Origin of the sequence: Hyphomicrobium sp., from assembly GCF_019744875.1 — a bacterium.
Classification (GTDB): Bacteria; Pseudomonadota; Alphaproteobacteria; order Rhizobiales; family Hyphomicrobiaceae; genus Hyphomicrobium_C.
Genome location: NZ_JAIETU010000013.1, coordinates 1 through 114,275 on the forward strand (window position 1 = coordinate 1; position 114,275 = coordinate 114,275).

Sequence of the window (114,275 nt, forward strand, 5' to 3'; positions counted from 1 at the left end):
GACGTGTGCCCTTGCCGCTGGCTGCGGGCAGCCGCCAGCGCGCGCCGGGCTGCATCTTGACGGTCCAGATGGCGACATCAGAATCGGGTTGGGATGCCCACGAATCTGGCGGCGGGGGCAGGCCCTTGGCATCGCCCAGGGCGCCCGCTACGCAGGCTACGTCGGTCGTCTTGCCATGGGCATCCACCGCATGAAGACGGGCGCGCTCTTCCGCGTCGCGCTGGGCGCGGGCGCGGGCCTCGATCTCGGCGGCGCGGCGTTCTTCCTCTTCGCGCCCCTTGGCGTCGAGGAGGGCGCGGGCGCGGGCGTCGCGCTCCTCGGGCCGCAGAAGATCGTTCTTGGCCGCATCGTTGCGCACCGGCGGGCGCGGAGGCGCCTTGGCCTCGGCGCGGGGCGCGGAGGGCGCGGGCGCAGCAGGCGTTGCCGGCTGCGCGGGCTCGGCGCCACCGGGCGCCGCGAGCTTGCGGGTCTTGCGCTTTTCGACAACCACCGACTTCGAGCGTCCATGGCTGAAGCTCTGCCGGACGTGGCCCGATTCAACGGTCCGTTGAAGCGACAGCGGTTTTCGTCCGCCCGCGAGCGTCTTGTCGGCAGTGTCCTTGGTTTCGCTCATTCGATATCCGTTTGAACCTCTAAATCTACCGTGTTTTCCGTGCCTTCGGATGCGCCGAAGCCCGACCGGTAGCGGCGGAGCCGCTCGGCCTCATCACGGAAACGATTGGCGGCACCGCCATGTATTACGGCAGCATGTACCACATTTGACCGCCCCATGGCCAAGCTCAATTGTTCGCCTGAGAGACTGGTTACCACAGCCTCGTGACGGCCTTTGGCGCGTTGGACTGCGGCAAACTTCCGGGCCAGCTTTTCACGCCCCCCGGGGGCGGCGTCTCCGGCCTGGATCAAAAGGACCGCGCCGCCGTTGCCCACCAGCTCGTCGACCTGCTGGAAGCCAGTCGTCACCAGCCCGGCCTTGTTGGCCAGCGCCAGCGCCTCGAGCACGCGCTTTTCGATGAGCTGCTCGACGCGGTCGGGCAGCGCCGGGTCCGCCACAACGGCCCGTTTAAGGCTGCGCGCGAAGGCATTGCCCTTTACGGCGGCTGCGATGGCCGCCTTCTCCGCCTTGATCCACACCCCTCGCCCGGGCAGGCGGCGAGCGAGATCCGGCACGATAGTGCCCGCCGGATCGGCGGCGAACCGGATCAGATCGTCGACGTCACAGGCCTCGCGCGTCGCCGCGCACAGCCGAAGGCGCGAGCTGGCGTCAGAACTGACGGCAGGCTCCGCGTCGTCGTGCTTATGGCGGCGATCAGCCAAAGCCCTCGATCCTCCAAACCTATGGCGCGCGTTGCCACGGCCTCAAGCTTCCGGCGTGGATTCGGTCGTATCCGAATCCTCGTCGGCAGCGGTTTCACTCTCGTCGTCTTCGTCAGGCGCCACTTCGTCGGCCGTGATCCAGCCGGCGAGCACGCGGGCCCCGAGGATCAGCGCCTCGGCGTCCTTGCGGTCGACCTCGAAGCCGTCCAGCACGCCCTTGTGGCGAACGGGCTCCACGTCCTTCTCCTTCGAGCGCTCGGTCCAGCCAACGAGATCGTCGGTGGCGCAATCGGCAAGATCCTCGAGCGTCTTGATGCCGTTCTCGCCGAAGGCGACGAGCATGGCCGTCGTGACACCCTCGACGCGGCCGAGATCGTCGGACACGCCCAGCTCGCGGCGGCGCGCATCGCGCTCGGCTTCCTGCTTTTCGAGATACTCACGCGCGCGCGTCTGGATCTCGCTCGCCGTGTTCTCGTCGAAGCCTTCGATGTGCGCGATTTCAGAGATCTCGACGTAGGCCACTTCTTCGACCGACGCGAAACCTTCCGTGACGAGCAACTGCGCGATGACCTCGTCGACGTCCAGCGCATCCATGAACGCCTGCGAGCGTTCAGAGAATTCCTTGAGGCGGCGATCGCTCTCTTCCTGTTCGGTCAGGATGTCGATATCCCAGCCCGTGAGCTGCGAGGCGAGCCGCACGTTCTGGCCGCGACGGCCGATGGCGAGCGAAAGCTGGCTCTCCGGCACCACGACTTCGATGCGGTTGCTGTCTTCGTCGAGCACGACCTTGGAGACTTCGGCGGGCGCCAGCGCATTAACAATGAAGCTCGCCGCATCCGGGTTCCACTGGATGATGTCGACCTTCTCGCCCTGCAGCTCGTTGACGACGGCCTGCACGCGCGCGCCGCGCATGCCGACGCACGCGCCGACCGGATCGATCGAGCTGTCGCGGCTGATGACGGCGATCTTCGCGCGCGAACCCGGATCGCGGGCGACCGACTTGATCTCGACGGTGCCGTCGTAGATTTCCGGCACTTCCTGCGCGAACAGCTTGCTCATGAATTCCGGCCGCGCGCGCGACAGGAAGATCTGCGGGCCGCGCTGCTCGCGGCGCACGTCGTAGATGTAGGCGCGGATGCGGTCGCCGTAGCGCACGTTCTCGCGCGGGATCATTTCGTCGCGGCGGATGATGCCCTCGGCGCGGCCGAGATCGACGATCACGTTGCCGTACTCGGCGCGCTTCACGGTGCCGTTGACGATCTCGCCGATGCGATCCTTGTATTCTCCGAACTGCCGGTCGCGCTCCGCCTCGCGCACCTTCTGCACGATGACCTGCTTGGCGTTCTGCGCGGCCACGCGGCCGAAATCGAGCGGCGGCAGGCCCTCGGCGATCAGATCGCCAACCTTGGCTTCCGGATTGCGGCGCTTGGCGTCGGCGAGGTTGATCTGCGTCGCCTCGTTCTCGACGTCGTCCACCACCGCCAGCACGCGCGAAAGCCGCGTCTCGCCCGTCTTCGGGTCGATCTCGCAGCGGATATCGTTCTCGGCGCCGTAGCGCGATTTCGCCGCTTTCTGGATCGCGTCTTCCATGGCCTGGATCACGATCTTGCGGTCGATCGTCTTTTCGCGAGCGACAGCGTCCGCAATCTGCAGAAGCTCGAGCCTGTTGGCGCTAATACCAGCCACGCCTGCCATCTTCAGAGATCCTCCAAATCGTCAGTCTTCAGTTCGTCCGGATCGGCTTCGACGCCGTCTCCGAGCTGTTCCTTGCCTTTGGCCTTCGCCCGTCTCAACGCTTCCCGGATAAGGTCGTCGGTGAGCACCAGCCGGGCCGTCGAGATGAGCCCGATTGCGAGCCCGATCGTCTTGACACCGTCTTCGCCCAGATCGGCTTCGATCAGGACTTCTCCGTCTTCGAACCCCTCGAGCGCGCCCCGGAAGCGCTTGCGCCCTTCGATGGGAGACTTGAGCTCGATCTTGGCTTCCGACCCAGCCCAATCCACGAAATCGGACGGCCGCACCAGAGGACGATCGATGCCGGGTGACGAAACTTCGAGCCGATAGGCTTCGCTGACGATATCCTGCACATCCAGGATCGGCGACACGGCCTTGGAGACCATCTCGCAATCGTCGATCGTCATCGAGCCATCCGGCCTCTCGGCCATGATCTGCACGGTCTTGCCTTCGCGTCCCGACACTTCGATACGCACGAGACGAAACCCAAGGCTGTCAAGCACGGGCTCGACGAGCTGGGCGAGGTCCGACGCGAGACCTGTCTCTTGGATGAAGCGGTCGCTTGTGACGACCTGATCAGAATTTTGCATACCGAGAATTTTGCATACCGAGTGTATTCCGGCGGCCGTCGTAGGCGCTACCAAAACAAAAAGAGCGGACCCTTAAGGGCCCACTCTCAAAGTTGAGATGATCATGAGCAAGCGAACAATACGTGACTGTGGCAGCCGTGGCAAGCATTTCACTTGCGGGCCACTACCGCCGCTCCACCAAAACCTGTCGATTTTGACGCATCTCGGCTCTCAGTTGCGGGTAAATCTGAAGAAATAGCACCGGCGGCCCTCGCGTCCGGCCTTGGCTTCATAGCGCGTCGGCGGCCAGTCGTCCGGCCGGACCCGCCAATCCTGAGGACCCTCCGCCGTCCACCGGAAGTCGGCCGATTGGGCCACGGCGGCGAGCGCCGTGCGGGCGTAATCGCCAATGTCCGTGCCCAGCCGAAGCTCGGACTGGGGCCGCATGGCGCGCGCCAGAAGGCGCAGCAGCTCAGGCGAAAACAGCCGCCGTTTCTGGTGCCGCTTCTTGGGCCACGGGTCCGGAAACAGCATGAACACGCGCGACAGCGAAGCCTCAGGTAGCCATCTGAGCAGCGGGCGGACGTCGTCGGGATGAACAAGGATATTGCGCAGCGACTTATCGTCGATAGCAATAAGAACCTTGACCACTCCTTCCTCGAACGGCTCAGAACCGATGAACCCGACATCGGGATTGTGCTGCGCCTGCCATACGAGATGCTCGCCACCCCCGAATCCGATCTCGAGCCACACCTCGCGAACCGGATGGGTCCACTGCTTGCCCAGCGCTCCGTAGACTGTTGTCAGGGACGCGGCATCCGGCTCATGCGACGTCGCCGCGATACGTGCGTCGCTAAAAAGGGCGGTTGCACTAACGGGCGAAGCAACTGCCAAGTCAATCTCCACGGCTCGCAACAAGCCGGAAAAAAGGCGCTGCTGCCGCGGGCTGAGCTTGCGCCCGCGCCGGCGGCCGAACGAGCGGATCTCGAACGAATGGCCCTCCGGGGATTTGCCCTCTGCCGGCACGGTGTCGTCTCCGAAAAACGAACGGCCGCAGAACCTGCGGCCGCCCGATGTGAAATTGAAAAAAGCGACCTAGACCGCCTTCTTGATCGCGTCCGCGAGATCGGTCTTTTCCCACGAGAAGCCGCCGTCGGCGTCGGGCTTGCGACCGAAATGGCCGTAAGCCGAGGTGCGCGCGTAGATCGGCTTGTTGAGGTCGAGCGTCTTGCGGATGCCGCGCGGCGTGAGATCCATCACGTTGCCGAGCACAGCCTCGATCACCGCCTCGTCCACCTTGCCGGTGCCGTGCGTGTCGACATAGATCGACAGCGGTTTGGCGACGCCGATCGCGTAGGAAAGCTGGATCGTGCAGCGATCCGCCAGCCCCGAGGCAACGACGTTCTTGGCCAGATAACGGGCCGCGTACGCAGCCGAGCGATCCACCTTCGTCGGATCCTTGCCCGAGAATGCGCCGCCGCCGTGAGGCGCCGCGCCGCCGTAGGTGTCGACGATGATCTTACGGCCCGTGAGGCCGCAGTCGCCGTCCGGACCGCCGACGAAGAACTTGCCGGTCGGGTTGATGTGCCAGACGGTGTCCTTGCTGATCCAGCCGTCCGGGAGAGCCGAACGCACGTAGGGCTCGACGATATCGCGCACCTGCTTGGAGGAGAGATCCTCGACGATGTGCTGATGCGAAACCACGATCTGCGTCACGCCGACGGGCTTGCCGCCTTCGTAACGAACCGTCACCTGGCTCTTCGAGTCGGGACCGAGCTTGGCCGCGTCGCCATTCTTGGCCTTGCGGGCGTGTGCGAGATCTTCGAGAATCTTGTGGCTGTAGTAGATCGGCGCCGGCATCAGCTCAGGCGTTTCGCGGCAGGCATAACCGAACATGATGCCCTGGTCGCCCGCGCCCTCTTCCTGATTGGTCGGCTGCTTGGCATCGACGCCGGCCGCGATATCGGCCGACTGGCCGTGCAGCAGAACCTCGATGTTGGCATTCGCCCAGTGGAAGCCGTCCTGCTCGTAGCCGATGTCGCGGATTGCCTTGCGGGCGACATCCTGAATCATCGCAACCGTCACGCTCTTCGGCGTGTTCGAATACTCACCCGCAATGATGACGCGCTGCGTCGTCGCCATGGTTTCGCAAGCGGCGCGGATCGCCCAGGGGTCGAGACCGGCAGACAGGCTCTCGCGATAGAACGCGTCGACCACCTCGTCCGAGATCCGGTCGCAGACCTTGTCCGGGTGTCCCTCGGACACGGATTCGCTCGTGAACAAAAATGACTGGCGTGCCACCCTGATCCCCTTGATCTCTTACCGCGGCTGAAGATGTCTTGAGCCCCGCGCTCCAGCGGATCGAACGGGGGGTGTCTGGCCGGCAACGTCCCGGCCGGCGCGAGGCAAACCGGCGGCGTCCATCCGTCCCCGGAAAAGGCGCATCCGATGCAATTCGGCCGTGTCTTGCAGGTTTTGCGGAGCCCGGTCAAGTACGCCGGGGCGGCGGCGCACCGCGGTGAAAGGGCACGCTGCTGCTTTCATGCAACGCCGGTCCGCGTTAGCGGAAACCGGTTATTCGCTCGGGATTTCACCGCTCAGCGAGCGCACGAGGTCGACGACCGACCGACGGACCTTCGGGTCCGCAATCTTCACGAAAGCCTTGTTGAGCTCGAGGCCTTCCCGCGTCGAAAGGAATTCGACCACATAGCTTTCCGCCGGCCGCTCGGCAAAGCCGGGCGCGGAATAGGTTTCGGTCTGCTCCGCCGGTGCCTCGTCGTAGAAGAACTGGATCGGCACGGCCAGCACACGGGCGAGATCGAACAGGCGGCTTGCGCCAATGCGGTTCACGCCCTTTTCGTACTTCTGCACCTGCTGGAATGTCAGCCCGAGATGTTCGCCGAGCTTTTCCTGGCTCATTCCGAGCAGCATGCGACGCAGCCGCACGCGCGTGCCGACGTGGGCATCGATCGGATTCGGTTTGCGCGATCCGCGCTCCACATCCGTTTCGTCGTCAACGGGGTCTTGCTTAGACATGAATCTGTTCGGCTCCGTGCCGTCGGCCTTTGCGGCCTTGCCTTGCTAGAATAAATCGGGCTGCGGAATTATTCTTGGACAATCCAGAAATTGCCTGCACTCCGCATCCAAAATTGAAGTAAATACTATAGAGCAATCCTAGGTGAAATGGGAATGTATTGGGCATTGAAATTAATAGACTAAGCTTGCTGAACACACGCGACTAACTCGGCCGCCTCATCGCCGAAAACCCGAGCGCCGCCGCCATCACCGCCCCTATGACCAGAACAATAGCGTCTCCGAAGAGCGCGTAAAGCGGCGCTTCGCCCGCAACCGGGAGTGGCGCATCCAGCGACGCCCTCACGTTCATGCCCACCCATCCGATCACCCTGCCCTGCGAATCGACGACGGCCGATATTCCATTGTTTGCGGCGCGAATTAATGGCAGCCCCTCCTCGACCGCACGTACCCGCGCCTGATGGAAGTGCTGCCGCGGCCCCGTCGTGTTGCCAAACCAGCCGTCGTTGGTCACGTTCACGAGCACGCCGGGCCGCCCGGCGCTCGCAGCCCCCACGCCCGGAAAGATGGCTTCGTAACAGATCAGCCCGCCGACCGTCGGCAGGCCGGGCACCGCCAGCACCGGCCGCGGCGTCACGCCTTCGGAAAATCCTCCGCGCAATCGCGTCAACTGCTGCAGGCCGATGGCTTCCAGCGTCGCCTGCCAGGGCAAGTACTCCCCGAACGGCACCAGGTGCGTCTTGTCGTAAGAGGCGCTCAAAACGCCGTCTGCGTTGAACACCATCAGGCTGTTGTAGGCGCGTTGCGCAGGCGCGCCTTCGGGCTGGCCGGCCGGCGCCGCCTCGCGCCTCAAGGCGCCCGTCAGAAGTGAAACGTTGTCCGGCAGCAGCGCACCGATGGCCGCCAACGCTTCCGGATGCTCGAGCGGCAGAAACGGCATCGCGGCTTCCGGCCATACGACATGGGTAATGCCCGCAAGATCGTCCACTCGCCCCGACGCATCGGTGCGCGACAGATCGAGATGATCCTGGAAGATCCTGGCCTGCTGATCGGCCCGCCACTTGTCGCGCTGAGCGATGCTCGGCTGCACGACCCGCAGCCTCACGCCCTCCACCGAGCCCGTAGGCCCGGTCGCAAGCTTCCAGCCGCCATAGGAGGCCAGCACGGCCAGCGGCACGCCCGTCATGAGCACGACGACCAGGATGGCGCGCCGCGCTCCCGACCCATGCGGCAGACCCACGCCATGCGGTGCGCTCGCCGCCATCACCAGCGGGGCTGCAAAGAGCGGCACGGCCAGCAGCGTCAGGCCGTAGATCCCAACGAGCCCCGCGCCCTGCATCAGCGGCAGCGGCCACGTCAGCGCATAGCCGATCACGTTCCACGGAAAGCCGGTGAGCACATGCCCCCTGAGCCACTCGGCAGCCGTGAGCGCCAGCGCGAGAACCAAGAGCCGCTCCCAGCCCGGACGCCAGGCGAGCACCGCCACCGCCGCGGCCGCGGCCCAGAAGAGCGCGAGCCCTGCGGGCATCAGCGTCACCGCAAACGGAAGCAGCCAGCCGAACGTCTCCGCCTCGACGAGAAACGCTTCCCCGATCCAGAACAGGCCGAACATGAAGTAGCCGAAGCCGAACCACCAGCCGGCCCACGCCGCGGCCCGCGCGCACTCGCCCCGATGCTGCGATCGCCGGGCCGCATCGTCGAGCAGCCAGACCAGCACCGGCAGCGTCAAAAACAGAACCGGAGAGAAAAAGAACGGCGCAAGCGCCAGATTGGACAGCGCACCAGCCGCGAACGCGATGCCCCAGCGCCGCCATCCCCGAGCCGACGAGATCCTGTGATGCAAGCTCCCGATCAGGTCGCGCACGGCCATGGCGGTTAGCTGGACTTGTCGGCGTCTGCGGACGGGCTGGCCGGGACGTGGATCTTGAGGCGCTTCACCCGGCGCGGGTCGGCATCGAGCACTTCGAACTCCACGCCAGACGCATGACGAATAAGCTCGCCGCGCGCCGGCACACGGCCCACGATGGCAAACACGAGCCCGCCGAGCGTATCGATGTCGGCCTCTTCCTCAGGCTTGAGGAGCTTGATCCCGAGCCGCGCTTCCAGCTCCTGCACGGGCGCGCGCCCCGAGGCGACAAGCCCGAGCTTCGGATCCTCCGCGATCAGGTCGGCTTCCTCTTCGTCGTGCTCGTCCTCGATATCGCCGACGATCTGCTCGACGAGATCTTCGATCGTCACCAGGCCGTCCGTCCCGCCGTACTCGTCGACGATGAGCGCCATGTGGACGTGGATCGCCTGCATGCGCACGAGAAGGTTCATCGCCGGCATCGACGGCGGCACATAGAGCACCGGCTTGCGGAACTTGAAGACAGAGATCGGCCGCGTGAGATCGATGCGGCTGAGATCCGGCTTCGCTCCGGCTCCGCCGGTCTCTGATGGCCCCACACGCTGCTTCACGGGCTCCCGCAGAGCGCGCCCGGCCACTTCGGCCGAGATCCATCGGAACAGATCCTTGATGTGGATCATGCCGCGCGGATCGTCGAGCGTCTCGTGATAGATCGGAATGCGAGACACGCCGCTTTCTTCGAACAGCCGCACCAGCTCTCCCAGCGGCTCCGTTTCCTCGAGCGCGATGATGTCGGCTCGCGGCACCATGATCTCATCGACGCGCGACGCACCGAACCGCAGCAGACCCGAGAGCATCTTCCGCTCTTCCGGCGAGAAGCCGCCGGACGCCTTGGCCTCTTCCTTGAGCAGCACCTCGAGCTTGTCGCGCAGCGTCGGCTGCTCGGCTAGCCCAAGCCGCGTCCACACGTGCTGCAGCCAATCGCTGGCGCTTTCGCGCATGGTTCGCCGGTCGCCTTCGGCGCCGATCGCGTCAGTCTGGTCTTCGTCACTGGTCATGAGCTGAGGGAACTACTGCTTCGGTATAGGGGTTCGAAATGCCGAGCGAGGCGAGAATTTCCACCTCCAGGCTTTCCATGATGTGAGCCTCCTCGTCGGTCTCGTGATCGAAATCGAGGAGATGGAGCAATCCATGCACGACGAGGTGCTGAAGGTGATGCGCCGGATCGATACCTTGCTCGACGGCTTCGCGCTCTACCGTCTCTTGCGCGAGCACGATATCGCCGAGCGCATGCGACGGCGCGTCTCCGCCGAACCCCTCGAGCGCCGGAAACGACAGCACGTTTGTCGGCTTGTCCTTGCCACGGAAGCGCGCGTTGAGCTCTTGCACGGTGGCGTCGTCGCTCAGCGCCACGCACACTTCAGCCGGAAGCGACTGTGAAAACCGCGCGTCGGACGCCACCGCGCGCGCTGCGCGCTCGATCAGGGCGTCGCGGTCCGCGATCCGCGACCAGTCGCCCGCTTCGTGGAGAACGTCGACGCTGAGCCAGAGGGGCGGGTGTTCCCCGCTCGAACTTCGCCCTCCGCCAGAACTTCGACTGTCCGCGTCTTCCGGCATATCAGGGCTTCCTCGGCGCAGCCCGGTCGTAGGCCTCGACGATCTTGGCCACGAGATCGCGCCGCACGACGTCGACGCTCGTGAAGCGCACGGCCGTGATGTCGGGAACGTCGGTCAGCAGCCGCACGGCCTCTTCGAGACCGGACGTCATGCCCGGCGGCAGGTCGATCTGCGAGGGATCGCCCGTCACCACCATCTTCGAGTTCTCGCCGAGACGGGTGAGAAACATCTTCATCTGCATGCTCGTCGTGTTCTGCGCTTCGTCCAGAATGACGAACGCATTGGCGAGCGTACGCCCGCGCATGAACGCGAGCGGGGCGATTTCGATCACGCCGTCCTCGAGGTGCTGCTCGACCTTTTCCGGTGGCAGCACATCGTAGAGCGCATCGTAAAGCGGACGGAGATAGGGATCGACTTTCTCGCGCATGTCGCCGGGCAGGAAGCCGAGCCTCTCGCCTGCCTCAACAGCCGGGCGCGAAAGAATGATGCGCTCGACGTCGCCGCGTTCCAGGCACTGGGCCGCGAACGCAACCGCGAGATACGTTTTGCCGGTACCCGCAGGGCCGATGCCGAACACGAGGTCGGTCTGTTCGAGGGCGCGAATGTAGGTGCTCTGCGAGAGCGTGCGCGCCTTGACGGTCTTGCGGCGCGTCGAGATTTGCGCCTGCCCGTCCGACGGCTTGTCCTGAGGCTGTCCGGCGGGGCCCGCGCTGTGGCGGATCACGCCGTCGAAGTCACCCGGCCCCAGATGCTCGCCGCGCGAAACGCGCTCATAGAGACGCTCCAGCACGTCGCGTGCGGCTGCACACGCCTGCTCCGGCCCCGTCAGCACGACGACGTTGCCGTGCGCGTGCGCCTCGATGCCGAGCCGGTCCTCGAGCAGGGCCAGATTGGCGTCGAACTCGCCGAGAAGCAGGGTGAGGAGACGGTTGTCCTCGAACGGGACGACCACTCGCTTGCTGGGAAGCTGGGACTTAGGCACTCGCTTTCGACCTGAGGCCGTCTGACCGCGCGCTATTGTCAATCGTCTCGTCTCCTGAGACCTGGGAAGCCGAATCGCAGCTCCCCTCCCGGTCAGCCTAGCATAGAGCGTGGGGGCACCGGATCAACGCCAGACCCCAACGCGCGAACGGTTAACATGTTCATATCGGCATAGCTGTGACACCGGAAAGGCTGTTCGCTTTTGCGGAATCGATCGCGACGTCGACAATTTGGCCGATCATGGAGGCCGGCGCATCCGCGTGCACGAGCTGCCAATAGGGCGAGCGCCCGACGAGCTGCCCGTCGCGGCGCCCCGTTTTTTCGAACAGCACCGGGATCGTCCGCCCGACCAGCGCGCCGTTGAAACGCGCATAGCCCGCCTCGACCACCTGCTGCAGCCGCTCCAGCCGCTCCCGCTTCACGTCCTCGGGCACCTGCGCGTCCATCGTTGCGGCAGGCGTGCCCGGTCGCGGGCTGTACTTGAACGAAAATGCGTGCGCGAACCCGATCTCGGACACGAGCGCGAGTGTCGCCTCGAAGTCCGCGTCCGTCTCGCCCGGAAACCCGACGATGATGTCCGTCGACAACGCGATGTCCGGCCGCGCCGCGCGGATCCGCGCGATCAGCGCGCGATAGTCGTCGGCGGTGTGCTTTCTGTTCATGGCCGCGAGCACCCGGTCCGCGCCAGCCTGGAACGGCAGATGCAGGAACGGCATCAGCTTCTCCTCGTCGCGATGCGCCGCGATGAGATCCTCGGTCATGTCCCTCGGATGGCTCGTCATGTAGCGAATGCGTGCGAGTCCATCGATGGCGGCCAACTCGCGGATCAAGCCCGCCAGCGATGCCGCGCCGCCCTCGGCGCTGTCGCCGTGATAGCCGTTGACGTTCTGGCCGAGCAGCGTCAGCTCCTTCACGCCGCGATCGACGAGCCGGCGCGCTTCCTCGACCAGCGCCGAGACGGGACGCGAATATTCCATGCCGCGCGTGTACGGCACGACGCAGAACGTGCAGAATTTATCGCAACCTTCCTGCACCGTGAGAAACGCGGTCGGCGACTTGGCCGGCAGACGCTCGGGCAGCGCCGCGAATTTGTCCTCGTCGGGAAACGCGGTTTCGACGAGCGCGTTTTCCCCGCCACGCAGCCGCGCCAGGAGTTCCGGCAAGCGGTGGTAGCTTTGCGGCCCGACGACGAGATCGACCGCGGGCGCGCGGCGTACGATTTCGCCGCCCTCGGCCTGCGCAACGCAGCCCGCCACGGCAATGAACGTCTCCTTGCCGCTCTTCTCGCGCGCGATCTTGATGTCGCGCAGCCGGCCGAGATCCGAATAGACCTTCTCCGCCGCCTTTTCGCGGATATGGCAGGTGTTGAGGATCGCGAGATCGGCTTCCGCCGCATTGCTCGTCTCGACATAGCCCTCGGCCGCCAGCGCCTCGGTCATGCGCTCCGAGTCGTAGACGTTCATCTGGCAGCCGAACGTCCGCATGAACACGCGCTTCGGCTCAGCCCGAAGACCGCCGGAGGCATCCACACCCGCGACGCTCTGCGGCTCAGGGTCGTTCAAGGTGGTGAGGTCCAGATCGTCCAACGTGTCGATGTCCCAAAACGTATCGAAGGTCCAAGTCGTGCCGAAGTTTCTAGAGAGCGGCCAAAAAAACGGAGCGCGGAAGCTGCCCGCGCGAGGCGGTCCATTGCGGCGGTAGCACACTTCCCGGCTCCCCGCATCCGATGCCGCCGCATTGCAGCATTGCGCCCGGTCTTTGTCCAGCGGGGCCAAGAGCTTGCCCGGTCGGGCGCGCACTGGCTGGGCTCACGGGCGACGCCGTTAACGATGGCGAGATCGAACGAGACTCACTCTGCCAGCGGAAGGTTAGCTCGACCAGCGGTTCGCCGTCAGCGGAACGCGGAGCCGCCGTTCGCCGGCCGCGTCGCTGTTGCCGTGCGATGCTCGCCTGCCGGCGCGGTCACGACAATCTCAGCGTCACTGGGGACGTTGCGCAACAGCTTGACCACGTGCTCGCGCACGTCGTCCTCGGTCCGGCGGGCAAGATCCTTGCGGTCGGCGAAGCTGTCGAGCGGGATGGGCTCGCCGATGCGGATGCGCACATCGAGCGGACCGGACTTGAGCAGCGCCCAGGCGTGGCTCTGCATTTCCATGTCCCCGTACCAGCCGACCGAGGGCCGCCCCGACCGTCCGATCGGAATGCCGTGCAGCCGCGTGTAGACCAGCGACAGCGTCTGCACGACGACGTCCGGCGGCACGCCCCCGGAGCTGCCGGCCTTGGCTGGCGGCTTCGCGGCCGCAAACAGCGAGGTCTTGAACGGAAGCACGCGGTTGCCGTCGCTCGACGTACCTTCGGCAAACAGCACGACCGTATCGCGGAGCGCTAAACGCGCCATGATCTCGTTCGTCGTCTCGCCCACGGCACTCCGCCGTTCGCGGTCGACGAACACCGTGCGCTGCAGCCGCGCCAGCGACGACACGAACGGCCACCGCGAAACATCCTTCTTGGCCACGAACGACAGCGGCGCCACCGCCGACAGCACCGGAATATCGAGCCACGACGTGTGATTGGAGATCAGCAGCACGGGGCTCCCGGCCGCAACCTCACCCTCGATCGAGAGCCGAATGCCGAGCAGGCGGCAGACGCGCTTGTGATACCAGTGCGGAAAACGCCGCGCGGCCGGCGTCGAAATCCGCAGCAGCAGCGCCTGAACCGGCATGAGCGGCACGGTGAGGGCAAAGAACCCCGTCAGAATGGCCGCGCCTCTGAACGTTCCCATCTCGATCCATAACGTCCGAAAATCCGCCGCCCGCCGTCGCCGGGCGCGGCACACACAAGCCGCGATCACGCGTTGCGCGACGGCTTCTTCTTGGCTATCGGCGACCCGTAAAGCTCGAGCCGATGGCCGACCAGCTTGAAGCCGAGCTCGCGCGCGATCTTCTCTTGCAACTGTTCGATGTCGGCACTGTGAAACTCGATCACGCGCCCGGTTTCGATGTCGATCAGGTGGTCGTGGTGGTCGCGTGTCGCCTCTTCGTAGCGCCCACGTCCGCGCCCGAACGCATGGCGTTCGAGAATACCCTTCTTTTCGAGCAGGTTGACGGTCCGGTAGACCGTCGACAGGGAAATGTGGGCGTCGATCTCGTGCACCCGCCGGTGCAGCTCTTCCACATCGGGATGGTCGCGGGCATCCGAGAGCACCCGCGCGATGACCCGGCGCTGCCCCGTCATGCGCAGCCCATGCTCGGCGCACAGCACTTCGAGCCGCGAGAGGCCAACGTCTTTCGAGAGCGCCATTGCGTCTATCCCGATATCGTGAGTGGCGGAAAACTGCCGCCTAAAGTCAGTGCATTTCTGGCTCAGAACAGGGGATTCTACAAGGCCGTTAGAGCCTTAGGGCAAGCGTCACGGCATCGACTGGTGCGCTTCCGGGCCGCTCGTAGTAGCCACGTCTGAGGCCCGTGCCGAGGAATCCGGCGCGGCTGTAAAGGCTCAGCGCCGCGTCGTTATCGGCGGCCACCTCGAGATAGAGGCTCTTTGCCTCCGCTCGCTGCACGGCCCGCGCAACGCCGTCCACGAGCCGGCGGCCGATGCCTTGGCGCTGCCAGTCCGGCAGCACGCCGATGGAGAGGATTTCGGCTTCGTCGGCTGCGAGTTGCGCCAGCACGAACCCGATGCTCGTCCGGGGCGGACCGCTGTAGACGGCCAGGAACGCCGTCGAGGCCGGGTGATCGAGCATCGCAAAGACGCTCTCCTCACTCCAGGCCGGGGAGAAGAGCTGCCCGTGCAGGCGCGCGATCTCGGCTGCCTGATCGGGCCCGGCCCACAGCAGCGAAATGTATTTTGGATCGACAGGAGGAACCGTCATTGCTCCCTCATAGCCTGGACGCCGCCCGGTTTCAAATGAGCCCCGCCCTGCGGTTTCGCATCCGGCGGACGAAGGTAGAGCGGGCGCGGCCGAACGGCGTCGGCCAGCACAGCATCCTGAGGAACGAAGCGAACGTCGGGTTGCAGAGTTTCCAGCTCCGCAAAGAGGCGCTGGCCTTGCGTCCCCGCGTCCGCGACAAGCCGTGCGCCGCTGCCCACAACGACCGTCTCGCCGTAGCCGAGCTTTGCGATCGCATCGCCCGGCGTGAGCAGGGCCGGAGCCTCGATCGGCCGCAGGCGCGGCGTGTCACCGTCGACCGCAAACGCCTGGAAATAGACCTCGCCGCGTCGCGCATCGACCGCAACCGCGAGCGTTCGCCCGCGCACGCCGTCACCGAGCAGCGCCGCCGCCCCATGCGCCATGACCTCGAGACTGGAAAGCGTCGCCACCGGCGCGCCCGTCGCGAGCGCCAATGCACGCGCCGTCGCGATCCCCACGCGCTGCCCGGTGAAGGTGCCGGGGCCCGTGGTCACGAGGATGCGCTGCAGCTGCGAAAAGCCGAATGGCGCCTCACCCATGGCGTCTTCGATCATGGGCATCAGGCGTTCGGCATGTCCGCGCTCGATCAGCTCGAAGCGGAAAACGCCGGGCGCGCCCGCACCGGCATCGGGTGCGCGCCATGTGACGGCGACCGAACAAGCCCCGAAGCAGGTGTCGAATGCGAGCGTATTCATGACTTGAGCATATAGCCCAGGCCCAGCCCGCAGTGGAAGCTTTTCGACCGCCACGAGCCTCACTTATGCGATGCGGGCGATATCGTCGAAGACCAGCCTCGGTCCGCGCGGCTTCAGCGCTGCAGGATCGCCATATCCGAGATTGCAGAGAAAATTGGCTTTGACCTCGGTGCCGCTGAAAAACTCGGCCGTCACACCGTCGGCATCGAACCCGGACATCGGCCCGCAGTCGAGCCCCAGCGCGCGCGCCGCAATGATGAGATAGGCGCCCTGCAGGCAGCCGTTGCGGAACGCCGTCTCGCGGATGTGCTCCGGCTTGCCCACAAACCAGGCACGCGCATTCGTATGCGGAAACAGCATCGGCAGGCGCTCGTAGAACGCGAGATCGTATCCGATGATCGCCGTCACCGGCGCACGCATCGTCTTGTCGCGATTGCCCTCCGAGAGAAGCGGCTTGAGCCGCGCCTTCGCCTCCGGGCTGCGTACGAACACGATCCGCGCGGGAGAGCTGTTCGCGGCCGTTGGTGCCAGCTTCATCGTGTTGACGAGCTGAACCAGAAGGTCGTCAGCCACGGGCTTCTCTTGCCAGCCGTTATGCGTGCGGGCTGCGAGAAAGAGCTGCGACAGCGCCGTGTGATCGAGAGCATGAGCCATTCGGAGATCCTGACAGGGTGGGGGTAGAAAAGAAAAAACCCCGCCAGCGGGCGGGGTTTCGAAGGGCGCGTCAAACGGCCTGCACTTCCTCGACTTCCGGACAGAAATGCCGGAGCAGGTTTTCGATGCCGTGCCGCAGCGTCGCCGTCGAGCTTGGGCAGCCCGAGCAGGCCCCGCGCATGTGCAGGTAAACGATGCCGTCGCGGAAGCCCGCGAAGGTGATGTCGCCGCCGTCCTGCGCCACGGCCGGGCGAACGCGCGTTTCGAGCAGCTCCTTGATGGTCGCCACCACGTCCGCGTCCTTGGGATCGAAGCTGCCTTCGGCCTCGTCGTTGGCGCCGTCAGCGTCCACCACCGAAGCGCCCGACATGTAGTGCTCCATGATCGCGCCGAGGATCATGGGCTTCAGATGCTGCCATTCAGAATCGGTTTTCGTCACCGAGATGAAATCCGATCCCAGAAACACGCCCGACACGCCTTCGATATCGAACAGGCGGCGCGCCAGCGGCGAGGCGTCGGCGTCGCTCTTGCCACGGAAATCGGCGGTGCCGTCCTCGAGCACGGGCTTGCCGGGAATGAACTTCAGCGTCTGCGGGTTAGGCGTCGCCTCGGTCTGGATGAACATTTCAAATCTCCTCGGGTGCCGGCCCAAACATTCGACGCATGGCACTAGGGCCCATCTTTAGAAACGTTCTAGTAAATAGGATCGGGCACGGCAATAGTCTAGCGCCGCGCTCGGAACTTTCTGAGCCAAAAAACGGCCTGCGTCGACGAGGTCAGGGCAAGACGGGTTCAGGGCAAAAAGCCGCGCTACGCCAAGGCGATGATGTCGTCGAACGCGAGGTTGCCCGGCACCATGGTGATCGGGATGGGGAACGATCCCGCCACCGAGCCGGTGGCAAGCGTGGAGACCAGCGGGCCCGGCCCTTTGGGATCGGTGGAGGCGCCCAGCACGAGGATTGAGACGTCCTCGTCTTCCGCGATGGTCTTCATCATCTCCTCGGACCGCAGTCCTTCCCGGATCAGCTCCTCGCAGGGAATGTTCTCGAACCCGACCAGATTGAGCTTCCGCTTGGCGAGCCGGAACAGCGCGCGCGCCTTGAGCGTCTCCTCCTCGATCTGCACCTGCCGCACGCCGGCCCAGTGCTGGAAGTCCTGCGGCTCGATGACGTACAGCATGAGGATCGTGCCGGACGACCGCACGACGCGTGCGGCCGCATAATAAAGCGCGCTCTCGAACTCGGTGCTCTCGTCGAGCATGAGCAGGAACTTGCGGGCGTGGCCGGCTTCGAACGAGCGGCGTTTTCGGTATGTCAGCGTCATCGCGACGATGCTGCCACGGGTCGGGCAACTCCACAACAGACGCCGTGCGCTCTCCCCCTGAGAGCGAGAGAGGCGCCCGGAAAGTCCGCTCGCACTCTCACCCCGGAGCGTCGTCGCACGCCTTACCCGCGGATGAAGCCGACGATGTCCTTGACCTCGTCCATGACCGGCGTCGCGATCGCGCGCGCGCGCCGGGCGCCGTCCGCCAGCACGCGGTCGATCTCCGCCGGATCGGCCATGAGGCGCACGATCTCGCTCCGGATCGGCCCGAGCTTTTCGACCGCAACCTCCGTCAGCGCCCGCTTGAACCCGGTAAAGATGCTCGGCCCCTCACCGGCCGTCGAAGCCAGCAGGGAGAGCCCGTCTTCCTTCGTCACGCCCGCAAGCGCCGCATAGATCCCGACCAGATTGTCGATCTCGGGCCGTGCGCGAAGGTCATCCAGGGTAGCCGGCGGCGCAGGCTCCATGTCCGTCTTTGCGCGCTTGATCTTGTCGGCAATCGTGTCCGTATCGTCCATGAGGTTGATGCGGCTCATGTCGGAGGGTTCCGACTTCGACATCTTCTTGGTGCCGTCGCGCAGGCTCATCACGCGCGTCGCCGGGCCGGTGATCACCGGCTCGGGCTGCGGGAAGAATACGCCGTCCGCGTAGCCCTTCTGTTCGATCGAGCTCCGGAAGTCGCTGTTGAACTTCTGCGCGATGTCACGCGCGAGCTCGAGATGCTGCTTCTGGTCGTCGCCGACGGGAACATGCGTCGCGCGATAGGCGAGAATGTCGGCGGCCATCAGGTTCGGATAGGCGTAGAGACCCACCGAAGCGGCTTCGCGATCCTTGCCGGCCTTCTCCTTGAACTGCGTCATGCGGTTCAGCCAGCCGAGCCGCGCCACGCAGTTGAAGATCCACGCCAGCTCCGCGTGCTCCGGCACCTGGCTCTGGTTGAACACGATGCTGCGCTTGGGATCGAGCCCGGACGCGATGTAGGCCGCCGTCACCTGGCGGATGGACGTCTTGAGCTCGGCGGGATCCTGCCAGACCGTGATGGCATGCAGATCGACGACGCAATAGATGCACTCGTGGGACTTCTGCATCTCGATCCACTGCACCATGGCGCCGAGATAGTTGCCGAGATGGAGGGTGCCGGTCGGCTGCATGCCGGAAAAAACGCGGTCTTGAAAGGTCATCGTCGCGGGGTCCATGCTCGAATTTGGCTCGCGCGCGTTATGGCGCGGCCAAGCGCGCGGCGCAAGGCTCGCGAACCCCGGCTAGCTCCGCCGCGTGAGATTGCGCAGTTGACGAAGCGTCATCGTCCCGGTGGCGAGCACGGCAACCGCGTAAACGGCAAGCCCGCCCCCGATCAGCGCCGAAAGAGCCAAGATGTGCGTGGCAAAGCCGGCGTTTGACGCGAAATACGGCCCGAGCACATGCGCCAGCGCCAGCAGCGCCGCGCCCATCACCACGCTCGAGATAAGGATCGTACCGAACGCCCGCACCATCCGCTTGTCGATGGTGAAATGCCCGCGCCGGACAAGCGTGCTCCACAGCAGCCCAGCGTTGAGCCACCCGCCGAGCGTGGTCGCAACCGCGATGCCGAGGTGCGGAAGCAGCCCAAGCTTGCGGAACCAGAAGAACAGCGCAATTGACCCGAGCGTGTTCGCAAACAGGCTGATCGTCGCGTAGCGCATCGGCGTCCTGGTGTCCTCGCGGGCAAAGTAGGCCGGCGAAAACACCTTGATCATCACGAACGACGGCAGCCCCAGCGCGAACACGGCCAGCACGGCCGCCGTCTGCGCCGTATCGGTGGCTGTGAACGCGCCGCGCTCGAACAGCACCTTCACGATCGGAATAGGCACCAGCGCCAGCGCCACGGCGGCCGGCACGGTCAGCAGCATCGCGAATTCGAGCGAGCGGTTCTGGCTGTCGAGCACGGCGGCGTGATCGCCCGCCCTGAGTTGTCGCGACACGTTGGGTAGCAGCACCACGCCGATGGCGATGCCCACGATGGCGAGCGGCAGCTCATAAAGACGGTCGGCATAGTAGAGCTGAGACACGGCGCCGGGCTGCTGCGAGGCGATCACGGTGCCGATCATGATGTTGATCTGAGTCACGCCGCCCGCGATCACGCCAGGAATTCCAAGAGTGATCAGCCGGCGCACGCCGTCCGTCATGCGCGGACGCCTGAGGCGGAGCGTGAAGTTGTTGCGTCTGAGGCCGTCCCACAGCAGCAGAAGTTGCAGAAAGCCTGCCGCGAGCACGCCCAGCGCCTGCACGACGCCGCCGTTCGGCTCGTTGTGGAGGCCGAGCGCGAAGCCGATGAAGATCGCCGCCGTCAGCGTGAGGTTGAGCACAATCGAGACCGACGAGCTCTCGACGAATTTTCCGAACGTGTTGAGCACGCCCGAGAACAGCGCCACGAGCGACATGCAGAAAAGGTAGGGGAAGGTGATCTGCGTCAGCAGCACCGCGAGATTGAACTTCTCGGCGTTCGCGCTGAAGCCCGGCGCCAGCAGATACATGAGCCACGGCATCGTGATCATGGCCACGATGGTCAGCACGGCCAGCACCAGCACCAGCCCGCTCATCGCCTCCTCGGCGAACGCGCGCGCCTGGTCGCGGCCGCGCTCTTCGAGCTCTTTTGCGAACAACGGAATGAAGGCCGAGTTGAACGCCCCCTCGCCGAACAGGCGCCGGAAAAGATTCGGAAACCGGAACGCGACGTTGAAAGCGTCCGCCACCCAGCCCGCGCCGAACGCCCACGCAAACAGGATATCGCGCACGAACCCGAGCACGCGCGACACGAGTGTCAGACCGCCGACAGTGGCAAAGGCGCGATAGAGCTTCATGGGGACCCCAAAAATCGGGAAACGAGAGATCCGTTCTCGGCCCGGTTCTTAGAGCCTGATCGTTCGAGATGCGAGCACTTCCGCTCGCATGAGCGCTCTGGAAGGGGATCGTCCCCGAAAAGGCTAGTAAAGCGGAAGAGCCTACTAAAGCGGCCCGGTCATGCCGCCGCTGAGAGAGGCCACGAAAAAGCTCGCGCCCATCAGGAACACGAGCGCCGAGCCGACGAGGCCCGCGCCCGTCGCCACAGCGCCCGCGAGCCGGCTTTCGCCGCCCGCAAGCCGCGTCGCCAGCTCCCGCGAGCCGACCGCCAGCGCGGCAAGCGTCGAGACCGTGATGGCCGTGCCGAGCGCCATCGCGAAGGTCGCGAAGATGCCCGCAATGAGCAGCCCCTGGCTGAGCGCGAAGATCATGATGAGGATCGCACCCGTGCACGGCCGGATGCCGACCGAGAGCGCAATCGCCAGCGCCTTGCGCCACGAAAGCGTGCCCTGGAGCTGCGAGGGATCAGGCATGTGAACGTGCCCGCAGCAGCTTCCGTCGGCGGCATGCACGTGACCGTCATGGGCATGCGCCTGAACGTTCGCCGGAGCGTGGTCGTGGGTATGGACATGCGCGTGGGTGTGATCGTGGGAATGATCATGATGGGAATGCGCATGCCCGCACCCGCAACTGCCGTGCCCATGATCGTGGGAATGATTGTGTGAGTGCGCGTGACCGTGGCCCGGTGCATGAGCATGATTGTGCGCATGAGACTGACTGGCGGGCACAGGCGATCCGGCAGCAGCCGACGGCGCGCTCCGCAACAGCTTCGAGAGCTGCCCGTAAAGCAACCAGATGCCGATCAGCGCCACCAGCCCCCAGCTTACGGTTTCGATCCACGCCTCGGCGGATTTGATTTCGAGGCTCGTCGCCCGCATTGCGATGGCGAGCACGCCCACGATGGCGATGGCCGACAGCGCCTGGATGAACGCCGCGAGAAACGACAGCATGATGCCGCGCCGAACCGTCTTCTCGTTCGCCAGCACGTAGGATGAAATCACCGCCTTGCCGTGTCCCGGTCCCGCCGCGTGCAGCACGCCGTACAGAAATCCGAGAAAGCCGAGCATCAGCGTCGCGCTCATCACGTCGCCGCTCTTGAGCTGGCGCACGGCGCCCGCAAGCTCGCGATTGATGCGCTGCTGCTGCGCCAGCACGAACGACCACGCGTCCCCCACCAGGCTGCGCTCGCCCTTGTGAGGCGCCGATGTCGTTTGCCCCGGCGCCAGCGGCGTCCCGAAGGGCGACCGCTGCGGCTCTGTCTGCGCCAGCGCGCCGAACGAAACCGCGAGCCCGAGAACCAGCGCCGCAAGCGCGGAAAACAATCGCATCATGATTTTTTGCAACCGAGGGTCACCGTTTGCGCGTAGCCCATGCCCGTGCCCGCATTGGCATCGCCCGCCGAGAGCTGACCGCCGAAGGACTCGTTGAGCGCCTTGAACTGTTCGAGTTCGTTCTCCGGAACGCCGACACTCGCCGTGCAGCCCGCCGGCGCACCGGCGCTGAGCTTAACCGGGTTGTCCTTGACGAAATCGAACGCGATGAAGAACGTCTCGTCGAACACCGCAAAATTGAAGTTCGGCGCATCCGCCAGCACCGGCTGCTCGAACGGCAGCGTGAAAAAGAGCGACAGCACGCTGTCCTTGTATTCGAGGTGATACTCGGTCGGATCCTTCGTCTTCACGACTTTTTCGCCCAGCTTGGCCACCGTGAAGTATCCGAACTCCTTGAGGCCATCGATGTTGACCTTCGCCAGCTCCGCAAGCTCTTCGCGCGAGTAGGTCCCATCTCCGTTGGCGTCCAGGCCCTGAATGGCCATCGCCGTGTACATGTCGTCGAAGGACCACTTGTGCTGCAGCCCTGTCACGGCGCCGTTCTCGTAGACGACCGTCGTTTCGACCGTCACCCACACGTGCGGATGCGCGCGGGCCGGGGGCGCGCTACCCGTCGCAGCAAGCGCCAGCACCAACAAGCCCACCAAGGCCGACCAAGTCTTTCGCAAAATGTCCTCCTGAGCGTCCGGATGGGCTCACTCTACCATACTGGGTAAGGCCGAGCCGGACGGGCATTCGACGTCAGGGACGCAGCGCTCCGCGACCTAAATCCGCCGCGCGATACCGGTCCGATCCGCGCTTAACCAGCCTGAAAATAAAGCAGGATCAAGGCGCGGCTCGCCCCAGTTGCGCCAATTTGGATGTTATAGTATCCGTAAATATCAGTCCACAGTCACCTTCGGAGCCGTCGTGCATCCAGCACCTGCATCGTCGTTTTACATCCCGCACCGCGCGGCCGTCCTCGGCGCCGCCGGATTGAGCGTGCTTGCGGCATTGCCCGCGGCCGCGGAAGTCAAAGTGACGGCGACCATCAAGCCGATCCACGCCCTCGTCTCCCAGGTCATGGAAGGCGTCGGCACTCCGGCTCTCCTCGTCAAAGGCGCCGCCTCGCCGCACACCTACGCCTTGAAGCCATCCGACGCGCGCGAGCTCAACAACGCCAATGTCGTGTTCCGCGTCTCAGAGGCGGTCGAGCCCTTTACGCGCAAGATCACGGCGTCGCTGCCGGACACCGTCCGCGTCGTCACGCTCGCCGACGCGCCCGGTATCGACTGGCTGACCATAAGAACCGGCGATTCGTTCGAAGCCCACGATCACGGAGCCGACGAAGCACACGATCACAGCCATGATCACGACCACGATCATGACAAGCACGACCACGGCGACCACAGCCACGATGACCACAGCCACGACGCCCACGACCACGCAGGACACGCCGACGAGCCTGCCGGAGACAAGACCTCCGCCGACCACAAAAACCGCGACGGCCACGTCTGGCTGGATCCGGAGAACGCCCGCAAGATGGTCGCCGAGATCGCCCGCACCCTGGCCGAGGCCGACCCCGCCAACGCCGAAACGTACAAGGCCAACGCAGCCAAGAGCGATGCGGCCATCGTAGCCCTCTCGGCCGACATCGCCCGCGAGCTCGAACCCGTGAAGGGCAAGCCCTTCGTCGTCTTCCACGACGCCTACCAGTATTTCGAGCGCCGCTTCGGGCTCGCAGCCCTCGGCTCGATCACGCTCAATCCCGAGGCCAAGCCCTCCGCCAAGCGGCTGACGGAAATCCGCAAGAAGCTCGGCGCGCTGTCTGCAAGCTGCGTCTTCAGCGAACCGCAGTTCCAGCCGAAGCTGGTCGCCGTCGTGACCGAAGGGACGAGCGCGCGCGCAGGCACCCTCGATCCCGAAGGCGCCCTCGTCGAGCCCGGCCCGCAGGCCTACGACACCCTTCTGCGCAACCTCGCCACCGGCCTCAAGACCTGCCTCGTGCAGGGCAGCTAGCCACGACGAGGGATGACGCAAATAGAAAAAGGGCGGCTGAACCAGCCGCCCTTTTTCTTTGATCGGATCCGTCGAGCGTTACTCGACAGTGGTCTGCGCCGCGCGAGAGATCGAGCCCGCACCAACCTTGCGATTGTAGCGCGTCACCTTCTTCTCTTCCGAAGCGGCCGGAGCCTTCGCTTCCTCGTCCGACACGCTCTCGGCCGGGCCTTCCTTGGAATACGTCCCGTCGGTGTTGCGCGTGTAGGTGGTCACTTCGTCGTCGCTGCCGGCCGTTGCGGGCACCGCGGCGGTCTCATCGGATTCGATGAAGAAACCGGTCTTCGGCGGGCTTGCGACGGAGCGCGACTTGGCCTTCGGCGTCTCTTCTTCGGCAACCGGAGCGGTAGAAGCCGATGCCGTCGTGGCAGCGGTCTTGCGTGCAACAGCCGCGTCAGCATCAGCGAAATCGCCCGGGCTCGTCTTGAACCGTTCCCACGTCACGACGACCTTGGTGCCGGTCGGAACGCGCGGATAGAGATCGATTACGTCCTCGTTGAACATGCGGATGCAGCCCTTCGAGACGTTCTGCCCGATGGTCCACGGAGCGTCCGTGCCATGGATGCGATAGGTGCTCGAACCGAGATAGAGCGCGCGCACGCCGAGCGGGTTCATGGGATGCCCGCCGGGCACCCAGCTCGGAAGCTTGGGATTTTCGCGCAGCATCTCAGGCGTCGGACGCCAATCGGGATTCTCGCGCTTGTTCGAAACCGTGGTCGTACCCTGCCAGCGGCTCTGCTCGCGCGGGATCGCGATCGGATAGCTGGTGGCCTGGCCGGCCTTGGTGATGTGATACAGGCGACGATCGCCGAAGCTCACGATGATCTGACCGGCGCTGTACTTGGGATCGAAGCTGACGGTCTGCTTCTTGCCGCCGCCGTATTCCGGCTCGCCGCCCCACAGGAATTCGATCAGCGTCTGGGCACTTGCGGGACCCGGAACGCCAATAATGCTCACAGCCACGATTGCCGCGGCCACGGCACTGCCGATCTTTGCCTTGAACTCAAACATCAACGAGACTCCCGCTGTCATAATTGCCAAGCCTGGGGCGAGTTCCCTCGACCGCCTCAAGCCTCTTGCCGGCATGTTGCGCCCGTTAAGTGAAGAGCCGGTATAGACCAGTCCGTCATATACCGGCAGAGCATGAGAGTCACACTGAGGTCTGTTCGCACCATGTGGCCCAACTTGAAAGGGCAACCGGTGCAATGCGGCAACGGTTGCCAAATCACAAGGCAAATCGGTCAGTTGATGCCCCTTCGCAGTGCATCGGAAACCCGCGAATGCGCTTGACCCGAACCGCCAAATCATCGAGAACAAAATAAGAACACAGTCGTGTTTCAAAGTGTGTTCTGTGAGCGCGTTGGCCGTGCGGGCCGCTCAAAGTGAGTGTTGAGTAACCGGGCGTAGTTTCCGGTCGGGTTGTATGCGTCAGTAATTTGTAGCGTCGCGTTGCGTTTGTCGAGTTGCGTGTACGGACGCCCGGTCGGAGTCCGGTGTTGCGTCTCCTGCGTTGGTTCGTTGCGTCAGTTGCGTCGTGTTGCGTCATGCGTATCGGCAAGAGCCGCGGATTTCCCTCATCCGGCGTGCTCCGCCAGAGAGTTTCAGAACTGTCACTTCGGCGCCGTCCGCGTTCGTGTGCGTATCAGATTTGGTCTGGCCCAACGGCCGGAACGGTGCCCCCGCCGTTCCGGCCGTTTTTTTATGGCTTGGCGGGGGCTGCGGCCGGCGCGCTCGTGGCCATGCCCTCCGCACCGATGAACACCGCCAGGATTCGCATCGGCCCCGCGCCCGCGTTGCGGCCGTTGTGCGCAAACCCGATGGCTTCCAGCATCGCGTCCCCCGCCCGGTAGGTGCGCACGCCCTTGTCGCCGTAGTCGACGTTGAGCGTTCCCTCGAGCACATAGCCGACGACGGGGCTGCCGTGCGTATGCCAGCCGGTCTCCTGCCCGGGCGCGAGCGTCACGACCGCCGCCGTCACTTTCGCCCGGCCCGCGCTCGGATAGATGAGCGGCTCGCCGATTACCGTCTCGCTCGCGGCAAGCAGCGGCGCAGCCGGCGAGGGCGGCATCGCATTGGGCGACCGCTTTTCGAACTCGCCCGAGAAAATCAGAAGTCCGGCCGCGCCGGCCGCAACCCCAGTTACGAACGGCAGAATTGAACGACGGAGGTGTTCAATCATGGGCTGGCCTCTATAACCGTAAGGATGTGCACCTCGTCCCGGCTGGACGGACGGGGCCAAGGAGAGCGGAATGAGCATGCCCGAGATTCGCGTGCCTGCGTGCAGCTTGAGGACTTGGGCATGAAGGCGATGGGCATGAAGGCGACGCTGCGGGGCGCTCTTCTCTCGATTGTGGTCTTCGGCATCGCCCTCCCCCTGCACGGCGTGCGCGCCGAGCAGCCGTCCGCGCGCCAGATCGAGCCCGAAGCAGACACCGGCCACACGAACAAAGACCTCGCGACCGGCAAGACATTCATGGTCTCGAGCGCCAACGCGGCAGCCTCTGAGGCCGGGCGCGAAATTCTGCGCGCCGGCGGATCCGCCGTCGACGCCGCCATCGCTATCCAGCTCGTGCTTGGCCTCGTGGAGCCGCAATCGTCCGGCCTCGGCGGCGGCGCGTTCCTGCTGCATTGGGACAGCACGTCCAAGACCCTCAAAACCTACGACGGGCGCGAGACCGCACCGGCCGCGGCACGGCCCGATCGTTTCCTGAAAGACGGCCGGCCCATGAACTTCAACACGGCGGTGCAGTCCGGCCTCAGCATCGGCACGCCGGGCCTCGTCCGCCTGCTGGAGCACGCCCACAAGGCGCACGGCAAGCTTCCCTGGGCCGATCTGTTCGCGCCCGCCATCCGCATCGCCCGCAACGGCTTCGAGATCTCGAACCGCCTCTATTTCCTGCTGCGCTGGTTCGGTCCCACCGGCTTGTCTCCGGAGGCGAAGGCTTACTTTTTCGACGGCAACGGCAACCCCTTCCCGATCGGCCACGCGCTCAAGAGCCCGGCCTATGCCGCAACGCTCGAAGCCATCGCGAAAGGCGGCGCGGATGCTTTTTATGCGGGGCCGATCGCCGAGGCCGTCGTCGCCGCATCCACTCACGCCACGAACGTCGCGGGCGATCTGACGCTCGCCGATCTCGCCGCCTACAAGGTCGTCGAGCGCCCTCCGGTCTGCGTGCCCTATCGGACGTACCGCATCTGCGGCATGGGCCCGCCATCGTCGGGCGGCATTGCCGTCGCGCAGGTCCTGAAGCTCATCGAACGCTTCGATCCCGGCCGCGGTCCGGGCGACGCCATGAACACCACGGCCCTTCATCTCGTGACGGAAGCCGAGCGCCTGGCCTACGCTGACCGCAACCGCTACCTCGCCGACCCCGACTTCGTTGCCGTGCCCGAGGGGCTCCTCGACGAAGGCTATCTCGCCGCGCGCAGCGCCCTCATCGATGCCGCCAAGGCCATGCCGAGCGCCGAGCCGGGCACCCCGCCGGGCCTCGACAAGCGCGCCTTCGGCGTCGACGCGACGCTCGAACGCGCGGGCACGAGCCACATCTCCGTGGTCGACGCCGCGGGCAACACCGTCGCCATGACGACGACGATCGAGGGCGCTTTCGGATCGGGCATGTTTGCGGCCGGCTTCCTGCTCAACAACCAGCTGACGGATTTCTCGTTCGCCCACACCGACTCGTCTGGCGCGCCCATCGCCAACCGCGTCGAAGGCGGCAAGCGGCCCCGCAGCACCATGGCGCCGATCATCGTCTTCGACGACAAGGGCGAGGTCTTTGCCGCGCTCGGCTCGCCGGGCGGCGGGCGCATCATCCTCTACGTCGTCAAAACGCTCGTCGCCCTGATCGACTGGAAGCTCGACGCCCAAGCCGCAATCGATCTCCCAAACTTCGGCAGCACCGGCGACACGTTGGAACTGGAAATCGGCTGGTCCACCATCTGGAAGGCGCTGGCGCTCAAGAGCTACGGCCACAGCATTTCGCCGGGCCTCATGAATTCCGGCGTCCACACCGTCGTGCGCCGCAATGGAAGCCTCGAAGGCGGGGCCGATCCGCGGCGCGAAGGGGCGGCCCTTGGCGACTGATCCCGAGCATCGGCAAATCACCGTCGTCGGCGCGGGCATCCTGGGGCTGTGGCAGGCGCTCGTACTGGCCCGCGCCGGACATCGCGTGCGCCTGATTGACGCCAGCGCGGAGCCTTTCGCCGCGAGCGCCAGCCGCCTCGCCGGCGCCATGCTCGCCCCCGGATGCGAGAGCGACGGCGCGCCCGAAATCCGGGACTTCGGCGAACAAGGTCTCGCCTACTGGCGCGCGCTCTATCCGCGCCTCGTCAACGCCGGCAGCCTCGTCGTCGCCGCCCCGCGCGATCAGGCCGAAGCCGCACGTTTCGCCCGCGCCACCGCACCACCGCAGACACTCGACGCGGCCGGCCTTGCAGCGCTCGAACCCGCACTCGACGGCCGCTTTGCCGCGGCCTTCTACTTTCCCGACGAAGCCCACATGGCTACGCCCGACGCGATGGCGTTCCTGCTCGATGCGGCGCGCGCAGCCGGCGCGGACATCGCGCTCGGTGAACGATGGGCGGGCTCCGCATCCACGCCCGGCATCGTTGTCGATTGCCGCGGGTTCGCCGCGCAAGACATGCTGCCGGATTTGCGCGGCGTCCGCGGCGAGCGGATCCTGATCCGCACCCGCGAGCTGCAGCTCACGCGGCCCGTGCGCCTGCTTCATCCGCGCCATCCGCTCTACGTCGTGCCCTGGAGCGGCGATCGCTTCCTGGTCGGCGCGACGGTGCTCGAAAGCGAGGATGCGGGGCCGATCAGCGTCCGCTCGGCGCTCGAACTGCTCGGCGCGGCCTATGCGCTGCACCCCGCGTTCGGAGAGGCCGAGATCCTGGAAACCGGGGCCGGCATCCGCCCCTCCTTCCCCGACAATCTCCCGCGCGTCGAGATCCGGGACGGAGGCCGGCACATCTTGGTGAACGGCGCCTACCGTCACGGCTTCCTGCTCGCGCCCGTCCTGGCGCACGCGGTGGCGGCCCATCTCGCGGCCGGAACGCCCCATCCCCTCGTCCGACTGACCTGAAGCCCCGGCGCGCCTCACGTTGCGACAAGCCAGCTCATGGCGTGTTGAGCGTCTTTTGGGAATTCCGGTTTCCACCCTTCCGGAAGCGCACTAAGGTCCCCGGCGATGACAAACTCCACTCCCCCATCTCCCGATCCCAGCACCGAAACGAGCTTCGGTTTCCGCACCGTGGCCGAAAACGAGCGCCAAGGCCTCGTCAACCAGGTCTTCTCGTCCGTCGCCTCGCGATACGACCTGATGAACGACCTGATGTCCGGCGGCCTGCACCGGCTCTGGAAGGCCGAATTCGTCACGATGATCGGCGCGCCGCGCAACGAGCAGCCGTTCAAGCTGCTCGACGTCGCGGGCGGCACCGGCGACATCGCCATCCGCTACGCGAAAGGCTCCGGCCCGAACGCGACGGCCGTGCTCGCCGACATCTCGCCCGAGATGCTGCAGGAGGGCCGCACCAAGGTGGCCGCGCAGGGGCTTAGCCCGCGCATCACGATCACGCAGGGCAACGCGGAGGCGCTGCCGTTTCCGGATCGCACGTTCGACGCCTATACGATCGCCTTCGGCATCCGCAACGTCACGCACATCGATCAGGCGCTGCGCGAAGCGTTCCGCGTGCTCAAGATCGGCGGACGCTTCCTCTGCCTCGAATTTTCCGAATGCCAGGTGCCGCTGCTCGACCGGCTCTACGACTTCCACTCGTTCGAGGTCATCCCGCGCCTCGGAGAGCTGACCGCCGGATCGGCCGAGCCCTACCGCTACCTCGTCGAGAGCATCCGCCGCTTCCCCAAGCAGGAAGCGTTCGCGACCATGGTGCGCGAGGCAGGCTTCGAGCGCGTGTCCGTGCGCAACCTCACGGGCGGCGTCGCGGCCATCCACTCCGGCTGGAAGATCTAGCGCGGCCGGACGTGGAGAAGCCTGTCATGGCTTCTCCCCAGCGCCGCGAACCTGAAGCCGCTTACGCCTCGCCCCTGTCCACGCGCCGCGAGAATTCCGTCTGCCCGCCGGACGCCAGGATGCGCGCCTGCTCGATCCAGTTCTCGCGCTCGATGCGGCCCTTGAAATCGAGGAGCTGGCTGATCCGGTCGATGTCCGCCCCGGTCCAGTTCGCCACCTGCTCGTAGCCGGTGATGCCGAGCGAATTGAGCTTCTTTTCGATCAGGACGCCGATCCCGCGAATGCGCTTGAGGTCGTTCACCTCGCCCGTGCCGGTGGCGGCGGGCGACGCGCGGAACGCTTCGGATTTGACAGACCGCAGGCCCGTCAGGCCATCGCGTGGGGCCGCTGCCTCTTCAGCGGAAGACTTGGGCTCGATGGAGATGATCGAGGTCTTGGTTGCACTCCCCGCGTGCTCGTCTGCGAGAGCGGCAGGCGCTTCTTCCTCCGGCGGCAGCTCGCCAAGCGAGGCGCCGTCGTCGGCCAGCGTATCCTCGGCGCGCGTCAGGAAGCGGGCCTGCGCGATCCAGCCTTCGCGCACAATCCGGCCCGCATCGATCCCGAGTAGCTCCTCGTAGAACGCGCCGTCCTCCTCGCTCCACGCCGCGATGTGAGACAGGCGCGTCACGCCGTTATCGAACAACAGTTGCTCCGATTTCGGATCGATGCCGATGATGCGATGCAGCCGCTCGCCATCGACCGGAACGGCCACGGCCGTCTCGACACGCGGCCACGACGAGTTCGCCGTCCAGCCCGTGGCCAGCACGTTCGCCTGCTCGATCCAGTTTTCCTGCTCGATACGGCCCTGAAGACCGAGGCTCTGGCTGACGACACGCACGTCGTCCGGCGTCCAAGCGGACATCGCGGCGAACGTGCGCACGCCATAACCGTACAGGCGGTCTTTCAGCGCGGCATCGATGGAGCGGATGCGCGTAAGATCGTCGCCCGGTTCGTCGCTCGGGATCGCGGACGCGACCGGCTCGGCCGCAGGCTCAAACGCGGCAAGATCTGCGTCGTCCTCTTCGCTCGCATCGGCCTCTTCGGGTTCCGCCTGCGCGAGCCGCTCGGCTTCCTCGGCGTCGGCCTCGGCTTTCGCCGCCGCAGCGGCGGCCGCTGCGGCAGCAACCGCGACGGCAATTTCGGTGTAGCTGCGCCCGGCCACCGGCTTGAACGCATTGTCGTGCGAGACCTCTTCGGCGGGCAGCGGAGGCTCGGGCTGAGGAGCCGCCTGGACCGGAGCAACCGGTGCCGGTGCGGGCTCGACGGCAACAACGGGAGCGGGAGGAGCGGGCGGCGGAGGAGGAGCAGGCTGAGGAGCAACCTGCACGGGCGCGGGTGCGGGCTCGACAGCAGCGGGAGCCGGAGGAGCAGGCCGCGCAGCAACAACTGCTGCCGGAGGCGGCGCAGCAACAACAGCCGGAGGCGGCGCAGCAACAACAGCCGGAGGCGGCGCAGCAACAACAGCCGGAGGCGGCTCGACGGCGGCGGGGCGCGGCGGCAGCGGCTGCACCTCGACGACGGGCCCCGTGTTCGGCGCCTGGAAAACCGGCGGCACGTTCGGACCCTGCCCGCCCGCAAGCGCGCGGCCAAAGCGATCCGTGGCGAGCGGCGCGGCGGCAACGGCGGCAGGCACCGCAACCTGCGTCAGCCCCGGCGACGCAGCCGGAACGGACACCTCCTCGTCTTCGCTACGACCCGAGAAAGCTCGGCGAAGAAGGCAGGCGAGCGATGCGCCGAGCAAAAACGCGCCCAGCAGCAACAAGAACGTCTGCACCAACAAAAACGTCATACGCCCAACTCCCCTCCCAAGGCCGCACCGGCGAGCATGTCCGGCAAAGCAGAAGTGCCCCGACTACCGGCTCAGTCCTTGACTCGTCCGCAACTGATCCACCCGACGACGACGCCGATGCCAAAGGCGGCAGCCAGGTACCAGAACAACTTCACGAACAGGTATTCCATCGCGCCGTTCCCAATCTCGATTTCCGCGTCAGTCCGTAAAAACTCTGAATTCGATGCGCCTGTTGCGCGCCATGCCTTCCGGCGTGCTGTTGTCGGCCACGGGACGCTCGGCCCCGAACCCAACCGCAGACAGTCGGTCTACGGGCACGCCCGCATAGACGAGGCTCTTCACGACGGCGCGCGCGCGCCGGTCTGAAAGGCGCTGATTGCGATCCGGTTCGCCTTCGTTGTCGGTGTGACCGGAAACCTCGACGCGCGCTCCCGGGCACGACTTGATGATCTCGGCGAGCCGGGCGATCGTGAGCGAGCTACCCGGATCGATGTCGGCCTTGGCGCGCTTGAACAGGATCACGCCGTCCTGCGCGGCGGCGGTCAGCCGTTCCTCGCAGGCGCGCGTGTGATCGGTCGTCTTGCGGTTCTTGCGCGCCTCTTCGGCTGCCGCGACGGCCTTGCTCACCTCAGCGGCGGCTTTCGCCTTCGCGTCGGCGTCCGCTTTCGCCTTGGCGTCGGCGGCGGCCTTCGCCTTCGCGTCCGCATCGGCTTTCGCTTTGGCTTCGGCGGCTCTCTCGGCCTCTTGCTTGGCCTGCTCCGCAGCCGCCGCCTCTTGTGCCTGCTTGGCGCGGCGGGCGGCTTCTTCCTGCTCCGCCTTGAGCGCCGCGTCCTGCTTCTTCTTCAACGCGGCAGCCTCGGCCTCTCGCTGAGCAGCCGCCGCTTCCTCGGCTTGAGCCTTGCGAGCCGCCTCCGCTTCCTGCTCGGCCCGGCGCTTCGCTGCATCGGCATCGGCTTGCGCTTCGGCCGCCATGTCCGCTTCCTGCTTCGCCTTCTGGGCGGCAGCCGCTTCGGCGTCCTGCTGGGACTGACGCGCGGCCTCCTGCTGCTCGGCCTCGAGCGTCTCTTTGTATTTGCGTTGAGCGGCGGCAACCTCGTCCATGTAGGCTTTGCGCGACGCCTCCGCTTCCCGCTCGGCAGCAGCGCGGGCTTCCGCAGCGCGCACCGTCTCTGCCTGAGCTTCAGCGGCGCGGGCGGCCTCCGCGTCGGCGGCGGCGCGGGTCTCTGCGGCCTTGTCCGCCTCCTGCTTGGCCGCATGCGCGGCAGCGGTTTCGGCATTCTGCGCCGCCTGCGCCTTGGCAGCGCTTTCCGCCGCGAGCGCCGCAGCTTTCGCCTCAGCCTCGCGCTTGGCCCTCTGCGCCCGTTCGATTTCAGCTTGCTCGGCCTGACGGCGCGCAGCCTCAGCCTCGGCTTGCGCTTGCGCCTTTCGCGCGGCCTCCGCTTTGGCTTCCTCGTCCTGCTTGGCCTTCAACACCGCATCCGCTTCCGCCTGGCGCGCCTTGAGCGCAGCCGCGGCTTCGGCTTCATCCTGCTTTTTCCGCTTTTCGGCCTGACGTGCAAAATCGGGATCCGCAGCCGGACCGACAGCCGCCGGCATCGGCTTGCTGCCCGCCAGATCCGTCTTGAGCTGCACGGTGCGCACGCCCCAAACGCCGCGCACAGCGTCCAGCGCAGCCTTCGGCTCGCCATCTTTCTTGGCGCGTCCCGTGATTACGGCCTCGCGCCCGATAACGCTGACTTTCGCCCACGACTGTCCCGCCGCGACGAGCGCTTCCTGGGCCCGTTCCGTGAGGTCGGCTTCAACATTCGGCCGCTCGCGTTGGAAGGTCGCCCAGCTCAGCATCGCGATAGGAATGAGACCCCAAACCCACCGCGAAGGATTGCACTTCATTCCCGCCCTAAGCTCCCTGACCCACGCATACTTTTAGGCGCGCCGTAAGACAGAACGGCGACCCGAGCGGACGGCCCCCACCTGCCGTACCTTCCGCGCGGGCACTATAGACAAGGCCTCCCGCGTTTCCAAGTTTGACCGGCAAGAGAACATCGGGGCTTAACCCTCTCAAACTGCTGTCGCCTCTTTCGGCGCTTTCAAGCACGCGATTAAGCATTTTGCCTGTATTACCGGCGTCTCTTTGGTCCATAGTCCAAGAATGGTCTTTTCTCTTGCCAAAGCCCCGTCGCACGGGACATTTAATTGCCTAGTCAGTCATCATATGGACATGGCGTTGCTTGGTTTTGAAGCCTTTGCGGCTGGACGTGTCGCCAATCCCAACGGAGGATACCAGCCATGACGGTCAGATTTTTGATCGTCGACGATCATCCGTTGTTTCGCGAGGCCCTTCAGCTCGCCATTCAGCAGGGCTATCAGGAAGCCGAAATCGTCGAGGCGTCCTCCATTGCCGCGGCCCAGGAGGCACTGGCCAGCGATCAAGTCTTCGACCTCGTTTTGCTTGACCTTTCAATGCCGGGCACCCGCGGTTTCGATGGATTGATCGAGCTGCGCGCCGCCCGTCCCAAGCAACCGATCCTTGTCGTCTCAGCCCACGAGGATCCGCGCATCGTCCATGAGGCGATGAGCTGCGGCGCCGCCGGCTACATCTCCAAATCGGTCAAGAAGCGCGACCTCGCCGAAGCCATCCAGGACGTCATGGCCGGGCTTGTCGTGCTGCCCAAGGGCTACGAGCCGCCGGCCACCGACGGCGCCCCCTCGCGCGAGCCCGATCTCGTGGCGCGCGTTTCCTCGCTCACGCGCCAGCAGCTACGCGTGCTGAACATGGTCCGCCAGGGCATGCTGAACAAGCAGATCGCCCACGAGCTTGGCGTCGGCGAAACGACCATCAAGGCGCACGTGTCCGAGATCATGCGCAAGTTGAACGTGGTTTCGCGCACTCAGGCCGTCATCGAGGTGACGAAGCTGGACTACGGCTCCATCCTGGCCAAGGCCGCCTCTCGGGAAAACGAGAAAGACGCCCCGCCCCGGTCCTAAGCATAGGCCTCAGCCCGAGCTTCATCGAACGAGACTGCCGCGCGAATGCGCACGCGTGCGGTTTCGTTGCCCGACGTCCATGTCCCTGAAGTCACGAACGCGCGTGTCTACCGCACGAGATGCGTGACCAGCGCCCGCAGTTCCGCCGGCTTGACCGGCTTGCGCAGGATTTCGCATCCCGCCGCATCCACCCTGCCCGCAACTTCGGACGAGTGATCGGCAGTAATCACGACCGCCGGGATCGCCGCCGTCCGCCCCGCGCGCAGCGCCGCGACCGCCGAGAGCCCGCAATCGCCGTTATCGAGATGGAAGTCCGCCAGGATGATGTCGGGATGGAACGACGGCTCATCCGCGATCAGCCGGTCCACGGCCGCCAGCCCGCCCAACAGCCGGATGTTGCAACCCCACCGGTCGAGCAACGCGCGCATGGCATCGCGAACCGCCGCATCGTTGTCGATGACAACCACGTTGAGCGCGGCGAGCCCGTAGGCGAGCGCGGCAGGCTTGCGCAGCGTGCGCGTGAACGCCGGATGCGACACCACTCCGTCGGACACCGGCACATAGACCGAGAACCGGGTTCCCTTGCCCACCTCCGAGCAAAGCTCGATCCGATGCCCCAACGTTTCGCCCATGCGCGCGATGATGGCCAGCCCAATGCCGAAGCCGCCGCCAAGCGAGCGCTGGCCCGCAGCGCCGCGATGGAACTCCTCGAAGATCTTTGTCTGCTCGGCGGGCGCAATGCCCGGTCCCGTATCCCAGACGTCGATGCGCAGGTGATCGCCCCGCCGCCGGCCGGCCAGCAGCACACGCCCGCGCTCGGTGTACTGCACCGCGTTGGCAAGCAGGTTCTGCAGGATCCGCCGCAGCATCAGCGGGTCCGAGAACACCAGGGTGTCCCGCGCGGTCATCGACAGCTCGAGGCCCTTGGCGCGCGCGATCGGCGTCAGGTCGACGAGCACGGACCGGAACAGGTCGAGCGTATCGATGGTCTGGAACGACGGCTTCAGCGCCCCGGACTCGAGCTTCGACAGGTCGAGAATGGTTCGCAGCAGCTCCTCAATGGTTGAGAGCGCATGGTCCACCTGGCCGATCAGGCGCTGATGCGCTTGGTTGTCGTGGATCTCCGAAAGGGCCGACAACGACAGTCGGGCGGCGTGCAACGGTTGCAGCAGATCGTGACCGACGGCCGTGAAGAAGCCCGTCTTGAAGCGGTTGGCCCGCTCCGCCCCATCGCGCGCCGACATCAGCTGCTCGTTAGTGCGTTCGAGCCGGTTGAGCGCGGTCTTCAATTCTTCGGTGCGCGCACGCACCTGTGTCTCGAGCCCGATGGCCGTCTGGAACATCGAATAGGCGTTCGCCTGATAGTCCATCGACCGCTCGACGCGCTGCATCAGCGCGGCGTTGATCTTGGCAAGCTTCGAGTTGCGACGCTCGAGATCTTCGATCGCATCCGCACGCGAGAAGCTTTTTGTATCGTCGATGCTCAACGCACGCCTCGCCGAGGCCCGAACGCAACGCCGGTCAGCGTCTGATTGAGATGCATGGCGTTGTGCTGCTCACCGTAGGTGTGGAAGCCGACCACGCCATAACTTTTGTACAGATCTTCCATCTGTCGACGGACCTGCCGGTTCTCCGCGTCGAGACGTCTCAACACGCAATCAAAGCCGAGCACGAGATCGATGCCGCCGAGCGCGCTGTCGAGATCGGCCAGCACACGCTCGGTGGAACTCAGCATATCCTTAGGCCGCGCAACCGTGAAGACGAGACCTTCGTCGATAGCACAAAAGAACGACAGGCTTCCGTCCGGGTTCATGTTGCGGATCGAGCGGCAGTAGTAGTCGCCGCCCACTTTCACCACCAGCGGATACGAAGCAAAGCTGAACGGTCCGAGATCGTCGGGCATCAGACCGATGGCGTTGGCGTACTCTCGCGCCGCCGGCTCCGCATTGAGTTCGTGCACGGTGCGATCGGACGTGTTCGCCGCCGTGACCACGAGCTTGATCTCCGTCGGCTCGAAGTTCGACGTCTTGAAAATGCGGAACGGAAATTCGCTCTCGATCAAGATGAGCACGGCGGCACGGCCGAGCGCGCGCCCCTCATGAATGATGGAGGTCTGCGAGAAGGCCATGCCGTCGCCGGCCGACCCGCCGATCAGCGGCATATCGCCGAACGCCCAATGGACGGCCGCCACCAGCGCTTCCTCGGCGTTGCAGAGGCCGTCGACCAGCAGCACGCCGAACACGCTGTCGGATGGCTTTCCGGCGGCGCCATATCCCATCTGCGCTTTGAGGCGCGCCACGATCTCACTCGACCGTTCGACGCCGAACTCCGCCACGTCCTCGATCACACCGGTATGAATGCGAAACCCTTCGCGCGGAAAGGCGAGCAGCACCACGCCTTTCTCGAACAGCCCATCGGGGGAGATCCCCCCCGACGTGGAGCAGCCGGTGATGGCAACCCCGGGAAACGCTTCCGTGAGCCCGGCGGCAACATCCTCGGCAGCATAGTCAGTCGAAAAAAAGGCCACGATGTGCTGGAAGTCGCCGTTGAGGGCGCCCTTCAAATCGCGAATGGCTTCCCCAACCGCTGGAGCACAGGTGCTCGCGATGCCGATCCCACACGAGCCTGCGGCGGCCGAAACTCGCCCCATGCATCTCTCTCCCCTTCGCGCTTCTCGTTACGTACCTTGAGGCACGCTCGGGCGCATATTTTCAACGTTGCCTGCAACGCTGCCACACCTGTCCAGCCGTCGCAAACAAACTCGTACAGCCCGGTAAAATCTGACCAATCCGATTGGACCGGAACGAAGTGTGACACCCGGCGATACCACCGTCAGCGTCCTGTCACCAATCATTTATGGGACTGTCGCGCAGCACTGTTAGCGGAAAACTCCCACCGCGGCTCAGGCCGCACGTCGAGGGATGTTGGATGCAGGATCTCGCGCTCTCCGCCAAAGGAGAAAACGTCGTAAACGCGCAGTCCCGGCCGCTGCCGGAACCGGGCGTCGACGCGCGAACCGGCTGGCTGGCCCTCGCTGCGGCCCTGACCGCTCTCGCAGCGTTCCGCCTGGTGGCTTTGGCGCTGAACGGCACGGACCTGCACATGGACGAAGCCCAGTACTGGGACTGGGCCCAGCAGCCGGCATTCGGCTACTTCTCCAAACCACCCCTGTTGGCCTGGATCATTGCGGCGACGACCGCCGTCTGCGGCGATGGCGAGTTCTGCGTGCGGCTGCCCGCGGTGGTGCTTCACCTCGTGACCGCCGCCCTCGTCTACGCTGTCGCCCGCAGGCTCTATACGCCCCTGGTCGCGATGCTGTCGGCGCTTGCCTATGCGCTGCTGCCCGCCGTGTCCCTCTCGAGCGGCATCATCACGACGGACATTCCCCTGCTCGCGGCGTGGGCCCTGGCGCTGCTCGCGTTCACAGGTCTCCTGGAGCGGCCGAACGCACCCGACGCCATCCTGCTGGCGATTGCGCTCGGCCTGGGCCTGAACGCCAAATACGCGATGGCCTATTTCATCCTGTGCGCGGCCATCTATTTCGCGATTGCGCCTGCTGCCCGAAAGCTTCTCCGCACGCCCCATCTCTGGCTCGCACTCGTGGCCGGCCTCGCGATGATCGCCCCGAACGTTCTCTGGAACATCGACAACGGCTTCGTCACGTTTTCGCATACGGCCGACAACGCCAAATGGGGCGGCATCCCCTTTCACCCCGGCAAGGCCGCTGAGTTCTTCGTCGCGCAGTTCGGCGTCTTCGGACCGATCGTGTTCGGAAGCCTGCTCGTCGTGACGTGGCAGATGATGCGGCGTCCGGAAAGCAGAACCTCATCCGACGTATTGCTCGCCAGTTTCTCGATCCCCATCATCGCGCTCGTCACCACGCAGGGCCTGATCTCGCGTGCGCATGCCAACTGGGCAGCCCCGGCCTACGTCGCCGCAATCGTGCTCGTCACGGCGGTGATGGTGCGGAACAAAGCCTGGGGCTGGCTCCGCGCGTCTTTCGCGATCCACGCCGCCGTTGCCATCCTCATCGCGGCCGCAACCTGGCAGGCTGGCCGGTACACGATCCCCGTCGTCGGAGATCCGTTCGCACGCACGTTGGGCAATCGCGCATTGGCCGACACCGTACGTGAGGAAATCCAAAAGGCGGCAGACGGGCCGGCACCTATCCGCGCCATCGTGACCGACGAGCGCGAGGCAGCCGCCGCTCTCGCCTACTACGGGCGTGACATTCCACTGCCCCAGCTTGCGATGCGCCCGCGCGCCACTCCGCAAAACCACTTCGAAATGACGCGACCGCTGACGCCGGGCGGACCGGAGCCCGTTCTCTACGTGACCCGCCGCGCAACGTCGGTTCCGGAAGGCCGCTTCCGCGCGGCGTCCGCACCGTCAGAACGCAGCGTCCGCGCGGGCCAACAAACCGAAACCTACCGATTTTTCACACTGCTCGCGACCGGGAACAAGTGAAGCATGATCGCCTACGACCACAAAGCGACTGAAAGCAAACTGCGCCGGGAATTTCTGATCGGCACCGTGCTCATGGCCTTCCCGCTTGCAGCACTCCTGATCTCCGCGCCCCAAATCGATCTTGGGGTATCGGCGGCCGTTCGCCAGTTGTGCGAACCGGCGCCTGCCGGCTTCCCGTGGTGCAGAAGCGTGACGGCGGTCACCCTGGCCCGGAATGTCTTCATCGGCCTGTTCGCCGCCGTCGCGATCGCCACGGTCGCCACAACCGTCTACGTCATGGTGACGGAACGGCGCCTCCTGGGCTTCAGGCAAGTTCGATGCCTGTTCGTGATTGCCGTCCTCATTGTCGGGCCCGGCGTCGTCGCAAATCTCATTCTCAAGGACAACCTTGGCCGGGCGAGACCTCGCGAAGTCATCGAATTCGGCGGAACGAAAGCCTATTCGCCGCCGCTGCTTCCCTCCCGCGAATGCGACCGGAACTGCTCGTTCGTCAGCGGCGAAGCCTCATCCCAATTTGCGGCGTTCTTCGCATTGGCATTCGTGTTGCCCCAGTTCCGGAAAGCGCTGATCGGCGTCGCCCTGGCCGCCGGCACCGTCGCAGGTGCGGTCCGGATCACGCAAGGCGGGCACTTTGTGAGCGACGTCGTGTTCGCCGGCATCGCCATGGCGCTGACCGTGAGCGTGCTCCACATCGCGATCATCGGCATCTGGCAGGGCCCGCAACTCCGCCCGCGCACGACGCTGGCGCGCTTCTTCCCTTGGCTCACCCTGCCGTTTGCAAGGTCGCGCGGATGATCGAACCCATGGCAAGCAGAGAAGGCAGTCTCTCCGTCGTCATCCCGGCCTTCAACGAGGCGGGAAACATCGGCGACCTGGTGATCGAAACAATCGACGCCGTACCCGCATCCCTCTTGCGCGAAATCGTCGTCGTCGACGATTGCAGCGACGACGGTACCGAAGACGTGCTGAAACGCCTGAGCGTAACGATCCCCGCGCTTCGATACGTGCGCCACGGCGCCCGTGCCGGCCAAAGCGCGGCATTGCGAACGGGCGTGCGCACCGCAACGGCGCCCCTCATCGCCACGATGGACGGCGACGGGCAGAACGACCCGCGAGACATCCTGAAACTGCTCGCAGCACTCGAAGCCCCGAGCGGCGAGACCGTTGTCCTGGCCGGAGGCGTCCGCACGCAACGGCGGGCGGAAGCCTCTAAGCGCATCGCATCCAAGGCCGCCAACTGGATCCGCGACGCCGTGCTCGCCGATCACTGCCCCGACACGGGATGCGGCATCAAAGTCATCCGCCGCGACGTGTTCATGGACCTCCCGTACTTCTCGGGCATGCACCGCTATCTCCCGGCCCTCGTGAGGGCTTACGGCTGCGCAGCCGTCTACGTGCCGGTCAACGATCGCCCACGCCGCACCGGCGTCTCCAAATATTCGAACCTGGGCCGCGCCCTGATCGGCATCTACGACCTCGTCGGCGTCCGCTGGTTGATCCGACGGACGGTCCTTCCGAACCGCAGCACCGCTCTCGCCCTACGCGAGCAGGAAGGCGCACACAGGTCCCTCGCCCAGCAAAAGGAGCCTGCATGTTTGCAAAGCTGACCACGTGGTGGGCCGCACTGACGCCGGAAGAACTGCTCTGGCTCTCCATCGGGTTGCTTGGCCAGGCGCTGTTTTCGGCACGCTGGATCCTGCAGTGGCTCGTGACCGAGCGGTCGCGCCGCTCCACGGTCCCGGTCACGTTCTGGTACCTGAGCCTCCTTGGCGGCCTTTTGGTACTGGCCTACGGCCTCCATCGAATGGATCCCGTGATCCTGATCGGCCAGTTCGGCGTGATCATCTATGCGCGCAACGTCTTCTTCATCCGGCGCGAACAGGGCGAGACGGCGACTGTCATCAACCCGTCACAGCCAGGAATGAAACATGCACGCCAGTGAGCCGGCGGCAACGCCGGTAAGAATGCCAACGACGGAGCAGTCGGCCCGATGACGAACAATGATGAGCTGTCAAAGAAGATAACGGAAGACTTCCTCGACAGCTTCGACGAGGAGCTCGAACTGGAGCTGGAGGACGAGCACCTTTCCAGCGAGCAGGACGCCGGCTCCACGGGCCTCGACCGCAAGCTCTACTTCAAAGAGCTGTTCCGCATGCAGCGCGAGCTGGTCAAGCTGCAGGACTGGGTGGTGAACCAGAAGCTCAAGGTCGTCGTCATTTTCGAAGGCCGTGACGCGGCCGGCAAGGGCGGTGTCATCAAGCGCATCACCCAGCGGCTCAACCCGCGCGTCTGCCGGGTGGCGGCGCTGCCCGCGCCGAGCGAGCGCGAACGCACGCAATGGTACTTCCAGCGCTACACAGCCCATCTTCCCGCCGCGGGTGAGATCGTGCTCTTCGACCGCAGCTGGTACAATCGCGCCGGCGTCGAGCGCGTCATGGGCTTCTGCTCCGAAACCGAGGTCGAGGAGTTTTTCCGCTCCGCGCCAGAGTTCGAGCGCATGCTGGTCCGCTCGGGCATCCTGCTCGTGAAGTACTGGTTCTCGATCACCGACGAAGAGCAGAACTTCCGCTTCTCGATGCGCATCCGCGATCCGCTGAAGCAGTGGAAGCTCTCGCCGATGGATCTGGAATCGCGCCGCCGCTGGGAGGCCTACACCAAGGCCAAGGAAGCAATGCTCGAGCGCACGCACATTCCCGAGGCGCCGTGGTGGGTCATCGAGGCCGTCGACAAGAAGCGCGCGCGACTGAACTGCATCGGCCACCTCTTGACGCAGATCCCCTACCGCGAAGTCGAACGCGCGCCCATCGTGCTGCCCGAGCGCGTCAAGAACCCGGACTACATCCGCGGCCCCGTGCCGGACGAGCTCTACGTTCCCGATCTCTACGGCGAAGACTGAAGCGACCCGCCGCTAGCCGAAAAAAAGCGCGCCGGACACTGTGTCCGGCGCGCTCGCGTTTCGACAATCGGAAACGGCTCAGCTCACCTTCTCGCCGATGGGCAGGTTGCGCACGCGCTTGCCCGTCGCGGCGAAGATTGCATTCGCCAGCGCCGGCGCGAACGGCGGAACGCCGGGCTCACCGACGCCGCCCGTATGCCAGGACGGATCCTGCGGCTCGACGATGACCGTCGTCACCTTCTTCGGATAGTTTCTCATCGTCGCGATCGGATAGTCGGAGAAGTTCGACTGTTCGACCGCGCCGTCCTTGAAGGTGATGCCGCTGTAGAGCGCGTTCGACATGCCCATCACAGCTGCACCCTCGATCTGGGAGCGGATGCGTTCCGGGTTGACGTAGAACCCGCAATCGACCGCCGTCACGACCTCCGGCACGCGCACGGTGCCGTCGGCGTCGACGGCCACGTGCACCACGCTGGCCACGTAGCTCGCGAACGCGCGATGCGCCGCAATGCCAAGACCCTGGCGCTCCGGCAGCGTCTTGCCCCAGCCGGCCTTCTCGGCCGCGAGCCGGACGACGTTCTTCAACCGCACGGTGTCGATCGGGAACTGCTCGTACGGCTCGCCGTAGTTCCAGAAGTCTTCCGGGAAGCCGCCGGCCTTGAGATCGATCTTCCGGTCCGGCCCGATCATCTCAAGCAGGAAGTCCTTGGGATCGCGGCCGAGCTTGTGCGCCATCTCGCACACTGCCGATTGCACGGCGAACGCGCGCGGAATGTTCGACACCGAGCGATACCAGCCGATGCGCGTGTGCGTCTTCGCCTCACCGTTCTCGCACCGCAGGTTTGGCACATCGAACGGCACGTCGACGAAGCCCATCCCGTACTCGATCGGGAACTGATAGCCGCTGTCGGGCGCAAACGTCGACACGATGGAGGGCGCAACGGTCCGATGCCGCCAGCCGATCACCTTGCCGGCGTCGTCGGCAGCCATCTCGATCCGCTCCACAGACGTCGTGTGGTAGAACGAATGGCGCGTGTCGTCCTCGCGCGACCACTGCAGCATCACCGGCTCGCCGCCGAGCTTCTGCGACAAGAGTGCCGCTTCGATCATGAAGTCCCACTTGGACTTCCGCCCGAAACCGCCGCCGAGCAGCGTGACGTGCACGACCACGTCCTCGACCTTCATCTTGAGCGCTTCGGCCACGTCCTTGCGCGCGCCGTACGGGCTCTGCACCGGCGCCCAGATCTCGGCCTTGCCGTCCTTGATGCGCGCCGATGCCACCAAGGGCTCCATCGCCGCCTGCACGAGGTGCGTCGCGTGATATTCCTCGCTGAACACCTGCTTAGCCTTGGAGAACGCCGCATCGACGTCGCCCTGGTTGCGGATGACCTTGCCCGGCTTGGCCGCCGTAGCCGACATCTCCTTGGCGTACTCCGCCGAGTTGTAGGAGGCGTTGGGGCCGAGATCCCAGTCGACGCTGATCGCGTCGCGTCCGAGCATCGCCGCCCACGTCGTGTTGGCCACGACCGCAAGGCCACCGAGCTGCGCGAACTTGCGCGGCACAGCGTAGACGCCCTCAATTTCGACCACCTTCTCCACGCCCGGAATCTTGAGTGCTTCCGAGGCGTCGTACGACTTGATCTTCGCGCCGAGAACATCCGGCCGGACCATGGCCGCGAACTTCATGCCGGGCAATCGCACGTCGGCGCCATAGATCGCCTTGCCGACGGTGATGTCGCGCAAGTCCGCGATCTTGGTATCGCCCTTGCGCATCAGCGTGAACTCAGCGGGCGTCTTGAACGTCAGCGTTTCGATGGCAGGCGTCGGCAGCGCCATGGCTGCTTCCGCGAGATCACCGAACCCGATGCTGTCGCCCGTCTCCTTGCCCGCGCCGTCGAGCTTGACGACGGTGTGCGCCTTGGCACGGCAGAGCTTTGCGTCGACACCCCACTTGGCGGCCGCGGCCGCTTCGAGCATCTGGCGCATCGCCGCGCCGCACTGGCGCATCGGCTGGATGAAATGGCGCATGGAGCGCGAGCCGTCGGTGTCCTGGTTGCCGTACTTCGGCTCGTCGCCTTCGGCCTGCACCAGACGCACGCGCGCCCAATCGGCTTCCATTTCGTCGGCCACGACCATCGGCAGGCTGGTGCGGATGCCGGTGCCCATCTCCGAACGGTGCGTCACGATCGTGACGTCGCCGCTCTTGTCGATGGCAATGAAGATATGCGGATCGTTGACGGTCTTGTCGGACATGCCCTCCGCGCCGGTCGGATAGGGCTTCAACGGCTCACGCGCGATTGCGGGCGCAATTTTGACCGCGAGCACAAGTCCGGAGGCGAGCAGCGCGCCGCCCAGAATGTGCCTGCGGCTGACGTTTTCGATGATGGCCTGCGTCGAGGATTTCTCCGCCCGGGCCTTCGCTTCGTTCTCGATGTAATGCAACATGATCAGACGCCTCCCGCCGCGAGCTTCACCGCTTCATGGATGCGCTGGTAACAGCCGCACCGGCAGAGGTTTCCGCTCATGCTCTCGACAATGTCTTCGTCCGAGGGCGCACTGTTCTGCGCCAGCAGAGACGCCGCCTGCATGATCTGGCCGGCCTGACAGAACCCGCATTGCGGTACGCTGACCTGCCGCCAAGCCTTCTGCACCGCGTGCTCGCCATCCGCGCTCAGGCCCTCGATCGTCGTGACCGATTTTCCGTCCGCCATTTCGACGGTCGTCATGCAGGAGCGGACGGCCACGCCGTCGAGATGGATCGTGCAAGCGCCGCACACACCCGCGCCGCACCCGAACTTCGTGCCCGTCAATCCCGCCACGTCGCGCAGATACCAAAGCAGAGGCGTCCCGGGATCCCCCTCTATCGTGCGCTTTTCCCCGTTCACGGTGATGCTAGCCATGGCCACGTTTTCTCCCGATTTCACGGCAGCGCATGTGCGCCGCCAACTGCTCTCCGGAACTTGGAGGAAGAGGCAAATCCTTCTCCTCACAGCGGTCGCGCTGGAACCGCGAGGCACAAAATGCGTGCCTAAAAGTTGCGAACGGAAAACCCGCATCGCAGCGCCGATATGCCGTGCACGTGCTTCCGATCACGTGCACGGCTCATGCAAATTAGTACCTCACATCATGCGTTTCGAAAATATGTTCCTCGGAAATCAAGATTTAAAGATCGCTATTCCCGAATGGACATAACGAAAGAAATAGAAGCACTTTTTCGAGCACAATTTTCTAACGTGGACTGAGCGATGAAGCAGCGATCGAGCTGCGCACGCAGCGCGCTTCGCGCGTGCACAAGAAGCCACGCGGCCTGCAGCCGAACGGCCGTGCAGCTGAACAGAGATGTCGATCGAATGACGCCGTCATCGCGCGCCAACAGCGGAGCGAAAGCGCGAGCAGCCGCAATTGCGGAGCAGCGAATGAAAATTCCGAAAGCAGGAAACGATGTAGCCGAGTGCAAAACGGCACTCGGCTTTTCTCGTCATGGACGCGGGAAATCCGTCCACGCCAAATCGAACAACGCGAAACGCGCTTCGTTTGTCAGAAAATCAGGAGATCAATAAATGAGTTTCAGCAAATCCTGACCGGCGCCCGACTCAAGCTCTTTCTTGTCGATCGTGCCATCGTTGTCGGGGTTGGCCGTCTTGAACTTCTGCTCGATCACCGCTGCATACTCCTTGGTGTCGAGCGTGCCGTCGTTGTCGGGATCAGCAGCCTTGATCGCTGCCGCATCGAGAACGCCCGCCAGTTCCTTTTCGTCCAAGGTGCCGTCGTTATCGGGATTGAGCTTGGCGAACTTCTTGGTGCCGCCCGCCTGCGCTTCCGCAAGATCGATCGTGCCGTCGTTATCGGGATCGAGAGCCTTGAGCGCGGCCGAACTGTCTCCGGACTGGCCACACGCGGAGAGCGCCAGGGCGCTGGCTAAAAACGTCATAAGGGCAATTTTCTTCATAGTCAGCCTCCTCGCCGTTTTACGAAAAACCCCGCCGCAGCCGGAAAGCTTTGGTGGGGTTTCGACATCCTGAGCTAGGACCGTCGGCAGGAGAAATAACCCGCCACCCAAAGAAAAGTTCCCCGATGCCCCGGCACAGCCCGGCAGCGAAAAATGACGGCCAGAGGAAAAGCGCTTCAACACGGCCGAAGGCTCGGGAGCGTCTTGGCGGAGCCAAGCTTCAGCGGCCATACGGAGCATGAGCGCAAAATAAGCCCGAGTGAGCAGAAAGGAACAGCTTGAGAAAAAGGGCTTCGGCGCAGCCCGAAGGGCTCGGGAGAAAAGCGACCCGGGCCCGATGGCCCGCCCATGCGGAGCGCCTACAGGCGCGTGAGCCAAAAATGGCGGAGACGAGGGGATTCGAACCCCTGATACCCCTTTAGAGGGTATAACGATTTAGCAAACCGCCGCCTTCAGCCTCTCGGCCACGTCTCCGGATAGCGAAGCAACCGTATAGAGGGGGGGGTGCCGGTTGGCAAGCGCTCCTCCTCGCCATCCACGCCATGTCTACCGGGTGTCTTCCCGGTCGATTTTTGCCTCAAAAGGCGTGCCCCTTACCCACCCATGAGAGAGCCGCGCCAAGCCCCGAATCCAGGCCAGTTGCCGACGCACCGGAGCCTGCTCCGTTTGGTGGCTCACTGGTCCTGTGGTAAGCAGGAGGACGCCGCGCATTCGCGCCACCGAAGAGCGACAAAAAGCGTGCACGGGATGCGGAGTGAGTGGATGTCGAGATGCGGACGTTTTGCCCTCGGGGCCGGCCTCGCGCTCGCGTTTTCGCAGCCGGCTGCCGCGCTGGAATATTGCGTCACCTGCGAGGGCCCGCCGGCCATGTATCGCTGCGTGATTGCCGGCACGCCAGACGGTCCCGGTAAAAACGACAGCTCCTCTCTGTTTTGCATCTCCGAGATGGCCGCACGCGGTGGCCATGAAAAATGCGCCGTATCGCGGGGCGCCCCGTTTCCCTGCCCCGGCCTCGCCGCAACCGTAAACCAGCCCGCGAACGCGCCGACGGCCCCATCGGCGGCCACAGCGCCGGGCAACCAGCAGCCCCACGCCAATGCGCCCACGAGCCCGGCTCCCGTCGGCCCCGAGGCCGCGCCCGAGGCAGCTCAGCCTGCCCCGGCGAAGGTGCCGCGCACGGTGGAAGAGCTGGCGAAAGAGACCGTCAAATCCTCGAAGGCCGGCATCGACAAGGCGGGCGAGGCGATCGGCGGCACGGCGATGAAGGCAGGCGAGCACATCGGCAACGCCGGCAACGCCATCGGCAGCGCGGCCACCAACACGTGGGCTTGTATCTCGTCGTTTTTCACCAAGTGCGGCGGCGACCCCGCCCCGGCTGCCGCTCCGACGCCGGACCCCGACCGGAACGAACAGCCGCCCCCCGAGTGAGCCCGGAAGTCAGGCACGGCATTGCAAGCGATCCGCCCGTGACTGAGGCACTGAGTCAACCGAGCCACGGCCGCGGAATTTTGTGGCGCCGCAAGCTTGCCGTCATCCGAATCGCTTAGCTTTCTCGTGTGGGGGAAAGATTTACCTCGCCGAACGATCGTGGCCTAGGCCGCCCGGTCGCTCGATTTTGGTGCATGCGTCAGAGCCTTGAGACTGGAGTCCTTGAGCACTCTGAGCCAATACGACCGATCAGCTGGTCGTCGAACCCGACCGGACGCATGGCAGCCCAGGACGGAGCTGTCAGAGGGAGCGTTCTTCGGGTGCGCGATGCACCGCACTACAAGTCCGTCCAGGACCGCCGTGTCCTCTCCGACCCCGTCAACACCGTCGTCGTCTCGTTTCGCCAACCCTGGCGAAGGGAGAGGTGTGTCGCGGCTGCGAGGGCCCCGTTTGCTCGGAGCAGGACAACGGCACTTACTGCTAGAAGATGGAGTGCACTATGCTGAAGCACCTTCGTCAGTGGTCCCCCGACGCATTGCGACCAAGGAGCGCCGCTCATGCCCATGAGCTTCGGCACGATATCGAATGGAATTTCGTACTCCTCTGGCGCCTCAAACCTTCTCATCCTCCATGTAGATCCTGATTGACCTTTAGCCAGCAGGGCGTGCGACCCGGAAGCTGGCCACAACAAACAAAGGCCGGTCCCGAAAGGGCCGGCCTTCTGTTTTTCTAGGGTCTGCGCGGGCAGAGACGACGACTTGCGGACTACATCGGCAGGCGCGCGATCTGGGCCCCGAAGTAGTTGTCGACGGCCGTCATGATCGAGTCCGTCACCTTGTTGCGCCACGTATCCGAACGCAGCAGCTCCGCATCTTCCTTGTTCGTGACGTAGGCGAGCTCGATCAGCACCGAGGGGAACTTCGCCGTCTTGAGCACGCGGAAAGCCGCCTGCTGATCGGGCTTGGCACGCATTTCCGTGCTCGCCCCCATGTATTCGATGACCGAGCGCGTGAACATGCTGGTCCGTTCCTGCGTCGCATCGACTTCGCGCCCGGCAAGATCGGCGAGAATTCCACGCACGGCGGAAAGATCGTTGTCGACGCTGGCGGTCTTGATGGTCTCGACCTCGTCCTTGGAAAGAACGGCGCTCTTCACCTCGCCCTTAGCCGACCGGGACAACGCGTTGGCAACGGACTCACGCAGCGAATAGATCGTGGCGCCGCGCGCCTTGGAGTTGCCGCCCGCGTAGTCGGCGTGCACGGCGATAAACAGGTTGGCGTTGTGGCCTTCCGCATAGCTGACGCGCTTCGAAAGCTCGACGAACTCGTCCTTGTCGCGCGTCATGAGCACCTTGTAGCGCCCCGTCTTCTCCAGCTTGTCGCGAAGCTTGAGGCTGAACGCCAGCACGACGTCTTTTTCGACCGTGCCGTGCTTCATGGCGCCCGAGTCATGCCCGCCGTGACCGGGATCGATCACGATGATCGGCTTGAACGAACGTTCGGCGGCCTTGTCCGGACGCATGGCCGGGGTCGGCAGCGGCGGCTGCACGTCGCCGGCGCCAAGCGCGGACGGAGACGCAAGCTTCACCTGCTTCTTTGCCTTGGATCCGACCGGCACGATGTCGAGCGCGAGGCGGTGGCCCTTCTCGCCCTTTTCGCTGGCGGCCTGGATCGCGGCGCTATCGACCACGACGGGCCGCGTCACTTCGATGACGACGCGGGATTTTCCGGGAGCCGACTGGCCGGCATAGAACGAGCGCACCAGTCCGACGGCGATGTTCTCTTCCGGCTGCGGCGGCAGGCGGAGCGCGGTTTCCGCGATGTCGACGATGACGCGATTGGGATTAGAGAGCGAAAAGACCTGGAATTCGACCTGTTTCGGGAGGCCGATCAGGAAGCGTGTGTGCGAAACGTCGCCGCCGAGCGTCGCCGAAGGCGCGTTGGCGGAGGGCGGTTTGAGCGCTCCTGCGGCAGCGCCCAGCGCGCCGGTCTCGACCGATCCCTTGTCCTTCCCGTCCGCCTTCGGCGACTTGGAAGCCGCGCCAGCGGGTCCCGCCGCCACGATCGCCAGGATCGCAAGCAGGGGCGCACAGCGCGCAAGAGATGGTTGCAGCGCAAAGCGCCGCGATTTGGCATTCATCATCGTTGTGTGACCCCCGTCTACGCAACACGGTCCATTGGCGGGACAGTCATTCAGTACTGGTAGATGATGGCGTTTTACGGGACGCCATCAGGCTTTGTTATGGAATGAGAAAGGTTAACGAAACGCTAACGGCCAAGGCGTCTCAACCGCGCAAATCAGCAATTGATATGCGATTTCAGACGGATATGGATCGTGGTTGATAAGGAGCTTACGGTTAACGATCCGTTACCGGCTCTGCCATCGTTCCAGGGCGGCACTGTCGCAATCGCGGGCATCGACCCAGCGCTCGCTTCCATCCCGGAATGATTCCTTTTTCCAGAACGGCGCCCGGGACTTGAGGTAGTCCATCAGGAACTCGGCCGCCTCGAATGCGGCGCGCCGGTGGGCCGCCGCCGTCACGACGAGCACGATGGGCTCGCCAGGGCTGAGCGCCCCGATGCGATGGATCACGGTCGAGCCCAGCAGGTCGAAGCGCGCACGCGCCTCGTCGTCGATGCGTTCAAGCTCGCGTTCCGTCATGCCGGGGTAGTGCTCGAGCGTCAGCACGGCGAGGTCGCGGCCATCGGCCTGCCCTCGCACGAACCCGGTGAACGTCACGACGCCCCCGGCATCCTCGCGGCCCGCCGTGAGCGCGGCGACTTCCGCTCCCACGTCGAACGGCTCGCTCTGAACCCGCACGGTCATGGCTCAGCCGCCGGTGACAGGAGGGAAGAACGCGACCTCTTTCGCACCCGCCAGACTTTGCGCGGGCTTGACGTGCGTCTGGTCGAGAGCCGCCCGCACGACGCCGGCCGTGCCGAACGCAGCCGCGTACTCGGGCCCGCGCGATGTCAGCCAGGCCACCAGGTCGCCCACGGTGGCGACGCTCGCCGGAACCTCGATGCGCTCGTCCGCGCGGCCGACCTTCTCCCGCACCCACGCGAAATAGCGCACCGTCAGCACCTGGGCTGCGGTCGGTGAAACGCCTGCGGTCGCGGATGTGGAGGCCGTAGCCACGGCTGTTATCCTTCTATGGCGTGGTGCACGCCAGCCTTCAGATAGTCATAGCCGGTCCAAAGCGTAAGCACCGCCGCGAGCCACAGGAGCGCAATCCCGGCCGTAGTCGTGCCCGGCACGATCGTATCGCCCGCGGGCCCCGCGATCAGGAACGCCAGCGCCACCATCTGCGCAGCCGTCTTCCACTTGGCGAGCGCCGTCACGTGCACCTTCACATTGAGCTCGGCCAGGAACTCGCGCAGCCCCGAGACGAGGATTTCGCGGCACAGGATGACGATGGCGGCCCAGATCGACCAGCCGTCGATCGTCTTGTCGTGCACCAGCATGATCAGGGCCGCGCCGACGATCAGTTTGTCCGCGATCGGATCAAGCATCCGCCCGAGCGTGGACTGCTGCTCGAGACGGCGCGCAAGGTACCCGTCGAGCCAATCCGTGATCGCGGCCGCCACGAACAGCCAGAATGCCGCCCAGCGGCCGGCTTCGCCTTCCACGAACAGAAGGCACGCCACGAGCGCAGGAACGGCTGCGATCCGCGCATAGGTGAGCACGTTCGGCAGGCTGATCGCATTCGGGCGGCTGGGGATCGAAGGGTCCATGAACCTAAGCTAACACCATCGGTACACACGCCAGTCAATGGGGTACCGCGTCCCGGCTCCACCAGACTGGAAGGTTGCGCTCGAACCTCTAAGGGCTTATTCGGAAATTTGACTTGTCCACAGGCAAACGAACCTCGGCGGGATTAAACCGCCCGATGGCACGTTGTGTTTGCAGGACTGTCAAGTAGCCGGGTTAGTACAGCGTGTCGGCTGCAGATCGTCAGTGCCTCGAGCGTTTGCCGCGTACACTGGCAACGAGGCACCAAAGAGACGGAGTGGGAGCGAAAGCTCCTGCTCCGTTTCGCTTTCTAGAGGCCTGAGCCGGGATTGAGACCGGCGGCAGAGGCCGATCCCTTGAGGTTGCGCGCGATTAGCCCGCCACGATCTCGCGCGCCAGCAGGAAGGCGTCGCGGAAATCCAGCTCCAGCGCATCCTTCGAATGGATCATGCGCTGAAACAGTCCCGCCTGCGTCTTGTACTTCACGTCGCCGATCGCCAGAGCGCCGACGCCGAGCGTACCGCAGCCCGGCAGCGGCGCACCGTTCATGAAAAGATCCATGCCCTCGACGCCGAACGGCGTCACGGCATTCACGTCCGCCGCAACCAGCAGACCCGGCGCGCGCGCGAGCTGGCGGCGCGTGAGAATGTTCACGCCGGCCGGTCCGGCCGTGAAAATCACGTCCGACGAGCGCAGAATTTTCGCCTTGAGCGCGTCTGTATGCCCGGCCACGGGCTTCAGCGACACGTTGAAGGTATCGGCTGCAAACTCAGCCGATGCGATCAGAGGCTCAAGCGTGTCATGCGCCACGACGCTCACGTTCGCGCCTTCGTTCGCCGCAATGACAGCCGATGCAAAACCGACGACGCCCGTCGCCCCGAACACGGCGACGCGCAGACCGCTGAACCCGCGCGAGAAGTTGCGCTTCAGCACCCGCTCGACGCAGGCAACCATCGCCGCCGCGGTCGTGAACGAGCCACCGGGATCGGCGAAAACGGACACTTCGAAAGACGGCACCATGGCGTGCCGCGCCGCGTTCATCATTTCGAGTGCGAGCGTAATATCCTTGCCGCCGATGAAAATACCGGTTCTCGCATTCGGCGGCCGCGAAAAGATCGCGTCCTGCACGAGCGCACCGACATCCGCCACCCCGACGTTGTCGTAGGGAAGCACGACCGTGTAACCGGAATCGACCGCCATATTGCAATCGAACGGGCTCATGAATTTCTGCGGCGAAAGCATATAGAGAATAGGCAGCGTGCCGGGGGCAGCGGCTTTCTCCTGCGCTTTTGGGCGCGCGCGGCCTTTTGCTTTTTTGGGAGCTTCTGATTTGGCGGCGTCCGCACGCTTTTTCGGACGCTTCTTTACTGCGGGAGCCGGGTCGCTATGAAGCGCACGCACAGGCTCGCCACTCGACATCTCAACACTCAAACGCATGTTCGTGTTCCTTAAGGCCCCGCAGGACACGCTTACTGAAGTCCGCAAGTTCGGCTGCCCAAGGCACTCGGGAGTCTCCGCATCACGCACAGAGCAGAATGACAGTCGGTGGTTTACAAAACCCGTACAAATCGTTCTATCGGCGTTATTTTTATGCAATGGACATACGGCAAAGCGGCAAAAATTGACGATGCCCCAGCGCTAAATTGTTGAGAGAAACTTAAAGCGGCCGAGCCGGGCTCAAGTCCGCTTTTCGTGAAAGAAATCGTAAATCTTTCGCGCCATCTCGCCGGAAATCCCGTCGACCGCCGCGAGATCGTCCACGCCCGCCCGCGACACGGCTTTCGCCGAGCCGAAATGCTTGAGCAATGCCCGCTTCCGCGTCGGCCCGATCCCCGCGATGTCGTCCAGCGGATTGACGCCCAGAGACTTGGCCCGCTTGGCCCGATGCGTCCCGATTGCGAACCGATGCGCCTCGTCGCGCAGCCGCTGCACGAAATAGAGCACCGGATCGCGCGGCTCGAGCATGAACGGCGCCCGCCCCGGCAGATGGAAGTGCTCCCGGCCCGCATCCCGGTCCGGTCCCTTCGCGACGCCGGCCAGATGAATGCCCTTGAGCCGCAGCTCCGCCATCACTTCGGCGGCGACCGCGAGCTGCCCCGCGCCACCGTCGACGAGCACCAGATCCGGCCGGTCCGGAACGCCGTCCCCGATCGGCCCCTCATCTCCATTCGCCTCATCGGAAGATAATTCGAGCACGTCCTCGCCGTCCGGGCCGTCGCTCTCCTCCCCTGCGATCTGCGAAAGCTCTGCCTCTGCCGGAGATAACGGCGCCTCAGCCTCGTTTTCCGCCAGCCTGCGAAACCGCCGCTCCAGCACCTCGCGCATCATGGCGTAGTCGTCGCCCGGCGTGATCTCGGTGCGAATGTTGAACTTCCGATACTGCCCCTTCGCAAACCCGTCGGGCCCCGCCACGATCATGGCGCCCACGGCGTTCGTGCCCATGATGTGGCTGTTGTCGAAAACCTCGACGCGCCGCGGCGGCCGCGGCAAACCGAACCGCTCGCCCAGCGCCGCCAGCAACGTCTGCTGCGACGAGCTTTCGGCCAGCCGCCGCCCCAGAGCCTCGCGCGCATTCGTCAGCGCATGCTCGACGAGACCGGATTTCACGCCGCGCTGTGGCGTGCGGATCTCGATCTTGCGATCCGCCTTGATCGACAGCGCCTCCTGCAGCACCGCATGGCTCGGAATCTCGTGCGACAGCAGCACGAGACGAGGCACGGGCTTGTCGTCGTAGAATTGCGCGATGAAGCTATCGAGCACGTCCTCTTCGGAAAGAGAGCGATCCGCTTTGGGGTAGTAGGCGCGGTTGCCCCAGTTCTGTCCGACCCGGAAAAAGAACACCTGGATGCAAGTCTGTCCGCCCTCCTGGTAGGCCGCGAACACGTCCGCTTCTTCCACACCTTCCGGATTGATGGCCTGCTCGCTCGTCACATGCGCAAGCGCCCACAGCCGGTTGCGATACCGCGCCGCGCGCTCGAACTCGAGCTGATCAGAGGCCTCCTCCATCAGCCGCTGGTACATTTCACGCACCGACTGGCTTTCGCCCTTGAGGAAGCGCAGCGCCTCCTCCACGAGCGCGCCGTAGTCCTCGAGGCTAATTTCCCCCGTGCAGGGCGCCGAGCAGCGCTTGATCTGATGCAGCAGGCACGGCCGCGTCCGGCTCTCGTACACACTGTCCGAGCAGGAGCGCAAAAGGAACGCCCGCTCCAGCATGTTGATCGTGCGGTTGACCGCACCCGCCGAGGCGAACGGCCCGAAGTACTCGCCCTTCACCGTGCGCGCACCGCGGTGCTTGAGGATCTGCGGCGCGCCCTGGTCGCGGCGGATGAGAATGTAGGGAAACGACTTGTCGTCGCGCAGCGTCACGTTGAACCGCGGCCGGAAGCGCTTGATGAGGTTCGCCTCCAGCAGCAGCGCTTCCGCTTCCGTCCGCACCGACACGAACTCCATCGACGCCGTCGACTGGATCATGCGGATGGTGCGGTTGGGCAGGCCTGCAAGCCGCGTGTAGTTCGAAACGCGCGCCTTCAGGTTGCGGGCCTTGCCCACATAGATCACGTCGCCGCCCGTATCGAGCATGCGATAGACGCCCGGCCCCGACGACAGGGTCTTGAGGTACGCCTGGATGACCTCTGGCCCGGTCTTGGTCGGCCGCGCGCTCTCGCCGGGCGCAGGCTCCCCGGAAGGGGGCTCCCCAGATGTGGGAGGCGCAGAAGGCGCGAGCGGCGCGGGGCCATCGCTGGGTTTATCGTCGGTATGAGGCATGCCGGGAACATTGGCGGCCCGGCCTCGCCAGTCAAGCAGAGCCCGCGCGTCGCCCAGGACGAATTGGCGGATTAGGCCTGTTTCGCCACAAATCCGCCCGGACGCTGCTGCCCTTGGGGTCTAGAAGACTATTCTGTGTGCCTCCGGAAATCTGGGGCCGGTCATGGCGGGGCCATGCGGCGCCGGGCGTCCGGAGAGCACGACCAACCAAGGCGCGAGTGAAACAGATCCAACACCCGAGACCCGGTGCCCCGGAGGCGTGGCCATGCGAGCCCTGACCACTGTTGTTGCCGCCGCTGTGTTGCTGCTGTCGCCGGCCATGGCCGCGCAGAAGGACAAGCGCGCGCCCGCGCCGGCCCCCGCGCTGGAATTCAAGCGCTCCGAGCAGGTCCTCAAATGGATCAACGAGTATCGCCGCGCCCCGGCCCCTTCGAAGCTGCCCGAAGTCGTGCACGCGATGGGCGACCTGGGCCTCTTCCGCGAGCTGGATCAGGCGGGCGTCTACATCGGCTTCACGGCCGGCGTCATCGGCTCGAACCCGGACCAGGCCGAGAAGCTCGTCGCCGGGATGTTTCCGATGCCGCCCGAGGATCAGGTCGTGCTGATCCGCGCCATTGCCTACTCGGGCCTGCCGAACTGGAAGGAGCTGCTGCAGAAGTTCGTCGAGCGCATGCCCGCGCGCATGGTGCTGCTGCGCAAGTATCTCTACGGCGACGGCAAGACCCTCGCCGAGCTTCCCGTCGACGCCTACGTGCTCGACACGCTCTGGGGCTACTACTTCGCCACCGGCGCAACGGAACCCGTCAAGCGCATCGTCGGCACGCTCGCCTGGTCGCTCGATCAGAACGACGTCGAAAAGCTCACCATCGGCTCGATGGCGAAATGGACGCTCGCCACCAATGCATCGCGTGAGAAGGAGCTGCTCGACATCCTGGCCGACGAGATGAACACCCAGCCCATCGAAGTGCGAAAGCCCCTGCGCGAGGTCATCGAGGCGGCCGAAACGTTCGAAACCGGCAAGATCCGCAAGGACGCGCTGGCGGCGGTGGAAGAGCTGAAGACCAAGGGCTCGCTCAACTCGCGCAACTACGCCTGGTGGGGCCAGGCCGGGCAGACTGCGCTGGCGCTCGGCTGCGTCGGCGCGGCGGCGGGTGGTCTCGTGGTCGCGGGCATCCCCTGCGTCGTCGGCGGCGCCCTCTCGTCAGCCGCCCTGAAGTATTTCGCCCCAGGGCCGTGACGCAGCCTTGACCGACTTACCCCCCAATTAAATAGCGACGTCGACTGCCCCCTTGCGGCCATTCAGATTGTGCACGTACCTGGCGAACATCGCCTTGCGACAACCTGGAGCCAGCATGATCACCGGGCACGTCTTCATTGCCACCAGTCTGGATGGATTTATTGCCAGGAAGGATGGGAAAATCGACTGGCTGCTCAGCCGCGACGATCCCAACGAAGATCACGGATATCGAGATTTCATCAGGGACATCGACGGTCTCGTGATGGGACGCGGCAGCTTCGAAACGGCAGTGGCTTCCGAACCGTGGCCCTATGACAAGCCGGTTGTCGTCCTGTCGAAGACCTTGGCGTCATCGCCGGTGCCAAACCACCTGACCGGCCGCGTCCGTTTCGTGGACATGACACCCGCGGCGACGATGAAAATGCTGGCGATGGAAGGCTGGCGACGCGCCTACGTCGACGGCGGCCAGATCGTGCAATCCTTCCTTCGCGAAGGCTTGATTGCCGATATGGTCATAACGCAGGTTCCGGTCTTGATAGGCGAAGGCCGCCCGCTGTTCGGCCCCGTCGCGCGTGACATCCCGCTCATCCACGTGGCGACAAAAGCGTTCCCGTCCGGATTGGTGCAATCGCTCTACCGAAGAGAAGCCTGATCCGGGCAAAGCGTCCGATGCCGGCACATCGAGACGTTTGCGAAAAGAAAATCGCGCGCGTATCAACGCATCCAGAACCCACCGGGATTTGCGAATGACGATTTCAAGCGAGGACGAGTTCGACAGGCTCAAGGAGATCGGCCGCATCGTCGCCAACACATTGGCGGCAATGGGAGCGGCGATCGAACCCGGAATGACGACGCGCGAGCTGGATGAGCTTGGCCGCGCTCTTCTGGAACGGGCAGGCGCAACGCCTGCTCCCGAGTTTTGCTATGGCTTTCCGGGTGCAACCTGCATCAGCGTCAACGAAGAGATCGCGCACGGAATTCCCGGAAGCCGTCCGATCGCGGCCGGCGACTTGGTCAACATCGACGTGTCTGCGCAGAAGAACGGTGTTTTTGCCGACACGGGGGCGTCGTTCGCAGTGCCGCCGGTCTCAAAAGCCATCGAACGCCTTTGCCGCGATGGACGACGCGCGATGTGGACCGGCATCAGACAGGTCGGCGCAAACAAGCCGCTCGGCGGTATCGGAAACGCGATCGGCACGTTTGCGCGCCGAAACCGCTACTCGCTGGTTCAAAATCTTGCCAGCCACGGCGTCGGCCACGCGTTGCATGAGGAGCCGACCGAAATCGCGACCTGGCCCGTCCGTTCCGAGCGTCGGATCATGAATGAAGGCCTCGTCTTCACCGTAGAGCCGTTTCTCTCGCTCGGCGCAGAGTGGGCGGAAGACGGTGGCGAAGGCGGAGATGGGTGGACGCTTTTCAGCAGCCCGAGAGCGCCGACCGTGCAGTACGAGCACACCGTCGTCGCAACGCGTCACGGACCTTACGTCGTGACCTTACCCGCATAGCAATTGCGAAAAACCGGTGTGAGATTTCCCGCCCCGCTCACTCCGGGCAGAGCGTGCGCGCCTTCGACAAGGCCGCTTCCTTGGACGGGAACACCCCGAGCGCTTCGCCTCCCTGCGGCCGCGCATCTATGAAGGTGCGCGCCATGCTCTCCTCGAAACCGTCGAGCACCGACAGCGCGATGTAGTGCACGTCCGCACCCACCGGGCTCTTGACCAGCACGGTCGTTTCTCCGGCGAACGTCGCGCTTTCGACAACGCAGCGTCCCGGCTTCACGCCGAGACCGGACGGCGGAAGAAAGGTCGATTTCGAAGCCTGCACGGTGGCCGTCGGAGTGGCGCTTTCGGTCGAGGGCATCGCCGCGGCCATTTGCATCTCGGCGGCGCTCGGAGCCGGCGGCCCCATAACGCCATGCGCCGCGGTGGGTGCCGCGGGCGCTGAAACATCCGAATTTGTAGCGATCTTCGCAGCCGGCGGCGGAGGCGGCCCAGCGCGCTCGCGAGCTTCCGCGACTTTCGCAGTCGCGACTGGCGGCGCGGCGTCTGCGGTCGCGGGTGCCTTCGGCAGGCTCGCCTCGGCGAGCGCGGCAGGTGGTGTGAACAATGCGAAGTGCGCCCCGTCATCCGCTGCGTCGTCAGACACGTCGGCCCCGGTAGCACCAACAGCAGGGCTCGCAGCCGCGTCCGCGACGGTCTCCGAAACGTTTGGCGACGCGCCAGGCGCAGCCGCAGCGGCAGCCGGGGATTGGCTCGCCACGACGGCAGGCGACTGATGCGGCTTAGCGACAGGCTTGGCCGGCGCAGCGTTCGCTTGAACCGTGGGTTTCAGCGTGGGGATTGCATCGGCGGACGCACGCGCCTGATCGTTCCGCCACACGGTGCGAACCGGCGAGCCGGCGTCCTGCGGCGAAGCGGGCTGCGCGTCAGACGTGCGCTGCCACGGCAGCACCTCGACCTCCTGCCGCTTTCCTCCGCCCGACGGACAGAACTCGTTGCGGAACCTCTGCGCCACCCATTCAATGGAGTTGCCGTACTTCGGATCGACGGCCCAGCGCTTGGCGAGATCCGAGAAGCGGACCGGGCGGTTCAACGCGCGCGACTTCTCGAGGATGTGCACCTGCTTGAGCTGCGTGCGCTGCGCGACCGGATTCGGCACTTCCTCACCCGAATAGGCAACGAGGTGCTGGATCTGCCCAAGCACGCCCGTGCTCACATCCGGAAAGCTGTCGCCGGGCACGCCGCCGCCGGTCGTGCCGATGCCGGCGAAATTGTTCTGCCTCGGATCGACGTCGCCCATCCGGCCGTTCGGCGCGCGATAGGTGAGAAAGTTCGTCTCGATCGCCATCTGGAAGAACGCATAGTCCCACCGCACGCCCCAGCGCTCGCCGTGCTGCTTGTAGTAGGACGCGATGTTGGCGAAGCGCGGATTGAGCGTTGCGTTGCGCCGCTTGAGAAACGACATCAAGCGGTCGGGGCTTGCGCACGCGGGCACGGCATTCGCCCGCGACATCCGGATTTCCGGCAAATCGTTTGCAGCCTGTGCCGATCCCGATAGGGCGACTGCTCCGAGCAGGGCTGCCGCGAGCGGCAAACGGCGCGATGGCCGGACACGGGACGCGCCCGAGAACAATGCGATCATGAGACGCCTGACTTTACGCGAGAAACTGAAAGATCGAATGGGGCGACGCGATTGAGCTTCAGCCCTCGGGGCAGAGTTCGAACGCTTTTTCGAGCGCTTGCGATTGGGTCGAGAATTCGCCGATCGACTGCCCGCCCTTTGCATAGGCGTTGATGTAGGCGTCGGCCTCGCGCTTTTCAGCGCCGTCGTTCACGTCGAGCACCGTGTAGTTCACGGTCGCATCCACGACGGCCTTGATGATGATGGCCTTGGCCCCGCCGTAGCTCGCCGTCCACACGCGGCATTTGCCGGAAGCGGCAGCCGGCTTCTCGACCTTGCCCGCCTTCTTCACGCCACCAGGCAGCGCCGCCACTTCGATCGACTTGCCGGTTTCGGATGCGGCCTTCTTGTCAGCCTTCTTCTCGGTCTTATCGGCCGGCGCCTTGGCAGTGACAGTCGCCTTTGCAGTGGCGGCGTCGGCGTCGGCCGGCGCGTCAGCAGATGCTTCGGCCTTCGGCGGCTCGCCGTTGAGCAGCGTGATCGGCGGAGTGGTCGCCGCGTTCTGCGTCGCGGGCTGCGCTGTTGCGCTGGCCTCGGCCGTCACTGCGGGCTTGTCTGCTTTGGCCGCCTTCTCGTCAGCCGGAGGCGCTGCGCCCAGCGCCGTGCGGATCGATCCGCCGCCTTCGGCCTTGGCAGCTTCAAGCGCGCGCTTCTGCGCCTCGAGCCCACGCGTCATAGGGGCCGTTTCCGCTGCCGCAACGACAGTCTCGGCCTGTGCAGGAGCGATTGTCTCGGCCTGTGCCGGAGCATCCGCCTCACCTGCCGACGCAACGACATCGGCCTGCGGATCGGGCTGCTTGCACAGCCCGTCGAAAAAGCGGTTCGCGATCGTGTCGATGTCGCTGACGTACCGGCGGCTGCCGGGCGCCCACTTCTTCGCCATCTCGCTGAACGTGATCGGCCCCGAGCGGCCCTGCTGCCAGGACGTCAGAACGCCCCAGTCCTGAATATTGCGCGTACGCTCCGCGACGGGGTTTTCCACGCGCTCGCCCGAATACATGACGAGGTGTTCGATGTGAGCCTGAACGCCCGTTGAAACGTCCTTGAAGCTTTCGCCCCGCGCGCCGCGCCCGGTGGCGCCAAGGCCCGCGAAATTATTCTGCTCCGGCTTCACGTCGCCCTTGTAGGTGAGGTAGCCGGTTTCGAGCAGCATCTGGAAGAACGCGTAGTCCCAGCGAACGTGCAGGGCCTCGCCGTGGCGCCTGTAGTCGGCGGCGATCCCGTCGTAGCGCGGGTCGAGCTTCGGATTGCGCTCGCGAATGTAGGAAATCAGCCGGCCCGGCGTCGCACATTGAGGGACGCGGTTGCTCTCGCTGGATTTGATCGGGGGAAGCTCGGCCGCAACGGCCGGAAGCGTAATGAGTGAAGCGACGATTGCGACGCCGGAACGAAAAGACCTTGATCGGCAGGTCATGGGACACCCCAGTTTTCTACGCGGCGCCTTGGCCGGCTATCCCTCGCTCTTACAAAAGCAGGTTTGCCGCCCGATGGCGCCCAACAATCCGAGCATTGGTTCCTAAGCCCTTAAGCTTAAGAGCTGGTTTACGCGCGAATCGAAGGGCGACAGATGAGATCTACCCCTGACGTAGCTTTGGGGCGCGAGTGGGGGCGGGAGAGGGAGGAATTGTGGCGCAATGTGGAACGCCCACAGGTCCCTGAGCCCGACAGTCCCTAAGCCCGGCCAACGGGCGTCATGCCGCACGGCGAAGCTCTACACCGTCCCGTCCGACCAAGTCAGGTGCTGCCCGCCGTCGAGCGCGATCATCTGCCCCGTCAATGACGGCGAGCCGAGAATGAACTGAACGGCGGCTGCGATCTCCTCTGGCGAAGGCCCGCGCTTCAGCAACGTCGCGTGCGCCTCCCGGGCGAAATCCAGCTCCGTCTGATGGACGCTTTTGAGCACCGGCCCGGGCCCGACGGCGTTGACGCGCACACGCGGCGCAAGCGCCTGGGCCAGCGTGCGCGTGGCCGTCCAGAGCCCCGCCTTCGAGATCGTGTAGGAGAAGAAGTCGGGCGTCAGCTTCCACACCCGCTGATCGATGATGTTGATGACATTTCCCGGCGCCCCATCCGGCAAATTGAGGAATAGAGATTTCGCGAGGAATACCGGAGCCTTGAGATTGATGTCGAGATGCGTGTCCCACGTCCCGGGCGTCGCCGTCGCGACGGAGTCGACGAGGAACTCCGACGCGTTGTTGATGAGGCAAAGCGGTGCGCCGAGCGCGGCCCGGCAGCGCGGAATGAGATCGTCGACATCCGCCTGCGAGGCGAGGTCCGCACCGAGCGCGACCGCCGTCCCGCCGATGGCCCGGATCTCGCTGACGACCGCCTCGGCCTCGGCCTCCGACCGGCGGTAGTGGACGCACACCTGCCAGCCGCTTCGCGCCAGCTCGAGCGCGATCGCGCGCCCGATGCGCCGGGCGCTGCCGGTGATCAGAACAGTCGGCGCCGGTCCACTGGAAGCAAGTCCACTGGAAGCAAGTCCACCGGAAGCAGCCATGTCGAAAAGTCCTGTCGAAGTGCGGACGGGCGACCGGGGAGGCCGACCCTGACCGTGCCGGTATGGCCTATTTCGCACCCGCAATCGAGAGCGGAACACGGCGTGAGGGACTCGCGAAACGCCGATGTGAACCGAACGGTTTGCGAGGGGTGCGACAAGCTGGATCAGGCCCCGTCTGCCGGCCGCACAAACTCTGGGCACACGTTACCCAATTTTAAGTCACGCGTGGTCATCGGCTGCCCGCGATTTGAGCGGCGCATGATGAGTTTATCATCATTATTCTCTCAACGTTGCCAGAGGGAAACACCCTGAAAGTGAGCATCGCCCACGAGTGTCATAATCCTTGTCCGGGCGGCCTCGATCGGGCCTCTATGGTCCCAATACACGCCGAAAAGCGTGGGGCGATTGAGACTTCGAGTGTGGGAATTTTGGGGGTTACAGGTAGATGTCGATGAAATCACAAATGACGAAAACGGTCGGCGCTGCAGCCGTCGCGCTTTTGGCGCTGTCGGGCGCCGCCTCCGCAGAGGATCGCCAGTTCGGTTGGTCGGTCAACGTCGGCGGCACGAGCGACTACATCTTCCGCGGCGTTTCGCAGACGGACGGCGATCCCGCCTTCCAGGCCGGCGTCGACTTCACGTACGGCATTCTCTATGCCGGCATCTGGGGCTCGAACACCGACGACGCGTTCACGAACTCGTCTGCGGAAATCGACTTCTACGCTGGCGTGAAGCCGGTTCTCGGCCCCGTCACCTTCGACTTCGGCATCCTCTACTACTACTACCCCGGTGACGACTTCGACGTCGCCGACTACGTGGAAGGCAAGGCAGGCGCGAGCATCTCGCCGGTCAAGAACCTCTCGCTGGCCGCCAACCTCTATTACACCGACGAAGGCACGTTCAACACGGGCAAGATCTTCACCTACGAAGGCAACGCCGCTTACACGCTGCCGTCGGTCGGCATCTTCACCCCGACCGTCAGCGGCCTCCTCGGTCACTCCGAGTATGACGATTTCAGCGCGCTGTCCTACACTTACTGGAACGCCGGCATCTCGCTGGCGGTCGAGAAGTTCACCTTCGACTTCCGCTACTGGGACACTGACATCGACATCATCAGTGCCTCTGGCGAGAACCTTTCGGACGAGCGTTTCGTGTTCACCGCCAAGCTGGCCCTGCCGTAGTCGGCCGCCGGCTTCGCATACGACCTACAACGGGGCCGCGATTGGCCCCGTTTCTTTCTAGACGGAAACTCGCGGCTCTCGGTAATCGTCACACGCCTGACAGTGCGTGGCCATCTCGCCACAAGCCCCGCAAAAGCTGGGGTTCGGAAGGCAAAACCGCTTGTTTCCTCACCGTGAACGCGTTCTCCTAAAACTACAGCATTCTGCTTGGCCATGATTCTTTCGTGGCGTCTTGATTGGGGGATTATCCATGCTTGGCCTGCAACGCACGGCACGTGCTATCGCAGCAGGCGCCGCGGCGCTCTTCTGTCTCACTGCCCCAGTACTTGCCGAGGATCGCGAGTTCTCGTGGTCGGTCACCGGCACCGGCACCAGCGACTACATCTTCCGCGGCATCTCGCTGTCGGATGAACGGCCTGTGTTCCAGGCCTCGGTCGATGGCTCGTACGGCATCCTGTACTTCGGTGCATGGGGCTCGATCCTGAACGAACAGGCAGGCGACCCTGTCGAAATCGACTTCTACACGGGCATCAAGCCTGTGCTCGGCCCGGTCACCTTTGACTTCGGCGTCGTGTACTACACCTACTTCTGGGCCGATGAGCCCAGCGACCTGGACTACTACGAGTTGAAGGCTGGGTTCACCTACGAACCGGTCAAGAACCTGACCGTCAAGCCCTTCTTCTGGTGGGTTCCCGACCAGGCGAACGCTCCTCAGCAGTGGGCCATCGAAGGCACGGTGGCTTATGCGCTCCCGCAGGTTGGCATCTTCACCCCGACCGTCAGCGGCCTCGTCGGTTATCAGGATGCTGATACCAACAACGGCTTCTACTTCGGCGACGACTCGTACACCTACTGGAATGCCGGCCTGGCACTCGGTGTCGAGAAGTTCACCTTCGACTTCCGTTACTGGGATACGACGCTCGACACCGGCCTTGCCGACGAGCGCTTCGTGTTCACGGCATCGATCACGCTGCCCTAATCTCGCAGCAGTCGAACGTTTCAGAACGGGGCCCTTCGCGGGCCCCGTTCGCGTTTCAGAGCACGGACAACGGTTTGGTCGCCCGCCAGCTCCGCGGATCACGCCTCGCAATTTGCGGGTTTTCCGAAGTTCGAATCGCCGCATCCGGCGAGTTCCGCCTTCACGATCCTGTCACGCGCACTCGCTAGCTTGCGCGCATTGAATCGACTGATCCTCTCGCTGAATTTCCCCGCGCCGGGCGACCCCCGTGATCGCGCGAGTGAGAGGGACAGGAAGCGGATGCGCATCGCCCTCGTAGCTCATCCGTTTTGCGGCCGTCACGCAGACCGGTCGGTCACGCGGCGGAAAAGGACAGGCCAGCCTCGCTCGTCGTTCGGCTCCCCGCTGCCGGAGCGAGAGCAGGCTGGCCTCGTTTGCTTCAGGCTCCGGCGGCAACCCCGCCGTGAGCGCGCCGGATTTCCCCAGATCTTATGGGGCGGCGCTTGATCACCACCCGGCGCGCGCCCTAAAAAATGACTGGGCGCAAACTGGGCGGATGCCGTGATTCTCTTCATTGCAGTCATGGTGGCTCTGACGATCGCGTTTGCCGCGAGCGTGCTCGCGCCGCGGCTTTCGGAGCGGCGCATCGCCTTCGAACGCAGCCCCGATCACCCGGCAGCGTTCGGCTACAAGATGGCCTGGCTCGCCGTCCGCAGCCGCGACACGGCCGCCGTCATCGAAGAGCTCGGCCTCCTGTCCGCGCAGCCGTGCAACTGGCGCTCAGGCATCGGCTCCGTCTATGACAACCGCCTGGGCAACGACCACATCTTCGTATCGCCGCCCGTCAACGGCTGGACATTCGTCGTCGGTCTCGCACTGCCCTATCCGGTCGGCCGTACCTTCGTGGACAAATGCACGCCGCTGCTTGAAAGGCTGGGCCGGCGCTTCGTCGAGGTGCAGTACTTCTTCGCCTACCCGCCGATCGACCTGTTCGCCTGGGCGCGTTTGCTGGAAGGCCGCGTGGTGCGCGCCTTCGCCATTACGGACACCGGGATCGTCTGGAACAAGGGCCGCACGACGAAGGAAGAGCGCGCGCTCGGCCTCAAGCTGTTTGATTTCCGCGGCATCAAGGGACGCAAAGGCGACGCGGGCGGCGAGATCATTCTTTACCCGACCGAGGAGCACGTACTCCATCTCGCGCAACGCTGGAGCCTCGACCCGACCGAGCTCGAGGACATCGATATGGCGGGCCATGGCTTGGGCTACATCGCGCTTGCCCCGCCCACCTGGCGCGCCGAGCGCATGCGCAAAGCCGGCTGATTGGCGCCAATCCGGAAAACTAGGCCGCTTGCCGTTCCCGGCCGTCCGTCGCCGCTGCGCGCCCGGCAAGGTCGAGCGTGAAAACCTGCGCCGAGTGCGTGGCCCAGCCTCCGCCGCAACGCCGCGCGGGCGCAACGGGCAAACGTCCGGGCGAATAGCGCTTGAGAACGCGCGGCACAGGCTTCGGGATCGGCTTGCCAGCCGCCGCAGCCCGGCGGCTCCGCCGGCCTTTGAGCGAGCAACGCACGTTCTGCGTCGCAACCGAGCGCAGGCGCGCAGCGAGCGCGAACGTCTTCAGTGTGGCTGCGAAATCCAAGACCGGAGCAAGCGAGGCCGCAGCAAGCGACACCGGCGCCGGCACGGCCGCCACCCGCGGCATGAACAACGAAGGCAGATCGCCCACCGCTTTCGGCATCGGCGCATGGGTCTGCGCGGCCTGAAAGGCCGTCCTAACCCATTGAAAAAGCCGCGCCAGCAAACCCGGCCGCTGCACCCCGAAAGGCATCTCGATCTCCAAGACGTCCACAGACTATCTCAGATCGAGCATTACATCGGGAGGGTTAATCAATGCATAATTGATGGTTTAAGTTGAGCAGGTTACGTAAGTCGCATGACGTTTCATAAGAGGAAACCACCTCAAGCCGCGGACTGTCCCGCGATCTCCGCCATCTGCTGGGCGATCATGTGGTCCAGGAAGCCATCGAACGGCACCGTGAAGGCGGTAAGGCCTTTGGGGTCGGTGCTCCACGCTTCGAGCTTCTCGCCAAAGCTGGCCGGAAGATCGGCCGTCCCTTCGAGCGCCACGACGCTGGCATGGAAGGCCGCGTCGGTCATGGGCAAGAAGGGAATGGTCATGGGCTCGAAATGCCCGTCCGCGTGACGCCGTGGCGCATTCGTAACAGCGGCGCAGACGATGTTTCGATCGCCGTCGAACGACGCGATCGCGCCAATCAACAGCCTGGACGCCTCGAAGCCCTCAGGCGCGCGATAGGTCCAGCACTGTCCGGCAGCGAATTGCATGGCACAACCTCACTCAAGAAAACGAGAACCGGCTCAGGTGCTTGAGCCCGCATATGAGCCAAAGATCGCGGGCTCTACCCCCCCATCGCGTCATCATTCGGGCAACCGTGCGCCCAAAGTTATCGCGCTGTCTGAACGCGACGCGCGAGCCCGTTGTATCTCAACGCGCACTGCCTCAACGTCACACCAGCGGCAAAAATACAGCAGCCCAACCCGGCACTAACGGCCGTGTCCGCCGAGGCGATCCTCACGCCCGTCGGTCGCATCCATGGGCAATGCAGCGCCGGTTTCTCCGCACGCAATTGCGGAAGTCGTCCCCGTCCGCCGGTCGAGCACGAGCGACGTGCAGGCAGCCGCAATCGGGCTCACGCTCTCCTGTGCGTCCGCCATGCGCACGAGCTGTGGCTGAGCGCGCCCGGCGTGATGATCGACGCTGGCCGCCGTACCGCCCGCCAGCACGACGTCGGCAACGAAGCCCCAGAAACCGATGAAGTGCCAGAAGACCGCGCCGACGACGAACCCGGCGACGCTCCAGCCGAGGCCCCCGATGCCATCCATCATCTCAACCAGCGAGCCCTTGGAGCGGCGTTCGGGCCGGCCATAGGCCGCCACGAGCTTTTTGATCCCGCGCGCACGTGGGCTATCCGCGGCGGAAGCCGCAGGCGGTGTCATGAGAGGCGTGAGGGCGCGTTCGTTCTGCATGGATCCAGCCAGCACAGCGATGACAAACGCAGAACGACTCGAAGTCTGCGGGCAGGACGCGTTTGCGGCAAGCGGCATTGCGGCAACGCCTGGACGCCCCAAAAGTTATCCACAGTGCCCCAGCACGCAATGAAATGGCCATCGGGAGCAACGCGACCCGGCGCGAGTGCGCCGCCCCCGCGGAGCGCCAGCGCGCCCCAGCGCGCGAACAGGCGCGTGAGCGAACTAACCAGGAGCAACGCGACCCGGCGCAAGTGCGCCGCCCCCGCGGAGCGCCAGCGCGCCCCAGCGCGCGAACAGGTGCGTGAGCGAAAAAGTGCTACCTCACGGGCGGAACGTGCATGCGCGAGCTGCGGCAGAGCTGGCGCTGGTCTTCGTTCGGCCCGCACGAGCGCGGCGAACCCGTTTTCGAAAAACAGATGCGCACTTCACGAAACCGCGTGCCGGGGCCGCGGCAGGCGACACCGAACATGTCCGGGCGAAGGTTCGGATTGGCCTCCACGAACGCGCGCACGACGTCCGCCGGGCTCATATATTGCTCCGCAGGCGGGTCGCGGAACCGCTGCGGGATCGTCACGCTGTCGAAGATCCGCCGCGCTGTTTGGTAGTAGACCTCAGGCGTGAGCCCCGAGCAGGTGCCATGCTTGCGGTACTCGTGGATGATGAGCCGCTTGCTCGGCATGACGTCGAACATGTCGTCGATGACGTTTTGCGACACGTATGGCCGGGTGCGCGTCGGGCACTCCTCAGGATAGCCGCGCTCGTACTGCGGCCACAGGCCGTGCAGGATGAAAGCGTAGCGGCGTCCGCCGCGCGGCGCGCACTGGCTCTCGTCGTCCTGGCCCTCGGGCGAGTCGCAATGCGTGGGGCTCCACGACAGCACGAGCGAATAGTAGTCGAAGTTTCCGGCCTCGTTGTCGCGCGCGTGCGACGAGGCGCTCGCGGGCCGGGCGTCGTTGCCCTGCCGCTCGGACGAGGCGGGAGACGACGGCTCCCTCGACGACGGCGCATCGCGGCCACCGCCACCCTGATCGAAATAGATCAGCGCCAGCGCGACGACGGCGAGCACCGCAATGGCGGGCCACGAGAGGTTGGGCGGCGTGCGCATCGTTACGCCGCCCGCCGTGCCAGCGCGTCGAGAATGCGCACCCAGCTCCGCGCGCCCTTCTTGAAGCTCTTGAGGTTGTACTTCTCATTCGGCGAATGAATCTTGTCGTCCTCCACGCCGAAACCGATCAGCAGGCTATCCATGCCCAGCGCCGACTTGAACGAGGTCACGATGGGGATCGACGCGCCGCATCCCATCAGCACCGGGGCCACCCCCCACTCGGCGCCAAGCGCGGCGGCCGCCGCCTGCATGGAGGGCGACGTGGTGTCGAATCCGATCGCCGCGCTGCCATGCCCGCCGATGAACTCCGCGTCACAGTCGGCCGGCAGATTGTCCGTCACGAACGCGCGCACCGACGCCAGCACATGCTCCGGGTCTTGCCCCGGCACGAGCCGGCAGGTGATCTTCACGGACGCCTGCGCCGGAATGACCGTCTTCGATCCCGCGCCCTGATAGCCGCCCGTGATGCCGTTGAATTCGAGCGTCGGCCGCGACCAGAGCTGCTCGATCAGCGACCGGGACGCCTCACCCGCGGGCTGCGAAAGCCCGACCGGCTGGAGCAGGTGCTTGGCTTCGAGCCCCAGCGCCTGCCACTGCTTGAGCTGCGCCTTGGTCGGCACGATCACGCCGTCGTAGAAGCCCGGAATCGCAACCCGCCCCTTGGCGTCGTGCATGCGGCCGATGACTGAGGCGAGCGCCCGGATCGGGTTCATCGCCGGCCCGCCGTAAAGCCCCGAATGCAGATCGCGCGAGGGCCCCTTGACGATCACCTCGATGCCCGCGAGCCCGCGCAGCATGGTGGTGATGGCGGGCGTATCCTTGTCCCATTGCCCGGTGTCGCACACGAGCACGAGATCGGCGGTGACTTCCTTGCCACTTTTCTTGAGGAACGCCGGGAGCGAGGCCGAGCCGCACTCCTCCTCGCCTTCGATCATCACCGAAACCGCGATCGGCAGCTCTCCGGCAACCTCCTTCCAGGCGCGCACCGCCTCGAAGAACGTCATCAACTGGCCTTTGTTGTCCTCGGCGCCACGCGCGACGATGATCTTGCCGTTGGTCTTGTCGGTCGCGATGCGCGGCTCGAAAGGCGGCTTCGTCCACAGATCGAGCGGATCCGGCGGCTGCACGTCGTAATGACCGTAAAAGAGAACGTGCGGGGTGCCTTTGGCGACCTTGGCGCGATCGTGCCCGACGACGATCGGATGGCCGGACGTCGCGCGTACCGAGGCGGGAATGCCGATATCGTTGAGTTGCTGCGCGCACCATTCGGCAGCCTGACGGCAACTGCCCTTGTAGGCCGGATCGGTCGAAATGCTTTCGATCCGCAGCAGCTCGAACAGGCGTTCCAGGCCCGCGTCGAAATTACGGTCGAGCCGTTCGAGAACTTTCGGCACATGGTCGGTCATGGGAACCCTGTAAGCAGCGGCGAAAAGGCGTCAACGCGAGTGTTGGCTGATAACCGGGCCTATGCCACAGTTCCCCCCCGGCAACAATCCGGCATAGAGCACGTTCGTCAAGCCACGGCAGGAGACCTCATGGCATTGGGCCAGCCATCCCGCGATGCGACACCCAAATGGGTCTACTACTTCGCGGCAGGCGACTCCGAAGGGCGCGCCGACATGTCGGATCTGCTCGGCGGCAAGGGAGCCAACCTGGCTGAGATGGCCAATCTTGGGCTGCCCGTTCCGCCGGGCTTCACCATCACCACGGAAGTCTGCGGGCTCTACTACAGAAACCAGCGCGCCCTGCCGGACGGCCTCGTGCCCCAGGTCGAGCAGGCGCTGGAGCGCATCGGCAAGGAGACGGGCTTTTCCTTCGGCGATGAGAACAACCCGCTGCTGGTTGCCGTGCGCTCGGGCGGGCGCGCCTCGATGCCCGGCATGATGGACACGATCCTCAACCTCGGCCTCAACGACAAAACCGTGCAGGGCCTCGCCCGCAATTCGAACGACGAGCGCTTCGCCTACGACAGCTATCGCCGCTTCATCCAGATGTACGGCGACGTGGTGCTCGGCGTCGATCACGCGGTGTTTGAGGACATCCTCGACAACTTCAAGAACCTGAACGGCTTCTCGTTCGACACCGAGCTCGGCGCCGGCGAATGGCGCGAGGTGATCGCGCTCTACAAGGCCGCCATCGAAGACTCGGGCAGCGCGCCCTTTCCGCAGGACACGAATGCGCAGCTTTGGGGCGCCATCGGCGCCGTCTTCGGCTCCTGGCAGAACAACCGCGCCGTCACCTATCGGCGCCTGCATGCGATTCCGGATTCCTGGGGCACCGCCGTCAACGTGCAGGCGATGGTGTTCGGCAACATGGGCGACACGTCCGCAACCGGCGTCGCCTTCACGCGCAACCCCTCGACGGGCGCCAACGAGATCTACGGCGAGTATCTGATCAATGCGCAGGGCGAGGACGTCGTCGCCGGCATCCGCACGCCGCACACGCTGACGATCAAGGCCCGCACCGAGGCCGAAGATCCCAATCCCTCGCTCGAAGAGCAGCTTCCGCAGGCCTTCAAGGAGCTGAAGCAGATTTTCGCCGCTCTCGAGGCCCGCTACCGCGACATGCAGGACATCGAGTTCACGATCCAGAACGGCAAGGTCTGGATGCTGCAGACGCGCTCCGGCAAACGCACGGCCGAGGCGGCCGTCAAGATCGCGGTCGACCTCGCGGCCGCAGGCGTCATCGGGCGCGATGAGGCCGTGCTCCGCGTCGATCCGTCGAGCTTCACGCAGCTCCTGCATCCCACCATCGATCCCTCCGCCGAGATGGACCTGCTGACCTCCGGCCTGCCCGCCTCTCCCGGTGCGGCCTCGGGCGAGATCGTGTTTTCGTCCGACGAAGCCGAGCGGCAACGGCAGCAGGGCCGCGCCGTCATCCTCGTGCGGACGGAAACGAGCCCCGAGGACATCCACGGCATGCACGCCGCAGCCGGCATTCTGACCGCACGCGGCGGCATGACGAGCCACGCCGCCGTCGTCGCGCGCGGCATGGGCGTGCCGTGCGTATCCGGCGCAGGCGCCATCCGCATCAACGAGCAGGCGGCAACGCTGAGCGTCGGAAAGCGCGTGCTGAAGGCGGGCGACATCGTCACCATCGACGGGGCCACGGGGCGCGTCTACGTCGGCGAGGTGCCCATGCGCCAGCCGCAGCTCTCCGGTGATTTCGCGAGCTTGATCGGCTGGGCAGATGCGGCCGGCGGCCTTGCCGTGCGCGCCAACGCCGATACGCCGAAGGATGCACGCCAGGCCAGAACTTTCGGCGCCCAGGGCATCGGCCTCTGCCGCACGGAGCACATGTTCTTCGACGCTGAGCGCATCCTGGCCATGCGCGAGATGATCTGCGCGACGAACGAAGCCGGACGCAAATCAGCGCTCGCGCGCATCCTTCCCGTGCAACGCGCCGACTTCGTCGAGCTGTTCGAAATTATGGGCGAGCTGCCCGTCACCATTCGCCTGCTCGATCCGCCCCTGCACGAGTTCCTGCCGCGCCACGAGCGGGAGTTGGAAGCCGTCGCGGCACAGCTCAAGATGCCGCTCGACAAGCTCAAGGCCCGCGTCGACGAGCTCTCTGAGTTCAATCCCATGCTGGGCCTGCGCGGCTCCCGCCTCGCCATCCGCTATCCGGAAATCACCGAGATGCAGGCGCGCGCCATCTTCGAAGCCGCCATCGAGGCCGGCAAGCGCCTGGACGTGACGGTCGAGCCGGAGATCATGATCCCGCTCATCGCCTATCGGCGCGAGTACGACATCCTCGCCGGCGTCATTCGCAATACCGCCGATACGATCGAGAAAGAGGCGGGCATCAAGCTTGCCTACAAGCTCGGCACCATGATCGAGCTGCCGCGCGCCTGCCTGCGGGCGGGCGATCTCGCCGACGGCGCGGATGGAGCGGACTTCTTCTCCTTCGGCACCAACGACATGACGCAGACTGCCCTCGGCCTCAGCCGCGACGACGCCGCACCGATCCTCTCCGCCTACGCCACGCAGGGCATCTACGATGCCGATCCGTTCGCATCCATCGATCAGGAGGGTGTGGGCGAGCTCGTGCGCATCGGCGTCGAGCGCGGCCGGGAAAAAAAGCCGGAGATCAAGATCGGCATCTGCGGCGAGCACGGCGGTGATCCGGATTCCATCACCTTTTTCCACTCGGCAGGCTTCGACTACGTATCGTGCTCGCCGTTCCGCGTGCCGGTCGCGCGGCTCGCCGCAGCGCAGGCTGCCATCCGCACCAAGCTCAAAGCCTAGCGCCTAGCGCTCAATGCGATGCGCCGGACGCACACTCGGACGTCTTCGTGCGGAGACTACAGCGTGAGATCGCGCTGTTCGATGCGGTCGAGCTCATCGAGGCTCGGACGGCGCGGGCGCACGCCCACCTTCTTCGGCATCAGCGCGAGCCAGAGGATCAGCGGCGGAAACAGAAAGCACCACGCCATCCAGAACGAATAGTCGCGGTTCTTCCAGCCAGCGAGGAAGCCAGCCAGAGCCGCCGCGACGATCGCAGCCAAACCCCAAATGACGATCACCGCCGGCATCATTGCGTAGTCCTCCCGTGAGCTTCGAGCCGAAGCCGCAGCGACACATGGGCAAAAACTGAGGCAAAATCAAGTACGGCCGCCTGCGGATCCCGCGATCCTGAGCGCGCGGTTAACGCGCCTCATCCGGCCTGCGGCGTAAAATCCAAGCCGAGGTCGAGGATTGGCGCCGAGTGTGTCAGTGCGCCAATCGAAATGAGATCGACACCGCTCTCGGCAATGGCGCGCACCGTGTCGAGGGAAACCCCGCCGGAGGCTTCCGTGATCGCGCGCCCGTCGACGAGCGCCACGGCCTCGCGCAGCATCGGCGGCTCCATGTTGTCGAGCAGCACCGCATCGACCGGATGCTGCAACGCTTCGGCAAGCTCGTCGAGGCTCGTCACCTCGATCTCGATCTTGACCATGTGGCCCGCATGCGCGCGCGCGGCTGCAAGCGCGGGCGCAATCCCGCCCGCCGCGACGATGTGATTGTCCTTGATGAGGATCGCATCGTAGAGGCCCGAGCGATGGTTCTGCCCGCCACCACAGCGCACGGCATACTTCTCGAACGCGCGGAGCCCGGGCGTCGTCTTGCGTGTATCCACGATGCGCGCGCGTGTGCCCGCGACGAGATCCACGTAGCGCCGCGTGAGCGTGGCGATCCCGCTCATATGGGACAGGAAATTGAGCGCCACGCGCTCGCCCGTCAGCAACGCGTGCGCCGATCCTGCGACGCGCGCCGCAACGCTGCCTGCCGCAACGCGCGCGCCGTCTCTCACCAGCGGTTCGAACACGACCGAAGGATCGAGCGCGTGAAACGCAGCCTCCGCAACCGCGAGCCCGGAGATCACGCCCGCACGCCGCGCGCCGAACGTCGCCGTCGACATGGTGCCGCGAGGCACGGTCGCATCGGTTGTGAGATCGCCCCGCACGCCGAGATCCTCGGCCAGAGCCTGCTCGATGGCGCGTGCGATTAGCACGCGCGGAAGCTCGAAGTCGGCCGTGCTCACAGGCGTCGTACTCACAGGCAAAGCTCCGCGATGGCCGCAGCGCCACCCACCCTCTTGCCGCGCGTGCAAATCGCACGAATGTCGGCGAGCGTCACGACGCTGCGCCGCGCCAGAGCGGCCACCGGATCCGGGAAGTCCGAGCGGAAATGCGCGCCCCGGCTCTCGGTGCGGACCAGTGCCGAGCCCGCGATCACTTCACCCGCCAGCGCCATGTTGGCGACCAGCATGTCGTCACCCGCTTCGGCCGCGATCTCGCGCAGGATGGCGAGCGCCTTTTCGAGACCCGGCCCGGAGCGCACGACGCCGACATGCTCACTCATAGTCCGCCGCAGCACGGCGATGAGCTGGGCACGGCGCACTTCGTCCAGCGGCCGGTCGGGCGCGGCGCGGTAGGTCTTGGCAATCGGATGCGCAATCGACGGCGCAACGAGGCGGCGAATGTCGTCGGCTACGCGCGCACCGAGCACGGTCGCTTCGAGCAGCGAGTTCGACGCAAGCCGGTTGGCCCCGTGCAGTCCGGTGGACGCAACCTCACCCACGGCCCACAGCCCTTCGAGAGAGGTTCGGCCGTGAAGGTCGGTCGCGATGCCACCCATGTGATAGTGCGCGGCAGGCGCCACCGGAATGAGCTGCGTGACCGGATCGATCCCGGCAGCGACGCAATGGCCGTAGACGGTCGGGAAGGCCGTCGGAAACTCTGCGCCGATCGAATCCCGGCAATCGAGGAATGCACCGCGGCCAGCGGCAATCTCGGCGAACACACCGCGCGCCACCACATCGCGCTGCGCGAGATCTCCGGCCGGATCAAGCCGCAGCATGAACCGCTCGCCGGCACGGTTGACGAGCTTGGCGCCCTCGCCCCGCAAGGCTTCCGACGCCAGCGGCGCCGGATCGATATCCGCGTCGATGGCGGTGGGATGAAACTGAACGAACTCCGCGTCCGCGATGGCCGCACCGGCCCGCGCAGCAAACGCAATCGCCTCGCCGCGCGCATACATCGGGTTCGTCGTCACGGAATAGAGCGCGCCCGCGCCGCCCGTCGCAACGACGACCGCACTCGCCGGCATGAAATCGAACGTGCCCGTGCCCTGCGCTTCCGTCCGCACCAGGCGAACGCCCGTGACGCGGCCGCCGTCTCCAGATCCCGCGTTGAGAATGAGATCGGTCGCCTCGTAGCCTTCGAGAATGCGGATCGAGGGAGCCGCGCGCGCAGCAGCAATGAGAGCGTGCATGATCGCAGCGCCCGCGCGATCACCGGAAACGCGCACGACGCGCGCACGCGAATGCGCAGCCTCGCGCGACAATGCGAAATGTCCGGCGAGGTCGCGATCGAACGGCACGCCATACCGCAAAAGATCGGCGATGCGTGCGGGCGCTTCACTGGCGACCACTTCGGCCACGTGCGCGTCGACGATGCCGCCGCCCGCCGCGATGGTGTCGGCCGCATGGCTCTCCGGAGTATCGCCTTCACCGACAGCCGCCGCGATCCCGCCCTGTGCCCAGACGCTCGAAGCGCCCTGGCCGAGCGGAGCCGCCGCCACCACCGTCACCGGCAGCGGTGCAAGCCGGAGCGCCGTGAAAAGCCCCGCGAGCCCCGCCCCGATGACAACGATATCGCCACGGTCGAGCGGAAGACCTGGGTCGGCAAATCCTTGCGGGGCGCGGCGGTTGCGATCGAAGTCCATGGCGGACCTCCAGCAATGCTTCCGAAAAAATGGGCTTCCGAGAAAGTCCGGCGAAGGCGCGGGCTGAGGGCCCGCGCCGCTGTTGTCGTCAGGCCGAGGCTTCAACCATCCGTTCCACCGCGCGCCGCGCGCGGGCGGCGACGGCCGGATCCACGGTCACTTCGTAGCGCATGTGCAGCAGCGCTTCGTAGATCTTCTCGAGGCTGATGCGCTTCATGTGCGGGCACAGGTTGCAGGGGCGCACGAACTCGACGTCCGGCGTCTCCGCAGCCACGTTCGAGGCCATCGAGCACTCAGTCACGAGCACCACTTTCGCCGGGCGCTTGGTCTTGACCCAGTCGATCATGGCCGCCGTCGAACCGGTGAAGTCGGCGGCCCGGATCACGTCCGGCGGGCACTCCGGGTGCGCGATGATCTTGAGGCCGGGCTCGGCCGCGCGCATCGCTTCCATCTCTTCGCCCGTGAAGCGCTCATGCACCTCGCACGAGCCGTTCCAGGTGATGATCTCGACGTCGGTCTTCGTCTGCACGTACTTGGCGAGATACTGGTCCGGAATGAGCAGCACGCGCGGCGCACCGAGGCTCTCGACGATCTTCACCGCATTCGACGACGTGCAGGTGATATCGCACTCCGCCTTCACGGCCGCGCTGGTGTTGACATAGGTGACGACCGGCACGCCGGGATAGGCCGCGCGCAAGGCCCGCACGTCTTCCGGCGTGATCGACGACGCCAGCGAGCAACCGGCCAGCGGATCCGGGATCAGCACCGTCTTGTCGGGATTGAGCAGCTTCGACGTCTCCGCCATGAAGTGCACGCCGGCCTGCACGATGACGTCGGCCTCCGTGCGCCCTGCCTCCTTGGCGAGCTGCAGGCTGTCGCCGCGGATGTCGCCCACGCAATGGAAGATCTCGGGCGTCATGTAGTTGTGCGCCAGGATGACGGCGTTGCGGCGCACCTTGAGGTCGTTGATCGCCTTGATGAGAGGTGCGTACTGCACCCACTCCATCGGCGTCACGACGTGCTTCACGCGCTCGTACAGGGGCTCCATCTCGCGCTTGAGCGCGGGCGTGAAGGCCAGGGGCGGCGTTACGGCATTCGAGCGCGCGCGAGGCACCGCGCACGTGGCGTTGTCCGTCGAAGCGGCCGACGGAGCCGCGGAGCTGACAGTCGAATGGGCCAAATCAAGCGCCATTTGGACCTCCAAGTTGATCATATACTCACGCCGAGCATATGAGGGACCTGAAAAATACCGGCCAACCTAGCCAGTACTCGATACGCTCCCCGAAACCCGAAGGTTCCGTAATTATGCTCGGATCGAGCATTGAGCGCTAAAAACGAATCTAATGGACCGACGGCTTATTTGCTAGGCCATTGCTCCAATTTTTTGCGTACGCCTACGGACAGTAGGCGTACGCGCTCAACTACGGATCGCCTTGACGCGCACACCGGGAGCAGGCCGCTCCAGCACCACTTCGCGGCGGAACCGGAACAGCTTCGCGGGCCGGCCACCGGTCTGGGTCTTCACGTCGCCGGTCGGCTCCACAAGCCCCGCGCTCTCAACGAGGCGGCGGAAGTTCTGCTTGTGAAGATGCGGCCCGAGAATTGCCTCGACGGTTTTTTGCAGCTCGAACAGGGTGAAGTCGTCCGGCATCAATTCGAAGATCACCGGGCGATACTTGATCTTGGCGCGCACGCGGCCGATGGCGGTCGCGAGAATGCGCCGGTGATCGAACTGCATGGAAACGCCGAGGCGCGGCAACGCACCCGTCCAGGCCGAGGACGCTTCGCGCCCATCACGTCGCGCTTCGTCGACGAGGCCCGCTTCGTAAAGCAGCTCGAAACGATCGAGAACTTTCTCTTCGTCCCACGTGCCGCCGTCGATGCCGAAGCAGATGCGAATACGATCCTCGCGCGGCACGGGCCGCACCGGCGCCGAGCGAAGCGCAGGACGCTGCGCCCAATCCCTGAGCCGCGGCTCGATCTCGGCTGCGAGAATTTCGGGACGGCCCTTGCGCCAGTCTTCCCACGGGAAATACTGATACCAGCTGCGCCACGCGCCATGCTGCAGATCGCGCGCATGCCCCGTTTCGGTGAGCGCCAGATAGCCGATCGAAACGACATGCAGCGATTGATCGCCAGGCTCCGCATGCCGGCCGCGATCTCCGAACGTGTAGAGCTGCTCGACATAACCGAGCCCGAGGCCGGTCTGCTCCGCGACCCAAGATCTCAAACCGCTTTCGAGCGTGCGATGCGCAATCGGAGAGAACGGACCGAACGGCAGCATGTCGCCTTGGCCGGTCGCGCCTTCCGCTTCGCGGATCACGAGTGCAACGGGTTCGTCGTCGATCACCGCAACGATAGCTGCGTTGAGACCGATCTCGACACCGGCCGCATCGCTGCGCGGAGCCGGTTCTTGAATTTCATCTGCGTCGAGTTCCTGTGTCCGAAACCGTCGCTTGATGTTTGCTTCAGGGTTCATGGCACCAGCTCCTAAACTGCCGCTACCTGCCGATCGTGGCGATTTTCCGAACCAAGAGAAGCAAGATATTCTTCGCACGGGAGGGAATAAAATCAATGCGCTAGCTCGGCCTTGCGAGCGCGCCTCAAGCAGAACGCTTGAGGATCCCAAAACGTTCGAGAAATAGGCGCTGAGAGTCCAGAGCTGGCATCGCGACAAGATTAAGTAAGCGTTGAGACAGCTCGAAACTGACCTGTGGCGGAGCACCAAAAAATTCGAGCGCTTCGTCCTCGGCGAAGCCCGCGAGGCGGCTCGCCTCGTAGTACGCAGCGATTCGATCCGCGTGCTTGATGCCGGCCGCGACGTCCTCCGGCAGCGCCGTTGGCAGCCCGAAACGGACATGGATCGCTTCGAGCAGACGCAGCTCGAAGGCCTTGTAATCGAGCCCGATCGCCGTTTTGAACGGGCTGATGAGGTCGCCGATCACATACTCGGCCGCATCGTGCAGCAGCGCTGCAAGCCGCCATTCGAGCGCCCACTCAGGGTTGAGCTCGGCGGCGAGGTCCTCGACCAGCACCACATGCTGCGCGACGGAAAACGCGTGCGGACCGAGCGTCTGCCCGTTCCATCTTGCGACACGCGCAAGCCCGTGCGCGATGTCGTCGATCTCCACGTCCGCCGGATCGGGATCGAGAAGATTGAGACGGCGCCCCGAGAGCATGCGCTGCCAGGCGCGCGGCTTGGCAACGTGGGGCGAGGCGGCGTCAGGCTTGGCGATGCTCATGCCCGCCTCACTTCGTCGGCACGACAAACGCGCGCTGTAGCTTCGCGCACGCCGCGTGTCGCGGACAGCTCGTCAAGTGATCGTTCACCATGCCCGTCGATTGCATGAACGCATAAACCGTCGTCGGTCCGACGAAGCGGAAGCCCTCGCGCTTGAGCGCCTTCGACAGACGCTTCGAGACCTCGGTCGAGGGCGGCACATCCTTGAAGGCGGCGCGACTGACGGGCGACGGCTTGCCACCCGCCTCCTGCCAGAGGAACGACGCGAGAGACTGGCGCTTCGTAAGCTTGAGAAACGCCTTGGCGTTGTCGATGGTCGCCTCGATCTTCATCCTGTTGCGCACGATCCCCGCGTCCGCCATCAGCCGCGCAACGTCCTTCTCGCCGAAGCGGGCGATGCGCGCCGCGTCGAAATCATGAAAGGCGCGGCGAAACGCATCCCGCTTCTTCAGGATCGTGATCCACGACAAGCCGGCCTGGAAGCCTTCGAGCACCAGTTTCTCGAACAGCCGCCGGTCGTCGGCGTGCGGCACGCCCCATTCTTCGTCGTGATAGGTCGCATAGACCGGATCTTCGATCCCAAACCAGGGGCACCGCTGCCCGGCGGGCGGCTCAGGCGGTTTCATGCGAAACCTTGATCGCAAATGTCGCGAAGGCCGGCACTGAAACGGTGAGCGGAATGCCGTCTACCGTGACCGGCTTGCCGTCCCGCTGCGCCTCTGCCACGCGGTCGATACGCAGAAGCGCAAGCCCCCGCGCGCCTGCAACGGACCCGAGGCGGCCAATCTCCGCCTCCCCGATCGTAATCGGAACCGGCCCGGCCGGAAGAGGCACGCCCGCAGACACGGCGACAACGCGCTTGCGCACGACGGTGCGGTGCTGCATCCGCGACACCACCTCCTGCCCCACGAAGCATCCCTTGGTGAACGACACGCCGTGCAGCTGATCGAGCAGCGCCTCGTGCGGAAACGTGTCGCCGAAAACGAAATCCTTGCCGCCTTCGGGAACACCGAGCGCGATCCGATGGGCGTGATAGGCCTCCGCCGGAACACGCGCGCCAAACTGTTCGCCGATCTCAGCCGGGCTCGGCAGGATGAGCCGCACACCGAGCGCGGAAAGCCGCGGATCGGCAAACGCGATCGCACCCGCTGGCTCGGCCAATGGAACAGAGGCATCGCCACCGATCTCGGCCGCGATCACGTAGTCACCCGACACATCGCGAATGGAGACGTCGGCGCGCAGCTTGTACATCGAGAGCCGCTTGGCGAGGTCGCCCGCTCGCTCGCGCGCCGTCTCGAGCAGATACCCTTCGCCCGCGCGCACGACGAAGAAGTCGAACAGGATCTTGCCCTGCGGTGACAGCAGCCCCGCATAGATGGCCGGCGCCGTATCCAGCACCGCCATCTCGTTGGTGATGAGCCCTCCGAGCAGCTTTTCGGCATCGGGGCCGGTCACCGACACCGCTCCGCGATCCTCCAGGATCGAAAGCTCGCTCATGGTTCTCGCCTCACGCGCTTCACGCAACGAACCGAAGGATGAACGTCAGCGGCGGCGCCCGCCGCTGGCCGCGCGCTTCTTTGCCGGTTCCTTTTCCGCGGCGTTCGGCGCGTCTGCCGCTGCCGCGCGCGGCTCGGCGGCCTTGCCTGCCTTCAGCGGCACCGGCTTCTGGCACGCCCACTCCGCCACCGCGTCGATGTCGTAGAAGCGGCAGGATTCCATCAGCATCCGCGCTTCCGTCCACATGTCGCCGTCCACCATCGGCATGAACAGGTCATGCACGTTGTCGACGCCGAGATAGGTGCGCACGCCGGCCTCGCGCAGCTTGACGAACGGCGCGATGGAGTTGTGCAGCGGCGCCGTCATGGGCAACTGCTTCATGCTGAGCGCCGCCGACGGGCAGATGATGATGCCCATGTCCGCCTCGCGCACCTTTTCGATGATGCGGTCCTGCTCGCGATCTTCCTTCGCCGCGAGCGAAATGGCGTGCACGCCGAACACGCGCCCCTGCATGCCGTGCTCGATGGTCTTCTCGGCCAGCAGCTCCGTCTCGTTTTCGAGCGGATTGTTCTCCTGGTCGATGTGGACGTCCACCGGCTTGCCGAGCTTCTTGGCGAGGGTCAGGATGACGTCGAGATGCTTCTCGGGCTTCGGCCGGTCGCGCGACGGCAGACCGCCACAGTAGTCGGCGAGTTCGCAGGCTTCCGCGTATTGCGCAAACGAAGCCGGGTCGAGCACGCCTTGCAGCGGCTGCACGCCGATCTCGAACCGGATGCGATCCGCATAGCGCTTCTTCACTTCGAGCGCCGCCTTGATCGGCAGCAATCCAACGGTGCTGTCGGCGTCCACCATCGTCCGGCAGTACGTCGCACCCTGCTGGATCATGGTCTCGAGGCCGCGGCTGATGCGCTCCACGAGATCGTCGTGCGTGTAGTTTTCCTTGAGGTAGCGATAGAGCTCCCACTTCTTCTGCATGTCGACCTGGCTCAAGCGCAGGTTCTCGTGCGTGATGAGGTAGGCCTTGTCGAAATGCGCGTGGTGGTTGGCAAGGCCGCCGTGGCGCTCCGCGGCCTGCAGGAAGCGCAGCCGCAGGTTCCACGGCTCACTGTCGTCCGCCAGCCTGTAGCGATACGTGCCCCGCTCGGCATCGATGATGATCTGTTCGAGCGTCGCGATGCCGACGTCGGCGTCGGTGATCAGCGGAATGCCGTTCTCGATCGACAGCTTGCGGATCAGGCGCGCGTCCGATCCTTCGTCGTAGTCCTCGTCGCCCGTCAGCACGTTGATGACGAGATCGAACCGGTTGGCCTTGAGGAACGAGAGAATGTTGGGCGCCCGCCCGTCGGTGATCTTGTGAATCTCGGTGCTGGAGATCCCGTGTTCCTTGAAGAAGCGATAGGTGCCGGGCGTGGCGTACAGCTCGACGTCGAGCGTGAGGACGCGCCTGATCGCCGGCAGCATCCGCTTCTTGTCTTCGGGGCGTCCCGCGCTGATCAAGAGGCTCTTGCGGCGCTGGTGTCCGAGGAGCTTCAGGTTGAATGCCAGAAGCTCGAGTGAGATTGCGTTGCTCATTGGTCCTGACCTCGTTGTTCGATAAGCGCTGGCTTGCGCGCGTCTTAACCCCGCGGCTCGCGCGAGGTGGTCAGAATCGCACCTTATTGCAGTCGGCAGCAGCGCACCACCGGTTATCACCGGCCGTCCACCGCCGCGCGCCGAAAACGCCCGCGGCCAGGAGGCCCGTCACCGGAACTCAAGCGCACTCTTTGGTCGGCGCGCGCAGGTTTGTCCAGCGCGCGCAGGCCATCATCTCACCCGGCCCCCAGGGGTCCGGATCGGATCGGGATCAGATCCCTTGGTCGGCCGGTTCGGCGGGCGGCGGCACGGCGTTGGCGGGCGGCGACGGCTGGGCTTGAGCAGCCGGCGGGGCATCCCCGTTTGCGGCCGGCGGCGCGGCCTGCTGCGGTGCTGCCTGATCGGGCGCCTGGGGAGCAGCCGGCGCCTTGACGGTGTGCGGCGGCCCTACGATGCCGGACTTCGGCAGGCTGCGCATGACGTAAACCGCCGTGCCCGCGTTCACGAGCCCGGCCAGATGCACGACCTGCTCGTTATGCATACGGAAGCAGCCCGAAGACGACGCCGAGCCGATCGACTTCGCGTCGTTCGTGCCGTGGATGCGGTAGAGGGTGTTGCCGAGGTAGATCGCCTTCGCCCCGAGCGGATTGCGCACGCCGCCCGTCATGCGCACCGGCAGCGACGGCTTGCGCTGGCGCATTTCGGCGGGCGGGATCCAATCCGGCCAGTCGACGATCTTCGAGACGCGCTCGACGCCGGTCCAGGCAAAGCCCTGCTTGCCCACGGCGATGGGGTAGACGTACGCGCTGCCAGACGACAGCGTGTAGTAGAGCCGACGCCCGGCCGTATCGATGACGATCGTCCCGGGCGAAAACGTATTCCGGAACGACGTCGTCTGAGGAGTGCGCGGCGAGATCGAGGGGCGTCCGCCGCCCTGCTCGAGTTCCGCACCCGGCTTCATCAGAGCGGGCGTGGCGCCCAGGAACGACGGTCCCTTGCGGCTACGCTCCGGCGGCTCGCCCCAGCTTCCGAACTGGCTGAGGCTCTGCGCCGAGGCAGGCGCTGCGGAGAACAATGCGGCGCCAAGACCCATGGCCACCGCGAAACGCTTGGAAAGCAACATATCAACCTCGAGACTGATAAGACTTGGCCGGCCCAAGCCGCATTGGCGCGGCAGACCTCAACATGGGGTGACTATAGCCAGCCTTCCAGCGCCCTGCACCCCTCGACCGGAATGTATTGATACCGAACGGTATTATTAGATAGCCCGCAAGCCGCGTCACGTGGACGCGATCCTCGTGAGGACGCGCCCTGCTGCCGACCCACCCGCTACCGATATGTGCGGAACGTGTGCCACGTCCCGTCCGCACCGATGGCGATCCGCCACCAGGTCCATTTCTTCGCTTTGATCATCGCGCGCGCATCCGCCACCGGCATGATCCGGTACAGCTCCACCTCTTCCGCAGGCGTCAGGCTGTCGAGCGGCAGCTCCGCGAGGTACGGCCACACGTAGACGAGCGTGTTCTCGGGATCGCGGCCGATCGCGAGCCGCGCCGGCGGCAGCGACAGGATGTTGCCGAGCACCGCCAGCACCTCCCGGCCCTGCCCGTCGGCCGACGTGGCCTTCCAGTGCGCAACCGGATCGGAGCCCGCATCCTTGCCGAAATCCGGCTTGATCTCGTTCCACTCGATCGCACGCGTCAGCTCCCCCACATCGCCCGCATGAACGGCCGCGAGGATCTGCTCGCGCATATCCTCCACGTTCGGCGGCAAGGCACCGCGATACGCGCGCTCCTTAGGGGCTGGAGAAGTGGGAGCCGGAGACTTGGCCGCCGGAGAGGTGGGAAGCTGAGAGGTGGGCGCCTGAGGCTTGGCGGGCTGCTGCGCCTGCGCGGCGGCGGCGTTTTCCCCGGCGGCCGCTTCCGTCGGGAGGCAATGACAATGGACAACCAAGAGGCTGGCCAGTACCAATGTAACAACATCGTATCTGTATGTCGCGACGTGCGGATGAGAACGCATCGGGGGCATCTGCCTTCTGGATCGGGGGCGTTGCGTCGATCGGCTGCAGGAGCGCCGCATCCCATCAACCCCGCGCAGGATCAACGTCTGTTCGTGGATCTGAGGAACTCTCTTTGCCTGCATCGACCTGACAAATCCAGGTCCCAGTCGAGGTGAAATGCCGGAAGTCGAAAATGCGCAGTCGCCGCGGTGGCGCGCATGCAGTTGATCCCCAACCTGCTGATCATCCCCGTCGGCATCGTGATCGGGGTGCTCGTCGCGGCCCCGGTCGGCCCCGTCAATGTCCTGTGTATTCAGCGCGCGATTGAACGCGGGTTCTGGGGCGGCATGGCGGCCGGCATCGGCGCCATGCTGGGCGATGGACTGATCGCCCTTTTCGCGAGCCTCGGCGTCGGCGCCATTTCGGGCGCCATCGAATATCACCGCCAGTCGATCCAGATCGTGGGTGGGCTCGCGCTGATCGCGTTCGGCATCAAGCTGTATGTCTCCCCGCCCGGTCTCGCCGCCGTGCGCACGGAAGCTGAAGGCGTGACGTCGCTGCGCGACTATGCGTGGGACATTCCGAAAACGTTCTTCCTCACAATCACGAACCCCGGCGCGGTGCTGGGCCTGTTCGCGATCTTCGGCGGCATCAGCTCGTTCGTCGAGGTGCACAGCTACGTCGACGCGCTGACCATGGTGGCGTCGATCATGGGCGGAAGCTTCATGTGGTGGCTGGGGCTGTCGCACCTGATTGGCCGGCTGCGCCACAAGTTCAGCCCGGCCCACCTCGTCTATACGAACCGCGTGGCGGGGTTCCTGCTGTGCGTGTTCGGCGCCCTGCTGATCGGCGAGGAGCTTTGGAACCGGTGGTCCTGAGAGGACGCCCGCGAGCGACTGCTCGCGAGCTACTGAATGTTGCGATCGAGCGTGAACTCGCCGAGATCGATGCGCCGTTCCAGCCCACCTGCGAGCTTCTTCACGGCATCCTCTCCATAGAGAGACACGAGATCGGTCAGCGCGGTGAACAACGCCGCATAGGCCATTTGTTCCGGCGCAACGCCGCTCTCGGTGCCTTCATCCCAGGCTGCGAGAATGAGGCTCAGCGCGCGAAAGCTGAGGTCTTCAGAGTTGTTGGTCTCAAATTGCGTTGCCATCACGGTCCTTCCCCCAGGAAGCGAAAATCATGAAATGAGCCTGGCCACCCCTGACCTCAGACTCCCCACCTTCGAAAGTACACCTATCACGCGCGATACGCGCGGCCAGACTCTCCGGCAATTCACAGTAAACTACCCGCTTACCCTATGCGTCCCCGGAGCCCTCTTCCAGTCGGCACCGGCAAAACCGGTTAGCGTGCAGTCTGCACGAGACCGTCTCCGATCTGAATTCCCTCCGCCAGAAATCTCTCGATCGAGGATTGCGCCGTCGGCGTGCACGTAACGTAAGTGCGCCTGTAGCTGCGATATCCTTGATTGAAGCTGCGTGTGAGACGCGCCCGCCGCAAAGCGGTGCCTCCCTCGGTGTCGATGAGCTCCTTCATCCTGTCGCGCCAGAGCTGGCCGTCGTTCGCACTGCAGAGCTCGCGCAGATAGTGGACAGCCCCGAGCAGCTCGGCAAGCCGCATGAGCTTGTCGTCGTACGGTTTCGAATCTTCGAGTGCCCCCGGAGCCGCAATCGCAGCACCCGAGCCCAGGCGCGCATCGAGCGCCGCGGCTGCCAGCGCGATCAGCGCCGCTCCCGCCAGCGTCGCGCCGCGCGCGCGTATTTTCAAACCAATCACCAAGGCATCCCTCCGGCTCACCGCACGTTTATCGCAGATTCTGACGCCACGAGGGCACAACCCGGCGCGCCAAAGGCCCGGCCGGGCGAAAACGGCCGCCCGAAGTTTACCACGTTCGCGGTCGGCGCACCTCGCCCCTCGCCCGTTTGTCCGGAAGACGCTATGGTTTGGGCACGTAGGAACCCGGTGAAACGGTTAACGGGGCGGTTCGCCTTTTGCCGGGACTTGCGAAGCTAGGGGGCCCAGATTTAAGGGCAACGGGGGCGGAGGCGTTTCACCGCCCTCGAAGGTGTGTCACGGTGGGTGGGAGTTGCGTGAATGGGTTATCGAGGCGACGATTTGGACCTGCGGATTCCACAGGCCAATCCGGGAGAGATCGCCCTCACCCCGAGCGATCCGTTTTTGGCCGCGGCGCGTCCGCGTCCCACACTGCAATCCAGCCGCGGCGCGCCGATCTGGGTCGATGAGATCGTCCTCGATTGCTGCAACCACGCCTTCGATGTCGCCGCCGCCCACCGCGCGAACGAAGTCCGCATCGAGCACCTGATCTACGCCCTGACCCGCATCGAGGAAGCAGCCGAAGCGCTCGAAGCGCGCGGCGTGCGCGTCGCCGCCCTTCGCCGTGAGGCCGCCAACGCCATCGCAACCGACTTCCCATCCAGCGGCGGCAACGGAAAAACGGTGCCGCGTCGCGGTGAAGCGTTCGAGGAGGCGCTGCGAATTGCAGCCTCCCACGCCTATCGCCGCCAGGCACCCGTCGCCGTGAGCGATGTCGTCTACGCCCTGTTCGATGCCGGCATCGACTTCCCAGGCCTGTTCCGGCTGTTGCCCGCGAACGGCCCGCGCGCCAGCGTGGCCCAAGATGCATCCCTCAACGCCGAAGCCGTGCGCGAGCGCATCCGCTCCGCCGCCGCAGCGCCCGATCCTATCCTGCGTGCACCCGATCCGGTTCTGCGCGCGCCCGAACTCACGGGCCTGTCGACAGTGCAGATGACGACCCAGCAAACCCGCCTCGACGCCATTGAGCAGTCGATGCGCACGCTCACGATCGAACTCGCCAACGAAAGAAAACTCATATCGGGAGTGCTGCAAGACCTGCAGCGTGAACTCATGGCCCAACGCGAAGATACCCAGCGCCTCGGCAGCCTCACGCCGGACAAGATCCAGAATGTCTTCGGAGACAGGCTGCAAAGCCTCGAGCAGGCGTTCCTCACCTCACGCAACACCAACGGGGGCGAACCGGGCGCGATCCTGGAGCGCATCGGCCTCCTCGAACGCGCGATCCAGTCGGAGATCTCCGTCACGCGCGCCGCGGTCGAAGAGTTCTCCGCCCACGAGGTGGATCTCGGCCCCCTCATGCAGCGTGTCGAGGTCATCGAGATCGCGATTGCCAACGAGCGCGAGCGGGCAACCGCCGGCGAACGGCGCCTCGCGGACTCCATCGAGACGGTCCGCGCCATCGTCGACGCCCAGCCGGACGACATCGCAGCCCTCCTCTCGCCGCCGCTGACCGAGCGCTTCGACGCCGACGCCGAAACCCGCGACGCCAATCATGCCGCCGCGACCGAGAGCTTTGCCGAAGCCCATCGCCGCCTGGTGGCCATCGAAGAGGCCCTCCAAGCGCACGCCACCCGCGCCGAGACCGCCGAGACGCGCGCCTCTGAAAATCACGCCGGCATCACCGATCTGCTGGAGCGCCTGGCGGACGCCGTCGCCCAGAACGCGGCCAACGCCCAGGAGGCCATGGCTAAACTGACGGAGAACCTCACGCAGGATCTCTCGGAGCTGCACGACGGCCTGACCAAGGTGAACGCGAACCAGCACACGCTTGCGACCACGCTCGACACGCAGGGCCAGGACGCTGCCGTGGCCGTCGCCGGCATCATGGGCCGCATCCAGAGCCTGGAAACCGCCGCCGCCAAGCCGGTCGAGATGCTGACCGCGCTCTCCGGCACCGTCGACAAGATGCACAAGGTGACGGTCGAGCGGTACTACCGCCGCAACCGCTTCTGGTACTGGCTGTTCGGCACCGACGACTGGCTGGCCGCGAGCTGGCCTTCGCAGTCGGCCCGCATCGCCGAGGAACTGCGCAACATCAAGCACTGAAGCCACGCGCGGAGCGGCACCCTACGACTGCCCGCGCTTCGCCCTCTGCACGGCCAGCTCCAGCGCTTCCAGGAAGCGCGAGCGATCCTGGCGCGTGAACGAGGCGTTGAACCCGCGGCTTTCGCCCGTCTCACGTAGGTGCTGCGACAGATCCCGCATGGCCAGCGCCATCCCGATGCTCGCGTCCGTGAAGGGCTTCCCCGTCGGACCCAGAGCCTGCGCCCCAGCCTTGAGGCAGCGCGAGGCAAGCGGAATATCCGCCGTCACAGCGATGTCGCCCTTCCCGATCCGCTCCGCGATCCAATCGTCGGCCGCATCCGCCCCCTCCTCCACGACCACGCGCTTCACGCGCAGGCCCTCGGGCAGCCGCATCCAGGAATTGGACACATAGAAAATCTCGAGGCCGTGCCGGTCGGCGACCTTGAGCGCCTCTTCCTTCACAGGGCACGCATCCGCATCGACGTAGATCACCCCAGCCATCCGCTACTCCCCCACTGCCCACTTGCCCACTGCCTGCTGCCCGCAAATAGGCTACAACCCACCCATGACATGGCACAAAGACCGCGGTCCCGGCGAGCGCCGCGGCTATCATCACGGCAACCTGCGCGAGGCCCTTGTCGAGGCCGCGCTGACCCTCATCCGCGAGAAAGGCCCCGCCGGCTTCACGTTCGCCGAGGCGGCCCGCGCCGCCGGCGTCTCCCCCGCCGCGCCTTATCGCCACTACCGCGACCGCGACGCCCTGATTGCCGATGTCGCCCGCCGCGGCTTCGAAGCCTTCGCGGCAACGCTTGCGGCCGCCTGGAACGAGGGACGCCCCACCGCGCGCGAAGCGTTCAATCGCGTCGGCGCCGCCTATCTCGCCTTCGCAGGCAAGGAGCCGGCCTACTTCGCCGCCATGTTCGAATCCGGCCTGTCGCTCGCCGACCATCCGGATGTGCGCGCCGAGGGAGATCGCGCGTTCGCCATCCTGCGCGAGGCCTGCGAGGCGGTCATCGCGACCCTGCCGGCCGATCGCCGCCCGCCGCCGCTTATGATGGCGCTGCACATCTGGTCACTGTCGCACGGCACAGCCGCGCTGTTCGCGCGCGGCGACAGCTCGCGCCGGCCCATTCCAATGTCGCCGGAAGAGCTTCTTGAAGCCGCCGTGCTGATCTACCTCGACGGCCTCGGCGGCCGGTAGGCGCACCCCACTTTTGTCATCCTCGGCTTTATGCCGAGGATCCATCGGTCAGCGGGAGCGAAAGGAAGGGGATGCGCACAACATCTCCATCTCCCACGCAGAGAAACGCATCCCAGGCACGGGGCCTGGGATGACAGTCGGTGTCAAGCGCATCAGCGCTCGTGCAAAGCTACTTCTTCTCCGGCGCGACGACGCGGATCGAAAGCTCGCGCAATTGCTTCGGCGAGACGTCGCTCGGAGCCCCCATGAGCAGGTCGTTCGCCTGCTGGTTCATCGGGAACAGCGCCACGTCACGCACGGTCTTGGTGCCCGTGAGCAGCATCACCATGCGCTCGATGCCAGCCGCCATGCCGCCATGCGGCGGCGCGCCGTACTGGAACGCGCGATAGAGACCGCCGAACCGCTCCTCGACATCCGCGCGGCTGAGCCCCGTGATCTCGAACGCCTTCACCATCGTCTCCGGCACGTGGTTACGCACCGAGCCCGAAGCGATCTCATAGCCGTTGCAGACGATATCGTACTGGTTCGCCTTGAGCCCGAGCAGCGCATCGCGCCCTTCGGCCTCCGCAGCGGTCAACGCCTCCGCTCCGCCCTTCGGCATCGAGAACGGGTTGTGCGAGAAGTCGATCTTCTTCTCGTCCTCGTTCCACTCGTAGAACGGGAAGTCCACGATCCACGCGAACGCGAAGCGGCCCTCGTCGACGAGCTTGAGCTCGCGGCCGATCTCATCGCGCGCAAGCCCCGCGAACTTGTAGAACTTGGCCGGATCGCCCGCCGTGAAGAAGCACGCATCGCCCGTCTTGAGCCCCATCTGGGCCTGGATCGCCGCAGCGCGCTCGCCGCCCACGTTTTTCGCAACAGGACCGGCACCCGCCGCACCCTCTTCCTCACGCCAGAAGATGTAGCCGAGGCCCGGCTGGCCTTCCTTCTGCGCCCAACCGTTCATGCGGTCGCAGAACGCGCGGCTTCCGCCGCCCGGCGCGGGGATGGCCCACACGCGAACCTTGGGATCGCGCTCGATCATGCCCGCGAACACCTTGAAGCCCGAGCCGCGGAAATGCTCGGTCACATCCGCCATTTCGATCGGGTTGCGCAGGTCCGGCTTGTCGGAGCCGTACTTTGAGATGGCCGTATCGTAGGGAATGCGCTGCCAGTCGCGGTCCACGCGCTTGCCGTCGGCGAACTCTTCGTAGACCGACGTGAGCACCGGCTCCATCGTCTGGAAGATGTCTTCCTGCTCGACGAAGCTCATCTCGACGTCGAGCTGGTAGAACTCGCCGGGCAGGCGGTCGGCTCGCGGATCCTCGTCGCGGAAGCACGGCGCGATCTGGAAGTAGCGGTCGAAACCGGACACCATCAGAAGCTGCTTGTACTGCTGCGGCGCCTGCGGGAGCGCGTAGAACTTGCCGGCATGGATGCGCGACGGCACGAGGAAGTCGCGCGCGCCTTCAGGCGACGAGGCCGTCAGGATCGGCGTCGGAAACTCGTTGAAGCCCGCTTCATGCATGCGCCGCCGGATCGAAGACGTGATCGCCAACCGCTTCATGATGATGCCGTGCAGCGTCTCGCGCCGCAGATCCAGGAAGCGATAGGTGAGCCGCAAGTCTTCCGGATAGTCGGGCTCACCGAACACGGGGACCGGCAGCTCCTTGGCTTCCGACAGCACCTCGATCTCGGTCGCGTAGACCTCGATCTCGCCGGTCGGCAGCTCGGCGTTGGTCGTGCCGTCGGGGCGCTGGCGCACCGCGCCGTCGATCCGCACAACCCACTCGGAGCGCAGCTTTTCGGCCGTCTTGAAGGCGGCGCTGTCGGGATCGGCCACCACCTGCGTGAGGCCATAGTGATCGCGCAGGTCGATGAACAGCACGCCGCCGTGGTCGCGCACGCGGTGCACCCAGCCCGAAAGCCGTGCCGTAGTCCCGATATCCGTGGCCCGCAACGCGCCGCACGTATGCGACCGGTACCGATGCAGCTGAGCGCCGCCAACTGCCGAAGTCTTTGCGTTCGCCATAGCCCCGCAACCCGCCTGATCTTTGCCTTTTTGAGAAGGCGGACAAGCGCATGAATAGGCCCCCAAAGTCAAGACTTGGGGGGCTCTGGCCCCACCGGCGAGGGCCTGCTTCCGGCCGGGCACGCATTTTGGCCCCGAGGCGCCTCAGCGCCGCCCCGGAGCACCTACTGCCTGCTACCTAGAGCATCACGACCAGCACCACCCAGAGGGCAAGCGACGCCGCAAACAGCCCCGTGCTGACCTTCAAATTCCACGACGACTGACGGAATTCCCGTTCCAGCGCGCCGAGCTCGGTCAGCCTACGGCTGACCGCTTCAAAATCCCGAAACGCGTGATAGTCGCCTTTCGAATTTCCATCGACGGCATCAACGCGCGTTTTCAAATAATCGAATCTGCGGCTCAAATCGTCAAGCTTCGCGGCGCGCAATTTATGCTCACGTTCGAGAAATTCAGAAAACCGATAGCTGCGCACGGAATCGTCCCGCAATTCCGCGATATCGCTTTTTACGAGTTGCAGCTCCCGGCCGAGGGATTTCATCTCGATGAGCATCTGGTCGAGCTTGATCGCCGTATCGGCGACGAACGCATCGCGCGCGATAAGCTGCACCGAGGGCCCGGGCCTCGCCGGCTCAAGCGCGTGCCGTTCCACAAGATAGTTGTGTAACGGCGGTAACCGGCTGCCTTTCGGGGCTTTCGGTTTCTGCCTCGTGATCTCCAGCACGCCGAACTCCCAACGCGGCCGCCCGGATCGAAAGGGCTGGCCGAAGAGACCAATAGAGCCATTCCGGCAGCGGACCGCCGGTCACGAAACAAGACGCTTTTTCCACGCGAATGGAAAGCTATCGAGACCGTTCGAAGTTGAGAATGAGTTTCAGGCACCGGTCGCAATTGAGCGACGGGCATGACCCGGAAACGACACCCGCTGAATTCGCACGCACGATCAACCACGCCCTGCACTTTTTATACAACGTCGGGCATTTTCTGACTAGATGTCGCACCGAAAGAAATTACGATTTCACGCGAATTAATTTCGCGCTTCGGCGGACCTTAGCCCCGCCCGGCCGAAGCACCTCTGCGTGCGCGGGATCCTCTGCCGCCTCGCCGAGCATCCGGCGCGAAGCGCGCGGCCCTGCGCAAGAGCCGCCGAGAAGACGTGGCGAGACATCGCTCCCCGCCCCGAACCAAATCCCAGCCCCATCGAATCCGGCCGCCGAGTCTCCTGCGCCAACCCGAGCCCGGCGCACCCGACCACGGCCGGGGCAAGCCCCGTTTCCGGCCTATTTCCACGCCCCACGGCCGATCTGACAGGGGGGACTAGCGATCTCCCCCCCGGCATGCGTATAAACGACCCGCAATGCGCGTCATTACCACCACATCGGCCCTCACCGAGATCTGCTCCCGACTTGCCGAAGGCGAATTCGTCGCCGTCGACACGGAGTTCATGCGTGAGCAAACATTCTGGCCCGACCTCTGCCTGATCCAGCTCGCGGGTCCGGGCGAGGAGGCTATTGTCGATCCGATGGCGCCGGGCATCGACCTCAAGCCGTTTTACGAGCTGATGGCCGACACGCGGGTGGTCAAGGTCTTCCACGCCGCCCGCCAGGACGTCGAAATCGTCTTCTGCGAGGCGGGCCTGATCCCCACGCCGATCTTCGACACCCAGATCGCAGCCATGGTTTGCGGCTTCGGCGAAAGCGTGAGCTACGTCAATCTGGTCAAGAAAATCACCGGGCGCGACCTCGACAAAAGCTCCCGCTTCACTGACTGGAGCCGCCGGCCGCTCACCGAAAAGCAGCTCGTCTATGCTCTGGGCGACGTCACCCATCTCCGCGACATCTACATCGCGCTGAAAGCCGAGCTCGAGAGCACGGGCCGCGCGTCTTGGCTGGACGAAGAGATGGCCGACCTGACGGCTCCTTCGACTTACGAGAGCCACCCCGAGAACGCCTGGCAGCGCCTCAAGATGCGCGTCAAGAACCGCAAGGCCCTGGCCGTTCTCATCGAGCTGGCCGCCTGGCGCGAACGCCTCGCCCAGGCGCAGGACGTGCCGCGGGGGCGCATCCTGCGCGACGAGGCTCTCTACGACATCGCCAACCAGCTTCCGACTTCCGTCGAGAAGCTCTCCGAGCTCAGAACCTTGAGCGACGGCTTTGCCCGCTCCCAGCGCGCGCGCGACATCATCGACGCGGTGGCGCGCGGCCTCGAACGCGATCCGAAGACGCTGCCGCCGCTGACCCACAGCCAGCCGATGTCGGCAGAGGCCACGGCCACGATCGAACTGCTGAAAGTGCTGCTCAAGGCCGCTGCCGCGCGCAATCGCGTAGCGCCTCGCCTGATCGCCGATTCCGAGGATCTCGAGCGCATCGCCAGCGAAGCCGAGCCCGACGTGGCGGCCATGAAAGGCTGGCGGCGTCAACTGTTCGGCGACGACGCCCTCAAGCTGAAACGCGGCGAGCTGGCGCTGACGCTGTCGAAAGGCGAAGTCCTCGCCATCAGCTCCAGCAAAGGCTGAGTTTCAGCAGCGGCAGCGTGCGCACGACCGCCGACGGTCTCACTGCCGACTGCCTTACCGCCTCACTCCCCCGGCTGCCCGCTAACCAACCTACTTCCTCGGGTCATACCGGTGCTTCTGGCGCCACTCGGAAAGAAAGTACGACAGCCCCTCGTCGATGGTGTCCGGCAACACGATCCGCACCGTCACAAGCTCATCGCCCGTCGCGCCCGTCGTCGCATTGCGCACGCCCTTGCCCTTGAGCCGCAGCACCTGGCCAGAACTCGTGCCTTTCGGGATCGTGAGCTGAACGCGCCCGCCTGCGGTCGGAACCTCGACCTTGCCCCCCAGCACCGCTTCGTCGAGCGTGATCGGCAGATCCAGCAGGATGTCGTCACCCTCACGCCGGAAATCGCGGTGTGGGCGGACGTGAATTTCGACGAGCGCATCGCCCGTCTCGCCTCCGGCGATCCCCGGCTCGCCGCGCCCCCTGAGGCGCAGAACCTGTCCGTCCGTCACGCCTTCCGGCACATTGAGATCGAGCACACCCGCATCCGGCAGCGTCACGCGCTTCTTCGCGCCCTGCACCGCCTCAAGAAAATCGACATCGAGCGTATAGCGCACGTCGCGTCCCCGGGTGGCGAAGTTGCCGCCGCGCGCCCCCGCCCGGCCGCCGCCCGAAAAGAGATCCGAGAACACGTCGCCGAAATCCTCGAAAATCGGCCCGCCCCGGCCGCGTGCCCCGGCGCCGCCGGCCGCTCCCTGCGGCCGCCAAGTCTGCCGGCGCGGCTCGCCCGTGGCATCGATCTCTCCGGTATCGAACTGGCGCCGCCGCTCCGGGTCGCCGAGAATTTCGTGCGCCGCCGTCACCTTCTTGAAGCGTTCCTCCGCCGTCTTGGCGGGATTGACGTCCGGATGCAGCTCCTTGACGAGCTTCAGGTACGCCTTCCTGATCTGATCGTCCGTCGCGCCGTGCGGCACTCCCAGAACGGTATACGGGTCGTCAGCCATGTCCGGCGAGCATCCTAGGCGTCAAGATCGATCCATTCGGCCGCGCAACGCGGCCACCCTGCGCCGCACGACGCAGATTGATACGAAATCTCGCCCCGGCGAGACCAGCGCAAAATGAGACCGCGCGCGCCTCGCGCTTACTTTGCGATGCGGATTTCCGGCTCGCGCGACAGCAAAGCGGCCAGCACCCCGAATCGGCGGCGCAGCCGCTCCCCATCCAGCGCCGCATAGCTTTTGGGCAGCGTCAGGACGAGCGTCGTGCCTTCATGCGAAAGCTGCGTCTCGTCAATAACCCCGGGCATGCCAATTGAGAGCATATGTGCCGTCCGCACCGCCGCGCCGATGATGCGCGCGCGCTTCTGCGCCCGCTTGCTGATCGCGGCCCGGAGCCGTGTCGACAGTGCATCGATCGAAGCACCCTCGTCGGATCCCACGTGCCGATGATAGACGGCAAGCGCCAGGAAGATGCGGCCCGGGTGATCGATGCCGGAAAGCCCCGCATGCGCGATCACGTTGAGGCTCTGCTCGCCGCGATAATCGGGGTGCGCGCGCCAGCCGATGTCCGAGAGCAGGCAGGCCGCGTACCGCAACCGGCGCTCTTCAGGCGTTTCCTTGGGGCCGTCGCCTTCGAAAAGCGCGTCCGTCCAGACGCAGAGCTCATGAGCGTGCACCACCGAGCGCGAGCGCAGGCGCGCGTAGTCTTCGCAGAAGCAGAGCAGCGGATCCTTCGCCTGCTCGTGGCGCGTCATGAGGCTGTAAAGCAGCCCCTCGCGGATGCCGTAAACCGACAGCACGACCTCGGAAGGCGCCATCGCTTCGAGCAGCCGCTCGAGCACGAGCGCGCCGAACGGCACGACTTCGCGCCGCGCACGCGCCACTTCCTCCATGCCCGGCATCGTCGCCAGCTTCTTGTGCCGGCGGATGAACTGGCAGAATTCGATCATCTCTCGCGTCGAAACGGCGTAGCCCTGCATGACGCGGAGCGGATAGTTGAGTTGCACCATGTGCAGCTTGGCGAGCGCCCGCCACGTGCCGCCGACGGCGAAGAACGGACGGCCGCGCCCGCTCATCAGCCATTCGGTTTTCGCGATCGCCTCATCGACGATGGGCAATGCGCGCTCGATCTTGTTGCCGGTCTGATCGATCAGCCGAAGCCCGCCGAGCGGCAACGTGGATGCGTTGGAGATCGTCGCCGGATTGATGTCGATCAGCTCGAGGCTGCCGCCGCCGAGATCGCCGGCCGTACCGTTGGCCTCCCAGAAGCCCATCCGAATGCCGCACGCGGCAAGCTCTGCTTCCTTTTCGCCGGAGAGCACTTCGATGCGCGTTCCCGCAGCCCGCTCGGCGCGCTGGATGAAGCTGCGCCCGTCCTCGGCCTCGCGCACGGCCGCCGTCGCCAGCACGCGCAGGTTCTTCACCTTGAGGATGCGCGCGATGACGCGAAAGCGGCTCAGCGCTTCAAGCGCTCGCTCGACGCTTTCGTCTCCGAGCCGTCCCGTCGATACGATCGCCTTGCCGAGACCGCAGAGTACTTTTTCATTGAAGATCGGAAGGGCGGCGCGCACCGCTCCTTCGTATACGACAAGGCGCACCGAGTTCGACCCGATGTCGATCACACCGAGCGGTTCAAGCTCCGTCGCCTTTCCCCGCCCGCCGAACACCTGCGTCAAGCTCACCAATTCCGCCCAGACTCGTGCTTGTTGCCAAAGGAGAAATGCGTCGAGACATCCGGGCGCATGCAGTCCCCGGCCAACGCACGATGGTCACCTGATAGGGGGTCACACGCACACGGTCTAGTCTTTTTGCATGAAATCGAAGCGCGGCGGAAAATGATCCTTAAGCGACTGTCCGCGCCCGGAAAGCGAAGGATTTGTCATAAAATACTTGTGTGCGTTGAAGGGCGCTTCGCCTTCCGCCGGTACGATTCGCGACGATGAACCGTCTCCCTTGATTTCCCAGCTTTGCTGGTTGTCCTTGAGATTGGCCACCATGATCTGGTCGAGCACCTGCTCGTGCACCGTCGGGTTCTTTATCGGCGTCATCGCCTCGACGCGCCGGTCGAGATTGCGCGGCATCATATCCGCCGAGCTGATGTAGACGGCCGCTGTGGGTGACGGCAGCCCTTCGCCTTGTCCGAAGCAGTAGATGCGCGCGTGCTCGAGGAAGCGTCCGATGATGCTCTTGACGCGAATGTTCTCGGACAGCCCCGGAATGCCCGGCCGCAGGCAGCAGACGCCGCGCACGACGAGATCGATCTCGACGCCCGCCTGGCTGGCCTCGTAGAGCGCATCGATGATCTGCGCATCGACGAGCGAGTTCATCTTCATCCAGATCGCGCCGGGACGTCCCGCCTTCACGTGCTCGATCTCGCGACGGATGTGATCCAGGATCCGGTGGCGGATGCCGCGCGGACTGGCCGCCATGTTCTCGAGCTCAGAAGGCTCTCCGTATCCCGTGACGAAGTTGAGGATGCGCGTCGCGTCCCGCGCGATCCCCGAGTCCGTCGTAAAGAGCGACAGGTCCGTGTAGATGCGCGCTGTTTGCGAGTGATAGTTGCCCGTGCCGATATGGCAGTAGGTCACGAGTTCCGAGTTCTCGCGCCGCACGATCTGCCCAAGCTTGGCGTGGGTCTTCAGCTCGATGAACCCGTACACGACGTGCACGCCGGCCTTTTCGAGGTCGCGCGCCCAGCGAATGTTGGCGGCCTCGTCGAAACGCGCCTTCAGCTCGACAACGGCCGTGACCGACTTGCCCGCTTCCACCGCTTCCTTGAGAGCCTGCACGATGGGGCTGTCGTTGCTGGTGCGATAGAGCGTCCACTTGATGGCCATCACGTTCGGATCGGCCACCGCCTGCCGCAGGAACTGCACCACCACGTCGAAGCTCTCGTACGGATGGTGGACGAGAATGTCCTTCTTGCTGATGGCCGCGAAGCAGTCGCCGTTGAATTCGCGAATGCGCTCCGGAAAGCGCGGATTGTAAACCTTGAAGATCAGGTCGGGCCGGTTGGAGACGATCAACTGCGAGGTATCGGAAAGCCCGAGCAGGCCCTCCTTGATGAACACGGATTCCTCGCCGACCTCCAACTCGTCGATGACGAACTTTTTCAGCCTGTCGGGCATTTTCGCGTCGAGTTCGAGTCGGATCACATGTCCGCGGCGGCGCCGCTTGAGCAGCGTCTCGAACGACCGCACCAGGTCCTCGGCTTCTTCCTGCAGCTCCACGTCGCTGTCGCGCAACACGCGGAACGCGCCCTGGCTGTTGACGTCGAAGCCCGGAAACAGCTCCGAGATGAACATGCCGATCAGCGCCTCGATCCGGATGAAGCGGATGCGCTCTTCTGTGCTGTCTTCCGCGCGCAACCGAATGAAGCGTTCGAGCTGGCCCGGGATCGGAATGAGACCGCTCATCGACTTCGCATCGCTCTTGCGCTGCATCCACACGGCCATCGTCAGGCCGAGGTTGGGGATGAACGGGAACGGATGCGCGGGGTCCACGGCGATCGGTGTGAGGATCGGAAACACGTGCGACATGAACAGGCGTTCGAGCCAGACCTTCTCGGTGCTGGTGAGATCTGCCGGCTCGACGATGGCGATCCCCGCCGCGGCCATGTCCCGCTTTACTTCGATCCAGCAGGCCTGCTTGTCGGCCACCAGCCGCGCCGCGAAGCGGTTGACCTCAGCGAGCTGCTGCGACGGCGTCAGGCCGTCCTGCGTCAGCGTCGTCACGCCGGCCGCGATCTGGCCGTAGATGCCGGCCGCGCGCACCATGTAGAATTCGTCGAGGTTGGACGCCGAGATGGAGAGAAACCGCAGTCGCTCGAGCACCGGATGGTTCTTGTTCTGCGCCTCTTCCAGAACGCGGCGGTTGAACTGCAACCAGGACAGCTCGCGATTATAGAACCGGGCCGGACCCTCGGGCACCTCAGGCGCGGGCGTGGGCGCAGGCGCGCGACGTTCGGATCCCTTGGTCTTCGATCTCGTCGAGGTCATGGCGATGTTTCCTGCAGCGTCCGGTTCAATCGACCGGGATGAGGCGTGCGTTGTGCGACAGTATGATGACAGCGAAACAGCTTGCCGGGGCTATTCGTCACGCTCCTCCGGCTCTTCATCGGGGCGGTCGGCGGCGAGGGCCGCCGCGGCGATGGCGCGTGTCACTTTTCGTTGGGCCGCGAGCGAAAGCCGGTCGCAATGCGCCACGACTCTTAGGATCGCATCCATCGAGCGCTCCATGTGGAGCGCGAGGTAGCTGACGATATGCGGCTCTACCATGAGCTGCCGGTCGGAGAACAATTTCACGAGCACGGATCGGATCAGAGATTCGTCGGGCGAGGAAATCTGCACGGGCGACGTGGCCCTGAGCCGCGACCGCAGATCCGGCAGCGTGATCGCGATGTCTCCGGGCGCCGCGCGCGATGTCATGAGCAGCGCGCCGGATTTTTCGCGCGCGAGATTGAGAAGGTGAAACAGGATCTGCTCGTCGCTCACGCCGCGATCGATATCCTCCACCACGAGCGTGGGCGTGACTTCGAAACCGCGCACGACACCCTCTTCGAGCGCACGCGCAGCCACGACCGCCGCGCCGGAACGGCGGCGCCACACGTTCGCGAGATGGCTCTTGCCCGAACCCGCAGGGCCGACGACGACCTGTGACGGTTGCGGCCAGTGCGGCCAGGCGTCCACAAGGTCTACGGCAGCCGCGTTCGAGCGGCTGACGAGAAAATCCTCCGCCTCCTGCGCCTGCCGGTGCGGCAACGCCAGCACGAGTTGCTCCGGCGTCTCTTTGGCTCGAAGCGTCATGGTCCCGCCTCGCTGGTCAGAGGCTCGCTGGTCAGAGGATCGGGCGCGCCTTGGTAGACGGAGCTCTTGAGATAGACGTCGATTGCGAACCGGATCAGCACGCCGAGCGCGGCCGCGAGCGGCACGGCGATTAACGTGCCGACGAAGCCGAACAGATAGCTGAAGACGAACAGCGCAAAGATCAGCCAGACCGGATGCAGCCCGATCTTCGAGCCAACGATGGTCGGGCCGAGAAAGCCCGCATCGAGCGCCTGCGCCGCGATGAAAACACCAACCACCAGCAGGATCGGCACCATGTCCGGCCAGAACTGCACCACGGCCACCGTCGTGGCCGTGAGAAAGCCGATCAGCCATCCCACGATCGGCACGAACGCAAGCGCACCCGTCACGAGCCCGATCAGCAGGCCGTAGTTCAGGCCGATCGCGCTGAGCGCGATGGCATAAAACGCGCCGAGGATCAGACACACTGTGCCCTGCCCGCGCACGAACGCCGCCACGGCATCGTTCATGTCGGAAGCGAGCGCGCGCACGGAGGACGCGTGTCCCCGGGGCAGCCAGCCATCGATCTTGTGCAGCATGGGATGCCAATCAATCAGCAGATAGAAAACAACGAGCGGCGTCACGAGCAGCAAGGCCAGAAAATTGACGATCGCGAGGCTGCGGCTCCAGATCGATGTCGCAGCCCAGCCCGCAAGGCTCGCCCAGTTCTCCGACAGCGCATCCGTCGCCCGGCCGATCTGCGTATCGAGACCGGCGAACCCGGGCCCGAACCGCGCCCGCACCCACGCGTCGGCCCCCTCCCGAAGCCGCGCCACCTCGCCCGGCAGCGCCGCCGCGAGATCCTGCGCCTGCGCCAGGATGACGGGCACGATCAGGACCAGGCTGGCCACGGCGAGCACGACGAGCGACACGACGATGAGGAGCGAGGCAACGATACGATTCAATCCGAACTCGACGAGCTTGTCGGCCAGCGGACTGAGAAAATAGGCGATGGCGATGCCCGCCACGAACGGCAGCAGGATATCCTTGAGCACCGCGATCGTGAGGATCAGCAGTGCGGCCGCCGTCATCCAGAACAGGACCTGCCGCTCCGCCCGCATTGTTCCCTCTATCTCCTTGATCCTCGCATGCGCAAGCGGCACGCCACGCGCGTTCACACTACTCAGACATCCACACGGCTCCGGCAACTGCGACCGCCGCAGCGGCGAGCTGGCAGGACTTTAACCCGACATGTGGCGAAGCCAAGCCTGCAGATACGCATAGAGCGACGCGATGGTGAGCGCACCGGCCACCCACACGAGTCCGATCCTCAGCACTTCGAGACCGAGCCCGAACCCGTCGTCGGCCAGCACCACGCCGGCGAGCACGATCTGCGCCACCGTGTTGGCCTTGCTGACAGCCAGCGGGCTGATGCGCACGGGCTTGTCGAGCAGCCACGAGAGCATGACGCCGACCACGATCAGGATATCGCGCGAGACGACCGCGATCACGAGCCACGACGGCAACGCGCCGCGCACGCCGAGCGCGACGAAGATCGAGACGATCAGGAGCTTGTCGGCCAGCGGATCGAGATACGCGCCGAGCTCCGTCGAGAGACCGAACCGCTTGGCAATGAAGCCGTCGACAGCATCCGAGACGCCGGCCAGCACGAAGGCGAAGAACGCGAGTTGCGTCTGCCCTGAGACCAGCAGCCAGAACACGATGGGCACCAGGATCACCCGGCCCAAAGTGATGACGTTGGGAAGGTTCAGATACCGTGGGCCCGAAACGCGAAAAACAACCATTCTCTACTCTTGCCCGACGTTTCTTCTTGGGGTCACCCGAACAATGTCACGTCGCGACCCCGTTGCGCTAGTCTATCGGGATTGGGTAGGGCGCCCGGGGCGGTCCCCGCCGGGCCGTTGACAGACGGCTGAACTAATATCCCGAGCGCAGCGACCAGGCTTGGCCGCTGCCCGAGAGCGTGAGCCCCTGCCGCGCGAGAACCGCCGCCAGGCTGGTGCCGCCGCCCGGATAGCGCACCGAAACATCCGCTGAATTCGGCGAGACCGTGCCGATCCGCACGTCGTCGATGCCGGGGATTTCGAGGATCTGCCGGCGCATGTCGTCCCACTCTTCGAGGGTCGAGTACGCGACCGCCATCTGAATAATGCCGCCCGCCCCGCCACCGTCCTCGGTCTTGGCGACCTTCCACCGGCCTTCGAGCACGCCCTGCGTCACGACCGCCGCCAGCTCCATGGCATAGCCGGCGTCCCCGCCGTCGATGTGATAGCCGCGCCTCCAGGATACGAGACCCGCCGCATCGATGCCGGCCAGCGTGACGTTGAGCTGCTTGTTCGACTCATCGATTTCCGCGATGGCGAACATCACGAAATCGGCCTTGTATTCATTGGTCAGCACGCGCTCGGCGCGATCGTCGCCGGCCAGCGCGGCATTGATCGTGTCGTCCTGAATCGACGGCAGCAGCGCCTCGATACGCATCGGCGTCAGCGTGTTTTCGAGGTCGAGCACCTTCCACGACTTGGTCCACGTGTCGCCACCCGGGCGAAACCGCACGCCGCCGCTCGGGTCGGACTGCGTCATCACGGGAATGAGCACGAGCTTCGGCGACTGCTCTTCGATGAACGGCACGCCCTCGCGCTTGAGAAGGTTGCGCACGGCATCGGCCTGGAACGAGAAATCGAGGCTGGCGATGTATTCGGTGCGCGAGTTGCTCTCCGAGCGGATGGCCACGCCGTCGACGAAGTTGCCGGCCTGCATGGACTTCAGCCGGTCGACCTGGGCGTAGGCCGTAACCGGCACGAGGCGCTTGAGCAGCGCCCCGAACGCGGCCTGCTGGCCGTCCGCATGCGCCTTCTCTTTTGCCGCAACCGCATCCTTGGCGGTCGCCTCCACAGGATAATTGGCGATCGTGTAGACCTTGTCGCGCGGGGCGGCGGAAAGCGGATGAGCGAGCGCCAGAGCGCCAGCCAAGGCGGCCGGAAGAGCCCGGGCAATCGGCGCGAGCCGGACGAATGGCGCGGGGCGGCAAATCGGCGTGTGACGTCTCAAAACCAGCCTCCAGGCCATTGCGTATCCAGCCGCCGCGGAGGCCGTCGCGACCGCGACCGAAGCCCGCCGCAGAGCCCTTGTCCGTTGCCGTTGCCGCCATGAGCTGGTACGAGGCCATCTCCAGACGACATTCGGGCGAAAATAGGGATCAAACCCCGTGCGCCCGCGCTCATTTTGAGGACGTATGAGCCAGCCAACGGACGGTTCCCCCGCACCGAGCATCACCTACCGCGAGTCGGGGGTAGACATAGACGCCGGCAACGCCCTCGTCGAGGCGATCAAGGGAATTGCGGGGTCCACCCGCCGCGCGGGAGCCGATGCGGACCTCGGCGGCTTCGGTGGCCTGTTCGATCTCAAGCGCGCCGGCTACCGCGATCCCATCCTGGTCGCCGCCAACGACGGCGTGGGCACCAAGCTCCGCATCGCCATCGACACCGGCCGCCATGCCACGATCGGCATCGACCTCGTCGCCATGTGCGTCAACGATCTCGTCGTCCAGGGCGCGGAACCTCTGTTCTTTCTCGACTATTTCGCCGTCGGCAAACTGGATGTCGCAACCGCGACGTCGGTCGTGGCCGGCATCGGCGAAGGCTGCCGTCAGGCGGGCTGTGCACTGATCGGCGGGGAAACCGCGGAAATGCCCGGACACTACAAGGGCGACGACTACGACCTTGCGGGCTTTGCCGTCGGCGCCGTCGAACGCGGCGAGATCCTTCCGCGACTGGACGTAGCGATTGGCGATCTGATTATCGGCCTGCCGTCGTCGGGCGTGCACTCCAACGGCTACTCCCTCGTACGTCGCCTCGCCGCCGAGGAAAAGCTCGGCTGGAACGACCCGGCGCCGTTTGCCCCGGGCGTCTCGCTGGCCGACGCCCTGCTCGAGCCGACCCGCATCTACGTGAAGCCCATCCTGCGCGCGCTGGAGGCGACCAGCGGCGCAGTCGACGGCCCGATCAAGGCGCTGGCTCACATCACCGGCGGCGGCCTCTCCGAGAACCTGCCGCGCGTGCTTCCGCCCACCGTTGCCGCCGCCATCGACCTGACGAGCTGGCGCGCGCCCGCCGTCTTCGGCTGGCTCGCGAAGGCCGGCCGCCTGCCCGACGCCGAGATGCTCCGCACGTTCAACTGCGGCATCGGAATGGTCATCGTCGTCGCGAAAGAGGGCGTCGAAAGCGTGATGGAACACCTCGCCGCAGCAGGCGAGCAGCCTGTCGTGATCGGCGAAGTCGTGCCGCCCACGGGCGAGAAGGGCTCGGCTAAGGGCAAGGGCGAAGCGTGGGCCGTCGCCTACGAAGGCGCGTTGAAATTCACCGGCTGAGCAACGGGCCCGCGGCCCAACCGGCAGGGCGCGAGGCCCCGCCGGCTAAGGCCGCGAAGCGCTATGCCACGACTTCGGCGATGTCGCTGATCTGCGCGGGATACGTCGGCCGGGTGTTGTCCTGGTTCCAGACGCCTTCCGCGTAACGCGTCCCCCCTTCACCCGTCACTTTGACGTCGGTGAAGCCTGCCGCTTGAAACTTGTTCGCAATCATCTCGTTGCTCGCGATGCGCTCGACGAAGCCCAAGGTGATGACCGACCTGTATCGTTTCCCCTTTTGGAGCGTGAAATCCATTTTCGTCCTTACGCCTCCACATGGCTCAATCCAGGAATGATGATATAGCACGATCCGGACGCTCAGTGCCCCCAATGAGCGCTCCCAGTTCATGAGCGCACCGGGTTCATGGAGAAGCACACTGCAAGGCACCCAACCGGCCGGCCGTCATCTCGCCTGCCGCCTCCCGTCAACCTCGGCCAACTCTAGAACATGACCGCACCCGCAAAACCTCGCATCGCGATTTTCATCTCCGGCCGCGGCTCCAACATGCAGGCCCTCGTCGAGGCCGCCCGCGCGCCCGACTATCCGGCAGAGATCGCTCTCGTCATCGCCAATCGCCCCGATGCGCCGGGCCTTGCGTGGGCGAAGGCGCAGGGGCTGTCCGTGCTGGGCTTCGACCACAAGCATTACGAGAGCCGGGAGCATTTCGAAGGACAGCTCCAGAGCGTGCTCGAACTGTCCCGCATCGACATCGTCGCCCTCGCGGGCTTCATGCGGCTGATGACGGCCGAGTTCGTCTCGCGCTGGTACGGGCGCATGATCAACATCCACCCCTCGCTGCTGCCCGTGCTCAAGGGCCTGAAAACCCACGAGCGCGCCCTCGAGGCCGGCGTGCGGATCACGGGTTGTACGGTCCATTTCGTCAGCGCAGAAATGGACGCGGGCCCGATCATCGGCCAGGCGGCCGTGCCGGTGCTGGCCTCGGACACGCCCGAGACCCTCGCCGCCCGTGTTCTGGCCGCAGAGCACGTGCTCTATCCGCGCATGCTGGCCCTCGTGGCGCAAGGCAAAGTCCGCGTCGACGACACCGCGGTCCGGTGGCAAGACACTGGTATTGCTGAGATTAACCAGTCGGCCATGCTGGTCTCGCCATAGCCCGATTGCGCGGATACTGAACGCGGTCTGGATGACGGACTGGTCTAGACCATTGGCCGAGCGCGATGCTGACGCATGGACAGTCTAAAACCGACGGACCTAGAGTGCTCTTGAACAGCGACATGCCGGACGACAGGCCCCATGCGGCGTCAACTTTGCGTGCGGGTTCCCGTGGAAACATCCCTTGGCCCGCCACTATACTAGCGTATGCGTGAATTGAGGGCTGCCACCCCAGATTTCATTGCGCCCTGTCAAACCCTTGGGCGCAAAAAACCTTGAGAACGAACAATCCGCTCCGGCCTCCGTTCGAGGTCTACGGCGTTCGCTGATGACAACCTTCGCTTGGGGCCTCAACGGCCCCACCGGATCGACCCGGAGAGAATTCGTATGACCGCAGAAACGACAGACGCACAGTCCGGCATGGGCCTCGGCGACGAGAGCAGCATCTGGTTCAATCTTTCGCCGCTGCTGAAAGATCCCGAGAACCCGATGCGCCTGCTGATGCAGATGGCGGATCGCTACGGCCCTGTCATTCCCGTCAACATGGCCAACCAGCGCGTCGTGCTGGTGACGGACCCGGAGTACTTCAAGCACATCCTCGTCACCAAGGTGGACAACTACGTCAAATACTTCGACGGCCTGAAGCCGATCTTCGGCAAGTCCATGATCACGCACGACGGCGCGCTCTGGCAGAAGATCCGCATGCCCCAGCAGCCGGCGTTCCACCCGGACGCCTTCGGCGACTACATCCCCTACTTCATCGACGCCATCAAATCGAAGATGGCCGCCTGGGGCGAGCTGGCCAAGACCGGCGAGACTTTCGAGATGGTCGAGCAGACCTGGACGCTCGCCGCCGACATGATCTGCAAGGCGCTGTTCGATCGCGACATGCCCTTCAATCCGCACTTCGTGTTCAAGTGCGTGAAGACCTACACCGACGTGTCGAACCACAAGGACATCCGCCTCAAGCGTCAGGCCGACGCGCTCTTCGAGGTCGGCGAGGAAGACACCGCCAAGGCCGTCGAAGCCTGGTGGAGCGTGCCACCCGCCGTGTTCGCCGCCGATCCGCGCGAGGAGCGCGAAAAAACGCTCCTCAAGATGATCGAGGCTGCGGTTGCAGATCCCGCAATTCCCGAGTTCGACCAGCAGCAGGCCATCGACGAGATCAAGCAGTACCTGTGGGCCGGCACCGAAACGACGGCGCTGACGCTCGCCTGGGCGCTCTATCTCACGTCGAAGCACCCGGAAGCCGCCGAGCGCATCCGCCGCGAGGGCGAAACCGTGTGCGGCGATCGCGAGCCGACGGCGGCCGACTACTCGGCACTGCAGTACACGCGCTCCGTCATTCAGGAGACGATGCGTCTCTATCCCCCGGTCTGGAGCTTGATCCGCGTCGCAACCCAGGAAGACACCATCGCCGGCAAACAGATCCTGCCCGGCGACCGCATCGTGCTGTTCGGCTACGGCGCCCACCACAATCCGAAGTTCTGGAAAGACCCGGAAGCGTTCGTGCCCGAGCGCTGGATGGACAAGACCCAGAAGCAGGTGAAGTACAGCTACATCCCCTTCGGCGCCGGCAAGCGCTCGTGCATCGGCGGCGCCATGAGCCAGGTGGAGAACACTCTCGCACTCTCGATCCTGCTGCGCCGCTTCCGTCCAGAGTACGTCGGGCTCGAGCCGCCGGGCATCAACGCCACCGTGACGCTGACGCCGCGCGGCGGCCTCTTGTTCCGCGTTCGCGAGCTGAGCTGATCCTCAGTCAAACAAACGGCAAAAAAACGGGTCCCGAACGGGACCCGTTTTCGTATCTCGATGCGGTCGCTGAAACGCGACTTTAGCCGACGATTTCTTCCGGCTTGAAGAAGAGCGCGATTTCGCGCGCGGCCGATGCAGCGCCGTCCGAACCATGCACGGAGTTCTCACCCTTCGAGAGAGCGAACAGCTTGCGGATCGTGCCGTCGGCCGCCTGGGCCGGATCGGTCGCGCCCATGACTTCGCGATACTTGGCGATGGCGTTGTCGCCTTCGAGTACCTGGATCACGACGGGCTCGGAGGTCATGAACGACACCAGTTCGCCGAAGAAGGGGCGTTCCTTGTGCTCTGCGTAGAATTCCTGCGCCTGAGCCAGCGCGAGCTTGACGCGCTTCTGGCCGACGATACGCAAGCCCGCCTTCTCGATCACGGCATTGATTTCGCCGGTGAGGTTGCGCTTGGTCGCGTCCGGTTTGATGATCGAGAAAGTCCGCTCGTTTGCCATTGGCTTTCGCAGTCTCCGTGTTCTTTCGAATTTTGCTTCTATCGCGGCGGTTTATAGGAAAACTGCGCAGCCATTAGGACGTGGCGGCTTAACGCAGGCGCATACCGCGTCCCTATAGCCGCTGAAAATGCCCTGTAAAAGCCTGGATTCAATGTCTGATCAGGCTTTGGCTGCGCAGATCGCACAGACTATCCCTCCTGTCTATGACGAACGTTTAAGGGGAACGGACCGTCAGGGCCTGCATGTGGGTAGCAGCGACATCGAAATGGGACTTCGGACGGGGCATGGCCGCCGCCACCGGCAGGGCGCTAAGGACTTGCCCTGCCGTTTGGACTTCATGGTATGAGCAGGCATGAGCGGAACAGACACGAACTTTCAATGGTTCATCGCGCGGGACGGCCGGCAGCACGGCCCAGTCTCGGACGTCGAGATTCGCAAGCTCGTTGAACTCGCTCACCTGAAACCGACCGACCTCGTCTGGCGGCAGGGCTTCTCCGACTGGCGCACGGCGGCATCTGTTTTTCCGATCCCCGAAGCGCAGGCAGCACCCGCGGCCCCGGCGCAGGCACCAAACCCTCAATCGCCCTCCCCGTCAGGTGCGGCACAGGCGCCCGTCTCCACCCAGGCTCCGGCCGGTCAGTCCCCATCCTCGGCATTTCAGGTTCCCGGCCCCCAATCGACGGGCCCCGGATCAGGCCCCGGCCCGGGTTCTATGCAAGGCCTGAGCGCCGCGCACGGATCGAGCTTTGGATCCGCCCCGGGGCAGCCCTCCGGACCCGCGGCCTCACAACCCTATTCCCCGTTCGGCCAGCCCGGCCCCGGACGAGCGCCCGGGCCTGACCCGTTGGCGACACGCCCGCTGGGCAATCCCATGCCGGGCAGCGGCCCCTATCCCGCCGGCGCCCCCGGCCCAGGAGGACCTGGGCAAGGAGGACCTGGACCGGGAGGACTGGGAGGCCCAGGACCAGGGCCCGGCCCGGCCGGCTCGCCCCGCATCACCACCGATATGCGCCGCCCCGACAAGTCGGCACAGTCCCGCGCCAAAGCAGCCCCGCGCAAAGGCCGCCGCATGGCGCTGGTCGCGACCGGCCTCATCGGCATGACGGCCGCGGGCGCCTGGCTGAGCAGCCAGTACAAGGACCAGATTATCGCTTACGTCCACGCACCCGGCAGCGACACGGCTGACGGCGAAAAATCTGCGGACGGCTCCACCGCCACGGCCACTGCCGGCGTGATGGCCGACGCCACCAAGCCGTCGGAAACGGCGGCGACCCCGGTCGCGAACGTTGTGCCGGACGTCGGCCAGATGGACGCAAAACTGCAGGCCCGCCGCATGTGGGTTGCGATCAAGCAGCAGTTTCCGGACCGCTATCAGGAAATCGTGACCCAGTCGGCGCGCCTGACCGCCGAGCAGAAGCCGCAGCCGGAAATCACCGCGTATCTCATCGGCGAGATCGTGAAGATCCGCCGCGAGAACGCGCAGCATGCCTTGGCCGCGCCGACGGCGCGCCACAAGGAGCTCGCGGCGGCATTCCTTGCCAACCTTCAGGAACTTTCTCGCGAAGGCGGCGACGGCTGTTACGAGTTCATCTCGCGCGGCGAAAACAGTGCCGCCATTCTTTCGCGCATCGACGACGCCTCACGCAGCACCGAGATCGAAACGCAACTCGTGACCATCGTCTCCGCAATCGTCGAGGGACGCGCGCAGCCCGCGACGCATCCCTCGCCCGTCAAGACCGACTACGACGTGCTGGCCGGCGAACTCGGCCGCCTCGGCTGGACGCAGGCCGACATGCGGCTCTTCGCCAATCCGAAGGAGCTCGCTAAGGCGCCGCGCGAACGGGTCTGCAGCATGTTGAAGGACTGGTTTACCGCGCACCTCGCGATCCAGGACCCCTCGACGCAGGAGCGTCTCCTGTTCGAAACGCTGAAGCCTGTCGTCTCGGGCTAGCGATGAACCAGCCCGCCCGTTTAAGGGCGGGCCGCTCGGCTCAGGGCGCCGATCCGATCTTCATCAACACCAATCCGGTTGCGATGAGCACAATCGCCGCGATCCGCGTGACGCTCGCGGCCTCGCCGAGTATCACGACGCCCACCAGGAACGCGCCGATCGCGCCGATCCCCGTCCAGATGGGATAGGCCGTTCCGAGCGGAAGCGTCTTCATGGAAATTGCGAGCAGCACGAAGCTGCAGATCATCGTGGTGATCGTGAGCACGCTCGGCCAAAGCCGCGTGAACCCATCCGACTGCTTCATGGCGAGCGACCACACGACTTCAAGGAAACTTGCGGCGAGAAGCGCAATCCAGGCCATAGCTCGGCCCTCCCGTGAATAGACCAGGCCGTCCCAGCGGAATTGTCGGTGGATGCGAGGTCGTCCCCGCAAGGCAAAATCTAGAGAGCTGCGCCCCGCCTTTCAAGCCGCATTCAGAGCGGGACCTGGCGGCCTTTGGTCGCCACCTGCGGGCCGGCGTGACAAGGCGCTCGCGAGGCGGTATGCGCAGGGGAACAATCACAGTGCCCGATAGCGACCGGCAGTCCGAAACACATCGATGTTGCATATCAACGAACTCACCTACCGCATCGAAGGCAAGCCAATCCTCGAGGATGCGACCGCCGCCATCCCCGAAGGCCACAAGGTCGGCCTGGTCGGTCGCAACGGCGCGGGCAAATCGACCCTCTTGAAGCTCATCGCGGGCGATCTTCACCCCGACCTCGGCGGCATCACCCTGCCGCGCGGAGCGCGCATCGGGCGCATCGCCCAGGAAGCGCCCGGCGGCGACGACAGCCTCATCGACTGGGTGCTCTCGACCGACCTCGAACGCGCGAGCCTGCTCGCCGAAGCGGAAACCGCCACCGACCCGCATCGCATCGCCGAAATCCAGATCCGCCTGACGGACATCCACGCCCACGCCGCGCCCGCGCGCGCCGCGAGCATCCTTGCGGGCCTCGGTTTCGACGAAGAAGCCCAGCGCCGCCCCTGCGCGTCGTTCTCAGGCGGCTGGCGCATGCGCGTCGCCCTCGGCTCGGTTCTGTTCCTTGAGCCCGACATCCTGCTCTTGGACGAGCCCACGAACTATCTCGATCTCGAAGGCACGCTGTGGCTCGAAAGCTATCTGAGGACGTATCCGCATACCGTGCTGCTGGTGAGCCACGACCGCGATCTCCTGAACCGCGCCGCCGCCGCCATCCTCCATCTCGACAAGGGCAAGCTCACGCTCTACGCGGGCGGCTACGACGACTTCGAGGAAACGCGCCGCGCGAGGCAGCGCCTCGAGCTCAAGCTCAAGAAGAAGCAGGACGACGAGCGCCGCCGCATCCAGGCCTTCATCGATCGCTTCAAGGCCAAGGCGACGAAGGCCAAGCAGGCCCAGTCGCGCGTCAAGGCGCTCGCCAAGATGCAGCCCATCGCGTCCCACGTCGAAGACCGCGTTGCCCCCATCGCGCTGCCGAGCCCGGAGAAGGCGCTCGCAAGCCCGCTCCTGCGTCTGGAAAAAGCCTCCGCCGGATACGACCCGGCGACGCCGATCCTCACCGGCCTCGACCTGCGCATCGATCAGGACGACCGCATCGCGCTGCTGGGCGCGAACGGCAACGGCAAATCGACCTTCGCCAAGCTGATCGGCGGCAAGCTGGCCCCGCTCACGGGGAATGTGTATGGCGCCAACCGCGTCACGGTCGGCTACTTCGCCCAGCACCAGCTCGACGAACTGAACCCGCTCGCAACCCCGTTCGACTACGTCGTCAAACTGATGCCCGAGGCAACCGAAGCGCAGCGCCGCACGAAGCTCGGCACCTGGGGCTTCGGCGCCGACAAGGCCGACACGAAATGCTCGAACCTGTCCGGCGGCGAGAAAGCGCGTCTGCTGTTGGCGCTGACCGCGTTTCACGCCCCGCATCTTCTGATCCTCGACGAGCCGACCAACCATCTCGACGTCGACAGCCGCGAAGCGCTCATTCACGCCATCGCGGAATACGAGGGCGCGGTCATCCTGATCAGCCATGACCGCCATCTCGTCGAGGCGACGGCCGATCGCCTCTGGCTGGTCGCCGGCGGCACGGTGCGCTCCTACGACGGCGACATGGAAAGCTACCGCACGGAGCTGCTTCAGACGCGCGCGCCGAAGGCCGAGCGCCGCAGCACGGGCGATGCGAACACGGAAGCGCGCGCGAGCCGTGCCGATCAGCGCAAGGCGGCAGCCGACAGGCGCGCCGAACTCGCACCTCTCAAGAAGGCCATGCAGACCGCGGAGAAGGCAGTCGAGAAGCTTTCCGCCGAGCTAGCCAAGTTGGATGCGCAGCTCGCCGCACCCGATCTCTATGCGGATGCCGCAAAAGCAAGCCGCATCTCGCAGGAGCGCGGACAGACCGCAAAGCGCCTCGGCGAAGCGGAAGAAGCCTGGCTCGCCGCAACGGGCGCCTACGAAGACGCCGAACAGGACGTCACCGCCTGACGGCCGCGCAAACCGCGCGACGCGTCCAATTTAAAGTCGGAACCCACCTCCGCTTCGCGCGTTTTCAACGCATGGAGACGTGCGGCGCCCACCGAGGCGCCGCGAGCGCTTGCGCCGTCTCCACCGTCATAAGGAGGAAAGATCATGATGCCCCGCAAAATCATGATGAAACGCGCCATCGCGCTGACGTCCGCGCTGACGCTCGGCGCTCTCGCCGCCCACGCCGAAAACACGATCAGCACCGATGGACTGAAGGCGTCGACGAGCGCGGTGTCCATCGGAACCGTTACGGCTGAAAAGGACGGTTATATCGTCGTCCACCGCACGGATTTCACCGGCACGCTGCCGGGCGCGATCATCGGCCATGCGCCGATCAAGGCGGGCCAGAGCGCAGAGGTCTCCGTTCCTCTGAGCGTGCAGCCGGAGGCGGGTTCGAAGCTGATCGTCATGCTTCACGCAGAAGGCAACGGCGACACCACGTTCGACGCGGCCGACAAGCCCGTCACGGAGGGCCGCGGGCCCGTCCAGCAGATCGTGACCGTGCAGTAAAAAGTGGATCTCGGATCGCCGAAACCCAGCGGCGGATGCGGTCTCAAAATCCGCTTGATGTAACGCGGCTCGTTTTCGAACGGGTTGCCAGTCTCACGATCATGAGCAACCGGCGGTCCCCTCAAGGCCGCCGGTTTTCATGTTTGGCTTTTCGTGGTGTCTTGCGATGAGCTGACGCCGCGTTGGCAGAGCGGCCCCGTCGAAGCACACAGGCAGTCGAAGCGCCGAGGCAATCGTCGGCGCGCGTGATGCGCTTAGTGGTGGATCAACTGGCTCAGAAGTTCGCGCGCGGTCTGCTCGGGCGGCGTCGAGTCTTCGGCCGGCACCTGTAGGCGCACCACGCCCTGCGGCGCCCAATAAATCACTGCCACCGAGTCTCCATCCGCGATGAAGGTGGCATCGTGATACTTGCCGTCTTTGGTGACGCTGAACGGCGTCGGCGCGCAGGCGCTGCTCATGATCTTGTCTCCTTCAACCCGGAGCCAGCATTGATTTTGGCCAACCTAGCGTGAATCGCACCACCTCCGCCCTACGTGCGATTACCTAGCCAATTTCGATCCATCCCCGCGGAATTTCTGACGAAATGTCGTTCGATGACGTCATGGCGCGCTTCCCAGACGACATAGCAGCCCTACCGCGTGCTGACGAAAGGAGAGACGATCCTCACGTCGCGCATGGGCGTGCGAGCGCGCTGCTCAATACCTTTCATCCTAGGCCAGAGGCTGGGGGAGCGAGGTCACACACCACAACCGTCATCCCGGCGGAGGCCGGGATCCAGACACGCCACGGCTAGTCATCCGTACAGTGTGGAGCCTTCTCGACGTTGTCATCCTAGGCCTTGTGCCTAGGATCCATCGGCCCGTGCAGGAAAGCCCCACCGACAAGACGCGACGCTTCACCAACCGCTGAAGCCCGGATGAGCAGGCGGTTCGGCGACTGCCTTGCAACGCAACCGGAATGGCAGCGGAGCAAACGGCAGCGTCAGCCCGCGATCTTCGAGAAATCCGCAACCGTAAGCGTCGCGGCGCGGATCTCCGACAGCAGCTTGAGACGGTTGTCGCGCAGCGCCGGATCCGGCGCGTTGACGGTGACCTTTTCGAAGAACGCATCCACTGGCGCGCGCAGCTCCGCGAGCGCATTCATGGCGCCCTTGAAGTTCTCGACGTTGAGCGCCGCAACCGTGTCCTGCTTGACGCCCTCGATCGCCGCCGCCAGCGCCAACTCCTCGTTCTCGCGGAGCAGCTTCAGATCGTAGCCGCCGGCATAGCTGGTCTTGTCCTTCTTCTCCTCGATGGCGAGGATGTTCGACGCGCGCTTCACGCCCGCGAGCAGGTTCGCGCCGTCATCGGTTTTCAGGAACTCACCCAGCGCCTCGACGCGCCGCACGATCAACGCGAGATCATCCTGCCCGCCGAGCGAGAACACGGCGTCGATCAGATCATGCCGCGCGCCCTTGTCCTTGAGATAGACCTTCAACCGGTCCGCGAAAAACGACAGCAAGTCGGCCGCGACGCCATTCCCTCCCCCCTTCTGGGGGAGGGTTAGGGTGGGGGGGAACCCCGGACGCTTGGCGTCGGCGCCATCACCGAGATGATCGCGAATGACCTTCACCAGCGGCACCCTCAGATCATTCTCGATCACGATCCGGATCACACCCAGCGCCGCACGCCGCAACTGATACGGATCGCCCGATCCCGTCGGCTTCTCGTCAATCGCCCAGAAGCCCACCAGCGTGTCGAGTTTATCCGCCAGCGCGACAGCAATGGCCACCGCATCGCCCTCGTCTTCCTTCGGCACGATGTCCGTCGGGCCCTTGGGCTTGTAGTGCAGCTCGATGGCGCGCGCGATCTCGGGCTTCGCGCCCGCATGCTCGGCGTAGTAGCGCCCCATCAAACCCTGCAGTTCGGGGAACTCGCCGACCATGCCGGACACGAGATCGGCTTTCGACAGCTCGGCTGCACGCCGCGCATCCTGCGGGTCAGCATCCACCGCGCCCGCGATCTGAAACGCCAGCTCCTTGATGCGCTCCACACGCTCGGCCTGCGTGCCGAGCTTCTCGTGGAACGTGATCCCTCGAAGCGAAATCGCCATCTCGTCGAGCGGACGTTTGAGGTCCTGCTCCCAGAAGAACTTCGCATCGCTCAGGCGCGCGCGGATCACCTTCTCGTTGCCGGAGACGATCTGCGCGCCCCCGTCCGTCGCCGTCAGGTTCGAAACCAGGATGAAACGGTTGGCGAGCTTCTTTGTCGCCGGATCGCGCAGCGCAAAGCACTTCTGATGCATCTTCATTGACGTCATCAGACACTCGGCCGGCACGTCGAGAAAGCTCTCGTCGAACGACCCCATCAGCACGACCGGCCATTCGGTGAGGCCCGCGTTCTCGGCCAGCAGCGCCTCGTCCTCGATCAGTTCGAGCTTGGCCTTGTCCGCCAGCGCCGCCGCCTGCTCCT

Annotated in this window: 102 protein-coding genes, 1 tRNA gene and 1 pseudogene (1 of these 104 running past the window's edge); 29 read left to right on the forward strand and 75 right to left on the reverse strand. The window is 65.1% G+C overall.

Annotated elements, in window-relative coordinates:
* The 23 genes from K2Y42_RS18200 to K2Y42_RS18310 all read right to left on the reverse strand — a co-directional run.
* Positions 1 to 613, reverse strand: a 613-nt coding sequence (locus tag K2Y42_RS18200) for an IF-2-associated domain-containing protein (protein ID WP_291155173.1), incomplete at its 3' end; no start/stop codon positions are given.
* Positions 610 to 1,314: an RNA-binding protein gene (locus K2Y42_RS18205; protein ID WP_291155175.1), complete on the reverse strand. Its 705-nt coding sequence runs from the start codon at positions 1,312 to 1,314 to the stop codon at positions 610 to 612. The genes K2Y42_RS18200 and K2Y42_RS18205, both read right to left, overlap by 4 nt.
* A 42-nt stretch (positions 1,315 to 1,356) precedes the next feature.
* Positions 1,357 to 3,009, reverse strand: coding sequence for a transcription termination factor NusA (gene nusA, locus K2Y42_RS18210; protein WP_291155177.1), 1,653 nt, complete (start codon positions 3,007 to 3,009; stop codon positions 1,357 to 1,359).
* Between the two features lie 2 nt (positions 3,010 to 3,011).
* A complete protein-coding gene (rimP, locus tag K2Y42_RS18215; RefSeq protein WP_291155179.1) occupies positions 3,012 to 3,638 on the reverse strand; it encodes a ribosome maturation factor RimP in 627 nt (208 codons plus the stop codon).
* A 210-nt stretch (positions 3,639 to 3,848) separates the two neighbouring features.
* The gene (trmB, locus tag K2Y42_RS18220; RefSeq protein WP_291155207.1) at positions 3,849 to 4,511 is read right to left on the reverse strand and encodes a tRNA (guanosine(46)-N7)-methyltransferase TrmB; all 663 of its coding nucleotides are present in this window, start codon (positions 4,509 to 4,511) and stop codon (positions 3,849 to 3,851) included.
* Positions 4,512 to 4,712: 201 nt separating this feature from the next.
* Positions 4,713 to 5,918: a methionine adenosyltransferase gene (gene metK / locus K2Y42_RS18225; protein WP_291155226.1), complete on the reverse strand. Its 1,206-nt coding sequence runs from the start codon at positions 5,916 to 5,918 to the stop codon at positions 4,713 to 4,715.
* A gap of 273 nt (positions 5,919 to 6,191) precedes the next feature.
* Positions 6,192 to 6,653, reverse strand: coding sequence for a helix-turn-helix transcriptional regulator (locus K2Y42_RS18230; protein WP_291155230.1), 462 nt, complete (start codon positions 6,651 to 6,653; stop codon positions 6,192 to 6,194).
* A gap of 202 nt (positions 6,654 to 6,855) precedes the next feature.
* Complete coding sequence (gene lnt / locus K2Y42_RS18235) at positions 6,856 to 8,520, reverse strand: apolipoprotein N-acyltransferase (protein ID WP_291155232.1); 1,665 nt, start codon at positions 8,518 to 8,520, stop codon at positions 6,856 to 6,858.
* A gap of 5 nt (positions 8,521 to 8,525) precedes the next feature.
* Complete coding sequence (locus K2Y42_RS18240) at positions 8,526 to 9,554, reverse strand: hemolysin family protein (RefSeq protein ID WP_291155235.1); 1,029 nt, start codon at positions 9,552 to 9,554, stop codon at positions 8,526 to 8,528.
* The gene (gene ybeY, locus K2Y42_RS18245; protein ID WP_291155245.1) at positions 9,544 to 10,113 is read right to left on the reverse strand and encodes an rRNA maturation RNase YbeY; all 570 of its coding nucleotides are present in this window, start codon (positions 10,111 to 10,113) and stop codon (positions 9,544 to 9,546) included. Before ybeY ends, K2Y42_RS18240 begins: the two co-directional genes overlap by 11 nt.
* Before the next feature lies 1 nt (position 10,114).
* On the reverse strand, positions 10,115 to 11,095 hold the full coding sequence (locus K2Y42_RS18250; RefSeq protein ID WP_291155246.1) for a PhoH family protein: 981 nt from the start codon (positions 11,093 to 11,095) through the stop codon (positions 10,115 to 10,117).
* A 160-nt stretch (positions 11,096 to 11,255) separates the two neighbouring features.
* Positions 11,256 to 12,578 carry a tRNA (N6-isopentenyl adenosine(37)-C2)-methylthiotransferase MiaB gene (gene miaB, locus K2Y42_RS18255; protein WP_291155663.1) on the reverse strand — a complete coding sequence of 441 codons (1,323 nt, stop codon included), beginning with the start codon at positions 12,576 to 12,578 and terminating at the stop codon, positions 11,256 to 11,258.
* A 407-nt stretch (positions 12,579 to 12,985) separates the two neighbouring features.
* Positions 12,986 to 13,876, reverse strand: coding sequence for a lysophospholipid acyltransferase family protein (locus K2Y42_RS18260; RefSeq protein WP_291155249.1), 891 nt, complete (start codon positions 13,874 to 13,876; stop codon positions 12,986 to 12,988).
* Positions 13,877 to 13,941: 65 nt separating this feature from the next.
* A complete protein-coding gene (locus K2Y42_RS18265; RefSeq protein ID WP_291155252.1) occupies positions 13,942 to 14,394 on the reverse strand; it encodes a Fur family transcriptional regulator in 453 nt (150 codons plus the stop codon).
* An 88-nt stretch (positions 14,395 to 14,482) separates the two neighbouring features.
* On the reverse strand, positions 14,483 to 14,965 hold the full coding sequence (locus K2Y42_RS18270) for a GNAT family N-acetyltransferase (protein WP_291155254.1): 483 nt from the start codon (positions 14,963 to 14,965) through the stop codon (positions 14,483 to 14,485).
* Positions 14,962 to 15,699 carry a tRNA (adenosine(37)-N6)-threonylcarbamoyltransferase complex dimerization subunit type 1 TsaB gene (tsaB, locus tag K2Y42_RS18275; RefSeq protein ID WP_291155256.1) on the reverse strand — a complete coding sequence of 246 codons (738 nt, stop codon included), beginning with the start codon at positions 15,697 to 15,699 and terminating at the stop codon, positions 14,962 to 14,964. The genes K2Y42_RS18270 and tsaB overlap by 4 nt, the downstream gene beginning before the upstream one ends.
* Before the next feature lie 63 nt (positions 15,700 to 15,762).
* Positions 15,763 to 16,353 (reverse strand): malonic semialdehyde reductase, encoded by a 591-nt coding sequence (locus K2Y42_RS18280; protein WP_291155259.1) that lies wholly within the window; start codon positions 16,351 to 16,353, stop codon positions 15,763 to 15,765.
* Between the two features lie 70 nt (positions 16,354 to 16,423).
* Complete coding sequence (locus tag K2Y42_RS18285) at positions 16,424 to 16,978, reverse strand: NifU family protein (protein ID WP_291155262.1); 555 nt, start codon at positions 16,976 to 16,978, stop codon at positions 16,424 to 16,426.
* A 185-nt stretch (positions 16,979 to 17,163) separates the two neighbouring features.
* Positions 17,164 to 17,676, reverse strand: coding sequence for a universal stress protein (locus K2Y42_RS18290; RefSeq protein WP_291155265.1), 513 nt, complete (start codon positions 17,674 to 17,676; stop codon positions 17,164 to 17,166).
* Positions 17,677 to 17,798: 122 nt separating this feature from the next.
* Positions 17,799 to 18,857, reverse strand: coding sequence for a tryptophan--tRNA ligase (trpS, locus tag K2Y42_RS18295; protein ID WP_291155267.1), 1,059 nt, complete (start codon positions 18,855 to 18,857; stop codon positions 17,799 to 17,801).
* A gap of 81 nt (positions 18,858 to 18,938) precedes the next feature.
* Positions 18,939 to 20,516, reverse strand: coding sequence for a murein biosynthesis integral membrane protein MurJ (gene murJ / locus K2Y42_RS18300; protein ID WP_291155270.1), 1,578 nt, complete (start codon positions 20,514 to 20,516; stop codon positions 18,939 to 18,941).
* Between the two features lie 144 nt (positions 20,517 to 20,660).
* Complete coding sequence (locus K2Y42_RS18305) at positions 20,661 to 21,887, reverse strand: nickel/cobalt transporter (protein WP_291155272.1); 1,227 nt, start codon at positions 21,885 to 21,887, stop codon at positions 20,661 to 20,663.
* The gene (locus tag K2Y42_RS18310) at positions 21,884 to 22,555 is read right to left on the reverse strand and encodes a DUF1007 family protein (protein ID WP_291155274.1); all 672 of its coding nucleotides are present in this window, start codon (positions 22,553 to 22,555) and stop codon (positions 21,884 to 21,886) included. Before K2Y42_RS18310 ends, K2Y42_RS18305 begins: the two co-directional genes overlap by 4 nt.
* A gap of 241 nt (positions 22,556 to 22,796) precedes the next feature.
* On the opposite strand from K2Y42_RS18310, the gene K2Y42_RS18315 reads away from it, so the two are divergent.
* Positions 22,797 to 23,885, forward strand: a complete 1,089-nt coding sequence (locus K2Y42_RS18315; RefSeq protein ID WP_291155275.1) for a zinc ABC transporter substrate-binding protein — start codon at positions 22,797 to 22,799, stop codon at positions 23,883 to 23,885.
* A gap of 78 nt (positions 23,886 to 23,963) precedes the next feature.
* On the opposite strand, the gene K2Y42_RS18320 is transcribed toward K2Y42_RS18315, so the two are convergent.
* Positions 23,964 to 24,935 (reverse strand): L,D-transpeptidase, encoded by a 972-nt coding sequence (locus K2Y42_RS18320; RefSeq protein WP_291155278.1) that lies wholly within the window; start codon positions 24,933 to 24,935, stop codon positions 23,964 to 23,966.
* Positions 24,936 to 25,623: 688 nt separating this feature from the next.
* Positions 25,624 to 26,103, reverse strand: coding sequence for a cupin domain-containing protein (locus K2Y42_RS18325; RefSeq protein ID WP_291155280.1), 480 nt, complete (start codon positions 26,101 to 26,103; stop codon positions 25,624 to 25,626).
* A 120-nt stretch (positions 26,104 to 26,223) separates the two neighbouring features.
* Between K2Y42_RS18325 and ggt the strand changes: the two genes are divergently transcribed.
* The 3 genes from ggt to ubiE all read left to right on the forward strand — a co-directional run bounded on the left by ggt (position 26,224) and on the right by ubiE (position 29,896).
* A complete protein-coding gene (ggt, locus tag K2Y42_RS18330; protein WP_291155282.1) occupies positions 26,224 to 28,008 on the forward strand; it encodes a gamma-glutamyltransferase in 1,785 nt (594 codons plus the stop codon).
* The gene (locus K2Y42_RS18335) at positions 27,998 to 29,008 is read left to right on the forward strand and encodes an FAD-dependent oxidoreductase (protein WP_291155284.1); all 1,011 of its coding nucleotides are present in this window, start codon (positions 27,998 to 28,000) and stop codon (positions 29,006 to 29,008) included. The genes ggt and K2Y42_RS18335 overlap by 11 nt, the downstream gene beginning before the upstream one ends.
* A 105-nt stretch (positions 29,009 to 29,113) precedes the next feature.
* Positions 29,114 to 29,896, forward strand: coding sequence for a bifunctional demethylmenaquinone methyltransferase/2-methoxy-6-polyprenyl-1,4-benzoquinol methylase UbiE (ubiE, locus tag K2Y42_RS18340; protein WP_291155287.1), 783 nt, complete (start codon positions 29,114 to 29,116; stop codon positions 29,894 to 29,896).
* A 61-nt stretch (positions 29,897 to 29,957) separates the two neighbouring features.
* Here the strand turns inward: ubiE and K2Y42_RS18345 are convergent, their stop codons facing one another.
* Entirely contained in the window at positions 29,958 to 31,724 is a 1,767-nt protein-coding gene (locus tag K2Y42_RS18345; protein WP_291155290.1) for a hypothetical protein, read from the reverse strand.
* A 198-nt stretch (positions 31,725 to 31,922) separates the two neighbouring features.
* Positions 31,923 to 33,614 carry an OmpA family protein gene (locus tag K2Y42_RS18350; RefSeq protein ID WP_291155293.1) on the reverse strand — a complete coding sequence of 564 codons (1,692 nt, stop codon included), beginning with the start codon at positions 33,612 to 33,614 and terminating at the stop codon, positions 31,923 to 31,925.
* Positions 33,615 to 34,010: 396 nt separating this feature from the next.
* Here K2Y42_RS18350 and K2Y42_RS18355 point away from each other — a divergent pair, with 396 nt between their 5' ends.
* Positions 34,011 to 34,709 (forward strand): response regulator transcription factor, encoded by a 699-nt coding sequence (locus tag K2Y42_RS18355; RefSeq protein ID WP_291155295.1) that lies wholly within the window; start codon positions 34,011 to 34,013, stop codon positions 34,707 to 34,709.
* Between the two features lie 107 nt (positions 34,710 to 34,816).
* Here K2Y42_RS18355 and K2Y42_RS18360 read toward each other — a convergent pair whose 3' ends face one another.
* A complete protein-coding gene (locus K2Y42_RS18360; RefSeq protein ID WP_291155298.1) occupies positions 34,817 to 36,196 on the reverse strand; it encodes a hybrid sensor histidine kinase/response regulator in 1,380 nt (459 codons plus the stop codon).
* Positions 36,193 to 37,359: an FIST N-terminal domain-containing protein gene (locus K2Y42_RS18365; RefSeq protein WP_291155301.1), complete on the reverse strand. Its 1,167-nt coding sequence runs from the start codon at positions 37,357 to 37,359 to the stop codon at positions 36,193 to 36,195. Before K2Y42_RS18365 ends, K2Y42_RS18360 begins: the two co-directional genes overlap by 4 nt.
* Before the next feature lie 278 nt (positions 37,360 to 37,637).
* On the opposite strand from K2Y42_RS18365, the gene K2Y42_RS18370 reads away from it, so the two are divergent.
* The 5 genes from K2Y42_RS18370 to ppk2 are packed head-to-tail and all read left to right on the forward strand — an operon-like array spanning position 37,638 to position 42,072.
* Complete coding sequence (locus tag K2Y42_RS18370; RefSeq protein WP_291155304.1) at positions 37,638 to 39,176, forward strand: glycosyltransferase family 39 protein; 1,539 nt, start codon at positions 37,638 to 37,640, stop codon at positions 39,174 to 39,176.
* Positions 39,177 to 39,179: 3 nt separating this feature from the next.
* Positions 39,180 to 39,971: a phosphatase PAP2 family protein gene (locus K2Y42_RS18375; RefSeq protein ID WP_291155307.1), complete on the forward strand. Its 792-nt coding sequence runs from the start codon at positions 39,180 to 39,182 to the stop codon at positions 39,969 to 39,971.
* Between the two features lie 8 nt (positions 39,972 to 39,979).
* Complete coding sequence (locus K2Y42_RS18380; protein WP_291155308.1) at positions 39,980 to 40,783, forward strand: glycosyltransferase family 2 protein; 804 nt, start codon at positions 39,980 to 39,982, stop codon at positions 40,781 to 40,783.
* Positions 40,768 to 41,118 carry a lipid-A-disaccharide synthase N-terminal domain-containing protein gene (locus K2Y42_RS18385; RefSeq protein WP_291155310.1) on the forward strand — a complete coding sequence of 117 codons (351 nt, stop codon included), beginning with the start codon at positions 40,768 to 40,770 and terminating at the stop codon, positions 41,116 to 41,118. The genes K2Y42_RS18380 and K2Y42_RS18385 overlap by 16 nt, the downstream gene beginning before the upstream one ends.
* Before the next feature lie 48 nt (positions 41,119 to 41,166).
* Complete coding sequence (ppk2, locus tag K2Y42_RS18390; protein ID WP_291155313.1) at positions 41,167 to 42,072, forward strand: polyphosphate kinase 2; 906 nt, start codon at positions 41,167 to 41,169, stop codon at positions 42,070 to 42,072.
* Between the two features lie 78 nt (positions 42,073 to 42,150).
* Here the strand turns inward: ppk2 and K2Y42_RS18395 are convergent, their stop codons facing one another.
* From K2Y42_RS18395 to K2Y42_RS18410, 4 genes are all read right to left on the reverse strand, one after another.
* Positions 42,151 to 44,517: a molybdopterin cofactor-binding domain-containing protein gene (locus K2Y42_RS18395; RefSeq protein ID WP_291155316.1), complete on the reverse strand. Its 2,367-nt coding sequence runs from the start codon at positions 44,515 to 44,517 to the stop codon at positions 42,151 to 42,153.
* Positions 44,518 to 44,519: 2 nt separating this feature from the next.
* Positions 44,520 to 44,972 carry a (2Fe-2S)-binding protein gene (locus K2Y42_RS18400; protein ID WP_291155319.1) on the reverse strand — a complete coding sequence of 151 codons (453 nt, stop codon included), beginning with the start codon at positions 44,970 to 44,972 and terminating at the stop codon, positions 44,520 to 44,522.
* A 653-nt stretch (positions 44,973 to 45,625) separates the two neighbouring features.
* The gene (locus tag K2Y42_RS18405; RefSeq protein ID WP_366512431.1) at positions 45,626 to 46,204 is read right to left on the reverse strand and encodes an EF-hand domain-containing protein; all 579 of its coding nucleotides are present in this window, start codon (positions 46,202 to 46,204) and stop codon (positions 45,626 to 45,628) included.
* Between the two features lie 198 nt (positions 46,205 to 46,402).
* Positions 46,403 to 46,495 (reverse strand) — tRNA-Ser (locus K2Y42_RS18410).
* A gap of 288 nt (positions 46,496 to 46,783) precedes the next feature.
* Between K2Y42_RS18410 and K2Y42_RS18415 the strand changes: the two genes are divergently transcribed.
* On the forward strand, positions 46,784 to 47,449 hold the full coding sequence (locus K2Y42_RS18415) for a hypothetical protein (protein WP_291155323.1): 666 nt from the start codon (positions 46,784 to 46,786) through the stop codon (positions 47,447 to 47,449).
* Between the two features lie 765 nt (positions 47,450 to 48,214).
* Here the strand turns inward: K2Y42_RS18415 and K2Y42_RS18420 are convergent.
* The 6 genes from K2Y42_RS18420 to uvrC all read right to left on the reverse strand — a co-directional run bounded on the left by K2Y42_RS18420 (position 48,215) and on the right by uvrC (position 54,946).
* The gene (locus K2Y42_RS18420; RefSeq protein WP_291155326.1) at positions 48,215 to 49,591 is read right to left on the reverse strand and encodes an N-acetylmuramoyl-L-alanine amidase; all 1,377 of its coding nucleotides are present in this window, start codon (positions 49,589 to 49,591) and stop codon (positions 48,215 to 48,217) included.
* A gap of 225 nt (positions 49,592 to 49,816) precedes the next feature.
* Complete coding sequence (gene moaE / locus K2Y42_RS18425) at positions 49,817 to 50,275, reverse strand: molybdopterin synthase catalytic subunit MoaE (RefSeq protein ID WP_291155328.1); 459 nt, start codon at positions 50,273 to 50,275, stop codon at positions 49,817 to 49,819.
* A gap of 3 nt (positions 50,276 to 50,278) precedes the next feature.
* Entirely contained in the window at positions 50,279 to 50,530 is a 252-nt protein-coding gene (gene moaD / locus K2Y42_RS18430) for a molybdopterin converting factor subunit 1 (protein WP_291155668.1), read from the reverse strand.
* A gap of 62 nt (positions 50,531 to 50,592) precedes the next feature.
* A complete protein-coding gene (gene pgsA / locus K2Y42_RS18435; protein ID WP_291155331.1) occupies positions 50,593 to 51,183 on the reverse strand; it encodes a CDP-diacylglycerol--glycerol-3-phosphate 3-phosphatidyltransferase in 591 nt (196 codons plus the stop codon).
* A 370-nt stretch (positions 51,184 to 51,553) separates the two neighbouring features.
* Positions 51,554 to 52,402: an NAD(P)-dependent methylenetetrahydromethanopterin dehydrogenase gene (locus K2Y42_RS18440; RefSeq protein WP_291155332.1), complete on the reverse strand. Its 849-nt coding sequence runs from the start codon at positions 52,400 to 52,402 to the stop codon at positions 51,554 to 51,556.
* Between the two features lie 456 nt (positions 52,403 to 52,858).
* Complete coding sequence (gene uvrC, locus K2Y42_RS18445; RefSeq protein WP_291155335.1) at positions 52,859 to 54,946, reverse strand: excinuclease ABC subunit UvrC; 2,088 nt, start codon at positions 54,944 to 54,946, stop codon at positions 52,859 to 52,861.
* A 265-nt stretch (positions 54,947 to 55,211) separates the two neighbouring features.
* Here uvrC and K2Y42_RS18450 point away from each other — a divergent pair, with 265 nt between their 5' ends.
* The 3 genes from K2Y42_RS18450 (at position 55,212) to map (ending at position 57,688) form a co-directional block, all read left to right on the forward strand.
* A complete protein-coding gene (locus tag K2Y42_RS18450; RefSeq protein WP_291155338.1) occupies positions 55,212 to 56,183 on the forward strand; it encodes a hypothetical protein in 972 nt (323 codons plus the stop codon).
* Positions 56,184 to 56,298: 115 nt separating this feature from the next.
* Positions 56,299 to 56,835, forward strand: coding sequence for a dihydrofolate reductase family protein (locus K2Y42_RS18455; protein WP_291155342.1), 537 nt, complete (start codon positions 56,299 to 56,301; stop codon positions 56,833 to 56,835).
* A 94-nt stretch (positions 56,836 to 56,929) separates the two neighbouring features.
* Positions 56,930 to 57,688, forward strand: a complete 759-nt coding sequence (gene map, locus K2Y42_RS18460) for a type I methionyl aminopeptidase (RefSeq protein WP_291155345.1) — start codon at positions 56,930 to 56,932, stop codon at positions 57,686 to 57,688.
* 37 nt (positions 57,689 to 57,725) lie between these two features.
* Here map and K2Y42_RS18465 read toward each other — a convergent pair whose 3' ends face one another.
* From K2Y42_RS18465 to K2Y42_RS18475, 3 genes are all read right to left on the reverse strand, one after another.
* Positions 57,726 to 59,195, reverse strand: a complete 1,470-nt coding sequence (locus K2Y42_RS18465; RefSeq protein ID WP_291155348.1) for a glucosaminidase domain-containing protein — start codon at positions 59,193 to 59,195, stop codon at positions 57,726 to 57,728.
* A gap of 187 nt (positions 59,196 to 59,382) precedes the next feature.
* Positions 59,383 to 60,777: a glucosaminidase domain-containing protein gene (locus K2Y42_RS18470; RefSeq protein ID WP_291155351.1), complete on the reverse strand. Its 1,395-nt coding sequence runs from the start codon at positions 60,775 to 60,777 to the stop codon at positions 59,383 to 59,385.
* Between the two features lie 297 nt (positions 60,778 to 61,074).
* Complete coding sequence (locus tag K2Y42_RS18475; RefSeq protein ID WP_291155353.1) at positions 61,075 to 61,863, reverse strand: SDR family oxidoreductase; 789 nt, start codon at positions 61,861 to 61,863, stop codon at positions 61,075 to 61,077.
* Between the two features lie 463 nt (positions 61,864 to 62,326).
* Here K2Y42_RS18475 and K2Y42_RS18480 point away from each other — a divergent pair, with 463 nt between their 5' ends.
* The 3 genes from K2Y42_RS18480 (at position 62,327) to K2Y42_RS18490 (ending at position 65,321) form a co-directional block, all read left to right on the forward strand.
* The gene (locus K2Y42_RS18480; RefSeq protein WP_291155358.1) at positions 62,327 to 63,043 is read left to right on the forward strand and encodes a TorF family putative porin; all 717 of its coding nucleotides are present in this window, start codon (positions 62,327 to 62,329) and stop codon (positions 63,041 to 63,043) included.
* Positions 63,044 to 63,293: 250 nt separating this feature from the next.
* On the forward strand, positions 63,294 to 64,022 hold the full coding sequence (locus K2Y42_RS18485) for a TorF family putative porin (protein ID WP_291155361.1): 729 nt from the start codon (positions 63,294 to 63,296) through the stop codon (positions 64,020 to 64,022).
* Between the two features lie 540 nt (positions 64,023 to 64,562).
* Entirely contained in the window at positions 64,563 to 65,321 is a 759-nt protein-coding gene (locus K2Y42_RS18490; protein WP_291155363.1) for a hypothetical protein, read from the forward strand.
* 19 nt (positions 65,322 to 65,340) lie between these two features.
* Here K2Y42_RS18490 and K2Y42_RS18495 read toward each other — a convergent pair whose 3' ends face one another.
* The 5 genes from K2Y42_RS18495 to K2Y42_RS18515 all read right to left on the reverse strand — a co-directional run bounded on the left by K2Y42_RS18495 (position 65,341) and on the right by K2Y42_RS18515 (position 69,557).
* A complete protein-coding gene (locus K2Y42_RS18495) occupies positions 65,341 to 65,826 on the reverse strand; it encodes a hypothetical protein (protein ID WP_291155366.1) in 486 nt (161 codons plus the stop codon).
* A 131-nt stretch (positions 65,827 to 65,957) separates the two neighbouring features.
* Complete coding sequence (locus K2Y42_RS18500; RefSeq protein WP_291155369.1) at positions 65,958 to 66,341, reverse strand: hypothetical protein; 384 nt, start codon at positions 66,339 to 66,341, stop codon at positions 65,958 to 65,960.
* Positions 66,342 to 66,560: 219 nt separating this feature from the next.
* Positions 66,561 to 67,043 carry a hypothetical protein gene (locus K2Y42_RS18505; protein ID WP_291155372.1) on the reverse strand — a complete coding sequence of 161 codons (483 nt, stop codon included), beginning with the start codon at positions 67,041 to 67,043 and terminating at the stop codon, positions 66,561 to 66,563.
* A 319-nt stretch (positions 67,044 to 67,362) separates the two neighbouring features.
* Positions 67,363 to 68,151, reverse strand: coding sequence for a ribonuclease T2 (locus K2Y42_RS18510; RefSeq protein ID WP_291155374.1), 789 nt, complete (start codon positions 68,149 to 68,151; stop codon positions 67,363 to 67,365).
* 2 nt (positions 68,152 to 68,153) lie between these two features.
* On the reverse strand, positions 68,154 to 69,557 hold the full coding sequence (locus K2Y42_RS18515) for a M20/M25/M40 family metallo-hydrolase (protein WP_291155378.1): 1,404 nt from the start codon (positions 69,555 to 69,557) through the stop codon (positions 68,154 to 68,156).
* Between the two features lie 129 nt (positions 69,558 to 69,686).
* On the opposite strand from K2Y42_RS18515, the gene ppdK reads away from it, so the two are divergent.
* A complete protein-coding gene (gene ppdK / locus K2Y42_RS18520; protein ID WP_291155379.1) occupies positions 69,687 to 72,398 on the forward strand; it encodes a pyruvate, phosphate dikinase in 2,712 nt (903 codons plus the stop codon).
* Between the two features lie 56 nt (positions 72,399 to 72,454).
* Here the strand turns inward: ppdK and K2Y42_RS18525 are convergent, their stop codons facing one another.
* The 11 genes from K2Y42_RS18525 to K2Y42_RS18575 form a co-directional block, all read right to left on the reverse strand.
* The gene (locus K2Y42_RS18525; protein WP_291155382.1) at positions 72,455 to 72,688 is read right to left on the reverse strand and encodes a hypothetical protein; all 234 of its coding nucleotides are present in this window, start codon (positions 72,686 to 72,688) and stop codon (positions 72,455 to 72,457) included.
* Positions 72,689 to 72,807: 119 nt separating this feature from the next.
* Positions 72,808 to 73,689: a carboxylating nicotinate-nucleotide diphosphorylase gene (nadC, locus tag K2Y42_RS18530; RefSeq protein WP_291155385.1), complete on the reverse strand. Its 882-nt coding sequence runs from the start codon at positions 73,687 to 73,689 to the stop codon at positions 72,808 to 72,810.
* Positions 73,686 to 75,359 (reverse strand): L-aspartate oxidase, encoded by a 1,674-nt coding sequence (locus K2Y42_RS18535; RefSeq protein ID WP_291155388.1) that lies wholly within the window; start codon positions 75,357 to 75,359, stop codon positions 73,686 to 73,688. The genes nadC and K2Y42_RS18535 overlap by 4 nt, the downstream gene beginning before the upstream one ends.
* Before the next feature lie 88 nt (positions 75,360 to 75,447).
* Positions 75,448 to 76,551 (reverse strand): quinolinate synthase NadA, encoded by a 1,104-nt coding sequence (gene nadA / locus K2Y42_RS18540; protein WP_291155391.1) that lies wholly within the window; start codon positions 76,549 to 76,551, stop codon positions 75,448 to 75,450.
* A gap of 225 nt (positions 76,552 to 76,776) precedes the next feature.
* A complete protein-coding gene (locus K2Y42_RS18545; protein ID WP_291155394.1) occupies positions 76,777 to 77,838 on the reverse strand; it encodes an NAD regulator in 1,062 nt (353 codons plus the stop codon).
* A gap of 124 nt (positions 77,839 to 77,962) precedes the next feature.
* Positions 77,963 to 78,601, reverse strand: a complete 639-nt coding sequence (locus K2Y42_RS18550; RefSeq protein ID WP_291155397.1) for an HD family hydrolase — start codon at positions 78,599 to 78,601, stop codon at positions 77,963 to 77,965.
* Positions 78,602 to 78,608: 7 nt separating this feature from the next.
* Complete coding sequence (locus K2Y42_RS18555; protein ID WP_291155400.1) at positions 78,609 to 79,226, reverse strand: DNA-3-methyladenine glycosylase I; 618 nt, start codon at positions 79,224 to 79,226, stop codon at positions 78,609 to 78,611.
* Complete coding sequence (locus K2Y42_RS18560; protein ID WP_366512433.1) at positions 79,213 to 80,124, reverse strand: folate-binding protein; 912 nt, start codon at positions 80,122 to 80,124, stop codon at positions 79,213 to 79,215. Before K2Y42_RS18560 ends, K2Y42_RS18555 begins: the two co-directional genes overlap by 14 nt.
* Before the next feature lie 18 nt (positions 80,125 to 80,142).
* On the reverse strand, positions 80,143 to 81,669 hold the full coding sequence (locus K2Y42_RS18565) for an amidohydrolase family protein (protein ID WP_291155406.1): 1,527 nt from the start codon (positions 81,667 to 81,669) through the stop codon (positions 80,143 to 80,145).
* Between the two features lie 271 nt (positions 81,670 to 81,940).
* A complete protein-coding gene (locus K2Y42_RS18570; RefSeq protein WP_291155409.1) occupies positions 81,941 to 82,792 on the reverse strand; it encodes a L,D-transpeptidase in 852 nt (283 codons plus the stop codon).
* Positions 82,793 to 82,998: 206 nt separating this feature from the next.
* Positions 82,999 to 83,640 carry a hypothetical protein gene (locus K2Y42_RS18575; RefSeq protein ID WP_291155412.1) on the reverse strand — a complete coding sequence of 214 codons (642 nt, stop codon included), beginning with the start codon at positions 83,638 to 83,640 and terminating at the stop codon, positions 82,999 to 83,001.
* Positions 83,641 to 83,886: 246 nt separating this feature from the next.
* Here K2Y42_RS18575 and K2Y42_RS18580 point away from each other — a divergent pair, with 246 nt between their 5' ends.
* Positions 83,887 to 84,546 (forward strand): LysE family transporter, encoded by a 660-nt coding sequence (locus K2Y42_RS18580; protein WP_291155414.1) that lies wholly within the window; start codon positions 83,887 to 83,889, stop codon positions 84,544 to 84,546.
* 29 nt (positions 84,547 to 84,575) lie between these two features.
* Here the strand turns inward: K2Y42_RS18580 and K2Y42_RS18585 are convergent, their stop codons facing one another.
* Together K2Y42_RS18585 and K2Y42_RS18590 are read right to left on the reverse strand one after the other, a co-directional pair.
* Positions 84,576 to 84,824 carry a hypothetical protein gene (locus tag K2Y42_RS18585; protein WP_291155416.1) on the reverse strand — a complete coding sequence of 83 codons (249 nt, stop codon included), beginning with the start codon at positions 84,822 to 84,824 and terminating at the stop codon, positions 84,576 to 84,578.
* 191 nt (positions 84,825 to 85,015) lie between these two features.
* Entirely contained in the window at positions 85,016 to 85,447 is a 432-nt protein-coding gene (locus K2Y42_RS18590; protein WP_291155419.1) for a TIGR02301 family protein, read from the reverse strand.
* Between the two features lie 318 nt (positions 85,448 to 85,765).
* Here K2Y42_RS18590 and K2Y42_RS18595 point away from each other — a divergent pair, with 318 nt between their 5' ends.
* The gene (locus K2Y42_RS18595; protein ID WP_291155422.1) at positions 85,766 to 87,553 is read left to right on the forward strand and encodes a hypothetical protein; all 1,788 of its coding nucleotides are present in this window, start codon (positions 85,766 to 85,768) and stop codon (positions 87,551 to 87,553) included.
* Between the two features lie 21 nt (positions 87,554 to 87,574).
* On the opposite strand, the gene K2Y42_RS18600 is transcribed toward K2Y42_RS18595, so the two are convergent.
* Positions 87,575 to 88,033 carry a YaiI/YqxD family protein gene (locus K2Y42_RS18600; RefSeq protein ID WP_291155425.1) on the reverse strand — a complete coding sequence of 153 codons (459 nt, stop codon included), beginning with the start codon at positions 88,031 to 88,033 and terminating at the stop codon, positions 87,575 to 87,577.
* Between the two features lie 64 nt (positions 88,034 to 88,097).
* On the opposite strand from K2Y42_RS18600, the gene K2Y42_RS18605 reads away from it, so the two are divergent.
* Positions 88,098 to 88,733, forward strand: coding sequence for a TetR/AcrR family transcriptional regulator (locus K2Y42_RS18605; protein ID WP_291155427.1), 636 nt, complete (start codon positions 88,098 to 88,100; stop codon positions 88,731 to 88,733).
* Between the two features lie 169 nt (positions 88,734 to 88,902).
* Here the strand turns inward: K2Y42_RS18605 and aspS are convergent, their stop codons facing one another.
* Both aspS and K2Y42_RS18615 read right to left on the reverse strand, forming a co-directional pair.
* Positions 88,903 to 90,705 carry an aspartate--tRNA ligase gene (gene aspS / locus K2Y42_RS18610; RefSeq protein WP_291155671.1) on the reverse strand — a complete coding sequence of 601 codons (1,803 nt, stop codon included), beginning with the start codon at positions 90,703 to 90,705 and terminating at the stop codon, positions 88,903 to 88,905.
* 217 nt (positions 90,706 to 90,922) lie between these two features.
* Positions 90,923 to 91,465 (reverse strand): hypothetical protein, encoded by a 543-nt coding sequence (locus K2Y42_RS18615; RefSeq protein ID WP_291155430.1) that lies wholly within the window; start codon positions 91,463 to 91,465, stop codon positions 90,923 to 90,925.
* Between the two features lie 633 nt (positions 91,466 to 92,098).
* Here K2Y42_RS18615 and rnd point away from each other — a divergent pair.
* The gene (rnd, locus tag K2Y42_RS18620; RefSeq protein ID WP_291155433.1) at positions 92,099 to 93,256 is read left to right on the forward strand and encodes a ribonuclease D; all 1,158 of its coding nucleotides are present in this window, start codon (positions 92,099 to 92,101) and stop codon (positions 93,254 to 93,256) included.
* A gap of 90 nt (positions 93,257 to 93,346) precedes the next feature.
* On the opposite strand, the gene K2Y42_RS18625 is transcribed toward rnd, so the two are convergent.
* From K2Y42_RS18625 to K2Y42_RS18655, 7 genes are all read right to left on the reverse strand, one after another.
* Positions 93,347 to 94,246: a DnaJ C-terminal domain-containing protein gene (locus K2Y42_RS18625; protein WP_291155436.1), complete on the reverse strand. Its 900-nt coding sequence runs from the start codon at positions 94,244 to 94,246 to the stop codon at positions 93,347 to 93,349.
* Between the two features lie 137 nt (positions 94,247 to 94,383).
* Positions 94,384 to 95,922: a Ppx/GppA phosphatase family protein gene (locus K2Y42_RS18630; protein ID WP_366512434.1), complete on the reverse strand. Its 1,539-nt coding sequence runs from the start codon at positions 95,920 to 95,922 to the stop codon at positions 94,384 to 94,386.
* Between the two features lie 117 nt (positions 95,923 to 96,039).
* The gene (locus tag K2Y42_RS18635) at positions 96,040 to 98,238 is read right to left on the reverse strand and encodes an RNA degradosome polyphosphate kinase (protein WP_291155438.1); all 2,199 of its coding nucleotides are present in this window, start codon (positions 98,236 to 98,238) and stop codon (positions 96,040 to 96,042) included.
* Between the two features lie 90 nt (positions 98,239 to 98,328).
* Positions 98,329 to 99,045: a DnaA/Hda family protein gene (locus K2Y42_RS18640; protein WP_291155441.1), complete on the reverse strand. Its 717-nt coding sequence runs from the start codon at positions 99,043 to 99,045 to the stop codon at positions 98,329 to 98,331.
* Positions 99,042 to 100,145, reverse strand: a complete 1,104-nt coding sequence (locus tag K2Y42_RS18645) for an AI-2E family transporter (protein WP_291155443.1) — start codon at positions 100,143 to 100,145, stop codon at positions 99,042 to 99,044. The genes K2Y42_RS18640 and K2Y42_RS18645 overlap by 4 nt, the downstream gene beginning before the upstream one ends.
* Before the next feature lie 120 nt (positions 100,146 to 100,265).
* A complete protein-coding gene (locus K2Y42_RS18650; RefSeq protein ID WP_291155676.1) occupies positions 100,266 to 100,796 on the reverse strand; it encodes a CDP-alcohol phosphatidyltransferase family protein in 531 nt (176 codons plus the stop codon).
* A gap of 166 nt (positions 100,797 to 100,962) precedes the next feature.
* On the reverse strand, positions 100,963 to 102,114 hold the full coding sequence (locus tag K2Y42_RS18655) for a DUF2066 domain-containing protein (protein ID WP_291155447.1): 1,152 nt from the start codon (positions 102,112 to 102,114) through the stop codon (positions 100,963 to 100,965).
* A gap of 166 nt (positions 102,115 to 102,280) precedes the next feature.
* On the opposite strand from K2Y42_RS18655, the gene purM reads away from it, so the two are divergent.
* Complete coding sequence (gene purM / locus K2Y42_RS18660) at positions 102,281 to 103,414, forward strand: phosphoribosylformylglycinamidine cyclo-ligase (RefSeq protein ID WP_291155449.1); 1,134 nt, start codon at positions 102,281 to 102,283, stop codon at positions 103,412 to 103,414.
* Between the two features lie 61 nt (positions 103,415 to 103,475).
* Here the strand turns inward: purM and K2Y42_RS18665 are convergent, their stop codons facing one another.
* A complete protein-coding gene (locus tag K2Y42_RS18665; protein ID WP_291155452.1) occupies positions 103,476 to 103,709 on the reverse strand; it encodes a hypothetical protein in 234 nt (77 codons plus the stop codon).
* A gap of 192 nt (positions 103,710 to 103,901) precedes the next feature.
* Between K2Y42_RS18665 and purN the strand changes: the two genes are divergently transcribed.
* Both purN and K2Y42_RS18675 read left to right on the forward strand, forming a co-directional pair.
* A complete protein-coding gene (purN, locus tag K2Y42_RS18670) occupies positions 103,902 to 104,567 on the forward strand; it encodes a phosphoribosylglycinamide formyltransferase (protein ID WP_291155455.1) in 666 nt (221 codons plus the stop codon).
* Positions 104,568 to 104,954: 387 nt separating this feature from the next.
* Positions 104,955 to 106,319, forward strand: a complete 1,365-nt coding sequence (locus K2Y42_RS18675) for a cytochrome P450 (RefSeq protein ID WP_291155458.1) — start codon at positions 104,955 to 104,957, stop codon at positions 106,317 to 106,319.
* Positions 106,320 to 106,401: 82 nt separating this feature from the next.
* On the opposite strand, the gene ndk is transcribed toward K2Y42_RS18675, so the two are convergent.
* Positions 106,402 to 106,824, reverse strand: a complete 423-nt coding sequence (gene ndk / locus K2Y42_RS18680; RefSeq protein ID WP_291155461.1) for a nucleoside-diphosphate kinase — start codon at positions 106,822 to 106,824, stop codon at positions 106,402 to 106,404.
* A 352-nt stretch (positions 106,825 to 107,176) separates the two neighbouring features.
* Between ndk and K2Y42_RS21320 the strand changes: the two are divergent.
* Positions 107,177 to 107,332: pseudogene (locus K2Y42_RS21320) on the forward strand (DUF4339 domain-containing protein); the annotation flags it as partial.
* A 498-nt stretch (positions 107,333 to 107,830) separates the two neighbouring features.
* A complete protein-coding gene (locus K2Y42_RS18685) occupies positions 107,831 to 108,775 on the forward strand; it encodes a hypothetical protein (RefSeq protein ID WP_291155464.1) in 945 nt (314 codons plus the stop codon).
* A gap of 40 nt (positions 108,776 to 108,815) precedes the next feature.
* Here K2Y42_RS18685 and K2Y42_RS18690 read toward each other — a convergent pair whose 3' ends face one another.
* Positions 108,816 to 109,136: a multidrug efflux SMR transporter gene (locus K2Y42_RS18690; protein ID WP_291155467.1), complete on the reverse strand. Its 321-nt coding sequence runs from the start codon at positions 109,134 to 109,136 to the stop codon at positions 108,816 to 108,818.
* A gap of 238 nt (positions 109,137 to 109,374) precedes the next feature.
* On the opposite strand from K2Y42_RS18690, the gene K2Y42_RS18695 reads away from it, so the two are divergent.
* Together K2Y42_RS18695 and K2Y42_RS18700 are read left to right on the forward strand one after the other, a co-directional pair.
* Positions 109,375 to 111,276 (forward strand): ABC-F family ATP-binding cassette domain-containing protein, encoded by a 1,902-nt coding sequence (locus tag K2Y42_RS18695; RefSeq protein ID WP_291155470.1) that lies wholly within the window; start codon positions 109,375 to 109,377, stop codon positions 111,274 to 111,276.
* Positions 111,277 to 111,420: 144 nt separating this feature from the next.
* Positions 111,421 to 111,825 carry a hypothetical protein gene (locus tag K2Y42_RS18700; RefSeq protein WP_291155473.1) on the forward strand — a complete coding sequence of 135 codons (405 nt, stop codon included), beginning with the start codon at positions 111,421 to 111,423 and terminating at the stop codon, positions 111,823 to 111,825.
* 254 nt (positions 111,826 to 112,079) lie between these two features.
* Here K2Y42_RS18700 and K2Y42_RS18705 read toward each other — a convergent pair whose 3' ends face one another.
* Together K2Y42_RS18705 and glyS are read right to left on the reverse strand one after the other, a co-directional pair.
* Positions 112,080 to 112,283, reverse strand: a complete 204-nt coding sequence (locus tag K2Y42_RS18705; RefSeq protein WP_291155476.1) for a hypothetical protein — start codon at positions 112,281 to 112,283, stop codon at positions 112,080 to 112,082.
* 523 nt (positions 112,284 to 112,806) lie between these two features.
* Positions 112,807 to 114,275, reverse strand: the 3' portion of a protein-coding gene (gene glyS, locus K2Y42_RS18710) for a glycine--tRNA ligase subunit beta (protein WP_291155477.1). The gene runs 655 nt beyond the window's last position; 1,469 of the gene's 2,124 nt are visible here — the last part of the coding sequence; the start codon falls outside the window, past its right edge; the stop codon is at positions 112,807 to 112,809.

Coding starts and splice junctions, on each gene's coding strand:
- nusA (WP_291155177.1), bottom strand. CDS start 3,009: ATGGCAGGCGTGGCTGGTATTAGCGCCAACAGGCTCGAGCTTCTGCAG.
- rimP (WP_291155179.1), bottom strand. CDS start 3,638: ATGCAAAATTCTGATCAGGTCGTCACAAGCGACCGCTTCATCCAAGAG.
- K2Y42_RS18230 (WP_291155230.1), bottom strand. CDS start 6,653: ATGTCTAAGCAAGACCCCGTTGACGACGAAACGGATGTGGAGCGCGGA.
- lnt (WP_291155232.1), bottom strand. CDS start 8,520: ATGGCCGTGCGCGACCTGATCGGGAGCTTGCATCACAGGATCTCGTCG.
- K2Y42_RS18240 (WP_291155235.1), bottom strand. CDS start 9,554: ATGACCAGTGACGAAGACCAGACTGACGCGATCGGCGCCGAAGGCGAC.
- ybeY (WP_291155245.1), bottom strand. CDS start 10,113: ATGCCGGAAGACGCGGACAGTCGAAGTTCTGGCGGAGGGCGAAGTTCG.
- miaB (WP_291155663.1), bottom strand. CDS start 12,578: ATGCGGACGTTCGGCTGCCAGATGAACGTCTACGACTCGGAGCGCATG.
- K2Y42_RS18260 (WP_291155249.1), bottom strand. CDS start 13,876: ATGGGAACGTTCAGAGGCGCGGCCATTCTGACGGGGTTCTTTGCCCTC.
- K2Y42_RS18265 (WP_291155252.1), bottom strand. CDS start 14,394: ATGGCGCTCTCGAAAGACGTTGGCCTCTCGCGGCTCGAAGTGCTGTGC.
- K2Y42_RS18270 (WP_291155254.1), bottom strand. CDS start 14,965: ATGACGGTTCCTCCTGTCGATCCAAAATACATTTCGCTGCTGTGGGCC.
- tsaB (WP_291155256.1), bottom strand. CDS start 15,699: ATGAATACGCTCGCATTCGACACCTGCTTCGGGGCTTGTTCGGTCGCC.
- K2Y42_RS18280 (WP_291155259.1), bottom strand. CDS start 16,353: ATGGCTCATGCTCTCGATCACACGGCGCTGTCGCAGCTCTTTCTCGCA.
- K2Y42_RS18285 (WP_291155262.1), bottom strand. CDS start 16,978: ATGTTCATCCAGACCGAGGCGACGCCTAACCCGCAGACGCTGAAGTTC.
- K2Y42_RS18290 (WP_291155265.1), bottom strand. CDS start 17,676: ATGACGCTGACATACCGAAAACGCCGCTCGTTCGAAGCCGGCCACGCC.
- trpS (WP_291155267.1), bottom strand. CDS start 18,857: ATGACCTTTCAAGACCGCGTTTTTTCCGGCATGCAGCCGACCGGCACC.
- murJ (WP_291155270.1), bottom strand. CDS start 20,516: ATGAAGCTCTATCGCGCCTTTGCCACTGTCGGCGGTCTGACACTCGTG.
- K2Y42_RS18305 (WP_291155272.1), bottom strand. CDS start 21,887: ATGATGCGATTGTTTTCCGCGCTTGCGGCGCTGGTTCTCGGGCTCGCG.
- K2Y42_RS18320 (WP_291155278.1), bottom strand. CDS start 24,935: ATGTTTGAGTTCAAGGCAAAGATCGGCAGTGCCGTGGCCGCGGCAATC.
- K2Y42_RS18325 (WP_291155280.1), bottom strand. CDS start 26,103: ATGATTGAACACCTCCGTCGTTCAATTCTGCCGTTCGTAACTGGGGTT.
- ggt (WP_291155282.1), top strand. CDS start 26,224: ATGAAGGCGATGGGCATGAAGGCGACGCTGCGGGGCGCTCTTCTCTCG.
- ubiE (WP_291155287.1), top strand. CDS start 29,114: ATGACAAACTCCACTCCCCCATCTCCCGATCCCAGCACCGAAACGAGC.
- K2Y42_RS18345 (WP_291155290.1), bottom strand. CDS start 31,724: ATGACGTTTTTGTTGGTGCAGACGTTCTTGTTGCTGCTGGGCGCGTTT.
- K2Y42_RS18350 (WP_291155293.1), bottom strand. CDS start 33,614: ATGAAGTGCAATCCTTCGCGGTGGGTTTGGGGTCTCATTCCTATCGCG.
- K2Y42_RS18355 (WP_291155295.1), top strand. CDS start 34,011: ATGACGGTCAGATTTTTGATCGTCGACGATCATCCGTTGTTTCGCGAG.
- K2Y42_RS18365 (WP_291155301.1), bottom strand. CDS start 37,359: ATGGGGCGAGTTTCGGCCGCCGCAGGCTCGTGTGGGATCGGCATCGCG.
- K2Y42_RS18370 (WP_291155304.1), top strand. CDS start 37,638: ATGCAGGATCTCGCGCTCTCCGCCAAAGGAGAAAACGTCGTAAACGCG.
- K2Y42_RS18375 (WP_291155307.1), top strand. CDS start 39,180: ATGATCGCCTACGACCACAAAGCGACTGAAAGCAAACTGCGCCGGGAA.
- K2Y42_RS18380 (WP_291155308.1), top strand. CDS start 39,980: ATGGCAAGCAGAGAAGGCAGTCTCTCCGTCGTCATCCCGGCCTTCAAC.
- K2Y42_RS18385 (WP_291155310.1), top strand. CDS start 40,768: ATGTTTGCAAAGCTGACCACGTGGTGGGCCGCACTGACGCCGGAAGAA.
- ppk2 (WP_291155313.1), top strand. CDS start 41,167: ATGACGAACAATGATGAGCTGTCAAAGAAGATAACGGAAGACTTCCTC.
- K2Y42_RS18395 (WP_291155316.1), bottom strand. CDS start 44,517: ATGTTGCATTACATCGAGAACGAAGCGAAGGCCCGGGCGGAGAAATCC.
- K2Y42_RS18400 (WP_291155319.1), bottom strand. CDS start 44,972: ATGGCTAGCATCACCGTGAACGGGGAAAAGCGCACGATAGAGGGGGAT.
- K2Y42_RS18415 (WP_291155323.1), top strand. CDS start 46,784: ATGTCGAGATGCGGACGTTTTGCCCTCGGGGCCGGCCTCGCGCTCGCG.
- K2Y42_RS18420 (WP_291155326.1), bottom strand. CDS start 49,591: ATGATGAATGCCAAATCGCGGCGCTTTGCGCTGCAACCATCTCTTGCG.
- moaE (WP_291155328.1), bottom strand. CDS start 50,275: ATGACCGTGCGGGTTCAGAGCGAGCCGTTCGACGTGGGAGCGGAAGTC.
- pgsA (WP_291155331.1), bottom strand. CDS start 51,183: ATGGACCCTTCGATCCCCAGCCGCCCGAATGCGATCAGCCTGCCGAAC.
- K2Y42_RS18440 (WP_291155332.1), bottom strand. CDS start 52,402: ATGAGCCCGTTCGATTGCAATATGGCGGTCGATTCCGGTTACACGGTC.
- uvrC (WP_291155335.1), bottom strand. CDS start 54,946: ATGCCTCATACCGACGATAAACCCAGCGATGGCCCCGCGCCGCTCGCG.
- K2Y42_RS18450 (WP_291155338.1), top strand. CDS start 55,212: ATGCGAGCCCTGACCACTGTTGTTGCCGCCGCTGTGTTGCTGCTGTCG.
- K2Y42_RS18455 (WP_291155342.1), top strand. CDS start 56,299: ATGATCACCGGGCACGTCTTCATTGCCACCAGTCTGGATGGATTTATT.
- map (WP_291155345.1), top strand. CDS start 56,930: ATGACGATTTCAAGCGAGGACGAGTTCGACAGGCTCAAGGAGATCGGC.
- K2Y42_RS18465 (WP_291155348.1), bottom strand. CDS start 59,195: ATGTCGCGGGCGAATGCCGTGCCCGCGTGCGCAAGCCCCGACCGCTTG.
- K2Y42_RS18470 (WP_291155351.1), bottom strand. CDS start 60,777: ATGACCTGCCGATCAAGGTCTTTTCGTTCCGGCGTCGCAATCGTCGCT.
- K2Y42_RS18475 (WP_291155353.1), bottom strand. CDS start 61,863: ATGGCTGCTTCCGGTGGACTTGCTTCCAGTGGACTTGCTTCCAGTGGA.
- K2Y42_RS18480 (WP_291155358.1), top strand. CDS start 62,327: ATGACGAAAACGGTCGGCGCTGCAGCCGTCGCGCTTTTGGCGCTGTCG.
- K2Y42_RS18485 (WP_291155361.1), top strand. CDS start 63,294: ATGCTTGGCCTGCAACGCACGGCACGTGCTATCGCAGCAGGCGCCGCG.
- K2Y42_RS18495 (WP_291155366.1), bottom strand. CDS start 65,826: ATGCCTTTCGGGGTGCAGCGGCCGGGTTTGCTGGCGCGGCTTTTTCAA.
- K2Y42_RS18500 (WP_291155369.1), bottom strand. CDS start 66,341: ATGCAATTCGCTGCCGGACAGTGCTGGACCTATCGCGCGCCTGAGGGC.
- K2Y42_RS18505 (WP_291155372.1), bottom strand. CDS start 67,043: ATGCAGAACGAACGCGCCCTCACGCCTCTCATGACACCGCCTGCGGCT.
- K2Y42_RS18510 (WP_291155374.1), bottom strand. CDS start 68,151: ATGCGCACGCCGCCCAACCTCTCGTGGCCCGCCATTGCGGTGCTCGCC.
- K2Y42_RS18515 (WP_291155378.1), bottom strand. CDS start 69,557: ATGACCGACCATGTGCCGAAAGTTCTCGAACGGCTCGACCGTAATTTC.
- ppdK (WP_291155379.1), top strand. CDS start 69,687: ATGGCATTGGGCCAGCCATCCCGCGATGCGACACCCAAATGGGTCTAC.
- K2Y42_RS18525 (WP_291155382.1), bottom strand. CDS start 72,688: ATGATGCCGGCGGTGATCGTCATTTGGGGTTTGGCTGCGATCGTCGCG.
- K2Y42_RS18535 (WP_291155388.1), bottom strand. CDS start 75,359: ATGGACTTCGATCGCAACCGCCGCGCCCCGCAAGGATTTGCCGACCCA.
- nadA (WP_291155391.1), bottom strand. CDS start 76,551: ATGGCGCTTGATTTGGCCCATTCGACTGTCAGCTCCGCGGCTCCGTCG.
- K2Y42_RS18545 (WP_291155394.1), bottom strand. CDS start 77,838: ATGAACCCTGAAGCAAACATCAAGCGACGGTTTCGGACACAGGAACTC.
- K2Y42_RS18550 (WP_291155397.1), bottom strand. CDS start 78,601: ATGAGCATCGCCAAGCCTGACGCCGCCTCGCCCCACGTTGCCAAGCCG.
- K2Y42_RS18555 (WP_291155400.1), bottom strand. CDS start 79,226: ATGAAACCGCCTGAGCCGCCCGCCGGGCAGCGGTGCCCCTGGTTTGGG.
- K2Y42_RS18565 (WP_291155406.1), bottom strand. CDS start 81,669: ATGAGCAACGCAATCTCACTCGAGCTTCTGGCATTCAACCTGAAGCTC.
- K2Y42_RS18570 (WP_291155409.1), bottom strand. CDS start 82,792: ATGTTGCTTTCCAAGCGTTTCGCGGTGGCCATGGGTCTTGGCGCCGCA.
- K2Y42_RS18580 (WP_291155414.1), top strand. CDS start 83,887: ATGCAGTTGATCCCCAACCTGCTGATCATCCCCGTCGGCATCGTGATC.
- K2Y42_RS18585 (WP_291155416.1), bottom strand. CDS start 84,824: ATGGCAACGCAATTTGAGACCAACAACTCTGAAGACCTCAGCTTTCGC.
- K2Y42_RS18595 (WP_291155422.1), top strand. CDS start 85,766: ATGGGTTATCGAGGCGACGATTTGGACCTGCGGATTCCACAGGCCAAT.
- K2Y42_RS18600 (WP_291155425.1), bottom strand. CDS start 88,033: ATGGCTGGGGTGATCTACGTCGATGCGGATGCGTGCCCTGTGAAGGAA.
- K2Y42_RS18605 (WP_291155427.1), top strand. CDS start 88,098: ATGACATGGCACAAAGACCGCGGTCCCGGCGAGCGCCGCGGCTATCAT.
- rnd (WP_291155433.1), top strand. CDS start 92,099: ATGCGCGTCATTACCACCACATCGGCCCTCACCGAGATCTGCTCCCGA.
- K2Y42_RS18625 (WP_291155436.1), bottom strand. CDS start 94,246: ATGGCTGACGACCCGTATACCGTTCTGGGAGTGCCGCACGGCGCGACG.
- K2Y42_RS18635 (WP_291155438.1), bottom strand. CDS start 98,238: ATGACCTCGACGAGATCGAAGACCAAGGGATCCGAACGTCGCGCGCCT.
- K2Y42_RS18640 (WP_291155441.1), bottom strand. CDS start 99,045: ATGACGCTTCGAGCCAAAGAGACGCCGGAGCAACTCGTGCTGGCGTTG.
- K2Y42_RS18645 (WP_291155443.1), bottom strand. CDS start 100,145: ATGCGGGCGGAGCGGCAGGTCCTGTTCTGGATGACGGCGGCCGCACTG.
- K2Y42_RS18655 (WP_291155447.1), bottom strand. CDS start 102,114: ATGGCCTGGAGGCTGGTTTTGAGACGTCACACGCCGATTTGCCGCCCC.
- purM (WP_291155449.1), top strand. CDS start 102,281: ATGAGCCAGCCAACGGACGGTTCCCCCGCACCGAGCATCACCTACCGC.
- K2Y42_RS18665 (WP_291155452.1), bottom strand. CDS start 103,709: ATGGATTTCACGCTCCAAAAGGGGAAACGATACAGGTCGGTCATCACC.
- purN (WP_291155455.1), top strand. CDS start 103,902: ATGACCGCACCCGCAAAACCTCGCATCGCGATTTTCATCTCCGGCCGC.
- K2Y42_RS18675 (WP_291155458.1), top strand. CDS start 104,955: ATGACCGCAGAAACGACAGACGCACAGTCCGGCATGGGCCTCGGCGAC.
- ndk (WP_291155461.1), bottom strand. CDS start 106,824: ATGGCAAACGAGCGGACTTTCTCGATCATCAAACCGGACGCGACCAAG.
- K2Y42_RS18685 (WP_291155464.1), top strand. CDS start 107,831: ATGCGCCGCCCCGACAAGTCGGCACAGTCCCGCGCCAAAGCAGCCCCG.
- K2Y42_RS18690 (WP_291155467.1), bottom strand. CDS start 109,136: ATGGCCTGGATTGCGCTTCTCGCCGCAAGTTTCCTTGAAGTCGTGTGG.
- K2Y42_RS18695 (WP_291155470.1), top strand. CDS start 109,375: ATGTTGCATATCAACGAACTCACCTACCGCATCGAAGGCAAGCCAATC.
- K2Y42_RS18700 (WP_291155473.1), top strand. CDS start 111,421: ATGATGCCCCGCAAAATCATGATGAAACGCGCCATCGCGCTGACGTCC.
- K2Y42_RS18705 (WP_291155476.1), bottom strand. CDS start 112,283: ATGAGCAGCGCCTGCGCGCCGACGCCGTTCAGCGTCACCAAAGACGGC.